This is a genomic window from Ruegeria sp. HKCCD4884 (assembly GCF_013110855.1).
Taxonomy (GTDB): domain Bacteria; phylum Pseudomonadota; class Alphaproteobacteria; order Rhodobacterales; family Rhodobacteraceae; genus Ruegeria.
Genome location: NZ_WVRJ01000003.1, coordinates 1 through 114,997 on the forward strand (window position 1 = coordinate 1; position 114,997 = coordinate 114,997).

The 114,997-nt window shown below is 57.5% G+C and carries 111 protein-coding genes, 1 tRNA gene and 1 pseudogene (1 of these 113 cut by a window edge); 35 read left to right on the forward strand and 78 right to left on the reverse strand.

Annotated elements, in window-relative coordinates; all coding sequences use genetic code 11:
- Positions 1-299: 299 nt before the first annotated feature.
- Positions 300-956, forward strand: a complete 657-nt coding sequence (locus tag GS636_RS04815) for a class I SAM-dependent methyltransferase (protein ID WP_171188415.1) — start codon at positions 300-302, stop codon at positions 954-956.
- Positions 957-1,195: 239 nt separating this feature from the next.
- Here the strand turns inward: GS636_RS04815 and GS636_RS04820 are convergent, their stop codons facing one another.
- The 4 genes from GS636_RS04820 to GS636_RS04835 all read right to left on the reverse strand — a co-directional run bounded on the left by GS636_RS04820 (position 1,196) and on the right by GS636_RS04835 (position 5,730).
- Entirely contained in the window at positions 1,196-2,758 is a 1,563-nt protein-coding gene (locus tag GS636_RS04820) for a glycosyltransferase (protein ID WP_171668648.1), read from the reverse strand.
- A gap of 31 nt (positions 2,759-2,789) precedes the next feature.
- A complete protein-coding gene (locus tag GS636_RS04825; protein WP_171188419.1) occupies positions 2,790-3,224 on the reverse strand; it encodes a DUF1254 domain-containing protein in 435 nt (144 codons plus the stop codon).
- A 284-nt stretch (positions 3,225-3,508) separates the two neighbouring features.
- On the reverse strand, positions 3,509-4,453 hold the full coding sequence (locus GS636_RS04830; protein ID WP_216599808.1) for a phosphotransferase enzyme family protein: 945 nt from the start codon (positions 4,451-4,453) through the stop codon (positions 3,509-3,511).
- On the reverse strand, positions 4,453-5,730 hold the full coding sequence (locus GS636_RS04835; RefSeq protein WP_371808693.1) for an aspartate aminotransferase family protein: 1,278 nt from the start codon (positions 5,728-5,730) through the stop codon (positions 4,453-4,455). Before GS636_RS04835 ends, GS636_RS04830 begins: the two co-directional genes overlap by 1 nt.
- A 161-nt stretch (positions 5,731-5,891) precedes the next feature.
- On the opposite strand from GS636_RS04835, the gene GS636_RS04840 reads away from it, so the two are divergent.
- Entirely contained in the window at positions 5,892-6,698 is an 807-nt protein-coding gene (locus GS636_RS04840; protein WP_171668649.1) for an IclR family transcriptional regulator, read from the forward strand.
- A 300-nt stretch (positions 6,699-6,998) separates the two neighbouring features.
- Positions 6,999-8,921 (forward strand): DUF3604 domain-containing protein, encoded by a 1,923-nt coding sequence (locus GS636_RS04845; protein WP_171668650.1) that lies wholly within the window; start codon positions 6,999-7,001, stop codon positions 8,919-8,921.
- Between the two features lie 122 nt (positions 8,922-9,043).
- Here the strand turns inward: GS636_RS04845 and GS636_RS22625 are convergent.
- The 7 genes and pseudogenes from GS636_RS22625 to GS636_RS04875 all read right to left on the reverse strand — a co-directional run.
- Positions 9,044-9,244: pseudogene (locus tag GS636_RS22625) on the reverse strand (integrase); the annotation flags it as partial.
- A gap of 76 nt (positions 9,245-9,320) precedes the next feature.
- Positions 9,321-10,853, reverse strand: coding sequence for an arylsulfatase (locus GS636_RS04850; protein ID WP_171668651.1), 1,533 nt, complete (start codon positions 10,851-10,853; stop codon positions 9,321-9,323).
- A gap of 281 nt (positions 10,854-11,134) precedes the next feature.
- Entirely contained in the window at positions 11,135-11,986 is an 852-nt protein-coding gene (locus tag GS636_RS04855) for a CoA ester lyase (RefSeq protein ID WP_171668652.1), read from the reverse strand.
- Positions 11,986-13,188 carry a CaiB/BaiF CoA-transferase family protein gene (locus GS636_RS04860; protein WP_171668653.1) on the reverse strand — a complete coding sequence of 401 codons (1,203 nt, stop codon included), beginning with the start codon at positions 13,186-13,188 and terminating at the stop codon, positions 11,986-11,988. Before GS636_RS04860 ends, GS636_RS04855 begins: the two co-directional genes overlap by 1 nt.
- A gap of 16 nt (positions 13,189-13,204) precedes the next feature.
- The gene (locus GS636_RS04865; protein ID WP_171668654.1) at positions 13,205-14,692 is read right to left on the reverse strand and encodes a tripartite tricarboxylate transporter permease; all 1,488 of its coding nucleotides are present in this window, start codon (positions 14,690-14,692) and stop codon (positions 13,205-13,207) included.
- A 12-nt stretch (positions 14,693-14,704) separates the two neighbouring features.
- Positions 14,705-15,208, reverse strand: coding sequence for a tripartite tricarboxylate transporter TctB family protein (locus GS636_RS04870; RefSeq protein WP_171668655.1), 504 nt, complete (start codon positions 15,206-15,208; stop codon positions 14,705-14,707).
- 4 nt (positions 15,209-15,212) lie between these two features.
- Positions 15,213-16,151: a tripartite tricarboxylate transporter substrate binding protein gene (locus GS636_RS04875; RefSeq protein ID WP_171668656.1), complete on the reverse strand. Its 939-nt coding sequence runs from the start codon at positions 16,149-16,151 to the stop codon at positions 15,213-15,215.
- A 122-nt stretch (positions 16,152-16,273) separates the two neighbouring features.
- On the opposite strand from GS636_RS04875, the gene GS636_RS04880 reads away from it, so the two are divergent.
- Entirely contained in the window at positions 16,274-17,212 is a 939-nt protein-coding gene (locus GS636_RS04880) for a LysR family transcriptional regulator (protein ID WP_171668657.1), read from the forward strand.
- A 359-nt stretch (positions 17,213-17,571) separates the two neighbouring features.
- On the opposite strand, the gene terL is transcribed toward GS636_RS04880, so the two are convergent.
- The 3 genes from terL to GS636_RS04895 are packed head-to-tail and all read right to left on the reverse strand — an operon-like array spanning position 17,572 to position 20,855.
- Positions 17,572-19,050 (reverse strand): phage terminase large subunit, encoded by a 1,479-nt coding sequence (gene terL / locus GS636_RS04885; protein ID WP_171668658.1) that lies wholly within the window; start codon positions 19,048-19,050, stop codon positions 17,572-17,574.
- Positions 19,037-19,468, reverse strand: coding sequence for a DUF5681 domain-containing protein (locus GS636_RS04890; protein WP_171668646.1), 432 nt, complete (start codon positions 19,466-19,468; stop codon positions 19,037-19,039). Before GS636_RS04890 ends, terL begins: the two co-directional genes overlap by 14 nt.
- Entirely contained in the window at positions 19,461-20,855 is a 1,395-nt protein-coding gene (locus GS636_RS04895; RefSeq protein WP_253762650.1) for a site-specific DNA-methyltransferase, read from the reverse strand. The genes GS636_RS04890 and GS636_RS04895 overlap by 8 nt, the downstream gene beginning before the upstream one ends.
- Positions 20,856-21,302: 447 nt before the next feature.
- On the opposite strand from GS636_RS04895, the gene GS636_RS22850 reads away from it, so the two are divergent.
- The 3 genes from GS636_RS22850 to GS636_RS04910 are packed head-to-tail and all read left to right on the forward strand — an operon-like array spanning position 21,303 to position 23,622.
- On the forward strand, positions 21,303-21,533 hold the full coding sequence (locus GS636_RS22850) for a DUF3489 domain-containing protein (protein WP_170461155.1): 231 nt from the start codon (positions 21,303-21,305) through the stop codon (positions 21,531-21,533).
- Positions 21,530-21,946, forward strand: a complete 417-nt coding sequence (locus GS636_RS04905) for a DUF2924 domain-containing protein (RefSeq protein ID WP_171668659.1) — start codon at positions 21,530-21,532, stop codon at positions 21,944-21,946. The genes GS636_RS22850 and GS636_RS04905 overlap by 4 nt, the downstream gene beginning before the upstream one ends.
- A complete protein-coding gene (locus GS636_RS04910; RefSeq protein ID WP_171668660.1) occupies positions 21,943-23,622 on the forward strand; it encodes a recombinase family protein in 1,680 nt (559 codons plus the stop codon). Before GS636_RS04905 ends, GS636_RS04910 begins: the two co-directional genes overlap by 4 nt.
- Before the next feature lie 375 nt (positions 23,623-23,997).
- On the opposite strand, the gene GS636_RS04915 is transcribed toward GS636_RS04910, so the two are convergent.
- Positions 23,998-24,087 (reverse strand) — tRNA-Ser (locus GS636_RS04915).
- Between the two features lie 202 nt (positions 24,088-24,289).
- Here GS636_RS04915 and GS636_RS22855 point away from each other — a divergent pair.
- The 8 genes from GS636_RS22855 to GS636_RS04955 all read left to right on the forward strand — a co-directional run bounded on the left by GS636_RS22855 (position 24,290) and on the right by GS636_RS04955 (position 31,869).
- Positions 24,290-25,594 carry an SPOR domain-containing protein gene (locus GS636_RS22855; protein WP_171668661.1) on the forward strand — a complete coding sequence of 435 codons (1,305 nt, stop codon included), beginning with the start codon at positions 24,290-24,292 and terminating at the stop codon, positions 25,592-25,594.
- A gap of 16 nt (positions 25,595-25,610) precedes the next feature.
- Positions 25,611-26,777, forward strand: a complete 1,167-nt coding sequence (locus GS636_RS04925) for a D-alanyl-D-alanine carboxypeptidase family protein (protein WP_171092109.1) — start codon at positions 25,611-25,613, stop codon at positions 26,775-26,777.
- Positions 26,774-27,400: a dTMP kinase gene (gene tmk / locus GS636_RS04930; protein WP_171184826.1), complete on the forward strand. Its 627-nt coding sequence runs from the start codon at positions 26,774-26,776 to the stop codon at positions 27,398-27,400. Before GS636_RS04925 ends, tmk begins: the two co-directional genes overlap by 4 nt.
- Positions 27,401-27,403: 3 nt before the next feature.
- Positions 27,404-28,525, forward strand: coding sequence for a DNA polymerase III subunit delta' (locus GS636_RS04935; RefSeq protein WP_171668662.1), 1,122 nt, complete (start codon positions 27,404-27,406; stop codon positions 28,523-28,525).
- Complete coding sequence (locus GS636_RS04940; RefSeq protein ID WP_171668663.1) at positions 28,522-29,328, forward strand: TatD family hydrolase; 807 nt, start codon at positions 28,522-28,524, stop codon at positions 29,326-29,328. The genes GS636_RS04935 and GS636_RS04940 overlap by 4 nt, the downstream gene beginning before the upstream one ends.
- Positions 29,325-30,122: an MBL fold metallo-hydrolase gene (locus tag GS636_RS04945; RefSeq protein WP_171668664.1), complete on the forward strand. Its 798-nt coding sequence runs from the start codon at positions 29,325-29,327 to the stop codon at positions 30,120-30,122. The genes GS636_RS04940 and GS636_RS04945 overlap by 4 nt, the downstream gene beginning before the upstream one ends.
- A gap of 54 nt (positions 30,123-30,176) precedes the next feature.
- Positions 30,177-31,109 (forward strand): AEC family transporter, encoded by a 933-nt coding sequence (locus GS636_RS04950; RefSeq protein ID WP_171668665.1) that lies wholly within the window; start codon positions 30,177-30,179, stop codon positions 31,107-31,109.
- A 61-nt stretch (positions 31,110-31,170) separates the two neighbouring features.
- Positions 31,171-31,869, forward strand: a complete 699-nt coding sequence (locus GS636_RS04955) for a CbiX/SirB N-terminal domain-containing protein (RefSeq protein ID WP_171668666.1) — start codon at positions 31,171-31,173, stop codon at positions 31,867-31,869.
- 14 nt (positions 31,870-31,883) lie between these two features.
- Here GS636_RS04955 and GS636_RS04960 read toward each other — a convergent pair whose 3' ends face one another.
- The 5 genes from GS636_RS04960 to GS636_RS04980 form a co-directional block, all read right to left on the reverse strand.
- Positions 31,884-32,876, reverse strand: coding sequence for a GGDEF domain-containing protein (locus GS636_RS04960; RefSeq protein WP_171668667.1), 993 nt, complete (start codon positions 32,874-32,876; stop codon positions 31,884-31,886).
- Entirely contained in the window at positions 32,873-33,460 is a 588-nt protein-coding gene (locus GS636_RS04965; protein WP_171668668.1) for a heme NO-binding domain-containing protein, read from the reverse strand. The genes GS636_RS04960 and GS636_RS04965 overlap by 4 nt, the downstream gene beginning before the upstream one ends.
- Positions 33,461-33,578: 118 nt before the next feature.
- A complete protein-coding gene (locus GS636_RS04970; protein WP_171668669.1) occupies positions 33,579-35,138 on the reverse strand; it encodes a trimethylamine methyltransferase family protein in 1,560 nt (519 codons plus the stop codon).
- A 117-nt stretch (positions 35,139-35,255) separates the two neighbouring features.
- Entirely contained in the window at positions 35,256-35,948 is a 693-nt protein-coding gene (locus tag GS636_RS04975) for an HAD family hydrolase (RefSeq protein WP_171668670.1), read from the reverse strand.
- Between the two features lie 24 nt (positions 35,949-35,972).
- Complete coding sequence (locus tag GS636_RS04980) at positions 35,973-36,257, reverse strand: DUF3572 domain-containing protein (protein ID WP_171092130.1); 285 nt, start codon at positions 36,255-36,257, stop codon at positions 35,973-35,975.
- An 88-nt stretch (positions 36,258-36,345) separates the two neighbouring features.
- Between GS636_RS04980 and GS636_RS04985 the strand changes: the two genes are divergently transcribed.
- Positions 36,346-37,746: a diguanylate cyclase gene (locus GS636_RS04985; protein WP_171668671.1), complete on the forward strand. Its 1,401-nt coding sequence runs from the start codon at positions 36,346-36,348 to the stop codon at positions 37,744-37,746.
- Positions 37,747-37,752: 6 nt separating this feature from the next.
- Here GS636_RS04985 and GS636_RS04990 read toward each other — a convergent pair whose 3' ends face one another.
- The 4 genes from GS636_RS04990 to GS636_RS05005 are packed head-to-tail and all read right to left on the reverse strand — an operon-like array spanning position 37,753 to position 39,660.
- Positions 37,753-38,226 (reverse strand): periplasmic heavy metal sensor, encoded by a 474-nt coding sequence (locus GS636_RS04990; protein ID WP_171668672.1) that lies wholly within the window; start codon positions 38,224-38,226, stop codon positions 37,753-37,755.
- Entirely contained in the window at positions 38,223-38,576 is a 354-nt protein-coding gene (locus GS636_RS04995) for a hypothetical protein (RefSeq protein ID WP_253762652.1), read from the reverse strand. Before GS636_RS04995 ends, GS636_RS04990 begins: the two co-directional genes overlap by 4 nt.
- Positions 38,566-39,183, reverse strand: coding sequence for an RNA polymerase sigma factor (locus tag GS636_RS05000; protein WP_171668674.1), 618 nt, complete (start codon positions 39,181-39,183; stop codon positions 38,566-38,568). Before GS636_RS05000 ends, GS636_RS04995 begins: the two co-directional genes overlap by 11 nt.
- A 6-nt stretch (positions 39,184-39,189) precedes the next feature.
- Positions 39,190-39,660, reverse strand: a complete 471-nt coding sequence (locus tag GS636_RS05005; RefSeq protein ID WP_171668675.1) for an EF-hand domain-containing protein — start codon at positions 39,658-39,660, stop codon at positions 39,190-39,192.
- A 220-nt stretch (positions 39,661-39,880) separates the two neighbouring features.
- Here GS636_RS05005 and GS636_RS05010 point away from each other — a divergent pair, with 220 nt between their 5' ends.
- Both GS636_RS05010 and GS636_RS05015 read left to right on the forward strand, forming a co-directional pair.
- Positions 39,881-40,279 carry a DUF983 domain-containing protein gene (locus tag GS636_RS05010; RefSeq protein WP_171092142.1) on the forward strand — a complete coding sequence of 133 codons (399 nt, stop codon included), beginning with the start codon at positions 39,881-39,883 and terminating at the stop codon, positions 40,277-40,279.
- A gap of 25 nt (positions 40,280-40,304) precedes the next feature.
- On the forward strand, positions 40,305-41,006 hold the full coding sequence (locus GS636_RS05015) for an NUDIX hydrolase (RefSeq protein ID WP_171668676.1): 702 nt from the start codon (positions 40,305-40,307) through the stop codon (positions 41,004-41,006).
- 10 nt (positions 41,007-41,016) lie between these two features.
- Here the strand turns inward: GS636_RS05015 and GS636_RS05020 are convergent, their stop codons facing one another.
- From GS636_RS05020 to GS636_RS05175, 33 genes are all read right to left on the reverse strand, one after another.
- Positions 41,017-42,684, reverse strand: a complete 1,668-nt coding sequence (locus tag GS636_RS05020; protein WP_171668677.1) for a ribonuclease J — start codon at positions 42,682-42,684, stop codon at positions 41,017-41,019.
- Positions 42,681-43,460, reverse strand: coding sequence for a type III pantothenate kinase (locus GS636_RS05025; protein ID WP_171092148.1), 780 nt, complete (start codon positions 43,458-43,460; stop codon positions 42,681-42,683). The genes GS636_RS05020 and GS636_RS05025 overlap by 4 nt, the downstream gene beginning before the upstream one ends.
- 12 nt (positions 43,461-43,472) lie before the next feature.
- Positions 43,473-44,222 carry a biotin--[acetyl-CoA-carboxylase] ligase gene (locus GS636_RS05030; protein ID WP_171668678.1) on the reverse strand — a complete coding sequence of 250 codons (750 nt, stop codon included), beginning with the start codon at positions 44,220-44,222 and terminating at the stop codon, positions 43,473-43,475.
- 54 nt (positions 44,223-44,276) lie between these two features.
- The gene (gene nuoN / locus GS636_RS05035; RefSeq protein WP_171105703.1) at positions 44,277-45,719 is read right to left on the reverse strand and encodes an NADH-quinone oxidoreductase subunit NuoN; all 1,443 of its coding nucleotides are present in this window, start codon (positions 45,717-45,719) and stop codon (positions 44,277-44,279) included.
- A gap of 15 nt (positions 45,720-45,734) precedes the next feature.
- Positions 45,735-47,279 (reverse strand): NADH-quinone oxidoreductase subunit M, encoded by a 1,545-nt coding sequence (locus tag GS636_RS05040; protein WP_171668679.1) that lies wholly within the window; start codon positions 47,277-47,279, stop codon positions 45,735-45,737.
- Entirely contained in the window at positions 47,279-49,426 is a 2,148-nt protein-coding gene (gene nuoL, locus GS636_RS05045; RefSeq protein ID WP_171668680.1) for an NADH-quinone oxidoreductase subunit L, read from the reverse strand. The genes GS636_RS05040 and nuoL overlap by 1 nt, the downstream gene beginning before the upstream one ends.
- A gap of 7 nt (positions 49,427-49,433) precedes the next feature.
- Positions 49,434-49,739 carry an NADH-quinone oxidoreductase subunit NuoK gene (gene nuoK / locus GS636_RS05050; RefSeq protein ID WP_005984024.1) on the reverse strand — a complete coding sequence of 102 codons (306 nt, stop codon included), beginning with the start codon at positions 49,737-49,739 and terminating at the stop codon, positions 49,434-49,436.
- A 123-nt stretch (positions 49,740-49,862) separates the two neighbouring features.
- Positions 49,863-50,465, reverse strand: a complete 603-nt coding sequence (locus GS636_RS05055) for an NADH-quinone oxidoreductase subunit J (RefSeq protein WP_170615376.1) — start codon at positions 50,463-50,465, stop codon at positions 49,863-49,865.
- Positions 50,462-50,872, reverse strand: coding sequence for a carboxymuconolactone decarboxylase family protein (locus GS636_RS05060; RefSeq protein ID WP_171092158.1), 411 nt, complete (start codon positions 50,870-50,872; stop codon positions 50,462-50,464). Before GS636_RS05060 ends, GS636_RS05055 begins: the two co-directional genes overlap by 4 nt.
- Entirely contained in the window at positions 50,869-51,363 is a 495-nt protein-coding gene (gene nuoI / locus GS636_RS05065) for an NADH-quinone oxidoreductase subunit NuoI (RefSeq protein ID WP_170331439.1), read from the reverse strand. The genes GS636_RS05060 and nuoI overlap by 4 nt, the downstream gene beginning before the upstream one ends.
- On the reverse strand, positions 51,360-52,169 hold the full coding sequence (locus GS636_RS05070; protein WP_171668647.1) for a methyltransferase domain-containing protein: 810 nt from the start codon (positions 52,167-52,169) through the stop codon (positions 51,360-51,362). Before GS636_RS05070 ends, nuoI begins: the two co-directional genes overlap by 4 nt.
- Complete coding sequence (gene nuoH / locus GS636_RS05075; protein WP_171092162.1) at positions 52,138-53,175, reverse strand: NADH-quinone oxidoreductase subunit NuoH; 1,038 nt, start codon at positions 53,173-53,175, stop codon at positions 52,138-52,140. The genes GS636_RS05070 and nuoH overlap by 32 nt, the downstream gene beginning before the upstream one ends.
- Entirely contained in the window at positions 53,168-53,383 is a 216-nt protein-coding gene (locus GS636_RS05080) for a hypothetical protein (protein ID WP_171668681.1), read from the reverse strand. The genes nuoH and GS636_RS05080 overlap by 8 nt, the downstream gene beginning before the upstream one ends.
- A complete protein-coding gene (gene nuoG, locus GS636_RS05085; protein ID WP_171668682.1) occupies positions 53,380-55,401 on the reverse strand; it encodes an NADH-quinone oxidoreductase subunit NuoG in 2,022 nt (673 codons plus the stop codon). The genes GS636_RS05080 and nuoG overlap by 4 nt, the downstream gene beginning before the upstream one ends.
- Positions 55,402-55,408: 7 nt before the next feature.
- Entirely contained in the window at positions 55,409-55,855 is a 447-nt protein-coding gene (locus GS636_RS05090; RefSeq protein ID WP_171668683.1) for a DUF5333 family protein, read from the reverse strand.
- Between the two features lie 3 nt (positions 55,856-55,858).
- A complete protein-coding gene (locus tag GS636_RS05095; protein WP_253746354.1) occupies positions 55,859-56,263 on the reverse strand; it encodes a DUF5333 domain-containing protein in 405 nt (134 codons plus the stop codon).
- 101 nt (positions 56,264-56,364) lie between these two features.
- Complete coding sequence (locus tag GS636_RS05100; protein WP_171092169.1) at positions 56,365-56,715, reverse strand: hypothetical protein; 351 nt, start codon at positions 56,713-56,715, stop codon at positions 56,365-56,367.
- Positions 56,716-56,752: 37 nt separating this feature from the next.
- The gene (locus GS636_RS05105; RefSeq protein ID WP_171092171.1) at positions 56,753-57,169 is read right to left on the reverse strand and encodes an MAPEG family protein; all 417 of its coding nucleotides are present in this window, start codon (positions 57,167-57,169) and stop codon (positions 56,753-56,755) included.
- A gap of 5 nt (positions 57,170-57,174) precedes the next feature.
- The gene (gene nuoF, locus GS636_RS05110) at positions 57,175-58,473 is read right to left on the reverse strand and encodes an NADH-quinone oxidoreductase subunit NuoF (protein ID WP_171092173.1); all 1,299 of its coding nucleotides are present in this window, start codon (positions 58,471-58,473) and stop codon (positions 57,175-57,177) included.
- 12 nt (positions 58,474-58,485) lie between these two features.
- Positions 58,486-58,707, reverse strand: coding sequence for a DUF5337 domain-containing protein (locus tag GS636_RS05115; RefSeq protein ID WP_171092174.1), 222 nt, complete (start codon positions 58,705-58,707; stop codon positions 58,486-58,488).
- A 30-nt stretch (positions 58,708-58,737) separates the two neighbouring features.
- Positions 58,738-59,856, reverse strand: coding sequence for an NADH-quinone oxidoreductase subunit NuoE (gene nuoE, locus GS636_RS05120; protein ID WP_171668684.1), 1,119 nt, complete (start codon positions 59,854-59,856; stop codon positions 58,738-58,740).
- Positions 59,856-61,079: an NADH-quinone oxidoreductase subunit D gene (locus GS636_RS05125; protein WP_171668685.1), complete on the reverse strand. Its 1,224-nt coding sequence runs from the start codon at positions 61,077-61,079 to the stop codon at positions 59,856-59,858. The genes nuoE and GS636_RS05125 overlap by 1 nt, the downstream gene beginning before the upstream one ends.
- Positions 61,079-61,201, reverse strand: a complete 123-nt coding sequence (locus tag GS636_RS22795) for a hypothetical protein (protein WP_256367953.1) — start codon at positions 61,199-61,201, stop codon at positions 61,079-61,081. The genes GS636_RS05125 and GS636_RS22795 overlap by 1 nt, the downstream gene beginning before the upstream one ends.
- 24 nt (positions 61,202-61,225) lie before the next feature.
- The gene (locus tag GS636_RS05130) at positions 61,226-61,828 is read right to left on the reverse strand and encodes an NADH-quinone oxidoreductase subunit C (RefSeq protein WP_171668686.1); all 603 of its coding nucleotides are present in this window, start codon (positions 61,826-61,828) and stop codon (positions 61,226-61,228) included.
- A gap of 11 nt (positions 61,829-61,839) precedes the next feature.
- Positions 61,840-62,373, reverse strand: coding sequence for an NADH-quinone oxidoreductase subunit B family protein (locus GS636_RS05135; protein ID WP_010442777.1), 534 nt, complete (start codon positions 62,371-62,373; stop codon positions 61,840-61,842).
- Positions 62,364-62,729 (reverse strand): NADH-quinone oxidoreductase subunit A, encoded by a 366-nt coding sequence (locus tag GS636_RS05140; RefSeq protein WP_171668687.1) that lies wholly within the window; start codon positions 62,727-62,729, stop codon positions 62,364-62,366. The genes GS636_RS05135 and GS636_RS05140 overlap by 10 nt, the downstream gene beginning before the upstream one ends.
- 187 nt (positions 62,730-62,916) lie before the next feature.
- A complete protein-coding gene (locus tag GS636_RS05145; protein WP_171668688.1) occupies positions 62,917-63,705 on the reverse strand; it encodes a crotonase/enoyl-CoA hydratase family protein in 789 nt (262 codons plus the stop codon).
- Between the two features lies 1 nt (position 63,706).
- Positions 63,707-64,558, reverse strand: coding sequence for a hydroxymethylglutaryl-CoA lyase (locus GS636_RS05150; protein ID WP_171668689.1), 852 nt, complete (start codon positions 64,556-64,558; stop codon positions 63,707-63,709).
- A gap of 77 nt (positions 64,559-64,635) precedes the next feature.
- Positions 64,636-66,567 carry an acetyl/propionyl/methylcrotonyl-CoA carboxylase subunit alpha gene (locus GS636_RS05155; protein ID WP_171668690.1) on the reverse strand — a complete coding sequence of 644 codons (1,932 nt, stop codon included), beginning with the start codon at positions 66,565-66,567 and terminating at the stop codon, positions 64,636-64,638.
- Between the two features lie 5 nt (positions 66,568-66,572).
- Positions 66,573-66,998: an ASCH domain-containing protein gene (locus GS636_RS05160; protein WP_171668691.1), complete on the reverse strand. Its 426-nt coding sequence runs from the start codon at positions 66,996-66,998 to the stop codon at positions 66,573-66,575.
- 1 nt (position 66,999) lies between these two features.
- Entirely contained in the window at positions 67,000-68,607 is a 1,608-nt protein-coding gene (locus tag GS636_RS05165; RefSeq protein ID WP_171668692.1) for a carboxyl transferase domain-containing protein, read from the reverse strand.
- Positions 68,604-69,068 carry a hypothetical protein gene (locus GS636_RS05170; RefSeq protein WP_171668693.1) on the reverse strand — a complete coding sequence of 155 codons (465 nt, stop codon included), beginning with the start codon at positions 69,066-69,068 and terminating at the stop codon, positions 68,604-68,606. The genes GS636_RS05165 and GS636_RS05170 overlap by 4 nt, the downstream gene beginning before the upstream one ends.
- Positions 69,065-70,591: an AMP-binding protein gene (locus GS636_RS05175; protein ID WP_371808694.1), complete on the reverse strand. Its 1,527-nt coding sequence runs from the start codon at positions 70,589-70,591 to the stop codon at positions 69,065-69,067. The genes GS636_RS05170 and GS636_RS05175 overlap by 4 nt, the downstream gene beginning before the upstream one ends.
- Before the next feature lie 136 nt (positions 70,592-70,727).
- On the opposite strand from GS636_RS05175, the gene GS636_RS05180 reads away from it, so the two are divergent.
- The gene (locus tag GS636_RS05180; protein ID WP_171668694.1) at positions 70,728-71,330 is read left to right on the forward strand and encodes an OmpW family protein; all 603 of its coding nucleotides are present in this window, start codon (positions 70,728-70,730) and stop codon (positions 71,328-71,330) included.
- 53 nt (positions 71,331-71,383) lie between these two features.
- Here GS636_RS05180 and GS636_RS05185 read toward each other — a convergent pair whose 3' ends face one another.
- From GS636_RS05185 to GS636_RS05195, 3 genes are all read right to left on the reverse strand, one after another.
- Positions 71,384-72,547 carry an isovaleryl-CoA dehydrogenase gene (locus tag GS636_RS05185; protein WP_171668695.1) on the reverse strand — a complete coding sequence of 388 codons (1,164 nt, stop codon included), beginning with the start codon at positions 72,545-72,547 and terminating at the stop codon, positions 71,384-71,386.
- Between the two features lie 159 nt (positions 72,548-72,706).
- A complete protein-coding gene (locus GS636_RS05190; RefSeq protein ID WP_171668696.1) occupies positions 72,707-73,897 on the reverse strand; it encodes a DegT/DnrJ/EryC1/StrS aminotransferase family protein in 1,191 nt (396 codons plus the stop codon).
- Between the two features lie 39 nt (positions 73,898-73,936).
- On the reverse strand, positions 73,937-74,608 hold the full coding sequence (locus GS636_RS05195; protein ID WP_171668697.1) for an HAD-IA family hydrolase: 672 nt from the start codon (positions 74,606-74,608) through the stop codon (positions 73,937-73,939).
- Positions 74,609-74,742: 134 nt separating this feature from the next.
- Between GS636_RS05195 and glmU the strand changes: the two genes are divergently transcribed.
- Genes glmU through GS636_RS05215 form a run of 4 tightly spaced genes read left to right on the forward strand, consistent with a single transcriptional unit; the run spans position 74,743 to position 79,160 of the window.
- Positions 74,743-76,095 carry a bifunctional UDP-N-acetylglucosamine diphosphorylase/glucosamine-1-phosphate N-acetyltransferase GlmU gene (gene glmU, locus GS636_RS05200; protein ID WP_171668698.1) on the forward strand — a complete coding sequence of 451 codons (1,353 nt, stop codon included), beginning with the start codon at positions 74,743-74,745 and terminating at the stop codon, positions 76,093-76,095.
- A 4-nt stretch (positions 76,096-76,099) separates the two neighbouring features.
- Positions 76,100-77,923 carry a glutamine--fructose-6-phosphate transaminase (isomerizing) gene (glmS, locus tag GS636_RS05205; protein ID WP_171646672.1) on the forward strand — a complete coding sequence of 608 codons (1,824 nt, stop codon included), beginning with the start codon at positions 76,100-76,102 and terminating at the stop codon, positions 77,921-77,923.
- A 3-nt stretch (positions 77,924-77,926) separates the two neighbouring features.
- Complete coding sequence (locus GS636_RS05210; RefSeq protein ID WP_171668699.1) at positions 77,927-78,469, forward strand: pyridoxamine 5'-phosphate oxidase family protein; 543 nt, start codon at positions 77,927-77,929, stop codon at positions 78,467-78,469.
- Between the two features lie 4 nt (positions 78,470-78,473).
- Positions 78,474-79,160, forward strand: coding sequence for a DNA alkylation repair protein (locus GS636_RS05215; RefSeq protein WP_171184897.1), 687 nt, complete (start codon positions 78,474-78,476; stop codon positions 79,158-79,160).
- Here GS636_RS05215 and GS636_RS05220 read toward each other — a convergent pair.
- Complete coding sequence (locus tag GS636_RS05220; protein ID WP_171184898.1) at positions 79,148-79,579, reverse strand: hypothetical protein; 432 nt, start codon at positions 79,577-79,579, stop codon at positions 79,148-79,150. The two genes, GS636_RS05215 and GS636_RS05220, sit on opposite strands and share 13 nt — an antisense overlap.
- A 91-nt stretch (positions 79,580-79,670) precedes the next feature.
- On the opposite strand from GS636_RS05220, the gene moaA reads away from it, so the two are divergent.
- Together moaA and GS636_RS05230 are read left to right on the forward strand one after the other, a co-directional pair.
- On the forward strand, positions 79,671-80,678 hold the full coding sequence (gene moaA, locus GS636_RS05225) for a GTP 3',8-cyclase MoaA (protein ID WP_171092643.1): 1,008 nt from the start codon (positions 79,671-79,673) through the stop codon (positions 80,676-80,678).
- A gap of 1 nt (position 80,679) precedes the next feature.
- On the forward strand, positions 80,680-81,978 hold the full coding sequence (locus tag GS636_RS05230; protein ID WP_171668700.1) for a 3-deoxy-D-manno-octulosonic acid transferase: 1,299 nt from the start codon (positions 80,680-80,682) through the stop codon (positions 81,976-81,978).
- A gap of 66 nt (positions 81,979-82,044) precedes the next feature.
- On the opposite strand, the gene GS636_RS05235 is transcribed toward GS636_RS05230, so the two are convergent.
- From GS636_RS05235 to GS636_RS05255, 5 genes are read right to left on the reverse strand one after another with little or no spacing between them, the layout of a single operon-like run.
- Entirely contained in the window at positions 82,045-83,208 is a 1,164-nt protein-coding gene (locus tag GS636_RS05235) for a M20 aminoacylase family protein (RefSeq protein WP_171184902.1), read from the reverse strand.
- A gap of 17 nt (positions 83,209-83,225) precedes the next feature.
- Positions 83,226-84,389 carry a M20 aminoacylase family protein gene (locus tag GS636_RS05240; protein ID WP_171668701.1) on the reverse strand — a complete coding sequence of 388 codons (1,164 nt, stop codon included), beginning with the start codon at positions 84,387-84,389 and terminating at the stop codon, positions 83,226-83,228.
- Between the two features lie 15 nt (positions 84,390-84,404).
- Entirely contained in the window at positions 84,405-85,571 is a 1,167-nt protein-coding gene (locus GS636_RS05245) for a M20 aminoacylase family protein (RefSeq protein WP_171668702.1), read from the reverse strand.
- A 43-nt stretch (positions 85,572-85,614) separates the two neighbouring features.
- Entirely contained in the window at positions 85,615-86,781 is a 1,167-nt protein-coding gene (gene argE, locus GS636_RS05250; protein ID WP_171668703.1) for an acetylornithine deacetylase, read from the reverse strand.
- Positions 86,782-86,786: 5 nt separating this feature from the next.
- Entirely contained in the window at positions 86,787-88,607 is a 1,821-nt protein-coding gene (locus GS636_RS05255; RefSeq protein WP_171668704.1) for an ABC transporter ATP-binding protein, read from the reverse strand.
- 284 nt (positions 88,608-88,891) lie between these two features.
- Here GS636_RS05255 and GS636_RS05260 point away from each other — a divergent pair, with 284 nt between their 5' ends.
- The 3 genes from GS636_RS05260 (at position 88,892) to GS636_RS05270 (ending at position 92,675) form a co-directional block, all read left to right on the forward strand.
- Positions 88,892-90,598 carry a peptide ABC transporter substrate-binding protein gene (locus GS636_RS05260; protein WP_171668705.1) on the forward strand — a complete coding sequence of 569 codons (1,707 nt, stop codon included), beginning with the start codon at positions 88,892-88,894 and terminating at the stop codon, positions 90,596-90,598.
- A 96-nt stretch (positions 90,599-90,694) separates the two neighbouring features.
- Entirely contained in the window at positions 90,695-91,702 is a 1,008-nt protein-coding gene (locus tag GS636_RS05265) for an ABC transporter permease (protein ID WP_170375080.1), read from the forward strand.
- Positions 91,695-92,675, forward strand: coding sequence for an ABC transporter permease (locus GS636_RS05270; protein WP_171184912.1), 981 nt, complete (start codon positions 91,695-91,697; stop codon positions 92,673-92,675). The genes GS636_RS05265 and GS636_RS05270 overlap by 8 nt, the downstream gene beginning before the upstream one ends.
- Positions 92,676-92,681: 6 nt before the next feature.
- Here the strand turns inward: GS636_RS05270 and GS636_RS05275 are convergent, their stop codons facing one another.
- The 6 genes from GS636_RS05275 to GS636_RS05300 form a co-directional block, all read right to left on the reverse strand.
- A complete protein-coding gene (locus GS636_RS05275; protein ID WP_171668706.1) occupies positions 92,682-93,779 on the reverse strand; it encodes an MFS transporter in 1,098 nt (365 codons plus the stop codon).
- Positions 93,780-93,886: 107 nt separating this feature from the next.
- The gene (locus GS636_RS05280) at positions 93,887-95,164 is read right to left on the reverse strand and encodes a DUF3422 family protein (RefSeq protein ID WP_171092224.1); all 1,278 of its coding nucleotides are present in this window, start codon (positions 95,162-95,164) and stop codon (positions 93,887-93,889) included.
- Between the two features lie 107 nt (positions 95,165-95,271).
- On the reverse strand, positions 95,272-95,628 hold the full coding sequence (locus GS636_RS05285) for a VOC family protein (protein ID WP_171668707.1): 357 nt from the start codon (positions 95,626-95,628) through the stop codon (positions 95,272-95,274).
- Between the two features lie 148 nt (positions 95,629-95,776).
- Positions 95,777-97,231, reverse strand: coding sequence for an NAD(P)(+) transhydrogenase (Re/Si-specific) subunit beta (locus tag GS636_RS05290; RefSeq protein WP_171668708.1), 1,455 nt, complete (start codon positions 97,229-97,231; stop codon positions 95,777-95,779).
- Positions 97,232-97,244: 13 nt separating this feature from the next.
- Positions 97,245-98,816 (reverse strand): Re/Si-specific NAD(P)(+) transhydrogenase subunit alpha, encoded by a 1,572-nt coding sequence (locus GS636_RS05295; RefSeq protein WP_171092230.1) that lies wholly within the window; start codon positions 98,814-98,816, stop codon positions 97,245-97,247.
- A 127-nt stretch (positions 98,817-98,943) separates the two neighbouring features.
- Entirely contained in the window at positions 98,944-99,393 is a 450-nt protein-coding gene (locus GS636_RS05300) for an isoprenylcysteine carboxylmethyltransferase family protein (protein ID WP_171668709.1), read from the reverse strand.
- A 175-nt stretch (positions 99,394-99,568) separates the two neighbouring features.
- Between GS636_RS05300 and kynU the strand changes: the two genes are divergently transcribed.
- Entirely contained in the window at positions 99,569-100,762 is a 1,194-nt protein-coding gene (kynU, locus tag GS636_RS05305) for a kynureninase (protein WP_171668710.1), read from the forward strand.
- On the opposite strand, the gene GS636_RS05310 is transcribed toward kynU, so the two are convergent.
- Positions 100,755-101,333, reverse strand: coding sequence for a TetR/AcrR family transcriptional regulator (locus GS636_RS05310; RefSeq protein WP_171668711.1), 579 nt, complete (start codon positions 101,331-101,333; stop codon positions 100,755-100,757). The genes kynU and GS636_RS05310 overlap by 8 nt on opposite strands.
- 99 nt (positions 101,334-101,432) lie before the next feature.
- Between GS636_RS05310 and GS636_RS05315 the strand changes: the two genes are divergently transcribed.
- On the forward strand, positions 101,433-101,897 hold the full coding sequence (locus tag GS636_RS05315) for a (2Fe-2S)-binding protein (protein ID WP_171092238.1): 465 nt from the start codon (positions 101,433-101,435) through the stop codon (positions 101,895-101,897).
- Positions 101,898-101,900: 3 nt separating this feature from the next.
- Positions 101,901-104,141 carry a molybdopterin cofactor-binding domain-containing protein gene (locus GS636_RS05320; RefSeq protein WP_171668712.1) on the forward strand — a complete coding sequence of 747 codons (2,241 nt, stop codon included), beginning with the start codon at positions 101,901-101,903 and terminating at the stop codon, positions 104,139-104,141.
- Between the two features lie 56 nt (positions 104,142-104,197).
- On the opposite strand, the gene GS636_RS05325 is transcribed toward GS636_RS05320, so the two are convergent.
- The 5 genes from GS636_RS05325 to GS636_RS05345 form a co-directional block, all read right to left on the reverse strand.
- On the reverse strand, positions 104,198-105,007 hold the full coding sequence (locus GS636_RS05325) for an autotransporter outer membrane beta-barrel domain-containing protein (RefSeq protein ID WP_171184932.1): 810 nt from the start codon (positions 105,005-105,007) through the stop codon (positions 104,198-104,200).
- An 80-nt stretch (positions 105,008-105,087) separates the two neighbouring features.
- Positions 105,088-105,573, reverse strand: coding sequence for a hypothetical protein (locus tag GS636_RS05330; RefSeq protein ID WP_171668713.1), 486 nt, complete (start codon positions 105,571-105,573; stop codon positions 105,088-105,090).
- Positions 105,574-106,066: 493 nt separating this feature from the next.
- Positions 106,067-106,843 (reverse strand): gamma-glutamyl-gamma-aminobutyrate hydrolase family protein, encoded by a 777-nt coding sequence (locus GS636_RS05335; RefSeq protein WP_171092245.1) that lies wholly within the window; start codon positions 106,841-106,843, stop codon positions 106,067-106,069.
- 219 nt (positions 106,844-107,062) lie between these two features.
- Complete coding sequence (locus tag GS636_RS05340; RefSeq protein WP_171092247.1) at positions 107,063-107,488, reverse strand: heme-binding protein; 426 nt, start codon at positions 107,486-107,488, stop codon at positions 107,063-107,065.
- Between the two features lie 78 nt (positions 107,489-107,566).
- Positions 107,567-109,702: a malate synthase G gene (locus tag GS636_RS05345; protein ID WP_171668714.1), complete on the reverse strand. Its 2,136-nt coding sequence runs from the start codon at positions 109,700-109,702 to the stop codon at positions 107,567-107,569.
- 209 nt (positions 109,703-109,911) lie between these two features.
- Here GS636_RS05345 and pepN point away from each other — a divergent pair, with 209 nt between their 5' ends.
- From pepN to gatB, 4 genes are all read left to right on the forward strand, one after another.
- Positions 109,912-112,464 (forward strand): aminopeptidase N, encoded by a 2,553-nt coding sequence (gene pepN / locus GS636_RS05350; protein ID WP_171668715.1) that lies wholly within the window; start codon positions 109,912-109,914, stop codon positions 112,462-112,464.
- Entirely contained in the window at positions 112,461-112,889 is a 429-nt protein-coding gene (locus GS636_RS05355; protein ID WP_171668716.1) for a hypothetical protein, read from the forward strand. The genes pepN and GS636_RS05355 overlap by 4 nt, the downstream gene beginning before the upstream one ends.
- Positions 112,890-113,117: 228 nt before the next feature.
- Positions 113,118-114,278 (forward strand): hypothetical protein, encoded by a 1,161-nt coding sequence (locus GS636_RS05360; protein WP_253762654.1) that lies wholly within the window; start codon positions 113,118-113,120, stop codon positions 114,276-114,278.
- Between the two features lie 81 nt (positions 114,279-114,359).
- Positions 114,360-114,997, forward strand: the 5' portion of a protein-coding gene (gatB, locus tag GS636_RS05365) for an Asp-tRNA(Asn)/Glu-tRNA(Gln) amidotransferase subunit GatB (protein WP_171175256.1). The gene runs 874 nt beyond the window's last position; 638 of the gene's 1,512 nt are visible here — the first part of the coding sequence; the start codon lies at positions 114,360-114,362; the stop codon falls past the right edge of the window.

The following is a 114,997-nucleotide window of genomic DNA, read 5'->3' on the forward strand; positions in this document are numbered from 1 at the left end:
GATCACTTAAGCACCATACATCAAAGGTGAGCTTTAGACTCGGAGAAGCCGTAGCCGCGGAGCAGAAAGTAAGGGTTGGTCAAAGGGCTGCTTTGGGGCTCGGTGCGGCCATTCGCCGAAATGTCGCGAGCGACCGCTACACGGGCGAAGCTACCGATCAGCTATTGGTCGGTTCGTAAGGTTGCGGCACTCCAAACGAAACTGGCGACCTTTAGAGACCCGAAGTGCTTTTCCATTGGTATTTCAGTACCAACGGTGGCATCGTCCATTCTCGAAAATGACAATAACTCGAGGTAAAAATGGGCGACGGCTACCTGCATCGATACTTTCTGAATAATGGCGACAAACGCCTGCACAAGTGGGTGCACTACTTCGACATATATGAAAAACACTTTGAGAAATTCCGTAGTCGTCCCATACGGATGCTCGAAATTGGCGTTCACGGTGGCGGTTCGCTAGAGATGTGGCGCGACTATTTTCACAACGAATCACAAATAGTTGGTATCGACATCAACCCCGAATGCGAGAAGCATGCCGCCAATAACATAGATATTCATATAGGGAGCCAAGACGACAAGAAATTTCTCGAGGAAGTATCTGATAAGTATGGAGGTTTCGATGTTGTTCTTGACGATGGCAGCCACGTAAACTCCCACGTTATTACGACGTTTGGAACCCTTTACGAGCGTGTTTCGGCTCATGGGACATACATGGTGGAAGACATGCACACGTCGTATTGGCCAAGATTTGGAGGCGGGTTGGGAAAGGAAGGTACTTTCATTGAGTATGCGAAATCAAAGATTGATGAGTTGAACGCTCAACATGTTCGAGGCGATTTCGAAACGACAGCCTTTACACGCCAAACCGATAGCATAACTTTTTACGATAGTATGGTCGTGTTCGAACGACGGCCCCAAGGTCGACGGCAAGACTTGGTTACTCGTTCAATGAAATAAGCCAGAGCTGTTTTGCTTCCCTTATCATACTCGCTAGGGAATAATTTCTACAAGGATTTCGAAACGCAAGTTAAGGGGCTCTGGGTTGTTCGCATTATTTCACACTGCTTAAAAAGTCTTATAGGCTGCCTTGCGAACTAGATTACTAACCCATGGAATTACGGAGAGAAATTGGCTTTGAACCGAAAGGTAGCCTGTTGCATTAACAATTGTTTGAACATGCAGCCAATCCAACGTGCTCAAAGTGCGTTTATTCGTTCAATAATTGTAGCCGCTCTTGCATCAAAAGAGTGTCTATGGCGCATTTGATGAGCAAAGGCGATCCTTTCGATGCGACGGTCAATTCTTTCATCCCGTGCGGCTACAATAGCTTCCGCGAAATCGGTCTTGTCCCGGACGATGTATAGATAAGGTTTGATGTCCTCAGGAAACCAGCCTACGTCGTCCGTTATAACCGGAGTTGCGCACGCAAGCGCATCAAATATTCTATTTGATGGTATACCAGCGGAACACATAGTTGGTGTGTGATCGTTTAGAACCGCGGATGCAGAGCGATAAACACTTGGTAGGTCTTCGTTCGGTACCCTTGCGCCCACAAGCAGTTTGGAGGCGTCAGTATGTTCCCAACCGTTTCCCCACAATCGGATATCACATTGAGTTTCTAGTGCGTATCGAACCATTGGGCGGCCGCTTCGGGCGATACCGACGAAAACGGCGGATCCGCGATCCGTCACTGTCTTTGGTGGCACCATCCTTTTAGGGTCGAAGGCTTGAGGGAGCAGCGAAGTTCTCTCCAACTCGACGTGAGATGCGACATCGTCCAGCGCAGGTTTCCCAGCTACGAAGAAATGATCTCCCCCGGCTATCTCTCTTTTGCTTAGTCCTGGTTTGGACATCAGCCAAAAAAGCGTTCGCCGACCCGGTACGGGCGCATATTTCGCGCCTCCCCTCAACACCAAATCAATCTCGTCGGGCGTTTCAACTACATCCCAGTGTTTTCTCGTCTGAACACGGGCGCGATGTCCTGCGCGTTGTAGAGCCTCCATCAGAGCAACTCCAAAATGGTAATCGCCCCAGCGGTTCTGAACCCGAGGCCGTGGGACTGGCAGTTTTATTGCCAAGTTAAAACTCTCGTTATTGTTGATCCACGGACATTTGGAAGTTGGAGTAAGCTCAAAGCTGTTAACTGTTGCTTCACAGTCAGATCTATCGCCGTATACACTGCAGATTTCATTGTATTTTTCCTGCAAAACTCTATTCGTAGGATCTAGTTTTTCCACTACAATTATGCCGGTTGGTGCCGCGTCATAAAGTTCCAATTTTAGATCTGGGCGATATTCCCGAAGGATGGGAACAATCTTCCAGACATCACCTGTCCAGTCACGTGTCTCAACTGTGCTCCGGTCGCGATTCGCCATGTTTGTCGTCCAAGGCAGAAAGTTCTTCATGACGATTCTGCCCTCAGGAGCCATTAGTCGCTCGGAATTCATGAAGTCGCGCAACAGAACTTCAAATAGATGCATGCCGTCCAAAAATGCGAGGTCGAATCTGGCACCTGTATTTGCAATGAAACTTGACGAAAAAAAATCGTCACTGGTTTGTTGCATGAGGAACAGTTGTTCTTTTCCCTTCAATATATTGCGTTTCAGTCGAAATTCTGGATCAACCGCCACTGAGTTTGTTTGAGACAGTGTAAGACTACGTCCAGTCTGCGTTCCTATTTCCAAATACCAGTTCGGCTTCATCCGTCGATGTAAACCGGCCAGTACCTCTGTATAGGGATGTCCTTTTGCTTTGCGCATTCCCACTCCGTGAAACGTGTCTCTGCGACATCTAAATAACTTGTCGAAGAAGGCTACAACCTATGCGTTTCGAGGGAAACTCTCCCCGTGTAGTTAAAAGCGGAATGTTCACGTAGTGATCATAGCCTGTCACCACGAGCGAGACTTCGTTGGAGCCGAAGGCGGGCATCTCGAGGACCATCGGTTCATGCCGCAGATCGAGCAAGGCGTCGATGTAGAGCGTGTCGTTGTTCGGCCGCGCTGTGTTTTCGTCCTTTAGGGTCGTGTCCGCCTGTACCGTGTTGAAGCCGCCATGATCCGCCGCAATCTTATTGTTCACTTTGCACATCGCGACGTACTGGAAGGATTGCTCCACCATGTTGCGCAGCGCCGCATTATCTGGATCGACGATCGGGGCAAAAGTGGACGGAGTCATCGCTACAAGGAGCGCTCCAAAGGCCGCTGGTAGAAGGGATTTGTTGAACACTGCATATCTCCCATGATGCTTTTTTTCGCTGGGAATATCGAAATGTGCACTAATTTCTCTGGTGAGAAAAAAAACGTGCATCAAGCCGAATTGGAAGGGCCGCTTCGGGCTCGAAACAGCCATTCGCTACAGCTTGCATGAATGTCTGCTCTGCGGACATTTCGGACCTTGGTTTGAGCGCTGCTTACCGTCGCTTCCGGCCCAAAGCTAACCCTGGGCTTCACCAATGCGAATGTCCAGTTCCATTCACTCTGAGTGGCCCGGTTTGACCAAGTCTTTCGCCTTCAGACTGGGCGGGTTTCCTCTAGATAGGACGCACAGAGCATACCCGCGCGTGCACTAAACCGCGCGTTTCTCTCCTCTGCTCCGGCTTCACCCATGCGCGGAACGATCCAGCCCACGTAAGTGACCGCCCGCAGGGCAAGGAACAAATCCAGTAGCATGTCATCTAGCGACCGAACCTCGCGATACCCTTCCAGCAGCGCGGCTTTCAGCGTGGGGTAGTCCGGTTCATCCATGTTGCGCAGAAGCGCGGTGGCAATGTCGAAGAGGCGAAAGCCGAACCCACCGTCGTCAAAATCGAGAAGTTTGATTTTCCCCCCATCGACAAGCACGTTCTCCCGCAGCGGATCAGCATGGATCAGACCGTAATCGAGCTCATCGGCGCACCGCTCCAGAGCCTGCCGCGCGCGATCCCGGAACCGCCCCAGCAAGGCGCGTGTTTCGGGATCAAGGGTCGGATTCTCCCAGAAACGCCCCCAGACCGGGTTATCCCCCAATAACCCGTCCGCATCCCAGGAGCAGCGGGCAAAGCCCGGCGGGTACTTCCAAGCATCACAAGCTTCGTGCAATTGTGCCAGAACCCGCCCCAGCCGCCGAAACACCAACGGGGCATCGTCAAGCTCAAGCGACCCTTGGCCTTCGCCAAGGGGCGTTCCATGCATCCAGCCGATCAGGTCGGCATAACGTCCCTCTACTTGTTCCAACAGCTTCCCGGAAAGCGACTGGCGGGGCTGCGGCACGTGCAACCCGGCCCGGTCCATCGCGTCCAGCCATTGCAGTTCTGAGAGGAGTTCGTCCTCGCTGCGATAGCCAGGACGTTTGAGGCGCAAGGCAAAATCGCCCTCGTCAGTGCACACCCGGTAGACACGGTTTTCACGGCCGGCCACGAAATTGTAAGGCGCGGTATCAATGCCCCAAAGGCCCAGCGCTTTCTCGACTGGGTCCATCACGGGGCGACCGGAATTTCGGCCATAACCGAGTCGAGCGTTTCGATGAGCATGTCGAGATGCTCTTCGCCAAAGGGCATCGGAGGCCGTATCTTCAGCGTGTTCTTATGCCGCCCCAGCTTTGACAGCAGAATGCCCCGGCTCCGCATCGTGTTGACCACACGGTCAGCATAGTCACTGGCAGGTGTCTTGGCGCCCCGGTCAAGCACAAACTCTACGCCAAAGACCATGCCGCTTTGGCGGACATCACCAATGACCTCGTATTTTTCAGCCAGTGCGGTCAGGCGTTCATGCGCCAGACTGCCGATCCTGGCGGCATTGGCCTGAAGGTCCCTGTCGCGCAGTTCCTGCAGCACTGCCATAGCTGCGGCGCAGGAAACCGCGTTGCCTCCGAACGTGTTGAAGTAACGAAACGAATGGCGGAACCGGGCCATGATCTCGGGCGTGGTGACCAGACCGGCGACGGGATGACCATTGCCCATGGGTTTACCCAGCGTCACCACGTCCGGCACCACGCCCTGTTTCTGGTGCGCCCAGAAATGGCTGCCCGAGCGGCCGAAGCCCGATTGCACCTCGTCACAGATCAAAAGCCCGCCAGCCTGACGCACCGCCTCCACCGCGGGTTTCAACCACCCTTCAACTTGGGTCGGGAATCCTTCATTCAGGAAAAGCGGGCAGACGATCAGCGCCGCAAACCCAATGCCCGATACCTCGAGCGCGTTGATCTGTTCCTGCACATGCGCGGCAAAGCGTTGCCCATCAGGATCGTCGATCCGATAGCTGTCGGGCGCTTCCACGTGGCGCAGATATTGGTCCAGTCCAAACCCTACTTCAGGGATGTTGCTTCTGGACAGGTGGCTGACCAATGCGGTGTTTCCATGATAGGTCGCGTCCGTTGCGATGATCCCGCGCTTGCCTGTCATCGCCTCGGCCATGCGTAATGCGATGTCATTGGCCTCTGAACCCGAGCAGGTCAGGATCGATGTAAGAAGATCGCCGGCGAACGTATCAACAAGTGCCTCGGTATAGTCGAGGATGCCTTCGTGCAGATATCGCGTATGGGTGTTCAGTGTGCCTGCCTGGTTGCAGATCGCTTCGACCACGCGCGGGTTGCAATGGCCCACATGCGGCACGTTGTTGTAGCAGTCCAGATACCGCCTGCCACTCGCGTCCCACAACCAGACACCTTCCCCCCGGACGATATGTACCGGATCGTCGTAGAAGGTCGAAACATTCGGTCCAAGCAATACGCGCCTGCGTTCGACAATCTCCGACACCGCCAATCTCCTTTCACGTCACCGCAAAGCCGCGGGATGTTGACTTTCTTTTTTGGTTCTCTATTATAACCAGTGGTTTTTAATTTAAACCGACCGATTTTCCGCGTCAATGACCCAAGGTTGAGGGTTGAACTGGAACCTCGTCGGAATGGAAAAGCGCGATGTCGTCCACGGTTGCCAAAGCTTTGTCTCTTCTGGAGTTTTTCTCCGAGGAAGAACCTGAACTGGGCCTTTCCGAACTGACCCGGCGCGCGGGTATCAACAAAGCTTCGGTCTATCGCCTGTTGACCAGCCTGACCGATGCCGGGCTCCTGGAGCAAAAGGAAGGAACGCGCGCATATTCGCTGGGAGCGGGCATTCTGCGGCTGGCGCAGATCCGCGAAGCGACCGCACCCATTGCCTCGATCGTGCGCCCGGCAATCGAACAACTGGTGCAGAAGGTCGGCGAAACCGCGCACGCGTCGATCATTTCGGGGCCGGCGCTTGCGACAATCGGCATTTGCGAAAGCACGCGCAGCACTAGGGTATCACTGATCGCGGGCGAAATCTTGCCTTTGCACAGCACTGCATCAGGCGTCGCGGTGCTGGCATTCGGATCCCAGGCCCTGCGCGACCGAACACTGTCGGCGCCGCTGAAATCCCAGACGATCTACACCATGACCGATCCGGAAGAAGTCCTCGAGAACATCGCAATTGTGCAACACCGGGGTTATGCGACATCCGAAGAGGAAAACGAAGAGGACGTCTACGGCATCGCGGTTCCCTTCTTCGACCAGAGCGGATTGGCTCAGGGCGCCCTCGCCGTGGCCACACCGTGCCACAGGATGACGGACAGACTCCTCCAACAGATCGTGACCTCACTAAGGCATGAGGCCGAGGCCGTGTCCCGCGCAATCGGCGGACAACCCTCGCAAATGTTTTCACGGGCGATTGAACAAACAATCGAGAGAATGGGTCCAAAATTCTAGGTGCACAACAATTGGCTTCTTTCAAAGGGCGCAGATCGTCTCCCCGAGTGAATGGGCAGCACACACGCAGAGCTGACTTGGCTACGGGCTGCTGCGAAAGGTCGATATTCGCCAATCGCGTTGGGCGCTGAAAACTTCATCAACTGAAAGAATGGGCTCAGTTCGGACGTTCGCCCGAATGTCGCGAGCGACCGCAATGCGGACAAAACAGCCGCTTATGAATAGATAGCTTTTGGCAGTTTGGCTGGATAAAGTCCTAAGATTAAGAAATCAGTTTTGAAGCTTCAGGGATTTTCCAAAATGCGGATACCGTACCTTGCGGTTTGTATGGCCTTTGTCACAGGGACTACTGCCTTTGCACAAGTTGTTCCACCTGATGCCAGCGATGCGTTTTTGAAGGGGCGACCCTATTCGCCTTATGCTGATCGCGCCTATCCAGAGAGAGTTTTCTTCGGGGACACGCACGTCCATACTGGCCTGTCGGCTGATGCGGGTGGCGGTGGAACACGCCTCATGCCACGCGATGCCTATCGCTTTGCACGTGGAGAACAAGTCACTTCAAATACTGGACAGCCCGTTAAGCTGCACCGCCCATTTGATTTTTACATGATTACTGATCATTCCGACGCGATGGGTGCAATCACAGACATTATTTCGGGAGCCCCCAACATACTGGCTGACGAGCAAGGCCGCGAGTTTCACAACGCTTTCAATACGGGTGGAGAAGAGGCTCTTCGTGCGATGCAGCAACTCATTGCGAGTTTTGCCCAAGGTACAGTCTCCCCCGCGCTCAATTATCAACCCGGCAATCCGGCATTTGCGACAGTTTGGGGTGACATTATCGGTGCAGCAGAAGAATTTAATGATCCCGGTGTGTTTACGACTTTCATAGCATTCGAATGGACCTCACTTGTCCAAGGCAACAACCTGCATCGCAACGTGATCCTGCGCGATGGGCCTGACATTGCACGCCAGATACTGCCCTACACAACGACGCCACCGGTAGGCTCGCCTAATCCGCAGGACCTCTATGCCTGGCTTCAGAATTTCGAAGACACAACAGGCGGAGATGCCCTCGCGATTGCTCATAATGGCAATCTATCCAATGGTTGGGTGTTTTCGCTGGTTGATGACTTTGCAGAAGGCAAACCTCCATTGGACCGCGCATACGCCGTAGCCCGCGCGAAGTGGGAACCGCTCTACGAGTGGTCCCAGATCAAGGGCGATGGTGAAGCGCACCCGCTGTTGTCGACGGAAGATGAGTTTGCCGACTACGAGACATGGGATTTTGGCAACCTTGATGCCAGCGTTACAAAAACGCCGGAGATGCTGCCCGGAGAATATGCACGGTCAGGGCTACTGCGCGGCCTTGCTCTTCAAGCTGAGCTTGGTGTGAACCCCTACAAGTTCGGTGCCAGCGCGGCCACAGACACCCACACTGGTTTGTCTGCCGTCGCAGAAGACAATTTCTTTGGTAAACATACGGCTTACGAACCAAATGCGGAACGTGCAAGCCATGTTGGGAAGTCTTTTTCTGATGGCGATGTAGCTTACTACGGTTGGGGTTACAGTGCCGCCGGATTGACCGCCGTGTGGGCGCGGGAAAACACGCGAACATCTATATTCGACGCAATGGAACGTCGCGAAGCCTATGGCACTACCGGCCCTCGCATGACTGTCAGGTTCTTCGGTGGTGACTATTCCGAAGACGCAATTGCACGGCGCGATCTAGCTCGGATTGGTTACGGTGGAGGGGTGCCGATGGGCGGTGACCTCACCGTTGCTGAAGGCGAGGCCCCAGACTTCTTGGTGTATTCATTGCGTGACCCCGTTGGTGCAAACCTCGACCGCATCCAGATCATAAAAGGGTGGATTGATGCGGATACCGGTGAAGCGCAGGAGAAAGTCTATGACGTGGCATGGGGTGGAGACAGAAGCCCGGGCGAAAATGGTAAGCTGCCAACTGTTGGGAGCACGGTCGACTTGTCCATTCCGTCTTGGACAAATACGATCGGCGCGTCGGAGTTAGGAGCGGTATGGACAGACCCGGATTTCGATCCCTCGGAACTCGCTTTCTATTATGCTCGTGTGATCGAAATCCCGACACCACGGTGGACTGCTTACGACGCTGTGAAGTTCGGTGTCGAAATGCCAGAGGGTACACCGATGGTCACGCAGGAACGCGCCTACACATCGCCGATCTGGTACACGCCGAACAACTGAGAGTGCATCGTTTACACGTGATCGCTTAAGGCTGCCTTGGGCTCGAAGGCGTGAGTCGGAATGTATTGGTCGAAAGACCGGTCCGAAAAGACGAACGGCAGCAAAGACCGTTCGTCTATTATTCAGATGTCAATCTTCTCAGCGGTGCTCAGCGCATCTTCGAGCTCAACACTTAGGTATCGCACGGTGCTGTCAACCTTGATATACCCAAGCAAAAGCTGCGCCGCGCGCAGATTGCCAGTCTTGCGATAGATCTGCGCTGCTTTTGTGCGTCTCAGCGAATGCGTGCAATAACCGCTCGGTTCGAGACCTATGGCGGAAAGCCGCCCTTCGCTCTCAGGTAAAAAAACGACCGCATTACGCGGTCGCTTTTGGGATTCTGTATATCGCCTCTACTTTTTAGCCGCCCTGGTTGCGTTGCAAATTTTCCAGCACCTGATCGATGGAGAAACTCGCCGGCTTTTGTCGGGGCGGATAATCCTCGAATGTTGACAAGAATTGCGCAACGAACGCCTGAGCAGGGACCAAGAGATAGGTCCGGTCGAGTCGCCATCTTGAGTACCCTATTGACTCGTGCTCCGCCCGTTCGAATGGATCGGTGTAAAGATCGATGATCTTTGGTAGCCGCAGGAACGTCAGGGGCTCCTGCCAGACGTCAAATCCATGTGCGCGCTGTTCCGCAAAGACGACCTTCCAGCGATTATAGCGGAGGTTCATCAGGTCGCCACCGTCCGAGAAGTACAGGAACTCTCGCCGTGGGCCTTCTTCCGCCTCACCCCGGAAGTAGGGCATGAAGTCATACCCGTCGAGGTGCACCGGCTCGTTGCCCTCGCCAAAAGGTGCCTCGGTCAGCATACGTTCCTTCATGTCTCCATCGCCGAGCGCCGACATCAGCGTTGGGAACCAGTCGAGGTGGCTGATAATCTGGTTAGATTTTCGACCCGGCTCGATCACGCCCGGCCACTTGATCAGCAGCGGAATGCGGAAACCACCCTCCCAATTGTCGTTCTTTTCTCCCCGGAACGGCGTTGTGCCGCCATCTGGCCAAGAAAAGACTTCGGCGCCATTATCAGTAGAATACATCACAACGGTTTTGTCGGCGATGCCAAGCTCGTCGAGCTTATCCAGCATTTGCCCGACCATGCCGTCATGCTCCACCATTCCGTCCGGATAGACTCCGAGGCCTGTAACGCCCTCGCTTTCCTCTTTGAGACGTGTATGGATGTGCATCCGCGTGGTGTTGTACCAAAGAAAGAAGGGCTTATCCTGCTCAACCGCACGATCGATAAAGTCCAACGCCCCAGCTGTGACCTCTTCGTCGATGGTCTCCATGCGCTTCTTCGTCAGTGGACCTGTATCTTCAATCTGCCCGTCAGCGGTTGATCGGATAACGCCGCGCGGACCGAAGTTCTCGCGAAACTCAGGGTTCTGAGGATAGTCGACGTTCTCTGGCTCTTCCTCAGCATTGAGGTGGTAAAGATTGCCGAAGAACTCGTCGAAACCATGATTGGTTGGAAGGTGTTCATCCCTGTCACCCAGGTGGTTCTTTCCGTATTGCGCGGTCATGTAGCCCTTCGACTTCATGTACTCGGCAATCGTCGGGTCCTTCTCGGACATACCTTCAGGTGCACCCGGCAGACCAACTTTGAGCAGGCCGGTTCTGAAGCCGGATTGCCCCGTGATGAAGGAGGCCCGCCCCGCGGTGCAGGACTGTTCGCCATAAGAATGCGTAAACAGTATCCCTTCGTTGGCGATCCGGTCGATGTTTGGCGTCTGATATCCCATCATGCCCTGATTGTAGGCACTGATGTTCCAATATCCGACGTCGTCGCCCCAGATAATCAGGACGTTTGGAGGGGCGTCCTGAGCCCACGCCGAAGACGCTAAAAGCGTCACAGTCGATGCAAATGCAAATGGTTTTAAAAGTTTCATTGGTCCTCCCACAAAATCGATTGTTTCGGCAGTAAATATGCTTAACACAAAAAGTCTAAACCCCCTAAAAGTGTCGAATGCCAAGGTCTCTTATGGGCTCGAAGCAGTCATTCGTTGCGCAGTGCAGCAATGACCGCTCTGCGGACAAATCTGCCATCCATCGAAGTAGCATGAAAGTCAGGACAGGGCCCATTCCTGTCGTTGGTCAACGGTTTCAGATTTTGCGGTCGCAACCCACTAAGGGACCATTCGCCGCCTGCGCGGACGGGACAGATTTGAACTTAAAGTCTTGAGACCGTGGCCATGATACGCTCTGCGCGGATGACTAATGGTTGGTCAATCATTTGCCCACGCACCTTGAACACGCCTTCCGCGTGCTTTTGCGCCTCTTTCGCGCCAGCCAAAACCTCTGTCGCCCAAGCGATTTCTTCTGCTGTCGGCTCAAAGACCGCGTTCAAAATAGCCACCTGCGCCGGGTGGACGGCATAGCCGCCGGTTGTTCCAAGTGTCCGAGCATATCGCGCTTCAGCCTCCAACGTCCTTGTTTCTTGGTAGTCGGCCATACTGACAGGCACGCCAAAGGAGGCAATGTCTGCGGCACGGGCGGCCTGATTGAGGTGGAAAACAGCCGATCGAAGCAAGTCTGGCGTGGCAGAGACACCCATGCTGGTGGCGTAGTCCTCAACCCCCAGCGTCATGCCGATCAGCCGTGGCGAAGCCTGGGCAATGTCGCTGGCACGCACCAGCGCAGCGGCACTTTCGATCATCGCAACCAACTTTATCTCCCCAACAGGCAGACCTCTCTTTTCTTCAAGCTCAGAGATGATGCCATCAACGGCGTGAACATGCGCGACGTTCTCGCACAATGCCATGTGAACCGCCTGAACACCGGGCAACACGCAGGCTTCCAAATCACGAATAGCGTCCAACCACAGGGGATTGATCCGCACGGTGACAGCAACGTCAGCGGCAAGCTTGTCGACAGCCTCCGGCAATGCCTGCCGCGCCTCGCCTTTACGTTCAGCGGCGATGCTGGCCTCCAGATCAAGGATGATCGCATCGGCACCCCGCGACGCAGCCTTCTCCACAAACCGCTCTTTGAGCGTCGGAGTAAAAAGCAAGGAGCGCCACATCAGGTTATTCCCTTGTCTGCAAATGCCTGTTGCATCGAGGCGTCATAGCCCAACTCGCTCAGGATGTCTGGGTTGTCTTGGCCGAGCTTTGGAGCGGGTGCGCGGACCGACCCGGGCGTTTTGCTCAGACGCGGGAAGCTTTGATGCATCGGTAAGCGTACCATGCCCTCGGCTTCAAAGTCCTGCAAGACCTCGCGGCCACGGATATAGGGATGGTCGATGAGATCAGAGATGTCACAAATCGGGCCGACTGTAACACCCTGACTTTCAAAATAAGCTAGATTCTCTTCGAGCGTTCGGGTGACCATCACATCCCCAATTATTGCATCCAGTTCGGCCTGGTTCTCAATGCGCGACAGAGACGTTGCAAACCGCGGGTCGCTGACCAGCTCCGGCTGCCCAATCGCGTGCGCCAGCTTCTCCCACATCGACTGCATCGACGCGGACATGGCTATGTGCTTGCCATCCTTGGTTGGGTAGAGGTTTCGGGGTGCGGCGACGTCGCTGGAATTGCCCATCCGTTTTGGCACTTTCCCGGTCGCTTCATATTGGGCGGCCCAAGGGCCCAGAATGCCAAAAAGCGGCTCAAACAGCGACAGATCAACGACCTGCCCCTTGGCTGAACCATTCTGTCTGGCTATGATGGCCGCCAGGACGCCTCCAAATCCGGCTAAACCGGAGACCATATCGGCCAAAGCGAGCGGTGGCAGCAGTGGCGGTTTGTTTTCCCAGCCGGTCATCGCGGCAAAGCCGGACATGCCTTCGATCAGACTGCCAAAGCCGGGTTTGTTCTTGTAGGGGCCCGTTTGCCCCCAGCCTGAGACACGCACAACGATGAGATTGTCGTTGAGGGACCAGAGATCCTCCGGCCCGAGGCTCCATTTTTCCAGCGTGCCGGGTACGAAGTTCTCGCAAAGAATGTCGGCGGTCCGGATGAGCCTTTCCAAAACATCGCGTCCGTCGTCTGATTTAAAGTCCAACGACAAGGACCGCTTTGACCGCGCATAGACCTTCCACCAGCTTTCCGCCTCACCAAAACGGCGCAGGTCATCACCAATGCCCGGGCGTTCGATTTTGATTACCTCTGCGCCGAAATCGGCAAGCATATGGGTCATCATATTCCCCGCAGCAAGTCGTGTCATATCCACGACCCGCAATCCGTGCAGCGGCCCTTTTGCGTCTGGTTGGTATGGCGTCTTCATAGGTTCACTCGCTTTCTCAACCATCTGACAATCGTTGCCGGTCACGTACCAACATCCATGCGACGAGTGGGGTGATGCCAACAAGTAACAATGCAAACGGATGATCAAAAATGGCCATTGGGTTGCGGCTCAGCAGGACGACGGATTGCCGGATCGAGAGTTCGATCATGGGGCCCAAAACCAGCCCGATGATGAAACAGACAACTGAAATTTCCAGCTTCAGCATGAACCAGCCCAACGCTGCAAAACCCAGCATCAACCAAACCGCAAAGAAACCCCCTTGGCTGACGTAGATCCCCACCACGCAAAGCAGCAGGACAATCGGGTAGATCAGATAGGGTGGCACCTTCACGATCAGGGCAAAGACGCGCAGGCCCAGGCTGCCAAGAACCAGCACCAGAATGTTTGCCATGATCATCGCGGCAAAGAGGCCGTAGACCAGTTGCGCATCCCGTTCAAAGATCAACGGTCCCGGTGTGACGCCATGGATCAGGAACGCGCCGACCAGCAGGGCAGCCGTCAGATTGCCCGGAATTCCGAGCGTCAAAAGCGGGATCAGGTTCGCGCCAGAGACGGCGGAGTTGGCGCTTTCCGTGGCGGCGATGCCTTCGGGCGCGCCTGTACCGAGTTTTTCCGGCTCTTTGGAGAACCGCTTGGTTGCAGTGTAGCTCAGGAAGGCGGCAAGCGTTGTGCCAAGGCCCGGCATCGCGCCGATGGTGGTCCCGATGCCCGCGCCGCGCAGCACGGGCACCCGGAGGGCCAACCATTCCCTGAATGGCATCCAGTCTGCGCCATCGCTCATGCTCAGCGTTTCCTTTTGGGGGCGATAGGTCCGGCCCTCTCGCAGCCGCTCGATGATCTCTGGCACCGCCAAAACACCGATGGCCACCGCCGCCAAAGGCAAGCCGTCGAAGAGTTCGATAAAGCCGAAGGTGAAACGCGGGGAGGCTGTCTCTGGGTCAATCCCGACCGTTGCCAGGAAGGCCCCTAGGGCGGCCGCGAAGATGCCTTTGGCCAAAGACCGACCAGACAGCGATGCAATCAGCGTGAGCGAAATGATCAATATTGCCGAAAGCTCAACAGGTCCTGCCTTGAGCGCATAGATTGCAAGCGTCGGGGCCAGCAGGATCAGAACAAGATCAGAGCATGTGTCACCCGCCACCGAGGAATAAAGCGCCGTTTGCAAGGCCCGGCGTGGTTTGCCCGCTTTGGCCATCGGGTGCCCGTCAAGCGTGGTGGCCGCAGAATGCGGCTCGCCAGGCGTGTTCAGCAGGATGGCCCCAATCGCCCCGCCGAAACCGCCCCCCTTCATCACACCGACCAGCATGCCAATGGCGGCCAGAGGGGCCATGGTAAAGGTCAGCGGAATGGCGACCGCCATGGCCATAGGGGCGTTAAGGCCTGGGATCGCGCCAATGACGATCCCAATTAGCACGCCCGCTAAGACGGACAGGAAAGTCGTCAGCGACAAAGCGTCCTGAAAGGCTGCAATGATAACATCCATAGCGTTCTCTTTTCAGGGCAGAGGAAGCTCAAGCCCCCACCAGAAGGCCGCGATAATGACCAGCGGCGCGACGATTGCGTTAAAAGCATAGGCCCAGACAGGCGCGCGGGAATGTAGAAAGGTGAAAGCAATCAAGCCCAAAGGCGCGCCGATCAGGAAGCCCGCATTCGGGCGGTCAATGGCTTCACCCGCCCGGCCCATGATCAGCAGCGTCAGACCGACCGCGAGCAGACAAGACCCCAGAAAAACCACTTCTCTCAGCACCAGACTCCTGCCAGCTGACGAGGTTCGCACATTCTGAACAGCGATCATCGTGCCACACGCGATCATAACCAATGCCAGGGCTTTGGGTGCCAAACTAGGCGGCAGTCCAAAACTCCCTGCGTCATTGACCTGTGCGGGAATGAGCCAGAGGAACAGCAAAACACCAAAAAAGACGATGGCAAGACCGAGGAAGAAATCCTGAGAGAACCCGGCCAGCGTTAATTTGGCCGGGTCTTTTGAAGCGCCTTTCACCGGATTACTCCGAGATGACCTTGTTCATTTCGGAGTAGACCGCCGCATCGGCCTCCAGCGCAGCCTTGGTCTCCGCCCCCGTCAGGAAGCGTTCAACACCCCGGAACTTGTTGTTCACAAAGTCCACAAAGGCTTCTGACTTCACCGCTTCGGCCAATGCGGCCTCAAGCCTCGCACGCACGTCGTCATCCATGCCTTTGGGCCCAAAAAAGACGGCGGCGTCATTCATGAACACATCGTAGCCCAGGCTCTCCAGCGTCGGAATGTCCGGATGCTCGGAAATGCCGCCAGGGTTCATCGACGCGATGATCTTCATCGCACCGTCTTCATACATCGGCAGCGCGTTTGAGCCTGAAAAGCCAAGATCAACGTGGCCTCCTAACACCGCCTGGCGTGCAGCAGAACCACCGCGCGTGGGGACGATGTTGACGGCAATCTCTTCCTTTTTGCCGACATACTGAATAACCGCCCGATCTAGCGGAATGATCGACGCATAGTTGATCCAACCGCGATCCTTGGCGGCTGCGATCATGCCGGCCCAATCATCAAAAGGCGCATCCTTGGGGGAGGTGTAAACAACGCGGTACCCGTGCGTCGTGGCAATGTAATCCAGATCTTCGATACCGTAGGGCACACTGCCCGTCAGCGGCGTGTATGAGAATGTGGTGTTGACGGCAAAACCGATGGTATAGCCGTCCGGATTTTGGCCCATGATGTACTGAGCGGCCACAGCACCGCCAGCTCCGCCCCTGTTCTCGACAATGACCTTTTGGCCAAGCTGCGTTTCCAGTTCTGCAGCCAGGATACGGGCCGCAGCGTCGCTGCCGCCGCCTGCACGGAAGCCGACGATAAAGTTGATGGGCTTTTCAGGGTATTCTGCAAAGACCGGTGCTGCGAATGTCAGGGCGGCCGTTGCCGCTACGACATGTTTCAAAAATCTCATAATGTTGTCCTCCCATGCCGAGCCGAGTCTGATTGCCCGGCGTCCAAGTTAGCCTAGCGAGGCCACCACTTATTCGGAATTACAATGTTGTAATACTCATTATTGCGTTTCATTATGTATTTATGATCGACAACAAGCATATCCAAAGCTTTATCCGGGTTCTGGACCTGGGAAGTTTCTCGAAAGCGGCACAGTCGCTCAACATTGCCCAGCCTGCGTTGAGCCAGCATGTGCAAAAGCTGGAGGTGGCGCTGGGCGCGAAACTGCTGGAACGCAGCTCTCGGGGCGTAACACCAACCGCCGCCGGGCGTGAGTTCAGTGGACGCGCTCGCGAAATCCTCTCACTCGTTGATAGCGCAGAACGTCGCTTTCGCGCCGAAGAGCAACAGCTTTTTGGTGAAGTCCGGTTGGGGCTGCCGGGGTCCGTTTGTCCTGTCCTGGCACCCGAGCTTCTGGTCAGGGCCCGAAAGCAGTTTCCGGAAGTGAACTTGATCATCACGGAACTAATGAGCGGCGATCTTGCGGACATGCTCCGAGAGGGCCGGATGGACGCCGCCGTCCTTTTCAATGTGGAAGAAACCGAAGATTTTTCATCCGAACCCATTTTCGTAGAACGATTGCATCTGATCGGTGCGCCAGATGCCGACCTGCTCCAGACAGGCACGATATCCGCTTGCCAAGTGAGCAATGTACCACTTGTGGGAACCTACCCGCCACACGGACTTCGATTGTTGCTGGAAAGGTGGTCCAGCGAATTTGGCATACCACTCGCATTCGATTTCGAAGCGGACTCGCCCTCCGTGCTGGTCAGGCTGTCTGCGAAAGGCAGATGCTATTCCATCGTCGCAAAAGCAGCCATCGCGCACGAGATCGAGAGCGCGCTGCTCGCCTCAGCCGAGATTTCGAACCCTTGTATCGAACGAACTGGATGCATCTGCATCTCCAAGCGCATACCACCCGACAAAGCGCGCGAGTCCTTGGTCATGCTGGTCAAGTCAGTTGCGCGGGAACTGGCGGCGACCGGCCAATGGCCGGGCGCCGAGGCGATTCACTTTGAGTAACTGCTCATTTGCTTGAGCCAGCGGCAACTCAGGCATGAGGCCACTTTACTTCCTAAAATAAGCATGGAGAAACCCAGGCCGCTACCAGATTACGCTCGTGGATTTTTGAAGAAACCGGGTCTTGAATGCCCGGGTTCGCGTTCGTTTCGAATGTGCAGCGAAGGTCCGTTTTCTGCCCTTGTCGACAGACGAGGCGCGCAGATTGAGTGTCCGTTCTGGGCTCGAAGCAGTCATCCGACAGCTTTAGTCAAAGGACTGTTTTGCGGATGCAAGCGGTCATTGGGGCCGCTTGCGGGATAGATAGAGGTGACCAACTTTGAAGCAGGGCTCGATGCGTCTTAAAGCTCAACTCCGAGATTCTACCGCCGTCTGATCCGCTCGCGACGGCGCTCGCGACGTTCGATGTTTATCTGATGATCATGGCCTAGCGCCCGATAAAACCCCACTCCCTTGGACCAGTTCACAAAGTGGGCAAAGCTGTCGACCTGATCGTCGTTGCGTCCGCGTGGAAAGGATTGAAGCTCTCGTTTGAATACCGGCAGCCAGGGTACATCTGCAGGCAGATAAACCTTGCCCTCTTCGACAGGACCGCAAGCGGACTGGAACCGGGTTTCCTTGTCCTTGTCGGGTTTAATGCGTTCGTAGCGCCGACGGTCATCACGAAACAACTCGTCCAAAAGAGGTTTGCCTGAGGCCGCATCTTCGATCAGGACACGATCGGGATCCCAACGGCCGACAAGTTGCAGTGCCTTGGCTTTCAGGTCTGGGTAGTCCACCTGCCCACGCCAGACGTCGAGAAGGTACCACGCGTTTTCGCGGAACCCCCAAGTTGTGCAGACCGAGAAGTCGGACCGGGGGTCCGCAGACATCCCCGTATCCCAGCTTTGAACGACAAGCTGATACCAGCGGCGATCTTCGATGGTCTCGTAGGTGCCAAACCACTCCCAGCGCAAGGGCGACCCGTCGGGAGCAATGGGGTTCTGCTGATACTGGCAATTGAACACGGCCGCGCCCATTTCGCGACGCTTGGTATCCAGCGTTTGCTGATCCAAACGGGACGGGCACAGGAGATCACCCGGTTTGCGGCGCATGACCCTTCCACGCCCAAGAAGAACCACCTCATGGCCTTCTGCGATGGCAGGCAGATTCAGATGCCGGTAGGTCCCGCGTTCGAGCAGATAACCCGGCGGATCCATCTCGTGCAACCGTTGCGCAACCATAACCACACGCCCTTCGGCCGGATTGTCGAAGCGCGACAACAAGGTCCCCTCAATGAACTCCTGCGCCTTGACCAGCTCGGATTCGGAGCCGGCATCTCCGGCTTTCAGCAGGTCATCGATGATGATGTAATCGGCGCCATGACCGGTGACAGAACTTCCAATGGAGACAGCCTTACGGCTGCCTCCCTTTGTGGTGCGGATTTCTTCTGAGGTGTTGCCCTTTTTAGCCAAGACCGTTTCAGGGAACATTTCCCGGTACCAGCGCGCAGACATGATCCGACGACAATCTTCGGAATGTTTGCGCGCCAGATCCAACCCATAGCTGGCAACGATGATCTTGGCGCTGGGGTTATGACCGAGAAGATAAGCGACATATGCAACGGCCACGGTGACCGATTTCAGGCAACGTGGCGGGATGTTGATGATCAGTCGCTTGTTTTCGCCTCGACGGACATTGTCCAACTCATGGCACATGGCCCGCACATGCCAGGCCGGATCAAAGCTGCGGTCAGTTCCCTGGTGCAGCGTGCCAAACACACGCCACACGAAGGGAAAGAAATTGTCCCGGCAAACCTCGCGAGCGGCTTGCACGACGATTTTTGGATCAGGAGTCGTCATCTTCCGCCTCCTCGTTTTCCAGCTCACCGTCACCGTCCAGTTGGCTGGAAAAGAAATCCCGGAGGATGTCGTAGTCGACAGCGTCCGGCTCAACCGTACGGACGCTTTCTTGCGCGTCCAATTCACTTGCGTTGAACAGATCTGTGTCCAGCTTAAGCAGCGCCATCAACAATTTCGTGTCGCCCTTCAACGCGCCTGCCGTGAACCGCTTGGCAATTGCCTCAGCTTTGGAAATCCGGATTTCGTGGCTGCCTTCGCGAACCGTAATCTTGGTTTCCAATTCGCGTTTCAAGCTGGCATTCACCCCTTTGGCACCTTTCGGCCGCCCTTTCGGATTGCCAGAGCGGCCTTTCTTGAACCGGGTCGCTTTGGGCGGCTTGCCGTAACCCACCTCGTAGTCTTTCGTATCGTCAGACATGATCCGCATCCAGCTCTGAAGTGGCATCGGTTGACGCAGAACGCGCATCGAACGTCTGGCCGGTCACCGCGTGCACGGCGCTCTCGCCAGTCATCTCCTGCCAACGCCGAATGGCGACATCGACATAAGCCGGGTCGAGCTCAATCAGCCGCGCCCGGCGCCCGGTTTTCTCAGCTGCCAGCAAGGTCGCGCCGGACCCGCCAAAGGCGTCCAGCACGACATCGCCGCGGTGGCTCACATCCATGATGGCATCCGCCACCAAAGCTGTCGGTTTCACGGTGGGATGATCTGAGAGGTCCGCCTCGCGCCCCGCCCCAAAGCTGTTCACACCGGCGTAATCCCAGACATTGGTCCGGTTGCGCCCGTGTTTGCCCAGCTCGACGTTGTTGATGTGCGGCGCACCAGGCTTCTTGAAAATGCAAATCAACTCATGCTTGGAGCGATAAAGGCTGCCCATGCCTCCGTTCGTCTTATTCCAGACGCAGAGATTGATGAGGTCCAATCCAGCTGCCTTGCCCACTGCAATCAGTTCTTCGATATGACGCCAGTCCATGCAGATCATTGCAATACGCCCGTCTGGCAGACGGCCAAACAACTGGGTGATCACGCCTGAAAGAAAGCCGCGGAACTCGCTATCCGACATTTCCCCCGACGCCATGGCAAACTCGCGGTGTTCGGCGCTATTGCCGGACCGCACATGCCCATTGACCGGCACGTTATAAGGAGGATCGGTGAAGACCATCTGCGGGCGCTCGCCTTCCAGCAAGGTGTCGTAGCTCTGGGCTTGAAGGGCATCCCCGCAGAAGATGCGATGATCTCCGAGAACCCAGAGGTCGCCCGGCTCCGTGACTACGGGTGCCGCAGGGTCCGGCGTCTCAACAGTTTCCGCTACAGATTCCGTCACCTCACCGACGCTGTCGATAATGATGTCGATCTCCGGTGTTTCGAACCCTGTGATGTCCAGATCAAAGTTCAACTCGCCATCAAGGCTGAGATCCATCAGCTCGGCAAACTCAATCTGAAAGGTCGCTTCGTTCCAGTCGGACAATTCCGCCAGCTTGTTGTCCGCAATGCGCAGAGCGCGCACTTCCGCTTCTGACAAGTGATCCGCGACAACAGTCGGTACGGAATTCAACCCCAGGGCCTTAGCGGCCTCATAGCGGCCATGACCCGCGATGATGGTACCTTCAGCATCCACGAGGATCGGAGTGACAAAGCCAAACTGGGCCACCGATGCCTTAAGCTTGTCGATATTCGTGGCCGCGTGTACGCGGTTGTTGTTGGCGTAGGGCTTGATCTGGCTGATCTGGGATTGGGTCACTTTTTCGGCCATCCAGATAAGCGTATTGGACGCCAGACCGTCGCTCTGTGTGTTTTTGGCAGGCATAACCGCCTCCTTTTGCGTGACGCCGCGCGGACGTCGAGATGGAGGGATCGCGTTGGAAAATCGGAGAGAGCACAAATCGCAACTCCCCGGACCAATCGATCCGAGACGTTGCTCCTTTGAATGCTCTCTGCGGAAACCTGTGTTTCCAATGAGTGCTGCCTGCGGGAGCAGTTTCCCGCCCTGATAGTCCGGGCGATTGGGTTAAATGTAGGTGCCATCATTACAAGACACAACCCCCAAGCAAAAAGTAACCAATTAAGATTGTTGACGAATAATCGGGGGTACGGCAGCGTCGCACTTCAAAACACACGCCTCCAGTAATCGTTTCAGAAAGAGCTGGACTGTTGCCGTCAACCACGCATCACTGAACCCACGCCCGAGCCATTCGGGCGCTCCTCGGTACCGGGGTTCGGCATCTCGCTGACCCAAGATCAGAGGAGACAGTTAATGTCCAAACGGAAGCAAACCAAAATTGACAAGGTTCAAGCTTTGTTGCGTCGCCCGAGCGGCGCCAGCCTTGAGGCGCTCTGCAAAGCAACGGGGTGGCAGCCTCATTCGGTCCGAGCGGCTCTAAGCGGCCTGCGGAAAAAAGGCGTCACAATTGAAAGGCGGGCATCCGACAAACCAAATGGAGCATCCACATATCATCTGGCGGCGGGAACTGGAGAAGTGTCATGACCAAGACGAGCGATGTTGCCGATCTCGCCGCCATGGGTCGATCGGATCTGGTCACGCTTTGGCAGCAGCTGTTTGATCAGCCCGCCCCCGCCATGCTCAGCCAACCCTTCCTGCGCCGTTTTATCGCCTTTGAGATGCAGTCCCGCCGTCATGGCGGGCTACCCCGGCAGGTCAAAGCAACGCTGGAAAAGGGTTCCGAGAAAAAACCCCGGCCAGCCTGCCCTGCTCTTAAACCCGGCGGGCGCCTTCTGCGCGAGTGGAATAGCGTGACCCATGTGGTCGACGTTACAGAAGACGGCTTCACTTGGAACGGTCGGTCCTATCGCTCGCTCTCGGCCATTGCCCGAGAGATTACCGGCGCGCATTGGTCAGGGCCGCGTTTCTTCGGGCTCCCCGGCAAGGGGGCCAAATGAGCCCGCGCCGTAAAATCCGATGCGCCATCTACACGCGCAAGTCCTCAGAAGATGGTCTGGGCCAAGACTTCAATTCGCTGGATGCGCAATATGAAGCCTGCGCGGCCTATGTCGCCAGCCAGCGACACGAAGGCTGGACCCTGTTGGACGAGCGCTACGATGACGGTGGCCTGTCGGGCGGAACCCTGGAGCGCCCTGCCCTTCAGCGCCTGCTTGAAGAGATCGATGCCGGACGTATCGACATGGTTGTTGTCTACAAGATCGACCGGCTGACCAGATCGCTTCCCGACTTCTCGAAGCTGGTCGAACGGCTGGAAAAGGTCGAGTGTTCTTTTGTGTCCGTCACACAAGCATTCAATACCTCCTCATCCATGGGTCGGTTGACCCTGAATATGCTGTTGTCCTTTGCTCAGTTTGAACGGGAAGTCACCGCCGAACGTATTCGCGACAAGATTGCAGCATCGAAGAAGAAGGGGCTTTGGATGGGTGGTAACCTACCTCTGGGCTATGATCGCCACCCCGATCCGAAGGCAAGAACGCTGGTGGTGAATGAGGAGGAGGCCAGAACGGTCCGGCATCTCTTTGGGCTTTATGACGAGCTGGGTTGCCTGCGCAAAGTAGAAGAACGGGCAACGGCAGAAGGGCTGCGGTCAAAACGGTTTGTTCGGACAGATGGCAGTGTGAAGGGGGATTGTCCGCTGTCACGGGGTCAAATCTATTACCTGCTGCGCAATCCGGTCTATCTCGGAAAAATCCGCCACAAGGATAAGATCTGGGACGGACAACATCCGGCGATCATCGATCAGGACATCTGGGACCGGGTGCAGGAAAAAATGCGACAGGCCTCCAACCGCTCGCGGGCACGCGGCGACTCCGATGCGCGCCAACACTCCACTGACCCCGGGGCCTGGCTCACCGGTCTGCTGTATGACGAAACTGGTGATCGGTTGACGCCGACCCACACCACCCGCAAAGGCCGACGGTTGCGCTACTATATCTCCAATCGACTGATCTCAGGTGGCAAGGATATCTCTGGCTGGCGACTGCCCGGCCCGGCGCTGGAACACGCCGTCATGGATGTCATCGTCAGACATTTGCAAGACGCCGCCGCGGCGCACCAAGTACTGGCGCAGCCGGAGGCCGGGTCAGCCGAGGCAGTTCAGACTTCAGTTGCGGATTTAGTAACCCGGCTTCTAGGCCATGGCTGTCAGATCGGCGCTGCTCTTCTGGCCAAAGGCAAACTTGCACGAGGACAGATCGACCTCGAATTTAACCCCAAAACTCTGGCAAGCGCACTTGGCATCGCGGCCGATCATCTGCACCCGGATCTCACCCACGTCACCGCATCTTTCGATCTGCGCCGCCGCGGCGTCGAGGCCAAGGTCATCGCCGGAGACATGGCACCCCAACCTGATCCCCACCTCCGGTCCATGCTGATCCGCGCACATGGCTGGGCCCGTGATCTGAAGGCCGGAGTTCGACTGATGGAGATCGCACGCTGCGAAAGCGTCCCCGGCGCCTTCATCCGCACCCGTGCTCAGCTCGCGTTTCTCTCCCCGAAGATTCAGGCCGCGATTCTCGACGGCACTCAGCCGCCCGAACTCACACTCAAGCGTCTGGTCAGCGTGACCCACCCACTTGACTGGATCGAACAGGAACGCCTGTTCGGCTTCTAACATCTCCAGATCCTGCGTCCCTGATAAAGGGCTCACCCTCCCTGATCCGGCGGAACAACTCCCTGTTCCCGCGATAAAATTCCCTGTTCCACCTTTTAGGGAATTTGCAGCATAAACCTCTGAAAAACATACAGTTCTGATAGGAGAAATGACGGAAATCAGTCCCGGTTTGCGAAAATTCCCTGTAAATTGCCGTTTATCAGGGAAATCCAGCCCAAATCGACCCCACCAAATTGCGACACTGAGACTTGCGCCTGAATTGTCCTCTGAATGTACGGTTTGCTTCGTCTCTGATTGAAAGCGCATGCGCCAACGCGCGGGAATTGCGGCAAAATTTCGGGTCAGAAAACACAACTGAAGTGAGACAGGTATGAGTGGCGGGGAGACAGGGATTCGAACCCTGGGGACGCTCTCACGCCCAACGGTTTTCAAGACCGCCGCATTCGACCACTCTGCCACCTCCCCGTCGAAAGCCGGGTCTAAGGCCAAGTTCGATCAGAGGCAAGTCGAAAACGGGAAATCTTGCCGAAGAGTTTTCAGCGCTCTTTCCATGACCCTTCAGCCACGTTATGATTGGGTGTAAAGACCGTAACAGGCTGGCATACAGAACCAGCAGACCGGCAACGGGGTTCGTGAAACGAAACCCCTTCAGGCAAGGGATAAGCAGATGAAGCGAGCGATCGAGACACGCCCGGGGCCCAAAAGGCTGGCGTATCTGGCGTTGACTTTGACGATTTTGGCCGGATGTGAAGAGGCTTTGGGTACAGCTGAAACCGCCGAAAAATCCCAGGACAACGATGGGAAAATCGAACTTATACCCCAGGTGACCAGTGGTTCGCAGCGCGACGTAGAAGCACCGGACGTTTTCCGCGTTACCGAAGCGGGGCTTTGGGATGGGCGACCCTCGCTGGGGGGCATATGGGTGGCACATCCAGACGTGAACCAACCCGAGCGTGTTGTGATCAAAAACACCGCCAACAACAAATCCGTGACTGGTGCCTTGTTCCGGCGCGAGCGTAACTTGCCCGGTCCGGCGCTTCAGGTCTCATCCGCTGCAGCGGAACAGCTTGGATTGCTGGCAGGGTCACCTACAAAGCTTAGCGTTGTGGCGCTGCGTCGCGAGAAGATCGAAGAACCCACGGCTGAAGAATCACCACAAGCTGAGGACGTAACCGCAGAAACCGAGACCGCATCGGCAGATACAGCAGCCGATGGCCAAGCCACGAGTGATCCTGAAAAGCCCGCCAAACGGAAATGGTGGCAAAAGAAAGAGCCCGCAGTTGCTGCTGCCGGTACCGCCGCTGTTGTAGCAAGCGCCTCGGAATCCGAAGAGGACACAACAGCAGAAACGGAAACGGTCAGCGATTCTGCTCAGGAAACCGCAGAGGAGCAAACCGAAGCGCCCGCTGAAAAACCGGCCAAGCGGAAGTGGTGGCAGAAGAAAGCACCCGCTGCTGCTGCCGCTGGAACCGCAGCGGCTGCAACAGATGCAGCCGCAGATAGCGCCGAAGTTGCAACCGAGGCTGCTGCTGCCGTAACCTCTCCGGCTTTGTCAGATGCGCCGGTCGAAGCTCCGGCCGAGAAACCCGCCAAGCGGAAATGGTGGCAAAAGAAGGATCCCGCAGAGATCACTGAAACGCCACTGGACCCGATCGAAGGTGCCGCCGCCGCAATTGATGCGACCGAAGCAACACCAGCAGCGGCGACGGCTGCGGCTGCAGCGACCACCGCATCACCGCTGAGCAAACCGTTTGTTCAGATCGGAACCTTCAGCGTCGAGGATAACGCCAACTCTGCCGCACAGAAGGTGCGCAGGAACGGTATGTCCGCAGTTGTTCGGGAACTGAAAACCGCAAATAACACCGTCTGGCGGGTGCTGGTTGGCCCTGCCGCAACCCGGGCCGAACGCAAAGCCATTCAGAAGGACGTAAAAGACCTTGGCTTCAAAGACGCGTTCACCGTATCCGACTGAAACAGGGAGACGCAGCATGCTAGCCTCGATGCGCACATCCGTTCTGGCCATGGGGATTGCCCTCATGGGACTGCCCGCACACGCTTTTGATACCACAGCTCGCGCAGCTTATGTGATTGACCAGACCACCGGCACTGTTCTTCTGTCAAAAGACGCCGACCAGCCCCTGCCGCCCGCGTCGATGTCAAAGCTGATGACGCTGTATGTGGCCTTCGAGGCTTTGCGCGATGGCCGACTGACACTGAATGAAACCCTGCCCGTGTCCGAACACGCGATGAGCTATGGCGGCTCGACCATGTTCCTGAACACGCAGGACCGCGTCACCGTCGAAGACCTGCTGCGCGGCATCATCGTTTTGTCGGGCAATGATGCCTGCGTCGTTATCGCCGAAGCACTTAGCCCCGACGGAACCGAGGCCGGGTTTGCGCGGTACATGACCCAACGCGCGCAGCAAATGGGCATGAACAATTCCAATTTTGCCAACTCGAACGGCTGGCCTGCCGCCGGTCATATGATGTCAGTGCATGATCTGGCCGTTCTTGCGGATCGCTTGATTTCGGACTTCCCTGAATATTACCCTCTCTTCGCCGAGGAGGTTTTTGAATTCGACGGTCGCGCGCCGTCAAATGCCCGCAATCGCAACCCGTTGTTGAAGCTGGATATCGGCGCGGACGGTTTGAAAACCGGCCACACGCAAGAGGCCGGCTATGGCCTTGTCGGCTCTGCCAAACAAGGTGACCGGCGTGTCATTTTCGTCCTGACCGGGCTCGACACCACCGGCCAGCGGGCAGAGGAGGCTGAGGCCGTGGTTAACTGGTCGTTTCGAAATTTTGTCGAGAGGACAGTTGCCAACGCGGAAACGCCGATAGCCGAAGCCCAACTGTGGATGGGTGAGAAAAAGACCGTCGGGCTTGTTGCCGAAGGTGATCTGAACGTGCTGTTCCCGGTTCTGGGGACTCAAAATGTCGAGGCCGAAGTTGTGTATGACGGCCCAATCAACGCGCCTGTCCAGAAAGGCCAGCAATTGGCTGAACTGGTGATCAAGCCCGAAGGACTGCCCGAGATCCGGCGCCCGCTTGTGGCTGCCGAGGACGTAGCAGTAGGTGGCTTTGTCGTGCGGATGCTGACCGTTGGTGGCATCGTATTGAAAGACGTGATCAACAACCCACTGGAGTCGATGTGACGAAAGCAGGGTTATTTCTGACCTTCGAAGGCATTGACGGATCAGGCAAGTCAACCCAGGCGCGGATGCTGGCGGATCGTCTGCGCGCGCAGGGACATGAGGTCGTGCTGACGCGCGAACCGGGCGGCTCACCGGGGGCTGAGGAAATTCGCCGCCTTGTTCTGGAAGGCGACCCGGATCGGTGGTCGGCCGAGACAGAGTTGCTGTTGTTCACCGCAGCCCGCCGCGACCATCTGGAGCGCACCATCGAACCCGCTCTTGCGGCAGGTAAAGTGGTGATTTGCGACCGTTTCGCAGACAGCACACGTATGTATCAGGGCTTGTCACGCGGCGACCTGCGCAGTCTGGTAGACCAATTGCACAACCTGATGATCGGCCGCGAGCCGGATATGACGCTGCTTATCGATATGGACCCGGAAACGGGATTGTCGCGCGCTAAAGGCAGGCAAGGTACCGAAGAGCGGTTCGAGGATTTCGGTCCCGATCTGCAAAAGAAAATGCGCGCAGGGTTTCTGTCGCTGGCTGATGAATTCTCGGGCCGGTTTCGCGTCGTAAATGGCAACAGGGACATGGACAGCGTTGCGCAGGATGTGACAGATATCGTTCAAGCAGCTTTGCGGTAAACGATGAGCGACGATACTCCTTCTCCGGATCAGGTGCCGGGTGCACCGCATCCGCGCGAAACCGCGCGGCTATTTGGCCAGGACGCGGCTGAACACGCATTTCTGACGGCCTACAATTCCGACAGGCTGCACCACGGTTGGTTGCTGACCGGGCCGCGCGGCGTCGGCAAAGCGACGCTGGCCTGGCGGATCGCGCGATTTTTGCTGGCCACACCCCCGGCAGATGACGGCGGCTTGTTCGGAGCGCCGCCGCCGCCAGAAACGCTCGAAATTGATCCCGATCATCCGGTATCACATCGCATGCAGGCCGGAGCCGAACCAGGATTGGCTGTGGTCACCCGATCACCAAACGATCAAGGGCGGTTGCGCGGCGAAATTGTCGTGGACGATATCCGCAAGCTTGGAAAATTCTTTGGTCTGTCCTCGGCTGATGGCGGACGCCGGGTGGTGATTGTGGATTCGGCGGATGAAATGAACATCAGTGCTGCCAACGCGCTGTTGAAGATGCTGGAAGAGCCGCCTGCGCGCACCACGCTTTTGCTCGTATCGCACCAACCTTCGCGCCTGCTGCCAACCATCCGGTCGCGCTGCCGCACGCTGCGCCTTGGCCCGCTGAGTCCGCAGGACATGCAAACCGCCCTGTCGCAAACCGGAACAGAAGTTCCCGCCCAGACTGAACACCTGGCCGCACTTGCGGCAGGATCAGTTGGGGATGCTGTGCGGTTAATCAATCTTGGCGGTCTGGACATTTATGCCGAGCTGATCGCCATTCTGGGCACCCTGCCCCGTATGGACCGGCAACGCGCACTGGCGTTGGCCGAAGCCGCAGCACAGCGCGGTGCCGCCGAGCGTTTCGAGTTGTTGCTAACGCTGATCGACGTCGCCTTGTCACGGCTGGCTTTGACTGGCGCAACCGGTACACCCCCCGTTCCCGAAGCGGCCCCAAACGAAGGTGAAACGCTGATGCGTCTTTCGGCTTCCCCCGATCAAGCCCGCCGCTGGGCAGAAGTCGCCGCGACAATCACGGCACGCGCACGGCATGGTCAGGCGGTGAACCTTGACCCTGCCGCTCTGGTCCTAGATACGGTGTTCAAGATACAGGAAACCGCCGGTCAGAACAGATGAGCGACACCCCCCAGATTACCGACAGCCACTGCCATCTGGACTTCCCGGATTTCGACGGCCAGTTGGACGAGATCATCACGCGCGCAGCCGAGGCTGGCGTGACCCGCATGGTCACGATTTGCACCAAACTGCGCAACGAACCCAGCGTCCGTGCGATTGCCGAGGCCCATGCGCCCGTCTTCTATGCCGCCGGCACGCACCCGATGAGTGCGGCGGATGAGCCGATAGCGTCGGTCGACGAACTGGTTGCCTTGGCCCAGCACCCGAAATTCGTCGGCATCGGAGAGTCTGGTCTGGACTACCACTATACCGCCGACAGTGCGGAAGAGCAGAAACAATCCTTGCGCATCCATATCGAAGCGGCCCAGCGCACTGGCCTGCCCCTGATCATTCACGCCCGCGCAGCGGATGATGACATGGCCCGAATTCTGGCCGGCGAGTATCGCAACGCACCCTATTCCTGCGTTATGCACTGCTTCTCTTCTTCTGCCGAATTGGCCAAGGCCGCGCTGGATCTGGGCTTTTACCTGTCCATGTCCGGCATCACCGCCTTCCCCAAAAGCCAGGAGTTGCGCGATATTTTCGCAACTGCACCGGTAGACCGCATTCTGGTGGAAACAGACGCGCCCTATCTGGCCCCACCACCCTATCGTGGCAAACGCAACGAACCCGCCTACACCGCCCACACAGCCCGGAAAGGGGCTGAGGTTTTCGGCATGGATTATGCCGCTTTTGCAGCCCAGACACAGGTGAATTTTGACCGCCTGTTCACCAAGGCCGCGCTGTACAAGGCCGCTGCATGACCGGGATGCGTTTTACAATTCTGGGCTGCGGTTCCTCGGGCGGCGTACCAAGGCTGGGCGGTCAATGGGGCGACTGCGATCCTACAAACCCGAAAAACGTGCGCCGTCGCTGCTCGCTGCTGATTGAACGCGATGGGCCGGATGGAACGACCTCGGTTCTGGTCGATACCACGCCGGATATGCGCAGCCAGTTGCTGGACACCGGCACCGGGCGGTTGGATGGGGTGGTCTATACCCACTCGCACGCGGATCATGTGCACGGGATCGACGACCTGCGCATGATCGTGTTCAACATGAAAACGCGCGTACCCGTCTGGGCGGACGGTGACACGCAGAACGCCTTGCTGGGGCGTTTCGGATACGCGTTCATTCAGCCCGAAGGTTCACCTTATCCTCCGATCCTGGACCTCAAATCCATTGATGGCCCGTTCGACATCGATGGTCCCGGTGGACCCATTACGTTGCGCCCGTTCAAAGTGAACCACGGCTCAATCGACTCTCTTGGGTTCCGAATCGGTCAGCTGGCCTACCTGCCGGACGTTGCCGAGATCTACGACGACGCCTGGCCCGAGATGGAAGGTTTGGACTGGCTGATCATCGATGCATTGCGCCGCAACCCGCATCCCACGCACGCGCATCTGGAAAAGACGCTGGGATGGATCGAACAACTGCAACCAAAACGCGCCGTGCTCACCAATATGCATATCGATCTGGATTATGCGACGGTTGACGCGGAAACTCCCGACTATATCACCCCCGCTTTTGACGGGATGGTGATCTATCAGGCGCAATAAGCCCCTGCCCCGCGCGCTCAAGATATCACAGCGCGCCTGCCGCACGGGGGCCAAATGCTGCAAAGTCTGATCGACGTCATTCTTCCGGTCTTCCTTGTGATCGGTGCCGGATACACGGCGACCCGCACGGGCTATTTCAAACAAGAGCACGTCGATGGGTTGATGAAATTCACCCAAGGTTTTGCGATTCCCTGCCTGCTGTTCCTGGCCATCGCACACCTGGACCTTAGCGCCAGTTTCGATCCCCGGCTTTTGGCCAGCTTCTATTCCGCCGCTGCGTTGTGCTTCACTGCGGGTCTCTTTGGAGCAAGGATCATTTTTGGCAGGGACTGGGAAGACTGCGTGGCCATCGGATTCTGTTGTCTGTTTTCCAACTCGGTCCTGCTGGGCCTGCCGATAACCGAACGTGCTTATGGCCCTGAGAACCTGACGGGCAACTACGCGATCATCGCCTTCCATTCTCCGTTTTGTTACGGCGTTGGGATCACGGTGATGGAGGTCGTGCGCAATCACGGCAACGGCGGTGTACATATGGCGCGATCAGTTCTGTCAGCGATGTTCAAAAACGCACTGATTCTTGGTATCGCGCTTGGTTTTGCCGTCAACATAACTGGTCTGGTCATCCCAGCAGTCGTGGACGAAGCGCTTGAACTTGTTACCCGCGCAGCCCTTCCTGGTGCTTTGTTTGCATTGGGGGGCGTGTTGGTTAAATACAAACCCGAAGGCGACTTGCGCACCATTGGTTTTGTCTGCTGCATCTCTCTGATGCTGCACCCCAGCCTAGTTTGGTTATTCGGAACATCCACCGGCCTGCCGCAGGACCTGTTTCGATCAGGCGTGTTGAATGCCGCCATGGCACCGGGTTTCAACGCCTATATCTTTGCGAATATGTATGGCCGCGCCAAACGCGTTGCGGCGTCATCCGTTTTGATCGGAACAGCAGCATCTATAATCACCGTCTGGCTTTGGTTGAGCCTTCTGGGCTAACACAGGTGTTGACTTCGGTTTTCGCAGTAACACCTATCGCAGAACGCAGCAGGAGATCCGAATGCCACACGCCATAGTCGTCGCCCACGGCCAGCCCTCTGACCCAGATCCCGCTGAGGCCGCGCTTGCTGCATTTGCAGCCAAAGTCGACGCGTTGGCCGAACATGTAACGGTGAGTTCTGCGACGCTGGCCAAGCCCAGCGCGCTTGAGGCCAAATTGGACGGCCTTCCCGAAAATTCGGTGATCTACCCGCTTTTCATGGCGAAGGGGTGGTTTGTAACAAGTGCCCTGCCGAAACGGGTCGGAGATCACACAGCACGTATTTTGGATCCTTTGGGCATTGATCCCGATCTGCCCGCGCTGACGGCGAACGCGCTAGAAGCGAAGTTGCGAGAAGAGCATTGGGCGGCCAATGCGACGGATTTGGTGATCGCTGCGCACGGGTCGGGCCGCAGCCGGAATCCATCGGCGGTGGCCAATGAATTTGCGGACCGACTAGGCATGCAGGTTGCATTTCAATCGATCCGGGTTGGCTTTGTCGAAGAACCGCCCTCGATTGCCGAAGCCGCGCGAGATGCATCTAATCAAGCGATTTGCCTGCCGTTCTTCGCCTGCACCGGAGGGCATGTTCTGGAAGACGTACCCGAAGAGCTGGAACGCGCCAAATTCAAAGGTATCGTCATGCCCGTTGTCGGAGAGCTCGCGCCCATTCAGCGGCAGATCGCGCAAAAGGTCACCGAGGCGTTCGCATCTGCGTGACCCTTGGTGGATGTTCAGAATTGCGCCTTGCTCAGTGTCGAATAAAGCCGGTGGCACGATCGACCATCCCGTTTAGCCTGATACAATGCCAAATCTGCAGCATGTAAGATATCAGCCGCTTTGGGCACTTGAAACTGAGTGGACAGAGCCGTGCCGATGCTGGCTGACACCGTACATTGCTGGTTTTGAAACAGCATAGGTTCGTTCAAGCGTTGGATAAGTCGGTCAGCAATTGCCTTCAATCTGTCGTCTCGTGTCAGGTCTTTGAAAACAATGACAAACTCGTCCCCACCAACACGCGCAACCGTATCTTCGCTGCGCGTCTCCTCAATCATGATGCGGGCCGCCTGTTGCAGGACGAAATCACCAGCAGCGTGACCCAGTCTGTCATTCACAGATTTGAAGAAATCCAGATCCAGATGCATCAAGGCAAAAGTTGAATTACTTGAGATCAGGTGTGCCAGCACGTGATCCATGGCCCTGCGGTTTTTTAGCCCGGTTAATGTGTCGGTATAGGCCTGTTCCTCAGCGGCGAGCATGGCGCCTTGAAGCCTCAGGTTCAGCGACCGCGACGCCTCCATCGCGGCAGATTTGGCCTCGACCAGATAAAGCAGTTCGATGGCAAGGTCGGTGCCCGAGAAATCCGCACTTGTCAGCGCGTAATCCCGCACCGCATCCAGAATTGAAATCCCGAATGACAGGTTGATGACCGCACCACCGGACTGCGGCAAAGGGGCGACCAAGCCCTTGAGGGTCGTACGCGGTTCATCCTTGAACTTCAGGTGCAACTTGGCCCCGGCCATCGATAACAACGCCGGTATGGTTGTGACTGTTCTGGGACGGATCAGTTCAAACACTTCCAGAAACCCCTGCCCGGTCAGTGGCAATTCTGGTCGCAGTTTTTGAAGTGTTGGCCCCGCTTGTTGTATTCGTCCGTCTTGTTCGACCAACAGGAACATCGGACAAAGCGTTTCCAGAAGGCCCGCAAGTTCGTGAGTATCGGTCATCTGCTGTGCGCCCCCAAATCAAAGTGACGCCCTTCCGCGAAAGCGCTTTCAACCAACATGATGGAAATGACGTCACTGTCCTGCTGCTGCCCTTCATGTGACAGTATGACCAATGCGCCGTAGTCGTCTGCCATGGCACGCAAAACACCAACCATGACACTGGAATAGCCGGGCAAGCCTGGAAAGCAGCATAGCTGATACTCCGTGGCCGATAGCTCTCGCAGCTCAAGGGCCGGCAAAGTCAAATCTGACACGGCCAAACGCACCCTGTCGGCCAGATCGTCCAGCGAATGCAGAAACTCTACATAGCTTACGCCGCCAAACCTGAGCAGGCGACGCAGCCCTTCCATGTTCGGGTGGGACACAAGATATGTCCCCAAATCCTCAAGAATCTCGGCCTTTGGTCGGTTCAGATCGCAACTCAGCGCATCCAACACTCTTGTCGTCATGTCATCATCATAGATGAGCATGGCTTCAAACTCGCGAAACCCCAACCGCGCATCTTCGGTCACACGCAGCCAGCAGGCCTGCCCATAGGTAGCGCAGACAAAAGACTGTATCGCCCGATTGATCAGACCATGCATCGGAAACCCCAACTTGGTGTCCCCTGCACTCTGTGCTGACAAATCTTAACAAATAGACAAAATCCACCCTGAGTTGCAGCGAATGCAACCGGGTATCACTTCGACATTTGTCGATTGCTCAGAAATCTGTCGGCGCGCCACCCTCGGCTTTGCGGCGTTCCACAAACTCTGCCAGTTCTTCGCGAATGGCTTCATCCATTGGTGGAGCGTCAAAGCTCGAAATGATCTCTTTGAACATGTGGTGGGCGCGTTCGGCTGTCCAAATGCCACCAGCAACCTCCCACCCTTCATAGTTCTTCCAGTCGCTCAGGAAGGGTTGATAGAACGCGGTGGTATAACGGTCCTGTGTGTGCTGAATGCCGAAGAAATGACCGTCATTGCCAACTGAGCGGATCGCATCAAGCGCGATCTCATCAGGGCCGGTGGCAGTCAATTCCGGGTTCATATAACGCTGAATTTGTTGCAGGATTTCGCAATCCATAATGAACTTTTCCGGGCTTGCAATCAGGCCACCTTCCAGCCATCCAGCCGCGTGATAGACCATGTTGGTGCCCGATTGTACGGATGCCCAAAGCGAGTTCGACGTCTCCCAAATCGACTGCCCATCAGGCACGTTTGCAGCACAAACACCCGACGATCGCATCGGCAGCCCGTAGAACCGCGCCATCTGGCCGGTCATCTGGGTCGAGCGCATGTATTCCGGCGTCCCAAAAGCGGGTGCTCCGGTTTTCATATCGACATTCGACGTAAATGTGCCGATCACGCACGGAGTTCCCGGGCGCACATATTGGAACAGGGCTATAGCACATAGCGCCTCGGCCAGTGACTGGGCCACCGCACCTGCCATTGTCACCGGTGCCATGGCCCCGGCCAACGTAAAGGGTGTCACCACAATTGCCTGTCCACGTCGGGCCAGCCGTAGGCACCCGTCGATCATAGGCTGGTCATGCTTTAGAGGAGAGGTAGAGTTAATGTTGGTGTACATGCGTGGAGCGGCATCGAATTCTTCGTGGCTCAGACCGCCTGCGATGCGCACCATTTCCATCACATCCTCGACGCGCTCTTTGCCCAGAGAGTAAGCATGCATGGTTTTGTCGGTCAGCGTCAGCTTGTCGTAAAGGACGTCCAGATGCCTTATACTGGCGTGAATATCGACAGGTTCGACCGGATAACCTCCGGCGAAATGGATGCAGTTGAAATATTGCGTCAGTTTCAACAGATTTCGACACATCTCCCGGTTGCCGGGAACTTTTGTGCCGATCTCCATATCCCAATAATTCGGCGGCGATGAGACATTGCCGAACAGAATGTTCTTTCCACCAATCTCGATCTTGCGATCCGGATTGCGTGGCGTGATGGAAAATTGACTGGGGGCTTTCGCAATCATCTCCATGACAAAGTCGCGCCCCATGCGCACATTGTCACCTTCGATGGTGCAGCCTGCCTCACGCAGGATGCCTATTGCCTCTTCATTGTAAAATTCGATCCCGATCTCTTCCAGGATACGCATGGCCCCGTCATGGATCGCTTCGATGCCAGCCTGATCCAAGGGCTCTGTGGGATGGTCGAGGTTGATGGGCGGATCCCAGGGCATCTGATCGATCGCTGCAGTTCCTCTGCGCGCTGCGGCCCCAGCGCGGCCTCCGCCGCGACGCTTGCGTGTTGTTGTATCGCCCATCACGGCCTCCATTCCTGCTTTAAACAAGCAAGCCCGGAAGACACGATGATGGCCGCTCTGTCTGCGACAGAATATGTCGGTTTTCTATTTTGGCCGTCGATTGTCGGATTTAACCGTTTACTTGCTGGCTAACCATGCAGGGATATGTCCGATATCGGGCAGGACGACGTCGGCCATGGGCGCCAGCGCCTCTGCTTCGGCCAAACCCGTCAAAACACCTATCGTCGTCATCCCGGCAGCCCGCCCGGCTTGGAGATCATGAAGGCTGTCACCAACCATTGCGACCCGTGAAGGTTCAACCCCAACATGCGCGGCAAAGGCCAGCAGTTGACCAGGGCCTGGCTTGAACCCGTGACCACTGTCATACCCCGCAACAAAGTCGAAATGCTCCCGAATCCCGACGGACTCAAGATGCTGCAAGGCCGGATGTTCACTGTCATTGGTGGCCACACCCAGCTTAATCCCCGCATTCTGCAAACTTTCCAGAAACGGGACCAGAGGAACAGCAGGCGACTGAGGGGCAGCAGCTGCTTCGGCGTTCATCAGATCCACGATCTCATCAACGGTCATGCTGTCGACATGAGCGGCCAATACGTCGGCGATTTCTTCAACAGTCGCAGCGATAACGATACTGTCTGCGTTGTATCTCTCTTGCTCCAGGTCATAGCCGATTATCTGTCCAAGTTCGGCGGCGCGGGTTGTGTCACCATTAGTCAGTCGCAGCAGCAAAGAGCGGCCAAAGCCACCCCATGTGTTTGCAAAATCAAACAGCGTGCCGTCTTTATCGAAGACGATTGCATCTATCGGCATCAAGTTCTCCAGCGGAAGAGGATTTCAGGTCCAATGTACATCAGCGCCGCCGGACAAAACCGTCCGCGCCTGAGCAGGAAGATCATAGGCTAGCGCGTTGGCATCACAAAACGCCATGACCCACGAGTCGTCAAGTACCAGAAAATCCAGCACCGACGCCAGAAATTCCGGGTCTGCTGCACGCTCGCGGACATCTTGCACCGACGCGCCCGTCGAGCCCAAAAATACAGGAAAAAGCTCTTCATTTCCGGCCAACCAGCCCAAAGCTGTCAGAGCCAGTGTTTCCGCGGATTCGGATGATATCGACATAAACTGTGCTCAGATCCACTTTTGGAAAGGGTTTGTTAACCAGACTCATAAACACTTTGTTCACGCATGCAATCAACGGTGAACAACTATGTCTGTGCAGGGAACCATCCTTGTCCTCGACGGGGTAGCAACCAATCGCATCATGCTGAAAGTTCAGCTGACAGCTGCTTGGTATCACGTAGTCCAAGGTGAAAAGCTTGAAGGGCTGTTGTCGCTTGTGCGCCGCACCCAGCCTGATCTTGTTCTGACAGCTCAGACCTTGCCAGATGGAACAGCTGCGGATGTCAAAAAGGTGACCAAGACCGTTCCCGGGCTTGAAGATGTGCCAGTCGTTGTACTTGCCGCACAAAACGACAGAGACGCGCGGCTGCGTGCCTTGCAGGATGGGTTGGATGATGTGCTGACGCATCCTTTCAAGGATACCTTGCTGCTGGCGCGCATCCGAAGCTTGTTGCGTGCGCATGCTGCCACTCAAGATCTTCAGGTCAGCAACGGTTCGCAGCCGATCGGGTTCGGGGAACCGGCACCCAGCGTTATTCGCCCGCCAAAAGCCGCGAAAGTTCATATTCTGACACATGCTGCGCAAACCGGCGTCATGTGGCACAAGGCGCTCAACGATCAGCGTCAGTATTCTTTGTCCTGGCACCTGCAATCGAACCTTCAAAGCGTCCTGTCTGGCGCTGTCCCGGACGCCATCGTTGTCGAATTGGGCGCTCATCCGTCAGATCTGAATATTCTGGCTGATCTCAGATCACGTAACGTCACGCGAAACACGGTGTTGATCGGTGTGCTTAAAGACGACAATGCCGTTCAGGCTTCAGAGGCATTGGATCGAGGTGCCGACGCCGTTTGCCTGGATGGATTCTGCGCGCAGGAGATCCTGCTTCGGCTGGACAATCAAATCGCGCGCAAAGCCCGGCTGGATCACATGCGTGTATCTCTGAAAAAGGGACTTGCGGACTCGTGGATCGACCCGTTGACCGGGCTGCATAATCGCCGGTTTGCTATGCGAGCGCTGGACCAGATCGCACGCGAATCTGCGCGAACAGGAAGCAGTTTTGCTGTCATGCTGGCTGACCTCGACCATTTCAAGGCTATCAACGACGACCACGGTCACGCGAGTGGCGATCTCGTGCTGAAGCAGGCGGCAGAACGTATGCGTGGTGCCCTTGGCACCAACGGATTTGTCGCCCGTATCGGTGGAGAAGAGTTCATGATAGGCGTGCCAAATGTAACATCCAAACAAGCGATGCGGCTCGCTGAATCCCTCTGTGACAGCATTTGCAGTGCGCCGTTTCAGCTCTTGGATCAGGGACCGCAAGTCAACGTGACAGTCAGCGTCGGGATGAAAATGTCCCAAGGCCCGTTCCCCGACCAAGAAAGTCCCACGCCACATATTGAGAACCTGATTAAGTCCGCTGACACCGCACTTTATGCGGCGAAAAAAGCCGGTCGCAATCAGGTGAACGTCCGGCAAAACGCAGCTTAAAACCTATTAGTCCTTTTTCTTGTGTTTATGCGGACCGCGTTCGACAATGTCTTGCAATCGATCTGCATACGCCTGTCTCTCCTCGTCGCTCATGGCGGTAACGCGCGCCAACCATTGCGTTTGCAAAGCTTCTTGCAATGCAGCCGTCGCCTGTGCCTGCTGTAGCAACAGCACTTCAACGGCTCCCGGATCAAAGGGTACCGTGCGCAAAGCCTGGCTCATCGCCTCAAAATCCTGTTTGCGACCACTGGTCCCTTTTTTGTGCAGCCCCGACAGCTCACCCCGCATCGCTTTGCGGTCGTCTTTTGGCAACGCTCGGTACAAGGCCGGGCCAAATCCCGGCGGTGCTTTGGCGTGATCCCCGCCTTTCAGACGCAACACAGTGCCTACAGCAACGCCAACGATCAACAGATTCAGAGCCAGAGACACAACCAGGACAACGGGCATCCACCGGCGTTTGGGTTTGGGATCAGCGTTCATTCCGTGGTCTCCAGAAAACTCGTGTCATAGCCAAGGTCGGCCACAAGAAAGGCCGTCTCTTGCGTTGTCAGCAGGTTGGCGGGGTCAGGCAAAAAGGCAGGCGCGGAAAACCCGATCCAGACACCGGCCGCACTGGCCGCAACAAGGCCACTCAACCCCTGCCAGCCACCCAGATTGCGCACCAGCCTGTCCCACAGCGCAGGCCCCGGTTTTGGCGCGGATTTCATGCGGCCCAAGCGCACCGCCTCGGCATCCGTTTGAATGCGCACGGCCAAATCGTCTGGCAAGGCCGGCCGTTGTTGCCGCGCCTGAGCAAACAAATGATCCAGTTCCAGATCGTTATCCGCCATTGTCATACCCCAGTTCTTCGCGCCGTCCCGCCAGAATAGCGGCCAGACTTCGTTTGCCACGCGCTGTCAGACTTTCCACCGCTTCCACGGAAACGCCCATGATCCCGGCGATTTCGGGGTTGGGCAATTCTTCAATATGGCGCAGCACCACCGCTTGTCGCTGCCGTTCGGGCAATTCGGCCAAGGCGATCTGCAACGCGTCCTTGCGAGCCTCGTCCTGCATCCGGTCAACCACACTGGCTTGACCATCTTCAGGCTCGGGAACATCCGACAGCCTGTCGGGTGTCTTCTTGCGCCGGATGTCCACACACAGGTTTAGCGTCACCCGGTACAGCCAGGTCGAGACTTTGGCCTGACCCGACACCCAATCCGGTGCCATTTGCCACAGCCGCATCATCGCCTCTTGCGTCACATCTTCCGCCTCGGTCCGATTGCCCAACATGCGCAACGCGACCGAGTAACACCGTGGCCCAAGTCGGTCAGTAAGCACCCGCGCGGCCTCGGCATTGCCATCGGCAAAGCGCCCCAGCAACGCATCGTCGCTGAGGCTGCCCGCGCTGCACATCGCTTCGCCGGCATCTTGTGGGTGGGAGGTCAGATCCTCCATCCTGCATCAGCTATCGTCTGCGTCCGAATTGTGATGCTTCTTCTTGTGGTGCCGCCCCATCTTGTCTTTGGCATCGGCAAATTCCTGTTCCGAGATTCCGCCACTGTTATCCGCGTCCATCCGATCAAACATCTTGTCAGCCCGACGGGGTTTCGGCAACTCGTCCTGGCTCAGAAACCCGTCGTTGTTCGCATCGTTTTTTTCGAACATCTTGGCGACGCGGTCATTTGCCTTTTTCTGTGCAGCGGCTTGCATCTCGTCAAGGCTCAGCTGGCCATCACCGTCGGTATCCGCCTGCGTGAAACGCGCGGTGCGGTGGGCCTCCATCTCTTGCTGCGTCACCTGACCGTCGCCATCGGTGTCGAGCTCTTGAAAGGATACAGGCTCGCGCCCGCTTTTTCCGGCAGCCAGAACAGATGTGCCTGTAACGGCAACTGCGGACAAAACAATGGCCGTGATGAATGTCGCGTTTTTCATTTCGTTTTTCCCGTTTTGACGCGGCCCCAGTGCCGCTGCTCATATCAATTCAAACGCGGGGCAGCGGAAATTCCGTCGCAGAAAAGTGGATTTTATTAAGAATGGGATCAGAAGCGTTTTCGGCGCATCGGGTACTGAGCGTTGCAAAGCGACGCACCCCCCTTTCAAATCCGCCCGTTCAGGCGCATTATCGCGCAAAGATTAATGCGCGAGTTATATTATGACGGATCAGACGATCGACACAGCGACCGACACAGAGCGTGAAACATGGCCCGCCCTTGTCAAAGGGTTTCGGTGCAAGTGCCCCAACTGTGGTGAGGGCAAGCTGTTGCACAGCTATCTCAAGGTCAATGACAGCTGCTCGAATTGCGGGCAAGAGCTGTTTCATCACCGCGCCGATGACGGGCCGGCCTATTTGACTATCCTTCTTGTTGGTCACCTGCTGGCACCTGCATTGCACGTGTCTTACGTCCATTGGCGGCCAGACCCCTGGACCATGGCCATCGGTTTCTCAATCGGTTGCGTTGCTCTGTCGCTGTACCTGCTGCCCCGTTTGAAAGGCGCTGTTGTCGCGTATCAGTGGGCCCGCCGTATGCACGGTTTCGGAACCTCCAAGTGAATCCAACCGGCCGCGTGGCGCAGATATGACAGCAGACAAGACCGCCATCCGTGACGCCGCTACTGTCATCGTTTTGCGGGACAGATGGACCAACCCGTCGATCCTTATGGGGCAACGCGGCTCCAAAGCCGTGTTCATGCCGAACAAGTTTGTGTTCCCTGGCGGTGCCGTTGATCCGGCAGATTCAGAAGTGCCCCTGGCGACCAAGCTGCCCGATCTGTGCCGTGACCGTTTGGCAGAACAGGCCGAGTCCGGATTGCAACACGCGCTGGCCGCCGCTGCCATTCGAGAGCTCTGGGAAGAAACCGGGCTTGTTCTGGGCCAGCCGGGTGCGTGGCCAGGTCATGCACCTGACGACTGGCAGAGTTTTTCGGCCATGGGATTTGTGCCATCTGCAGCTGCATTGCAGTTCGTTTTCCGCGCGGTGACACCACCCGGTCGCCCTCGTCGGTTTGACGCACGGTTCTTTTTGGTCGACGCGGAAGCCCTGCAAGGTGATCTGGACGATTTCAGTCGCGCCTCAGACGAGCTGTCGCATCTGCAATGGGTGCAACTTGACCGCGCGCGAGATTTGGACCTGCCCTTCATAACCGAGGTTGTTCTTGCCGAAGTAGCGGCCCGGGTTACATCCCCCGAGCCTCCAGTGTCCGTTCCGTTTTACAAGAATGACGAAGAAGCCAACCTGTTCCTGCGCCTCAAGGGTTACCCGATGCCGGAACACGACTGACGGTACCGTGTCACCGCATCCGGCTGACAACCACTGTTACTTCGGGCTTCTTACCGATTTCCGCTTTGGCGGTCTGCCGCACGATCCGGCGCATCTCGTCTTCCAGCTTGTCGTCATCGCGTAGTGTTTTGGCTGCGGCCCGCATCAGGAACTGGTTCAGGTCCTCTTCCAGAACCTCCACCAAAGCGGCGCGCGAAGTTCCGATCTCAGGCAAGCCCATCGTATCGCACCAAGGTTCGCCCAACGCTTCGTCTTCCTCGTCCAGTACCACGGTAACGGTGACATGCCCGTTCAGAGCCATACGGATTCGATCCCGCACCACGCCGTCCAACGCACCGATCTTGACCGACCCGTCCAAATAGGTGCGCCCGGTTTCAACATAGTCGACAACAGCCGGGGCGTTACCGCTGAGATCCAACATGGTACCGTTCACTGCCAGCACACCGCCTCTGCCACCATTCTCGGCCAGTTTGACGTGCTCGCGCAGATGACGGTGTTCACCGTGCATCGGGATCACGACTTGCGGATCGATCAGCGCGTGGACCTTCTCAAGATCAGGCCGGTTGGCATGCCCTGAAACGTGATAGAGACCCGAGCTGTCATCCACCACATCGACGCCCTTTTCGCTGAGCTGGTTCATGATGAAGATCACGCCCCGCTCATTGCCCGGAATGGTTTTCGAGGAAAACAGGAACAGGTCGCCTTCGGCCAGTTCCAGACCACGGTACTTGCCACGGGCCAGTTGGGCGCTGGCAGCACGGCGTTCACCCTGGCTGCCGGTTACGATCAGCATCAGATTCTGGCGCGGAAGATCCAACGCCTCTTCCGCGCTGATCACCTTTGGGAAATCCGACAGGATGCCGGTTTCGGTTGCGGCCTCGATCATTCGGCGCATGGCGCGGCCCAACAGAACAACCGACCGCCCTGCCCGCTGACCCGCTTCGGCCAGTGTTTTGACCCGCGCAACGTTTGAGGCAAACGTGGTCGCCACGACCATGCCTTCGGCGTTTTCGACCAGTTTGGTGATTTCCGGCCCAACTTCGGATTCCGAACGGCCCGGATGGGCCGAGAAAACGTTTGTGCTGTCGCAGACCAGCGCCTTGACGCCGGGTTTGGCGACCTCAGCCCACAAATCTGGATCAAAAGCCTCCCCCACGACAGGCTGCGCATCCAGTTTGAAATCGCCCGAATGCACGACCCGTCCCGCAGGCGTATCGATGACCAACGCCGCGCTTTCGGGGATCGAGTGCGATACAGGCAGGAAACCAACCGTAAAAGGCCCGACCGCGACCTGTTCGGGCCAGGCGGATACGGTTGTTACGGCCTCGGTTGGGTGCGCGTGTTCTTCCATCTTGCGGCGGGCGATATTGGCCGTGAACGCGCGGGCATAAATCGGCGCACCCAAGGCTTCATAGCAATGCGCCACCGCGCCAACATGGTCCTCATGCGCGTGGGTGATAAAAACGCCGTCCAGCTGGTCTGCACGCTCTTTCAACCACGAAATATCCGCATAGATCAGGTCAACACCGGGTGTTGTGTCCATGTCCGGAAAGGTGACACCCAAATCAACAAGGATCAGGCGCTCCTGTCCGGGTTTACCATAGCCATACACATAGGCATTCATGCCAATTTCACCCGCGCCACCCAGCGGCAGGTAGATCAATCTTTCACTGCTCATTCGGAGCCATTATCCTTGTTATAGCGATGGATCACGGTCAAACCGTGCATCGTCAGATCATCTTCGATTGCGTCGAACCCTACGTCGGCCTGATCGAACAAAGGGGCCAGTCCACCAGTACCCACAACTTTCATCGGCATTCCGTATTCGGTTTTGATCCGGGCGATCAGCCCTTCGATCAGGCCGGAATAGCCCCAATACACGCCCGATTGGATACATCCAACCGTATTCGTCCCGATCACTTTATCCGGCCGGGTAATGTCGATATGCGGAAGCGCAGCCGCCCCCTGGTGCAGAGCTTCAAGGCTGAGGTTCACACCAGGCGCGATAATGCCCCCGACATAAGCCCCATCGGCGGCAACAACGTCAAAGTTTGTTGCTGTGCCAAAATCCACCACGACCACATTGCCACCGTGACGATCAAACGCGCCCACTGCGTTGGCCAACCGGTCAGGCCCAGGTACCGTGCCTTCATCAACACGAGGGGGCACGGGTAACAGACAATCCGGCTTACCCACCACCAGCGGCCGGCATCCAAAAAATCGATCCGCGAAGATACGCAGGTTAAACACAACACGCGGCACTGTTGAGGCGATGATGACATCCGTTATGACCGCTTCGATGCCATAGTGTTTCACTAGCGTCGAATACCAGGTGAAATATGCGTCTGCCGTACGCGCATGGTGGGTCGACGTGCGTAAGGTGCACAGAAACTTCTCGCCGTCCCAGATCGAGAAAACGGTATTGGTGTTGCCGCAATCAATGGCCAGAAGCATTTAACGCCCCTTTCAAAAATACACGTCTGCCGCAGGAATGCTCACGCGGCCTTTGGCGGTGTTTAAGACAAGGTTGCCGCTTGCGTCTACTGTTTCGAAGGTTCCAACCGTCTCTGACGTTCCGGTACGTGCGGTGATGACCTCTCCTAACCGCGCTGCGCGGGCCAGCCACGCGGTGCGGACCGGTTCGAACCCATAGGTGACGAATTGGGTTTCATACCTGGCATAAGCCGCAGCCAGTTCGGTCAGGAAATCTTCGGGCGATACATTTGAACCGGTTTCCGACAGCAATGAAACGGGCCGCATGGCACCAGGTTCGACTGCATCCGCGTCAGGTGCATTGGCCAGGTTCACACCGATGCCGATCGCCAGATGCGCAACACCTTGCCCCTGCCCGGTGCTTTCCAGCAAGATACCAGCCAGCTTACCCCCGTTCAGCAGAACATCATTGGGCCATTTCAGCGACAGCCCGGCCGTTCTTCCGGTCACAGCAACACAGGCGTCGAACAAGGCCAATGCGGCCACAAAGCTGCGTAGCGCTGCCTGTTCCGGCGCACCTTGCGGGCGCATCAGCAACGTCGCGGCCAGATTGCCCATGGGATTGGCCCAGACCCGGCCCCGCCGTCCGCGCGCCGCCGTTTGGTGATGTGCCATAATCCAAACGGGACCTCGGGCAGTGGGTGCAATCCGCGCTGCCTCATTGAGTGTGCTATCGACTTCCTGCAGCTCGTGCAGTCCATAGCCTTGGGGCCATTTGGTCATATCAAAAAGGCCCGGTCACGCGACCGAGCCCCTCCTTCTGAGTGTTCAAAACCTTCAGTTGACAAGCGTCGCTGCCGCAGCTGCCGCCGCGCCCTCGACACCAAACTGATAAAAGATACCGATCAGCATCAAGGCGGCCGAGCCCATCAAGGCGACCCACAACACCGGCGTCGACCGGGTTTCAATCGGGTCCTCGTTTTCAGCACCGAAATACATGTAGAACACGATCCGCAAGTAATAGAAGGCACCGATGACGGACGCGATGGCCGAGACGATCACAAGGCCGGTCAGACCCGCGCTGACACCTGCTTGCCAAACGCCAAATTTCGCAAAGAAACCCAGCATCGGTGGCACACCGGCCAGCGAGAACATCAGGATCAGAACGGCAAGGGCTTTGCCCGGATCGCGCTTGGAATATTGGCGCAGGGCGTCAATATCGGTGATCGGTTTGCCGTCCCGTTCCATCATCAGGATGAAGGCAAAGGTTCCGATGTTCATGGTCACGTAGATGGCCAGATACATCAGCATCGCTTTGATGCCCAACTCGGTACCTGCCGCCAGACCGATCAGAGCATACCCCATATGGGCAATCGACGAGAACGCCATCAGACGTTTGATGTCCCGCTGACCAATCGCGGCGACAGCACCCAGCAGCATCGACAGAACCGAAAGCAGGACGATCACCTGTTGCCAGTCTTTCACAATGCCGCCAAACGCGTCATGCATCAGTCGCGCAAAAAGGGCCATCGCAGCGACTTTCGGCGCGGTCGCGAAAAAGGCAGTGATCGGCGTTGGCGAGCCTTCGTACACGTCCGGTGTCCACATGTGGAACGGCACGGCCGAGACTTTGAAGGCCAGACCAGAGATCAGGAAGATCAGACCAAACAGCAGGCCAATCGAAACTTCTCCGGCCTGAACGGTTGTGATGATGCCTGAAAAGAGCGTTGTTCCAGTAAAGCCATAAACCAGCGACGCACCATAAAGCAGCAAGCCTGAGCTGAGCGCACCCAGAACGAAATACTTCAGACCGGCCTCGGTCGATTTCGCACTGTCACGGCGCAATGCCGCAACAACGTATAGCGACAGCGACTGCAGCTCGAGCCCCATGTAAAGCGACATCAGATCGCCCGCGCTAACCATCATCATCATGCCAACAGCAGCAAGTGCGACCAGCAGCGGATACTCAAACCGCAGCAAATCGCGGCGCGCCATGTAGTCCTGGCTCATGACCAGAACGGCACCTGCCGAAAGCAGGATCGCAACCTTGGCGAAACGGGCGAACCCGTCGTCGACGAACATGCCATTGAAGGCCACATTGGTCCCCTCGCCTTGTGTGGCGATCCAGATTGCCAGAAGAGCCATCAGACCAGCTGTGGTCCAAACCAGCAGAGGTGCCATGCCGTCTTTCGTCGTATAGACAGCCCCCAAGAGCGCCGCCATCGCGTAGAGCGCCAGAATGATTTCCGGCAGGATAATTGTCAGATCAGCCTGGATCATGTCTCCAAAGCTCCCTTAGTGCGAGGCGGCCGTCTGGGTCGCAGCCTCAGCTGCGGCCAGAGCCGTGTCATAGTTCGAAATCAGCGCGGCGGTGGATTGCCCGATTACATCCGTTACCAGCGACGGGTAAACGCCCAAAAGGATGGTCATCACGATCAGCGGGGCAAAGATCAGACGTTCGCGCGAGCTCATGTCGGTCATCGCCTTCAGGCTTTCCTTGATCAGGTCGCCAAAGACCACGCGGCGGTACAGCCACAGCGCATAACCGGCGGAAAAGATGACACCGGTCGCAGCCACAGCTGTCACCCAGGTGTTGACCTGGAACGCGCCCATCAGGGTCAGGAACTCACCAATGAACCCGGATGTGCCTGGCAGGCCGACATTGGCCATGGTGAACAGCATGAAGACCAGCGCATAAGCAGGCATCCGAATGACCAGACCGCCATAAGCCTCAATATCCCGAGTATGCATCCGGTCGTAGATCACGCCGACACACAGGAAGAGCGCCGCCGAGATGAACCCGTGGCTCAGCATCTGGAAGATCGCGCCATCGATACCCTGCTGGTTTGCCGCAAAGATGCCCATGGTCACAAAGCCCATATGCGCGACCGAAGAGTAAGCGATCAGCTTCTTCATGTCCTCTTGCACCAACGCCACCAGCGAGGTGTAGACAACCGCAATCGCAGACATCCACAGGACCAGATCGGTCATCACCGCCGACCCCACAGGGAACATCGGCAGGCTGAACCGCAAGAAGCCGTAGCCACCCATTTTCAGCAGGATCGCCGCCAGAACAACCGAACCCGCGGTCGGCGCTTGAACGTGCGCGTCAGGCAACCAGGTGTGCACCGGCCACATCGGCATCTTCACCGCGAAAGAGGCAAAGAAGGCCAGGAACATAAGCGTCTGCATACCACCGACAACATAGATGCCCAGCACGCTGAAGCTTTCCGATGAGAACTGGTGGCTCATCAGCGCCTCAATATCCGTGGTACCCGCGTCTGCGTACATCGCCACCATCGCCACCAGCATCAGCACCGAGCCGAGGAAGGTGTAGAGGAAGAACTTGAAGCTGGCGTAGATGCGGTCTTTACCGCCCCAAATGCCGATGATCAGGAACATCGGGATCAGGCCTGCCTCGAAGAACAGGTAGAACAGCACCAGATCCAGCGCCATGAACACGCCTAGCATCAGGGTTTCCAGCAGCAGGAAAGCCACCATGTATTCCTTGACGCGGTCGGTGACATTCCAACTGGCCAAAATGGTCAGAGGCATGATGAAAGTGGTCAGCAACACGAACAGAACGCTGATGCCATCCACACCCATCTTGTATTTCAGACCCATCAGCCACTCACCCTCTTCCACCATCTGGAAGCCGGGGTTCGAGGGATCAAAACCGGTATAGATGCCAATCGATACCAGGAAGGTCACGGTCGTCGCCAGCAGCGCAATCCACTTGGCATTGCGTTGGGCCGCAGCGTCATCCCCATGCAGGAACAGCGCCAGAATACCTGCTGCAATCGCCGGGATGAACGTAACGATGGAAAGGATATTGTCCATTAGTTGGCCCCTCCGCCGATAGACATCCACGTTACAAGGGCTGCGATGCCCAGCACCATCCAGAAGGCATAGGTAAAGATGTACCCGGTCTGCGCCTTGCCTGCGAGGCGGGTAAAGAAGGGAACAACGCCCATTGCTACTCCGTTCAGGAAGCCATCAATTGTATTTCCATCGCCGCGCTTCCACAGGAACCGGCCAAGGGCGATGGTGGGTTTGACAAAGATCACGTTGTAGATCTCGTCAAAGTACCACTTGTTCTTGAGGAACAGGTACAGCGGGCGCTGGTTCTCGGCCAACCGCGCGGGCAGCGTCGTGTTCACGATGTAGAACCAGTATGCCGCGATAAAGCCCAGGACCATCGCGACAAAGGGCGAGACCTTAACCCATTTCGGAGCGGCGTGCGCATCGTCCAACACGTGGTTGTCCGGTGCCATATACAGCGCGCCCTCGCCCGGTTTGCCAACAAAGGCATAGTGGTGATCACCACCATGAGCGTCTTTGTCACCGTGGCCGTCGTCCGCGTGACCATCATCCGCATGACCGTCATCCGAATGTGCGGCCTCATCATGCTCTTCTGCTTTGCCGTGATCACCGGCCTCTGCGTGCTCAGACGCTTCGGCAACCGGGATGCCGTAGAACTTACCAACCTTGTCGGCGTGGCCAAAGAAATTGCCGTACCAGATCATCCCGGCAAAAACCGCGCCCAGTGACAGAACGCCCAGCGGCACCAGCATGACCATCGGGCTTTCATGCGCGTGATCATGCGTATGTTTGTCGCCACGCGGCTCACCGTAGAAGGTCAGGAAGATCAGACGCCAGCTGTAGAACGAGGTGAACGCAGCCGCCACAACCAGCAACCAGAAGCCATAGCCCGAGCCGCCCGCATAAGCGCTCTCGATGATGGCGTCCTTGGACAGGAACCCGGCAAAGCCAAATGTGGTCAGCGGAATACCAACGCCGGTGATGGCCAGCGTGCCGATCATCATAGCCCAGAAGGTATAGGGGATTTTCTTACGCAGACCGCCGTATTCAGTCATCTCCTGCTCGTGATGCATGGCGTGGATCACGGAACCCGCACCAAGGAACAACAGGGCTTTGAAGAAGGCGTGCGTGAACAGGTGGAACATCGCCGCCGAGTACATGCCCACACCAGCAGCGACGAACATGTATCCAAGCTGAGAACAGGTCGAATATGCAATCACGCGCTTGATGTCGGTTTGCACCAGCCCCACGGTGGCCGCAAAGAACGCGGTGGACGCGCCCAGTACCGTGATGAAGCCGGTTGCGCCCGGCGCGAACTCCATCAGCGGCGACATGCGGCAGACCAGGAAGACACCCGCCGTCACCATGGTTGCAGCGTGGATCAGGGCCGACACAGGCGTCGGGCCTTCCATCGCGTCCGGCAACCAGGTGTGCAGGATCAACTGAGCCGATTTACCCATCGCGCCGATGAACAGCAGCACACAGATGACTTCAATTGCAGTCCACTCTCCCCACAGGAAGTGCAGCTTTTCTTCGGCCAGCGCCGGGGCAGATGCAAAGATGTCCGAGAAATTGATGCTGTCGGTCAGGAAGAAGATCGCGAAGATCCCCAGCGCAAAGCCGAAGTCACCCACCCGGTTCACGATGAACGCTTTCATCGCCGCCGCATTGGCCGAAGACTTGCGATAGTAGAAGCCGATCAACAGGTACGAAGCGACACCCACGCCTTCCCAGCCAAAGAACATCTGCACCAGATTGTCCGCTGTCACTAGCATCAGCATGGCGAAGGTGAAGAAGGACAGATAGGCAAAGAAGCGCGGCTTATAGCTTTCGCCCTCGCGCCACTGCGGATCGTGATCCATGTAGCCGAAGGAATAGAGATGCACGAGCGCCGAAACGGTTGTCACCACAATCAGCATGATCGCGGTCAGACGGTCCAGACGGATCGCCCAGCTTGTCGACAACGAGCCGCTTTCGATCCAGCGCATGATCTCGATCTGCTGGGTCACCCCATCAAATGTGAAGAAAACGATCCACGACAGCAGACAGGCCAGAAACAGCAAACCCGTGGCTGTCCACATGGCGGCTTTCTCGCCAATGAACTTCCAGCCAAAGCCGCAGATCAGCGCGCCCACGAGCGGGGCAAAGAGGATGGTGGTTTCCATAGTTCTCTTAGCCCTTCATCATGTTGACGTCTTCAACCGCGATGGTGCCACGGTTACGGAAGAAGCAGACCAGAATGGCCAGACCAATCGCCGCCTCGGCCGCCGCAACGGTCAGCACGAACAGCGTAAACACCTGCCCGACCAGATCGCCGAGGAAACTGGAAAACGCCACGAGGTTGATATTCACCGCCAGCAGCATCAGTTCGATGCTCATCAGCAGGATGATGACGTTCTTGCGGTTCAGGAAGAGACCGAAGATGCCGATGACGAACAGCGTCGCCGCCACAGTCAGATAATGTTCAAGTCCGATCATTTTCTTTCGGTCCCATTCGTTTCCTGTTCTTCGCTGCCCTATACCCGAACCAAGCAAGTATAAACGGCACCGCAACTAGTAGTTTCAGCAGCCAATACTCCGCAGGGAGTACCAGCGGCAAAGTCAAAGTCCCTGCCCCGGTTTCACGTCCTTCAACTCCATCGCCTTGGCCGGGTCGCGCATCATCTGGCCGACAATGTCCTGACGCTTGATGTCCTGACGGTGGCGCAATGTCAGCACGATGGCGCCGATCATGGCCACCAGCAGGATCAGGCCCGCCAGTTGGAACAGAAGGAAATATTGATCATAAAGGATGACACCCAACGCCTCGGTGTTGTGGCGGTCCGCTGGAACTGGCTGGGCCAGATTGGCCGCCGCACCCTGCGCGCTGTCCCAAGCGCCAAAGGCCATGACGAACTGCATCAGGATGACCAGACCGATCAGAAGGGCCAGCGGCATATAGCGTGCCATCTCGGCCTTGAGTTCGGCAAAGTCCACGTCCAACATCATCACCACGAACAGGAACAGCACCGCAACCGCGCCTACATAGACGATGATCAGCAGCATCGCCACAAACTCGGCCCCCAGCAGCACGAACAGCCCCGCCGCCGACAGGAAGGACAGGATCAGCCAAAGCACCGAGTGCACCGGCTGGCGGCTGATCACCGTGAACAGCCCGCCGGTGATGGCGCTGATGGCAAACAGATAGAAGGCAAAGACGGTCATTGATCCTCATCCTCGTTGCCGCCCATGACCTCTTGCGCCAGATCCAGCGCGCGGGTCATGGCCGGGATGCCGGCAAAGACCGACATCTGACCGATCGTTTCCACGATCTCTTGTTTCTTGGCACCCGCTTCCAGCGCGTGGCGCACAGTTTGGCGCACGGCACTATCCGCTTGCGCGCCCTGACAGGTCAGCCCGGCCAGCGTCAACAGCAGGCGGGTTTTGGCATCCAGCCCGTCTTTGTTGACGGTGTTGCCGAACATCATCTCCATGACCTCTTTCGGCATGGTCGGCCACAGCGCTTCGAACCCCTTGGGCGAAAAGCTTTCCATCGCCGGGTTCATCGCCTTGGCCATGTCCTGAGCCTGCTTCATCATCAGCTCGAACGGATTTGTCGGGCTGTCAGTCATCGATACGGCGCGTCCATTTCCAGATTGCGGGCGATTTCGGCTTCCCAGCGTTCGCCGTTATCCAGCAGTTTTTCCTTGTCGTAGAACAGCTCTTCGCGGGTTTCCGTGGCGAATTCGAAATTCGGCCCTTCAACGATGGCATCAACCGGGCATGCCTCTTGGCAGAAGCCGCAATAGATGCATTTGGTCATGTCGATGTCGTAACGTGTCGTGCGGCGGCTGCCGTCTTCGCGCGGCTCCGCGTCGATGGTGATGGCTTGCGCCGGGCATACTGCTTCACACAGTTTGCAGGCAATGCAGCGTTCTTCACCGTTGGGATAACGACGCAGCGCGTGTTCCCCGCGGAATCGCGGCGACAGAGGGCCCTTTTCATGCGGATAGTTCACGGTGGCCTTCGGGGCAAAAAAGTACTTGAGCCCCAGTTTCATACCGACCCAGAAGTCCTGTAGCAGAAAGTACTTGGCGGCGCGGGTGTAGTCGATTTGAGTCATAGAGAGCTAACCTTCTGATCATATCGCGTTCCACCGGCATTGGAGTAGTCACGCCAGTGCGTCTCGTAGTCACTTTGAAGAACCGTGTCCATGAGAGCCGCTTCGGAACCGCGCTGGATTTCATAGTACAAATAGACCTGCCCATCCGGGAGGGCATCGCCCAGGTCGATCCGTTGTTCTCCATCCGCCGGATCTTGTAGATCCAAAACCGCCTGGTGAAAGGCACGGCTGCGTTGAATCGCCTGGCACGTGTTGACCACGCAGCCCGCGTTCCGACGCCAGAACGAATAGACCAGTTCCGGATTGAACTGATACATCCCATGCCCGGCCCAGCCGTTCAGGCCATTCACCGAGATGAAATGCCCGCCGGGCTTCAGCATGTGAAACACGTTTTCCAACGCAACGGGGACGTTAAACACATGCTCAATCGTTCCACCGTCGAAGATGAAATCGAATTGACCCGCAAGTTCTTTCGGAATGGGGCGGTTTAGGTCCTGGAGGATCGTCGCGCCTTCGTGGTCCGAGAAATCCATAGTTTCGACTTCACCCAAACCCAGCTTGCGAAAGAACGTCTCGCTGTAGCCATCCGACTGCTGAAGGTCTTCCAACTGAATATGGTCCAGCCCCTCTCGGCGCAGTTTGCGCTGAAAGATCCTGGGGGGCCGCAGACGAACAAATTCCTGACGGCCCAGCATCAATGAACGGCCTTCCACAGAGTGCCGTGTCGAAAACTCGACAAGCTTGGAGAAGACTGTGAAATCGATACCCAACGCGTTAGCCCCCTGTGCTCCAACGGGCGAACGCACCCCAGAACCAGTCGAACTTTGCCGCGAAGGCCACAAAGACCACCCAGGCCAGCGAGAACGGCAGGAACACTTTCCAACCCAGCCGCATCAGTTGGTCATAGCGGTAGCGGGGCGTGATTGCCTTGACCATCGCAAAGAGGAAGAAGAAGAACGCCATCTTGGCGACCATCCACAGCACGCCATCGGGCAAGCCCGGGATCGGTGACAGCCAGCCGCCGAAGAACAGCAGCGTGGTCAGCGCGCACATCAGGAAGATCGCGATGTATTCACCGGCCATAAACAGCAGGAAGGGTGTGGCAGAGTATTCAACCTGGTAACCGGCGACCAGTTCAGATTCCGCTTCGGGCAGGTCGAAGGGTGGCCGGTTGGTTTCAGCCAGCGCCGAAATGAAGAACAGGAACACCATCGGGAAGTGCGGCAGCCAGTACCAACTGAAGAAGCCGAACGAGCCGTCCTGCGCGCGCACAATGTCACCAAAGTTCATCGACCCGGTCGAGATGATCACACCGATGATGATCAGGCCGATCGAAACCTCGTACGAAATCATCTGCGCAGCAGAGCGCAAAGACCCAAGGAACGGGTACTTTGAGTTCGACGCCCAACCGCCCATGATCACGCCATAAACTTCCAGCGAAGACACAGCGAAAACATAGAGAATGGCGACGTTGATGTCTGACAGAACCCAGCCGTCATTGAACGGGATTACTGCCCAGGCGATCATCGCCAGTACAAAAGAGGTGAGCGGTGCAAGGATAAAGACGGTCCGGTCCGCCCCCGCCGGGATGACAACCTCTTTGACCACATATTTCAGTGCGTCGGCCACCGATTGCAGCAAGCCGTACGCGCCAACCACGTTCGGTCCGCGACGCATCTGGACAGCGGCCCAGATCTTGCGATCGCCGTAAACAAGGAACAACAGCGAGATCATCACAAACGCAACAACTGCAAGCACTTGCGCCAGAATGATGATGGCTATTCCGCCTGGGGTGTTAAAGAAATCAGCCATTGGTCCTCACACCGTGGGTATTCCGTTTTCCGCGCGCGATGCAAAGGCCAGGTGCCTGCGCAAAGTGCGACTGGGTCGGCGCGTTGGTGTAAACAGCATCTGCCGCTTCAGCGCCACCCTTAATCTTCAGTTTCACACACAAATCCAGCGCGGCGAACTGCCACCCGGCAGCCGCCTTTGCTTGTGATATGAAACGGTTCCAGCTCATTCCGCCGCGATCTTTCCGGTCTGACGCGCCTGCGCCTGTGCCGAAAGTTCGGCCATCAGTTGAGACGCACGGGCAATCGGGTTGGTCAGATAGAAGTCCTTGACTGCATTGCGGAACGTGGCCTGACCCAGCGGCGCTGCGTCGAGCGTTTGAACTTCATTCTCAAGCACCTCATCGATCCGGGCCAGATGCGGCACAGCTTCAATGAGTGCGGTTCGCAATTGCGCAAGCGAGTCGAATGGAAGTGTCGCGCCCAATTCGGCCGACAATGCCCGCAGAATTGCCCAGTTTTCCTTAGCGTCGCCCGGCGCAAAACCGGCGCGCATCGCCAATTGCGGGCGTCCTTCAGTGTTCACGAACAAACCGTTTTCTTCGGTATAGGCCGCGCCCGGCAAGATCACATCGGCGCGGTGAGCGCCACGGTCTCCGTGGCTGCCCTGGTAAACGACAAACGCGCCTTCGCCGATTTCAACCTCATCCGCGCCAAGATTATAAATCACGTCGGCCGCGTTGACCGCATCCATGCCACCTTCGTTGGTCGCATTTACATCCATCGCACCCACGCGCGAAGCCGCTGTGTGCAAAACCAAAAGCCCGCTTTCAGTATTGGCTGCAATGGTTTGTGCGGACGCCAGCACAGCAGCGCCGTCCGCTTCTTGCAGGGCACCCTGCCCCACGATCACCAGCGAGGGCTTGCCCTTGATGGCGTCGTCACCCCCCATGTCGACGACCTTCTGCAAGGCCGCGCGATCATCGCCCATGTGATGGTAGTCATAGGTCAGATCTACTGCCGGACCGACCAGAGCCACCTCGGCACCATGCGCCCAGGCTTTGCGGATCCGCGCGTTCAGTACCGGAGCCTCATCACGCGGATTGGTCCCGATCAACAGAATGCGTTCAGCCGAGTCGATGTCTTCAATCGTAGCGGTCCCGGCATAAGCCCCGCGGTTGCCAGCAGGCAGCTTGGCACCATCGGTACGACATTCGACAACACCGCCCTGCCCTTCGATCATCTGCTTCAAAGCAAAGGTCGCTTCGATCGAGGCCAGATCACCCACGATCCCAGCAGGTTTTTCGGCGCTCTTCAGTGCCTCAGCAGCTTTGGTCAGCGCCTCGGGCCATGAAGCCGGGCGCAACTTGCCGTTTTCGCGAATGTAGGGCTTGTCCAAGCGCTGACGACGCAGGCCATCCCAGACAAAGCGGGTTTTGTCGCTGATCCACTCTTCGTTCACGCCATCGTGGTTGCGCGGCAGGAAGCGCATCACTTCGCGCCCTTTGGTGTCCACGCGGATGTTCGAACCAAGGGCGTCCATGACGTCTACGCTCTCGGTCTTGGTCAGTTCCCATGGGCGAGCGGTAAACGCGTAGGGTTTCGACGTCAGTGCACCCACCGGGCACAAGTCGATGATATTGCCCTGCAGGTTCGATTGCAGTGTTTCGTTCAGGTACGAGGTGATCTCGGCATCCTCGCCCCGCCCAGTCTGACCCATCTGTGTGATCCCGGCGACCTCGGTCGTGAAACGCACGCAGCGGGTGCAGCTAATGCAACGTGTCATCGCCGTGCCAACCAGCGGGCCAAGATCCAGATCATCGACTGCGCGTTTGGCTTCTTTGAAGCGCGAGCCGGAGACACCATAGGCCATCGCCTGATCCTGCAGGTCGCACTCACCGCCCTGGTCGCAAATCGGGCAATCCAGCGGGTGGTTGATCAGCAGAAACTCCATCACCCCTTCGCGGGCCTTTTTGACCATGGGCGAGTTTGTCTTGACGACCGGAGGTTGACCTTCCGGCCCCGGGCGCAGGTCGCGTACCTGCATCGCGCACGAAGCTGCCGGCTTGGGCGGGCCGCCCACAACCTCGACCAGGCACATCCGGCAGTTCCCGGCGATCGACAAACGTTCATGATAACAAAAACGCGGCACTTCTACCCCGGCTTGCTCACAAGCCTGGATCAGGGTCATCGCGCCTTCGACTTCGATTTCCTGCCCGTCGATATTGATCTTGCGGAGGTCAGACATGATTTCGTTAGCCTTTCAGGAATGCACCGATCCGGGTGCCGTTGGCAATCTCGCGTTGGCCAGCTGCGCAGAACGTGTCGGGCTGACCCACGACAACACCGCTTTGCTGGATGTATTTGATTAGGTCGTCCTGCGCGCGCTTACGCGGAATGGCATCGGCCAAATAGCGCAAGTCGCTTTCTTGATAACCCTTGGCCTTGAGCTCGGCGTCCAGCGATTTCATCTGCGCCTGCGCCTCGGGTCGATTAAACGAAATCGCCTGGCATTCGCCAGCGATTTGCTCAGCCACGGCAGCAGAGAACGCAAAGTCGTACAGTTCCGGTGGCAGCTCGGCGCGAAACTCTGCCCGAGAGGCGGCAGTGTCGGTCGCAGAGCTGGTTGGCGTTTCGCACGCCGATAATGACATCAGCAATGCCACACCAACTGCCCCGGATCTGAGAACCTGAACGCCCATCCGTCAATCCGCCCTCAAGTAAACGCCAATGGCGCTGTTTCGTTGAATTTCCTTTTGGCCCAACGTGCAAAACGTGGTGGGGTTTTCATAAGTCACCCCGTTTGAGGCCAGATAAGCCTCACCCTTGGCGCGCATGCGGTCTTTTTCTGCGTCCGACTCGACATAAGACCGGATTTCCCGGTCTGTGTATCCCAAGTCGTTCGCTTTGGAGCGCAGCCCCCACATCACGCTGATCGCCTTCAGTCGTCGCCCGCTGATCGAGGGGCAGTATTCCGAAATCTCGTTTGCGATGGCGATGTAATAGAGTTCATTGTCGATCTCTTTGACATCCCTCAAGGGCGGCTTTGCCTCTGCTGCCGCAGGAACAGCCATCAAGGCAGCCATAGCGATTGTTTTTGCATAGGACATAGGTTTTCCTTTCGTCTTGGAATTTCCAAGACGAAAGGATGCGCGTTTGCTAGGCAATAACGCCCTGCGCGCCCTTTCGTGATATGCAAAAACACTGGACATCATGGGCGTTTGCAGGTTCCTGCAAATGTGAGTTGATCATCCGCGATGGTAAGCTGTTGCGGTTCCGTGTCCGGCCCCACTTTCCAATCAATCCGCGACGATCCGAAGTTTTGCACACAGAACTTTGTGCCTTCGTGGCGCCCGGCCTCACGCGCGCCATCCAATGACGCAGACACACCTTTGACGACCACAGTAAAGTCAGCGGGCGACTTCTTCTTGTCGACAGCTTTGGCCTTGGTCCGGAACGCCTGACCATCGAACAAAAGCCGGTCCTCGGACGGTCTGATCAATCCGCAGGCGGATACACTGACCAAAGCCAGAACAACAACCAGGGTCTTCGAGATCTTCATACTTTCCCTCATTGCAGTCTTTACCGCCGCCTTGCCGTTAAAACGCCGCCACCAAGGCCATAAGGCCGATTACAAACATGCAGGCCCAACCCAGCACATACAGCACGGACCGCAAACCGCTGTTCGGCTTGCCGATCCCCCTAAGATGCACCACCAGCATGAGCAAGCGCGCAACCAAAGCAACTGACGCCAGAAGGTTGACCCAGAATGGGCTAACCCCCAGCAAAATTGCTGCAACTACAACAGTCAGAAACGCCGGAAGCGTTTCAGTTCCGTTGAGGTAGGCCCGGTTCAATCGATAGGCTTGATCACCGTAGTCTTGTTCAGGCGTCGCACCCGGTGCCAGTCCCTTGCCCTGCTTGGCCAGCGCAGAAAACGGGGCCAAAAACAGAACCACCAACGTGAAAAACACAACGGATGCTATGGCGTGTGAATATTCAGCAAAGGCTTCCATTCGGTTTACTCCGCTGCCATCGCACCCATGCGGCCCGACTTCTGGGCCTTGATGCGGTCCTCGATCTCTTCCCGGAAGTTGCGGATCAGGCCCTGGATCGGCCAAGCGGCCGCGTCACCCAAGGCACAGATGGTATGGCCTTCGACCTGTTTGGTCACATCAAACAGCATGTCGATCTCTTCCAATTCGGCCTCGCCGCGCACAAGACGGTCCATAACGCGCATCATCCATCCGGTGCCTTCCCGGCACGGCGTACACTGGCCGCAGCTTTCGTGCTTGTAGAACTTCGACAGCCGCCAGATCGCCTTGATGATGTCCGTCGACTTGTCCATTACGATCACCGCAGCAGTACCAAGGCCCGAGCCCAGATCATTGCGCAGGTAATCAAAATCCATGATCGCGTCGCGCATGTTTTCACCGCGCACGCAAGGAACAGAGGACCCACCCGGGATTACCGCCAACAGGTTGTCCCAACCGCCGCGAATGCCGCCGCAATGAGTTTCAATCAGCTCTTCGAATGAGATCGACATGGCCTCTTCGACGACACACGGGTTGTTCACATGGCCCGAGATCGCAAACAGCTTGGTGCCCGCGTTGTTCTGACGGCCAAAGCCTGCGAACCAGTCCGCGCCACGGCGCAGGATGGTCGGCACGACAGCAATGGATTCCACGTTGTTCACCGTGGTCGGGCAGCCATAAAGGCCAGCCCCCGCCGGGAACGGAGGTTTCATCCGTGGCATACCCTTCTTGCCCTCAAGGCTTTCGATCAGGGCGGTTTCCTCGCCGCAAATATAGGCCCCGGCCCCGTGATGCAGGAAGATATCGAAATCCCAACCCGAACCAGCGGCGTTCTTGCCCAAAAGACCAGCGTCATAAGCCTCGTCAATCGCGGCCTGCAGCGCCTCGCGCTCGCGGATGTATTCGCCGCGCAGGTAGATATAGCAGGTGTGCGCGTTCATCGCGAAAGAGGCTATCAGACAACCTTCGATCAGCGTATGCGGATCATGGCGCATGATCTCGCGGTCTTTGCAGGTGCCGGGTTCGGATTCATCCGCGTTCACCACCAGATAGGCCGGACGACCGTCGCTTTCCTTTGGCATGAACGACCATTTCAGGCCCGTCGGGAAGCCCGCGCCGCCGCGACCGCGCAGACCTGAGTCCTTCATCGTCTGGATGATCCAGTCGCGGCCCTTTTCGATCAGGCCAGCAGTGCCGTCCCAATGCCCGCGGGCCTGTGCGCCTTTCAGCGTGCGCTCATGCATCCCGTAGATGTTGGTAAAGATCCGGTCCTGATCCTTCAGCATCGCGTGTTACCTTCAGCTGTCCTGACGCATGCGCCAGAGTTGAAAAATGTTGATGCCTGCATAGATGAAACCCGCCAAGGCAGCGAGATCAAACAGCAAGGCGTGCCGGGTGGTCAAACCCAGCGCGGGGCCGATGAACAGGTTCATGGCAAGCCAGATCAGCATGGTCACGGCGATGACCACTCCGATGTGTCGACCCTTGCGGGCTATGGCCTGTTCCTTATCTTTGTCCATCTTTCCCTGATGCCCCGGGTGGGCATCTGCTTAGTCTTCGTAGGTGCCGTCTTCCTTGGCACGTTTGGCGAATTCGGTTTCGTCACCCACCGCAAGCTTGGCCGCCTGTTCGATCCAGCCGTCGCGTTCGATCCGGCCTTTGAACTTCAGACGTGCATCAACCCAGGCCACATGTTCGGGTGTCCAGGCCGCGATTTGGTCGTAGTGATAGAAACCCAGCTCATTCAGCGTTTCTTCCAGCTTCGGCCCCACGCCTTTCAACAGCTTGAGGTCGTCCGGCAATCCGCCACGCGCCTCGGTCAGCGTTCTGGGCGCGTCTTCTTTGACAGCTTCCGGCTCAGCCTTGGCTTTCGCTTCTTCCGCCTGCTTCACCGCAGGTTTCGCAGGTTCTGGTGCTTTGGGAGGCTTCGCCGCAGCCGAGGCTCCGGCCTGCTTGCCATCCTTGCCCAACCAAGGCGTCAGGATCGGCACTTCGGTGCCGTCGATGCGCTTGACCGTGTCGCCCAGATCCGTCGCCAGCTCAACGCTTGCGTTGTATTGCGGCTTGCCAGCTTCATATTCCGACAGGCTGCTCAACCCCTTCAGCGGCTCAGCCGCATAGCGCCCGTTCTGCGGTCCGGGTGTCGGTACCTTGCCAGCGGCCAGATCATCGATGATCTTACCAAAACTCTCAGCCGTCAGGTCTTCGTAGTAATCCTTGCCGATCTGCGCCATCGGCGCATTGGTGCAAGAGCCGAGGCATTCCACCTCTTCCCAGCTCAACTTGCCATCAGCGGACAGCTCATGCGGCTTGACGGCAATCTTTTCCTTGCAAACTGCAATCAGATCCTCGGCCCCGCAGATCATACAGGAGGTCGTGCCGCACACCTGAATATGCGCCACCGAACCAACCGGTTGTAGTTGGAACATGAAGTAGAAGGACGCAACCTCAAGCACGCGAATGTAGGCCATGCCCAGCATGTCGGCGACGGATTCAATCGCCGGGCGGGACAGCCAGCCTTCCTGCTCTTGCGCGCGCCACAGCAGCGGGATCACCGCGCTGGCCTGACGGCCTTCGGGGTATTTGGTAATCTGCGCTTCGGCCCATTGCTTATTGGCAGCGGTGAAGGCGAAGCTATCGGGTTGTTCGGGATGAAGACGGCGGAGCATTAGCGGTCAATCTCTCCAAATACGACGTCCATGGTGCCGATGATGGCGGCGACGTCGGCCAGTTGGTGGCCTTTGGCAACGTGGTCCATGGCTTGCAGGTGCAGGAAGCCCGGCGCGCGCAGTTTGGCCCTGTAAGGCTTGTTGGTGCCGTCCGCGACCAGATAGACGCCGAACTCGCCCTTGGGGGCCTCGACAGCGGCATAAACCTCGCCTGCGGGGACGTGGAAACCTTCGGTATACAGTTTGAAGTGATGGATCAGGCTCTCCATCGACGTCTTCATGTCCGATCGTTTCGGCGGGGTGATCTTGCCACGGGCCAGAACGTCTCCGGGGCACTCACGGATTTTGGCAATGGCCTGACGGATGATCAACAGCGACTGGCGCATCTCTTCCATCCGCACCAGATAGCGGTCAAAGCAGTCGCCGTTCTTGCCGACGGGGATCTGGAACTCGAACTCGTCATAGCATTCATAGGGCTGCGCGCGGCGCAGGTCCCATGCCAGACCGGACCCACGGACCATTACGCCCGAGAAGCCGTATTTCTGAATGTCATCTTCGGTCACGACGCCAATATCGGCGTTGCGCTGTTTGAAGATGCGGTTTTCGGTCAGCAGACCGTCAATATCATCCAGAACGGCTGGGAACTCGTGGCTCCACGCCTCGATATCGTCCAGCAGTTCGGGCGGCAGGTCCTGATGCACACCACCGGGGCGGAAATAGGCGGCGTGCAGCCGGGCACCACAGGCGCGCTCATAAAACACCATCAGCTTTTCGCGCTCTTCGAACCCCCACAGAGGCGGGGTCAGCGCGCCAACGTCCATCGCCTGCGTGGTCACGTTCAGCAGGTGGTTCAGGATGCGCCCGATCTCGGAATACAGCACCCGGATCAGCGACCCGCGGCGCGGCACCTCAACACCGGTCAGCTTTTCGATGGCCAGACACCAGGCATGTTCCTGATTCATCGGTGCCACGTAATCCAGACGGTCGAAATACGGCAGGTTCTGCAGGTAGGTCCGGCTTTCCATCAGCTTTTCGGTACCACGGTGCAGCAGGCCGATATGCGGGTCGCAGCGTTCGACGATCTCGCCGTCCAGCTCTAGCACAAGGCGCAGAACCCCGTGCGCCGCAGGGTGTTGCGGGCCGAAGTTAATGTTGAAGTTGCGGATTTTCTGTTCTCCGCTCAGCGCGTCCGTGCTGCCGTCATCGTATCTTGAGCCGTCCATCAACGCCCTCGTTTCTTCTTCGCTTCGGCCCGAACCCGGACCTTTTCGGCCTCGGCCGCCTTGGCGGCAGCCCCAGCAAGCAAAACTCCAAGCGCCCCGAGCATGATCAGTTCTCCCAACATCTCAGCAACGCTCCATCATCAGTTTCAGCTATCCTGCTTTTCATCGCCCGGAAGGATGTAATTCGCACCTTCCCACGGGGACATGAAATCGAACTGCCGATATTCCTGAACCAGACTGACCGGTTCGTAGACCACACGCTTTTGCGCCTCGTCATACCGTACTTCGGTAAAACCTGTGGTCGGGAAATCCTTGCGCAGCGGATAGCCGCGGAACCCATAGTCGGTCAGGATACGCCGCAGATCCGGGTGGCCCGAGAACAGAATGCCGAACATGTCGAATACCTCACGCTCGAACCAGTTGGCCGAGGGGTGAACGTCAACGATGGACGGCACCATGTCTTCCTCGCGGATCGAAACCCGCAGGCGGATGCGCTGATTTTGGTACATCGACAGGAAATGATAGACCACATCGAACCGCTTGGCGCGTTCGGGATAGTCGACACCGGTGATGTCCACCAAAGATGAGAATTGGCAGGACCGGTCGGTTTTCAGGAATTCGACAAATTCCACCAGGTTCGACGGGGCCACATCCACGTTCAGCTCGTCATGGGTCACATCCCAGGACAAAACACAATCTGCCCGCTTCAGCTCCAGCTGTGCGCCGAGTTCTTTGAGTGCTTCGCTCATCGGCTCTCTCCTCAGCGGACGATGGTGCCGGTACGGCGGATTTTGCGTTGCAGCTGCATCAGGCCATACAGCAGCGCTTCAGCGGTCGGAGGACAACCGGGCACGTATATGTCCACAGGCACAACACGGTCACAGCCACGCACGACCGAATAAGAATAGTGATAGTAGCCACCACCGTTGGCGCAGGAACCCATCGAGATCACATAACGCGGCTCGGGCATCTGGTCGTAAACCTTGCGCAGCGCGGGGGCCATCTTGTTGGTCAGCGTTCCGGCCACGATCATCACGTCCGACTGGCGAGGGGATGCACGCGGCGCGATGCCAAACCGTTCCGCATCGTAGCGCGGCATTGAGGTATGCATCATCTCAACCGCGCAGCAGGCCAGACCAAAGGTCATCCAGTGCAGAGAACCGGTGCGGGCCCAGTTGATAATATCCTCGGTCGAGGTCAGCAGAAACCCTTTGTCCTGCAGTTCCGCGTTCAGGGCCTGAGTGGCAACTTCTTTGTCGACACCGGCGGTGTTTGCACCCGTCATCACTCCCATTCCAGGGCCCCTTTCTTCCATTCATAGGCAAAGCCAATGGTCAGAACGCCCAGGAACACCATCATGGACCAGAAGCCTAGATCGCTGATGTCCTTAAAGCCGACGGCCCATGGAAACAGGAAGGCAATTTCCAGATCGAAAATGATGAAGAGAATCGACACCAGATAAAACCGAACGTCGAATTTCATCCGCGCATCGTCGAAGGCATTGAACCCACATTCATATGCGCTGACCTTCTCGGGGTCGGGATTGCGGACGGCCAGTACCACAGCGGCCAGAATCAAGACGATCCCAAGGCCCACGGCAACGGCCAGAAACACCAGAATCGGGAGGTACTCCCGCAGCAGGTCTTCCACGAATAGCTCCTTTCCTGCGCATATCCCAAAAGGGTGCGCCGTCAATTGGCGTGTTGACTGGACATTCTCTATCCGTGCGGGGTCAGGTGGTCAACCGAACACAATGCCCCACGACATCAAACATGCACTTGACAGCGCGGCATAGAATCGCAGCGCTGGTGTTCCAGAACAAATAAGCAGAGACCGCTTATCCCGCGTTGTTCCAGGATGGGCTACGTTTCTCAAAAAACGCCGAAATCCCTTCCCGTGCCTCTTCGGTTTCCCACCGTTCGACCAGCGCATCTATTGTCTGATCGATCACAGCATCGTCAATGCGCGGCCCGAGGCTTTGAACAAGCGCCTTCGCCGAAGCAACAGCCCCTGGCGCGCAGGTCAGATAGGGGCGAATTTCCGTCTCGACAGCAGCTGACAATTGATCCGCTGATACACTTCGCGCCAACAATCCCAGATCAACGGCTTCAGCGGCATCAAACAAACGGGCCGACATAAAAACGCGTCGTGCGCGCGCCTCACCCATACGGGCGGTGACGTATGGCCCGATTGTTGCCGGGATCAGACCCAGCCGCGTTTCCGTCAATCCCATCTTCAGGCTGTCGACGCCAATGGCGACATCGCAGACAGCCGCCATCCCAACGCCACCGCCAAAGGCGTTGCCTTGCAATGCCCCGATCAAGGGCTTGGGCATCGTATTCAGGGCTTGCAACATCTCGGCAAGCTTGCGGGCCTCGGTAAAGCGCGTCGCTTTATCCGCTGCCATCTGGTCCTGCATCCAACCCAGATCACCACCAGCACAAAAGCTTTTGCCATGCGCCGCAAGGACAACTACTCGAACATCAGCATCCTGACCCAACTGTCCTGCGGCTTGGGTCAATTCGGTGATCATCAGACCTGACAGGGCATTGTGCTTCTCTGGCCGATTCAGAGTCAGAGTGGCAACACCACGTGAATCGGACGCAATCGCGAGTGTTTCAAACATGTCAGCCTCTTAGCGCCTTTGCCATCTGTGCAGCTTCTTCAATCACAGCCAGATCCAGCCCCGTCTCGTATCCAAGTCTCTGCAAATGGGCGGCGACGGCTTCGGTCGCCACGTTGCCTTCAGCCCCCGGCGCATAAGGGCAACCGCCCAACCCGCCCACGGCCGCGTCAAACACGCGCACGCCCAGCGCCAGCGCCGCATCGATATTGTCAATTGCACGTCCATTGGTGTCGTGGAAATGCCCCGCCAGCCGCGTTACGGGAACTCTTTCACGCACCGCCAAAAGCATATGGGCGATCTTGTCGGGCGTCCCCTGCCCGATCGTATCGCCTAACGAGACCTCGTAGCAGCCCAGAGCAAACAACCGGTCTGCCACCTCGGCCACCTTCTCGGGCGGGGTCGGACCATCGTAGGGGCAATCGGTCACGCAAGAGACGTAACCACGGACCGGCAGGTCGATGTGGCGCGCTGCTTCAAGAATCGACGTGAACCGCTCTATCGATTCCTCGATTGAAGCGTTGACATTGGCTTTGGAAAAACCCTCGGAGGCCGAAGCAAACACGGCAATCTCGTCTGCCTTGGCCGCCAGCGCATCCTCATACCCGCGCATATTGGGCGTTAGCGCCGCGTAGCGGATTCCATCCACACGGTTGATCCCGGCCAGGACTTGCGCCGACCCGGCCATCTGCGGCACCCATTTTGGGGACACAAAGCTTGCGACTTCAATCCGGCGGAACCCGGCCCGGCTGAGGCTGTTGATCAGAGCAACCTTGTCAGCGACCGGTATCTCATTTTTTTCGTTCTGCAGCCCATCGCGCGGCCCTACCTCATAAATCTCGACCTGATCACCCATGTCTGCGCTCCTCCCGGCTTATTCACTTTCCACTACGGATTGCCCGACCGTGCCACGTGCGACGTTGCGGGTACAGATCACTCTTCCTCCAAACGCACCAGCGCTGCCCCGGCCTCGACCTGAGTACCCTCTTCAACCAGCACCTCGGCGACAACGCCGTCACGCGCCGCCAGCAGGGAATGCTCCATCTTCATAGCTTCAAGAATGGCCAGGCGATCACCCTCTTGCACGGCCTGACCCGCTGTCGCAAAGACCGCTTTGACCAGACCTGGCATCGGGGCCTCGATCACGTTGGTGTCGCCTGTGGCACTGGAATCCCTGTCCAGCGGGTCGATCAGGTCGAAGCTGCGGCCATAGTCCGAGAACACGGTCAGGGTCGACCCAATTACGGAAACGTCTGGCATCGGCGCACCGTTCAGTGTCCAGCGATCCGAGGTCCGCTCGGCCAAGACGCGATCCTCTCCCATTTGCCAAATCTGACGATCCGGTCCGTCGACTTGCACATCCAGATCCAAGGTTTCGCCCTCAGCGGAGAGTTGCACGGCGCGATGTAACGGAGCCCAAAGACAGAACCCGGTTTCAGGTGCGACATTCACCAGCTCCAAAGCTGTCATCGCCGCAGCAACAACTGCCTCGACTGAAGGTTCTGGTTCCTGAACCAATGTCTCAAGGTCCCGCCCGATCAAACCCGTATCCACATCGCCCGAGGCAAACCCCGCATGACGGGTCAACGCCCCCAAGAAGGCAAGGTTTGTTACGGTGCCCCCCACTTTGGTTGTCTGTAACACACGGTGCAACGTCTCAAGTGCGACAGAGCGGGTCGGCCCTTGCACAACCACCTTGGCAATCATCGGGTCATACCAGGGACTGATCGTATCCCCGGCCCGCACGCCACTGTCAGCGCGACAATTGGATGGGAAACTCAGATGTGTCAGCGTTCCTGTCGCGGGCAGAAACCCTTTCGGGACGTCTTCCGCATAAAGCCGTGCCTCGAACGCATGGCCCTGAATTGACAAGTCTTCCTGTTGCTTCGGCAAGCTCTCACCCGCCGCGACGCGTAGTTGCCATTCGACAAGATCAACACCAGTGATCGCTTCGGTCACGGGGTGTTCCACCTGCAGGCGTGTGTTCATCTCCATGAACCAGAACCTGTCCGGGCGCAGGCCGTCCGAGGCGTCCACGATGAATTCAACCGTGCCCGCGCCTTTGTATCCAATCGCATCGGCAGCACGCACGCCCGCCTGCCCCATCGCCTCGCGCATTTCAGGCGTCATGCCGGGGGCCGGAGCCTCTTCGATCACCTTCTGATGTCGCCTCTGCAGAGAGCAATCGCGTTCAAACAAATGCACCGCATGGGTGCCGTCACCAAAAACCTGCACCTCGATATGGCGCGGTTTGGCGACGAATTTCTCGACCAATACTGCGTCGTTGCCGAACGCTGTCCTTGCCTCGCCCCGGGCGCTGTCCAAAGCAGACGCGAAATCCTCGGGCCGCTCGACAAGACGCATCCCCTTGCCGCCACCGCCTGCCACGGCTTTGATCAGAACGGGATACCCGATGGTATCCGCTGCGCCCGCCAAGTGTTCAGGGTCCTGATTGTCACCGTGATAGCCCGGAACCACCGGAACACCGGCTTGCTCCATCAGAACCTTGGCCGCATCTTTCAGACCCATCTTGCGGATCGCATCCGCTGACGGACCAATGAATGTCAGCCCTGCGGCCTCGACCGCATCCACGAAATCCGGGTTTTCGGACAGAAACCCATAGCCGGGATGGATCGCCTGCGCACCCGTATCCAACGCGGCCTGAATGATCACATCGCTTTTCAGATAACTCTCAGCCGGGGCCGCACCGCCGATTTGCACGGCCTGATCCGCCATCTGCACATGCTTGGCCGCGGCGTCCGCGTCCGAATACACCGCAACGCAGGAAACGCCCATCTTCTGAGCGGTTTCCATCACGCGGCAGGCGATCTCTCCCCGGTTGGCAATCAGGATTTTGTTGAACATCTTTTTCACCCTTCCAAGGCCAAGTCTTTCACCAGTCGAAACCGTTCGCACACGAGTTTCATCTCGGGATCAAACCCACCGTTTCGTTGGAAATAGCGACGATGATGGTCTTGCCATTCTTCGAGCGTTTCAGTCTCACCTTCCGCCAAAGCGAAATCCTCGGTCACATCGCAGTACCGCTGAATTGAAACATCCTGGGTTTCAATGACCAATGCCGGTGTATCGTCCCAGTTCAGCGCAATATCGCAGCGACCCGGCTTGGGCATTTCTAAGCTGCCTTCAGGATAGTTACTCAGCGCGTCGCAGGTCGCTGTTTTGCGGCCACTGCGAACCAATGCCAGAAGTTCGGCGCTCAGCTCTGCGTTGTCGCCAAATTTGAATGTCTGAGCGCCGGGATAGCGGGCCGTAAGGGTTTTCAAGCTCACGCTCATCTTACATCCTGAACACGCCGAAACGTGTCTCCTCAATAGGTGCGTTCAGCGCCGCACTCAGCGACAGGGCCAGTACGTCGCGCGACTTGCGCGGATCGATGATGCCGTCATCCCAGAGCCGCGCCGAGGCGTAGAGCGGGTGCGATTGTTCTTCGAACATCTCCAGCGTTGGGCGTTTGAACTCGGCCTCTTCTTCGGCCGACCATGTGCCGCCTTGCCGTTCGATCCCGTCACGTTTGACTGTGGCCAAAACCCCTGCCGCCTGCTCACCGCCCATCACGGAAATGCGCGAGTTCGGCCATGTCCACAAGAACCTTGGCTGATAGGCCCGACCGGCCATGCCATAGTTCCCAGCCCCGAACGAGCCGCCCACCAGCATGGTAATCTTGGGTACCGAGGTCGTCGCCACCGCCGTTACCATCTTGGCCCCGTGCCGGGCGATGCCTTCGTTTTCGTATTTCCGTCCCACCATGAAGCCGGTGATGTTCTGCAGGAACACGATCGGCGTCTGTCGCTGCGAACACAGCTCCATAAAATGCGCGCCCTTCTGAGCGGCCTCGGAAAACAACACACCATTGTTGGCAATTATGCCGACCGGGCAGCCTTTGACATGGGCGAACCCGGTTACCAACGTGTCGCCAAAGCGCGGTTTGAACTCATCGAACCGAGAGCCATCAACCAGCCTCGCAATGACCTCGCGGATGTCGTAGGGCGTGCGCAGATCGGCGGGGACGACGCCAAGAATCTCTTCGGGGTCGTAAGCAGGCTCTTCAGGGGATTCAAACTGTAGGCCGGACTTCAGCCCGGCACCGCCCAACGACGCCACGGCCCGCCGTGCGAGCGCCAGCGCGTGCGCGTCATCCTCGGCCAGGTAATCCGCCACGCCGGACAAGCGGGTGTGGACGTCTCCCCCACCCAGTTCCTCGGCACTGACGACCTCGCCCGTCGCGGCCTTAACCAGAGGTGGCCCAGCCAGAAAAATCGTGCCCTGCTCTTTCACGATGATCGTCACATCAGACATCGCGGGCACATAAGCCCCGCCCGCCGTACACGACCCCATCACCACCGCGATCTGAGCGATCCCCTTCGCGCTCATCCGCGCCTGATTGTAGAAAATGCGGCCAAAGTGGTCGCGGTCAGGGAAGACCTCATCCTGATTTGGCAGGTTCGCACCGCCGCTATCGACCAGATAGATGCAGGGCAGATGATTTTCCTCGGCAATCTCTTGCGCGCGCAGGTGTTTCTTCACCGACAGCGGGTAATACGTGCCGCCCTTTACAGTGGCGTCGTTGCAGACCACCATGACCTCACGCCCCTGCACCCGGCCGATGCCGGCGATCACCCCAGCACAAGGCGCGGCATCGCCATACATCCCATGCGCCGCCGTAGCACCGATTTCCAGAAACGGAGAGCCCGCGTCCAAAAGGTTCGCGACCCTGCGCCGAGGCAGCATCTTGCCCCGTGATTCATGCCGCGCGCGAGATTTCTCGCCCCCGCCCATGCGTGCCGCTTCGGCAGCAGCTGAGATTTGGGCCAGCGCGTCGAGATGGGCCGCGCGGTTTGCTTTGAAGCCTTCAGAGGTTGTTATTGCTTTACTCGTGAGCTTCATTGGCTCTCCTCCCTCTTTTCCACCCAATCGGCCAAAGACACCGCTCCCAGGTAACGTCCGAAAGACACTAAGGCAGCACATTCCGTGTCAAAGCTTGGTGTTTCACAACGACTGGCAACGCTTGTGTTGTTCAAAAGCTCCAATCGCTTTTGATAGAAGTGTTTTTGCTGGGACAAAGCCTCCAGGTTTTCTGGAAGACCATCCACATTTGCTTTGGACCGGTCTACGAAATTTGAAGCCAAGTTTTTAAAGCAAGAATGACTGTCTGTGGAAAATCGACAATAGCCTAGGATCACCGCTATACACTCTTGTGTTTTTCCAGCCTGATCCAGTTTGCCTTCTGCACTTGCAAGGCAGCGTTCTGTCCAAGCATAGGGACTACTTTGGTCTGCCAAGCTCACAGCTGGCGCTGCAATGCAGGCAACGACGAACGAAGTCGCGACGTATAAGCTCTTCATCATAGCACCCCTTCCCCCGCCGCACGCGCCTTCAGTTCCTTCCGGATCACCTTCCCCGTCACCGTCATCGGCAGTTCCTCCAGAAACGCCACCTCACGCGGGTAGGAGTAATGCGCCAGACGATCTTTGACCCAATCCTGCAACTCACGCTCTGCAGCCGCAGCCCCCGGTTTCAACACCACATACGCCTTGACGATCTCGGTCCGCAGCGGGTCGGGTTTGCCGACCACACCCACGGTCGCCACCGCCGGGTGGGTCAGCAGGCAATCCTCGATCTCGGCAGGGCCGATGCGGTATCCGGCTGAGGTAATTACGTCGTCGTCGCGTCCGACAAAGCGCAGGTAGTCGCCCTCCCAAACGCCGCGATCTCCGGTGATCAACCAATCGCCTCGGAATTTCTCAGCCGTCGCCTCGGGCCTGTTCCAGTATTCCAGCAGCATCGAAGCCGAGCCGCGCCGGATCGCCACGTCGCCTTCCTCGGTCGTTGGGTTGCCTTTCTCGTCAATCACCGCCACCTCATGCCCCGGCACGGGTTTGCCGATGCAGCCGGGCTGCACTGGGAAATCCTCGGCGCAAGAGGACACGACCATATTACATTCTGTCTGGCCGTAGAATTCATTGATCGTCAGACCAAACGCCTTTTGACCCCAGGCCAGCATCTCGGCCCCCAAGGGCTCGCCCCCGGACGCGACCGAGCGCAGGCCGGGAATGCCCTGATCTGCCGCTTTCAGCATCCGCAAGGCTGTAGGAGGGAAAAACACGTTGCGCACCCCGCCGCGTGCGACAATATCGGCGCAGGCTTCGGGCGTGAATTTCTCAAGCCGCGCCGCGACCACGGGAATACCAAGCGCCAGGCCCGGCATTAGCACATCGAACAAACCGCCGATCCATGCCCAATCTGCCGGAGTCCACAGGCAATCGCCCTCACGCAAATGGTTATGACTGATCGAGACACCCGGCAAATGCCCAGTCAGCAGCCGGTGCCCGTGCAAAGCCCCCTTTGGGCTGCCGGTGGTGCCCGAAGTATAGATCAGCACCGCCGGATCATTGGGGCCTGTGTCGGCGAACGGCAGGGATTGGCCCGCCTCGCCTACTTCAGATGCAATCAAAGCCTCGGCCAGATCGCCCAGCAGATCAGCGCCTTCGGCATCGGTCAGCACAATTTTGGCTCCAGCATCGCCGACCCGCGACCGCAGGGCATCTTGTTTGAACAGTTTGAACAGCGGAACTGAGATCGCCCCGATCTTCCAAATGGCCAGATGGGCGGCGGCACACCAGGGGGACTGGCTGAGCAACACGCCGACGCGATCTCCGGGCTGTACGCGGCGCAACAGCGCGCGGGCAAGATCATCCGCCATCTGATCCAGTTGGCCATAGGTGACATTGCGGGGATCCGAACCAGTCAGATCAACAACCGCCACCTGATCTTTTGCATGGCGCAGGCATTGCTGCGCCATGTTGAGCCGATCTGGCAGGTCCCAGCCGCCCCCTGGGCGCAAACCCGGTATGCGCTCAGGGGTTAGCACGGCAAATTCTCCTTATTTTGCTGTCACTTCCCTGAATCTCGTCGCCACCAGCTTTCACAGGAATTTGATGCAGATCAGAGTGCTCAAGGCTCTGTTCTGCGACGTCAGACGCATCAACAGAACCAAAGGCAAAACAATGACCAAAAAGCTCGCCGCATTGACCCTGTCCACCGCGCTGGTTGCAATGGCCGCCCCTGCGTTTGCTCAATCGCAAGGTGACTGGACCGTCGGCGTCGGTGTGGGTTATCTGGACCCGAAATCCGACAACGGCACGATTGCAGGTGCACCTGCCACCATCGACGCAGATACGCGCCCGATCTTCACCGCTGAATACTTTATCCGTGACAACCTGGGTATCGAACTTCTGGCCGCAACCCCGTTCAAACACACAATCGCCTTGGGCGGTGTTGATGCGGCTACGGTCAAGCACCTGCCCCCCACCCTGTCGGTGAACTATCACTTCCCGACCAATAGCGCGTGGAAACCCTATGTTGGTGCCGGCCTGAACTACACCATCTTCTTTGACGAACAGACCGCTCTGGGCGATCTCAAGGTCGATGACTCCTTCGGTGTTTCGCTGCAGGCCGGTCTGGACTACATGGTCAGCGACAATGGCGCGGTCCGTCTGAACGTACGTTGGTTCGACATCGACTCGGACGTGACTTTGAACGGCGCCCCAATCGGCACCGCGGAAATCGATCCGTTCCTTGTCGGCGTTTCCTACGTCCATAAGTTCTGATCCTGTCTTTCAAGCGCCCTGCGGTTCCCTCGTCCGCAGGGCGTTTTTTGTGTTCAGAGCATTTCAGCCATCAGCTCACGACCAATCAGCATCCGGCGAATCTCGCTGGTGCCCGCGCCGATCTCCATCAGCTTGGCATCACGGAAGATCCGGCTTACTGGCGCATCGGACAGAAAGCCAGCCCCACCCAGCGCCTGAACCGCCTGATGCGCCTGCGCCATCGCCTGTTCCGAAGCGTAAAGGCAACACGCCGCCGCATCCTGACGCGTCACATCCCCCCGATCACACGCCTTGGCGACCTCGTACACATAAGCCCGCGCCGAGTTCATCGCCGTGTACATGTCGGCGATCTTGCCCTGCATTAACTGGAAGCTGCCGATGGGTTTGCCGAACTGTTTGCGCTCGGCCAGATAAGGCATCACCTCATCCAGACAAGCGGCCATGATACCCGTACCGATCCCAGCCAGGACCACGCGTTCATAGTCCAGCCCCGACATGAGCACGGCCACGCCTTTCCCCTCTTCACCCAGCACGTTCTCGAACGGCACCTCGACGTCTTCAAAGATGAGTTCAGCCGTGTTCGACCCGCGCATCCCCAGCTTGTCGAAATGAGGTGAGGTCGAGAACCCTTTCATTTCTTTCTCGATCAGAAAGGCCGTGATCCCCTTTGACCCGGCATCCGGATCTGTCTTGGCGTAAACGACCAGAGTATCTGCGTCCGGCCCGTTGGTGATCCAGTATTTGTTCCCATTCAGACGGTAATGATCGTTCCGTTTTTCCGCCCGCAGCTTCATCGACACCACATCAGACCCGGCCGAAGGTTCAGACATGGCCAACGCGCCCACATGCTCGCCTGAGATCAGTCGCGGAAGATATTTCTGCTTCTGCTCTTCGTTACCGTTCAGCTTGATCTGGTTCACGCAGAGGTTCGAATGCGCCCCGTATGACAGGGAAACCGATGCCGAGGCCCGCGCGACCTCTTCGACCGCGATGGTGTGCGCCAGATAGGACATACCCGCACCGCCATATTCTTCGGGCACAGTAACACCTAAAAGGCCAAGCTCTCCCATCTCTTTCCACAACTCGTTCGGAAAGGCGTTGGTAAGGTCGATCTCAGCCGCCATCGGCTTGACCCGTTCCTGTGCCCAGCGATGCACCATCTCGCGCAGGGCATTCACATCCTCACCCAGATCGAACTTCATCGTGGCCATGAACATCTGTGCCCTCCCTTCGCGTTAATGAACAAGTGTTCAATAAACGATTACCAGCGAATCCGAGCCCGGTCAATCTTTGTGAACCAGCCAAAACGCAAAACGCCGCCCATACGGGCGGCGATGCAATAGATTGAGCGTGCGCAGCAAGCGCACTCCACATGGTTACGATTGGTAGACCGCGCCGACCTCGGCCCGGATAATGCGCGCAATCAATTGGCAGTCTTCCAATGAAAACGTCAGAGGTACACGCATGTCCATGACACCAGCCAGAACTCGATCACTTTCCGGCATACGCTCACTGTCGAAATAGCGCCAACTGTCATACCGTGACGTGAACCCGGTTGGCTCTGCCCCCCCAAACCATTTCAGCTCGACCCCACGCGCCGCGCAACGGCTGATCACGTCGGCGATCCGTTCGGGCAACCAATCCAACAGCAGGAACTGGATCGAAGACCCTACATAGGTTTCCTCCTCGGGCCGCTCAACCATGGTTAAACCCGGTGTGCCACGCAACCCGGTCTCGATCTCGCGATAGCGCTCATTCCAACGCTCCACTTGACGGTCCAGATCCCGCAATTGCGGACGCAGGATCGCAGCCCGCAAATTGTCCATGCGACCGGAAACGTTTGGCGTGGTGTATTTGATCCGATCGAACACCTCGGGCCCCGGCGCGGCCAGGTGGCGCTCGTACAGCATGTAGGACCCTGACAGCATCGTGGCTTTGGCCGCCAATTCTTCGTCATCGGTGACAAGCAAACCGCCCTCACCCGAGTTGACGTGCTTGTACGTCTGACAGGAATAGCAGCCGATTGCGCCCTGCCGCCCCGACAACTGGCCGTGCCAGGCCGCGCCCATCGTGTGCGCGCAGTCTTCAATCACGATCACCCCGGCGGCGTCGCACATCTGCATAAGTCGGTCCATGTCACACAGATGACCCCGCATATGGCTCAGCATCAGCACGCGCGCCTGCCCCAGCTTGCGCTCGAGGTCGTCCAAATCGATGGTCAGGCTTTCCGTCACGCCCACGAAGATGGCCCGCCCACCAACCGAAGCAATCGACCCTGGCACCGGGGCCAGCGTGAAAGCGTTGGTCAGAACGGGATCGCCGGGCTGAACCCCAACCGCACGAAGGGCGGTGGCCAGCGCATAGCCGCCAGACGACACAGCCAGACAGTATTTTGCCCCCATCTGCGCCGCGAATTCCTGCTCCAGCAAGGCCGTTTCGCCCAACTCGCCCGCTGCCACGTTATATCGATGCAGACGCCCGTGGCGCAAAACGGCCAAAGCCGCCTCAATCGCGTCCTCGGGAAGGGGTTCCTGCTGCGTGAAATTGCCTGAGAATTTTTCGGTCATGATCTCGTTCTGAGGCTCCGACAAGGTTCGGTCAAGACGTTACGCCGCCGCACCAATCAAGGCAGGCACAAGGGAAGGTAAATCGTCAAAATGATGCAGCAAGGCCTCGGGTTCCAATGCCGCCATGTCATCCCCTGACGGGCCGAAGGTCACGAGGACCGACGGAACACCTGCGGCTTTGGCGGTGTTGCGGTCCGTATCCGAGTCTCCGATCAGCACGCAAAAATCAGGGTCGCCCCCAGCGCGACGTGCAGCCTCACGCAGAGGGGCTGGGTCAGGTTTGCGGACCGGCAACGTATCTGCCCCGACCAACGAAGCAAAACGGTCTCGCACCCCCATGCGGGTCAGCAACAATTCAGCCAAATGCTCCGGTTTGTTCGTGCATATGCCAACACCGTATCCCGCGTTGCTGAGCATCTCGACCGCCTGCAACGCGCCCGGGTAAAAGCTGGTATGGGTATCGATATCCTGAGCATAAGCTTCAAGCAGCACCGGGTAATAGGCGTGGACCGTATCCTCATCAAAGGCACCAACGCGCTTTAGCCCATGGGTCAACATCATGCGCCCACCGCGCAGCGCGATACCAGAATCCTGTCCCTGGACCAGCACGTCACCGTGCCCCATTTCGCGAAAACAATGGTTCGCCGCGGCCAGCAAATCGCCCGATGTATCCGCCAAAGTGCCGTCCAGATCGAAAATGACTGTACGCATTTAGCCTCCTTATTCGGCAGGTTTTCGCCGTGTCCTGTTTCAATCGGCAATCTTGTTTGATGGCCGAACGGCTTGCGCCTTTGCCCTCAGCGGATAAAACGGTCGGCACCAAAACACAAAGAGAAAACGATTTCATGAGCATTGCCCTTGTCATCCTTGCCGCCGGAAAAGGCACCAGGATGAATTCGGATATTCCCAAAGTCCTGCATCCCATCGCCCAAGTGCCGATGCTTGTTCACGCGATGCGCGCCGGGTCCGTGCTGTCGCCCGAGCGTACAGTGATCGTCACCGGCCACGGGTCCGAAACTGTGGCAAAGGTGGCGCAGGGCGAAGACGAAGAGACGCAGATCGCCGTTCAGGAAGAACAGCAAGGCACTGCTCACGCAGTTGCTCAGGCGCGGCAAGCGCTGGAAGGGTTTGAGGGCGATGTTGTGGTTCTTTACGGCGACACCCCGTTTCTACAACCGGACACGCTGGAACGGATGATCGAGGCGCGGTCGCGGAACGATCTGGTCATTCTCGGGTTCGAAGCTGCCGACCCCGCACGTTATGGTCGGTTGGTGATGAAGGGCGACAGCCTGGAACGCATTGTCGAATTTAAAGACGCCACTGATGAAGAACGGGCGCTAACCTTTTGTAACTCGGGACTTCTCGCCTGTGACGCGCAGCTGTTGTTTTCACTGATCGATGATGTCAGCAACGACAACGCTTCGGGTGAATACTATCTGACAGACGTGGTGGAAATCGCAGGTAAACGTGGGCTGAACGTGACCGCCGTCGCCTGTGACGAGGCACAAACGCTGGGTGTGAATTCGCGCGCGGATCTGGCCGCGGCGGATGCGGTGTTCCAGTCACGTGCCCGCGCTGAGCTGTTGGACATGGGCGTTACCTTGATGGCCCCTGAAACAGTGTATCTGGCCTCCGATACCGTGATCGGGCGCGATACGGTGATTGAACCCAATGTGGTTTTCGGGCGCGGTGTTACGGTAGAAAGTGGTGCGACGATCCGGGCGTTTTCGCATCTGGAAGGATGCCATGTCAGCCGTGGCGCTATCATCGGGCCCTACGCTCGTCTGCGCCCCGGTGCCGAGCTTGCGGAAAACACACGCGTTGGCAATTTCGTCGAAATCAAGAATGCTGAAATTGCCGAAGGCGCGAAGGTCAACCACCTGAGCTACATCGGCGATGCATCGGTGGGGGCTGCGACAAATATCGGCGCTGGTACGATCACCTGCAACTATGACGGCGTGATGAAGCACAAGACCACCATTGGTGAGAACGTCTTTATTGGGTCGAACACCATGCTTGTGGCCCCTGTGACCGTGGGTGATGGCGCGATGACCGCAACGGGCACAGTCGTGACCAAGAATGTGGAACCTGACGCGTTGGCTGTGGCTCGCGCCAAGCAGGAAAACAAACCCGGATATGCGCGTAAATTGTTTGATATGTTGAAGGCGAAGAAGGCTCGCCGCGATAAAGAGGCCTGAGGTTATGTGTGGAATAGTAGGTGTTCTGGGGCAGCACGAGGCGGCCCCTATTCTGGTAGAGGCTTTGAAACGGCTGGAGTATCGCGGCTATGACAGCGCCGGGATAGCAACAGTCAATGATGGCGCGTTGGGTCGACGGCGCGCGGTCGGTAAGCTGGTTAACCTCAGCGATCTGCTGGTGCATGACCCGTTGCCCGGCAAATCCGGCATCGGCCACACCCGTTGGGCCACACATGGCGCGCCTTCGGTCAACAATGCGCATCCGCACAAGGCGGGGCCTGTGGCCGTGGTGCATAATGGCATCGTTGAAAACTATCGTGAGTTACGGGCCGAACTGGCGGAACATGGCGTCGATTTCCAGACCGAGACTGATACGGAAACCGTAGCCCTGATGACCGAGCATCACCTCAACGCGGGCCTGTCGCCGGTTGAAGCTGCGTTCAAGACTATCGAGCAGTTGGAAGGGGCGTTTGCACTAGCCTTTCTGTTCGACGGTGAAGACGACCTGATCGTGGCCGCCCGCAAGGGATCACCGCTGGCCATTGGCCATGGCGATGGTGAGATGTATGTCGGATCTGACGCCATCGCGCTGGCGCCGTTGACCAATCAGATCACGTATCTTGAGGAGGGCGACCGTGCGGTTCTGACCCGCACTTCGCTGGAAATCCGAACCGAAGCTGGCGAGTTGGCCAACCGCGAAAAGCGCAAGATCAAGCTGGATCATACACGCGCGGACAAGGGCGAACACAAGCACTTCATGGCCAAAGAAATTGCCGAACAGCCCATCGTTGTGGCCGAAGCAATCCGGTCCTACCTGCCCACCAGCGGAGACCGGGTGGTGTTGCCCGATACAGATCTGGATTTCAGCAAGCTGGACCGCCTGACCATGGTAGCCTGTGGCACTGCTTTTTATGCCTGCTTGACTGCCAAATACTGGTTCGAGCAACTGGCCAAGATGCCGGTTGAGGTCGATATCGCCAGCGAGTTCCGCTATCGCGAACCTCCGATCACCGACCGAACTCTGGCGCTGTTTGTCAGCCAGTCGGGCGAAACCGCCGACACGCTGGCCGCATTGCGTTATTGCGAAGGCAAGGCCGAGAAGATCGTTTCAGTTGTGAACGTCCCGGAAAGCTCGATTGCGCGCGAAAGCGATATCGCTCTGCCGATCCATGCCGGTGTCGAGATTGGTGTGGCCTCGACCAAGGCATTCACCTGTCAGTTGAGCGTGCTGTTGATGCTGGCTTTGAAGGCCGCTGCTGACCGGGGCACGATGACAGACGAAGAAATTGCCGATCACGCTGCGGCGCTCCGCGGATTGCCAACTGTTCTGAACGCGGCGCTGGACCAGAACCGGGCGATCCGCAAAGCCGCCCAGCGCTTGTCTGAAGCACGTGACGTTCTGTTTCTGGGCCGTGGCCTGATGTATCCTCTGGCTCTGGAAGGTGCGTTGAAACTGAAGGAAATCAGCTACATTCACGCCGAAGGTTACGCGTCGGGAGAGCTGAAGCACGGCCCCATCGCCCTGATCGACAAGCACATGCCTGTGGTTGTCATGGCCCCGCGGGATACTGTGTTCGACAAGACCGTTTCAAACATGCAAGAAGTCATGGCGCGCAAAGGTAAAGTGATCCTTGTGTCGGATGATGACGGTATCGCCGAAGCCGGGGATGAGGTTTGGAGCAAGATCCGCATGCCCCATGTCCATCACAATCTGACACCGATCCTTTATTCCGTTCCTGCACAGCTGCTGGCCTATCACACTGCCGTCGCCAAGGGCACCGATGTGGATCAGCCCCGCAATCTGGCAAAATCAGTAACGGTAGAGTGAACCATGGCCAAACAATTCCCTCAGCTCGAAGATGCGCACCGGAAATTCATCGAAGATCAGCATATGTTCTTCGTCGGCACCGCCGGAGCTGAGGGACAGGTCAATATTTCCCCGAAAGGGATGGACTCGCTGCGGGTATTGGGGCCCAACCGCATCGTCTGGATGAACCTTACCGGCAGTGGCAACGAAACAGCAGGCCACCTGATGCAGGTCAACCGCATGACGCTGATGTGGTGTTCGTTCAGCACCCGGCCCCTGATCCTGCGCACCTATGGAACGGCGCAAACCCTTCATGTCGGGGATGAAGGTTGGGACGAACTGGCTGACCTTTTCCCACATCATCGCAGCGCGCGGCAAATCTATGACCAGTCCATAGAAATAGTTCAGACTTCGTGTGGCTATGCCGTTCCATTCATGGAGTTCCAGTCCGAACGCGATACAATGCAGAAATGGGTCGACGGAAAATCCGACAACGAAATCCGCGCCTACTGGGCAGAGAAAAACGGGCAGACAATCGACGGCAAGCCCACCGGCGTTCCGGTCTGATCTGATGTCCGCCAGGCTCCTCGATCAAATCAAAGCCCATGCCGACGCTGAGCGTGCGGATCAAATGGCCAGCTACCACAAGGTGGATCGCGTCTATCTTGGTGTCGCGAACCCCGTTTTGAACGACCTGAGCAAAGCATGGCGAACAGAACTGGACGTCGCCGCGCGTGTCGAAGTGGCAAACGGACTGTGGCAGACCAACATTCACGAAGCTCGCGTTTTAGCGGCCAAGTTGCTGACTCAGGCGCGCATCCGGCCAGATGACGCGGTTTGGGACCTTTTGCAAAGCTGGCTGCCTGATTTCGATGCCTGGGCTATCGCCGACCACGCCAGCACAGCAATGCAAAAGCGGCTTTCAGCTAACCCTGATCGACTGGACGAAGTTGAACAGTGGGCCCTATCTGACCATATGTGGACCCGCCGCGCCGCGCTGGTTGCAACTCTGCCCTGGACAAAACAGAACCACCCCAAGCCGGAAGACCTGCAGCGCCGCGATCGGATTCTAAGCTGGGCTGCCGGATATGTCCCAGATCGCGACTGGTTCATCCAGAAGGCCATCGCTTGGTGGCTGCGTGAGCTGTCCAAGCATGACCCAGATCGCGTGATTGCATTCCTGGAAGAATACGGCAACGCGATGAAGCCATTTGCCCACCGTGAAGCCGGCAAGTATCTGAAGGATCAGTTGGCGTAGACGTCGACCTCAACCAGTTCATCCAGCGGCACCAGCAAAGCTCGCATGGCGTCCAGCGACAACCGGCTGCCACCGCTGGCAGGGCCCGGGATCGGAACCAGAGTGATATAGGCTTGTGCCCCAGTTCTTGGCACCACTACGCGCGCTGTTACCTCGCTTTCGACCAAGGGTGTCTGCATCCAACGCCCCGGCGTGGTCGGGTCTCCCAACCCGGCAATAGTGGTTCTGGCCCCAGCCCAACTGGGGCGCGCTGAAACAGGTTCCGGCTGCAGAACTTCCTCGGAAACAGCGGTCGCGGTCTCATCCTCGGCAACGGTCTGCTCGGGTGCGTCGCTTCGTCCGAAGACGCGGTCGGTGGTGGACCGGACTGTATCGCAACCGGCGGCCAACACACACAGAATTACAAGTGCTTTCTTCATGCCCAAATCCTACAGCCCTGCGCGCATCTGTACCAGCGCAAAGCACAGTTCACCCTTGTCGGGACCCGGTTCCGGCTTTACCTATTACGCCATGACAGCTCCGCTTATCGACCCGTTTGCCCGCGCCATCACGTATCTCCGCGTTTCCGTCACGGACCGCTGCGATTTCCGCTGCGTGTATTGCATGTCCGAGAACATGACCTTTCTGCCCAAGAAAGACCTGCTAACGCTGGAAGAGCTGGATCGGATGTGCTCGACCTTTGTGAAGATGGGTGTGGAGAAGTTGCGCATTACGGGCGGAGAGCCCTTGGTCCGCCGCAATATCATGACTTTCTTCAACGCCATGACCCGTCACCTGGACAGCGGCGCACTGAAAGAACTCACGCTGACCACAAACGGTTCGCAATTGCATCGCTTCTCAGAGGACCTCTATGCCGCAGGTGTGCGGCGGGTGAATGTTTCGCTGGATACGTTGGACGATGACAAATTCGCCAAAGTCACGCGCTGGGGGCGCTTGAAACAAGTCCTGAACGGCATCGACGCCGCGCAGAAAGCAGGCTTGCGGATCAAAATCAACGCGGTTGCATTGAAAGGGTTCAACGAGCCCGAGCTGCCAAAGATTACCGAATGGTGTGCCGAACGCGACATGGACCTGACCTGGATCGAGGTCATGCCCATGGGCGACATCGGCAACGAAGACCGTCTGGATCAATATTGGTCGCTTAAGGACGTGCGCAAAGAATACGAAAACCACTATTCCGTTACCGACTTGGCCGAACGCACCGGTGGCCCGGCCCGCTATGTTCGCCTAGAGGAAACAGGCCAAAAGATCGGGTTCATCACACCGCTGTCTCATAACTTTTGCGAAAGCTGTAACCGCGTGCGCCTGACCTGTACCGGCGAGCTGTATATGTGTTTGGGCCAGGAAGATATGGCCGATCTGCGCGCCCCGCTGCGCGATCACCCCGAAAGCGAAGCGCCACTAGAGGACGCAATTCGGGCCGCGATCAACCTCAAGCCAAAGGGTCACGACTTCGACTATTCCCGTCAGGCTGTCGATGGCCAGATGAGCCGTCACATGAGCCATACAGGCGGCTGACATGCCCGGCGCAGACGACCGCCCGACGCTGCTGTACAGACTGTACTGCGGCTCTACTGCTCTTGTGCAACCTTTGGCATGGCGAACCGTGCGCAACAAGCTACGCGCAGCCGATGTACCTGAACAACGAGAAAGAGAGCGGCTTGGCCACGCAAGCCTGCCCCGTCCATCTGGGCGTCTGATCTGGTTTCATGCCGCCAGCGTCGGCGAAAGCCTGTCGATCCTCAGCCTGATCAAACGGTTGGCTGACCGTCTACCGGATGCCGAGTTCCTGATCACCTCAGGTACGCCCACCTCTGCCGCACTGATCGCCAAACGTTTGCCGCCCCGAACGCGGCATCAATACCCACCGCTGGATTCCGCAGGCCCCGTAACTCGCTTTCTCTCTCATTGGCGGCCCGATGCGGGCATCTTCGTCGAAAGCGAAATATGGCCTCGCCTGATCGTGGAAAGCCATCGGCAGAACATCCCGCTGGCACTTCTAAACGCCCGCCTGTCTGAAAAATCTGTCAGAGGCTGGAAAAAACGCCCTAACACCGCGCGTTTCATTTTATCCAAATTCCACCTGTTTCTGACCCAGAATAACAAAACCGCAGCCAATCTGATCGACATCGGTGCAACACCAAGCCGCGTACAGCCGGGCACCAATCTAAAGGCAATGTCCGATCCCCTGCCGGTGGATCAAGCGACATTGCAGGACATCCAAACGCAGATCGCAGACCGCCCGGTCTGGATCGCGAGCTCAACCCACGCGGGCGAGGAAGAAACGATTCTGACCGCGCACAAGACACTGCTTGAGCGCTGGCCGAACTTGCTCTTGCTGTTGATCCCACGCCACCCAGAGCGTCGAGACGACGTTGCAACGCTGATCAAAGATGCCGATGTCCCTGCATCCTTCCGATCCAGGGGCGAACTGATCAGAGAAAACACCCAAATTTACGTCGCTGATACACTAGGAGAAACCGGAACCTGGTACGCCTTGTGCCCGATTGTATTCCTCGGCGGCTCACTGAAAGAAATCGGGGGCCACAATCCTTTTGAGCCTGCTCAAGCCGGGGCTGCGGTGATCACGGGTCCGGGGTACTTTAACTTTGCCGAGACCTTTGCCCCGCTGATTAAATCCGGCGGCGCAATCGAGGTTCAAACCGCGGCTGAACTCTCCCAAATCGTGGCGCATTGGTTGTCAGACCAGAGCGCCCTGCAATCTGCACAAAAAGCCGCGCAATCTTGCGTACACATGCAGTCAGATGCTCTTGAATCCGTCATCGAAACCCTCTGTGCAGAGCTTGATCTGCACTAACAGGATCCTTCTTCATCTGGCTGAAAATACCTCGGGGGTGTGGGGGCAGAGCCCCCACGCTGTTCATCAAGCGGCCGGCATCCGTTGTTCAACAATCTCTGCCCACCAGCTACAACCGGCCGGGATGGCCTCGTCGTTGAAATTGTATTCCGGGTGATGAACCATGGCTGTGTCGCCGTTACCCACAAGGATATAAGCACCTGGACGCTCTTCCAGCATGAACGCGAAATCCTCGCCGCCCATCACCAACGGGGCCTCTTCACAATCCCCGGATACTGACTTTGCCACATCCGCTGCAAACGCGGTCTGCTCGTCGCTGTTCACCATTACTGGATAGCCACGGATATAGGTCACGTCCGCGGTGCCTCCGAACGTTGTTGCCACGCCCGCGCAAATCTCATTGATCCGCTTTTCAGCCAGATCGCGCATATCCTTGCTCATGGTACGCACGGTCCCTTTGATCTGCACAGTTTGCGGGATCACGTTGAAAGCCTTTGATGAGGTTTCAAAAGACGTCACCGACACAACGACCTGATCAATCGGATCCGCATTTCGGGACGCAATAGTTTGCAAAGCCAAAACCGCCTGCGCCGTCATCACGGTCGTGTCCACCGTCTCTTGCGGTTTGGCTGCGTGCCCGCCGCGACCTTCAAAGGTGATGTCGAACTGATCAGTAGCTGCAAAGAAAGAGCCAGGACGAATGGCAAAGCTGCCAACCGGTTTACCCGGCCAGTTGTGCATTCCATAGACTTCCTGGATGTTCCAGCGGTCCATCATGCCGTCTTCACACATTTCACGGCCACCACCGCCGCCTTCTTCGGCGGGTTGGAAAATCACCACCACAGTGCCATCGAAATTGCGTGTTTCAGACAGGTACTTTGCCGCCCCCAACAGCATCGCTGTGTGACCGTCATGACCGCAGGCATGCATGGCACCCGGTGTTTTCGAGGCATAATCCAGCCCGGTCGCCTCATGAATCGGCAGCGCATCCATATCTGCGCGCAGACCAATCACCTTGCCCCTGCTGTCCGACTTGCCCTTGATCACACCCACGACACCGGTGCGTCCGATGCCGGTGACAACCTCATCACAACCGAACTCTTTGAGTTTCTCGGCCACAACTGCGCTGGTACGGTGGGTTTCAAACAGGATTTCCGGGTTTTCGTGCAGATCCCGTCGCCAAGCGGTGATCTCATTCTGTAATTCGGCAAATCGATTTTTAACTGGCATTTCTTCTCTCTCCTAATTCAAGCCGCCGGCATCCGGCGCTCGACCATTTCCGCAAACCACGAGCACCCGATCGGGATGATCTCGTCGTTGAAGTTGTATTCCGGGTGGTGCAACCCGGCGCTGTCTCCGTTGCCCAGAACAATGAAGGCTCCGGGCCGTTCTTCCAGCATGAACGAGAAGTCCTCGCCCCCCATCACCATCGAAGCCTCGACACAACTGCCACCAACAGAAACAGCGGCCTCTTCGGCATAACCTGTTTGCTCTTCAGCATTGATCGTCACCGGTACACCGCGCGTGTAATTGACGTTCACCGAACCACCGAACGTCGCGGCGATCCCTTCGGCGACCTCTTTGAGGCGTTTCTCAATCAAGTCGCGCATCTCGTTCGAATGCGTGCGCACCGTACCGCGCATCTGCGCCGATTGCGGGATCACATTGAACGCTTTGGACGAGGTCTCGACCGACGTTACAGACAGGACACCCTGCTGAATCGGGTCTGCGTTGCGTGACACAATGGTCTGCAAAGCCACGATCAATTGCGACATCATCACCGTCGTATCCACAGTCTCATGTGGTTTCGCCGCGTGACCGCCCCGCCCTTCCAGCTGAATCGAGAACTCATCCGCTGCCGCGAGCAATGGCCCCGACCGGATCGCAAACTGCCCGGTGGGCAGGCCCGGAACATTGTGCATGGCATAGACTTCCTGAATGCCGAACCGGTCCATCAAACCGTCTTTGCACATGGCTTCTGCGCCATTGCCGCCTTCTTCGGCGGGTTGGAAAATCACCACAGCGGTTCCGTCGAAATTGCGGGTTTCAGACAGGTATTTCGCTGCGCCCAAAACCATGGCCGTATGCCCGTCATGACCGCAGGCATGCATCGCGTTTTCTGTTTTCGAGGCATAGTCCAACCCGGTTTGTTCCTGCATCGGCAGCGCATCCATGTCCGCGCGCAGCCCGATCACGCGGCCCTGCGTGTCGCTTTTGCCGCGAATGACCCCAACCACACCGGTCCGACCAATGCCAGTGACAACCTCATCACAGCCGAACTCCTTCAGCTTTTCGGCAACCAGTGCGCTGGTGCGGTGGGTGTCATACAGAATTTCCGGATGTTGGTGAATGTCACGCCGCCAACCTGTGATTTCATCGTGCATCTCTGCAAGGCGGTTTTTAATCGGCATGTCATTCTCCCTGATTTATGCGACGGGCAATCGTCGTTCCACAAGCTCGGCAAACCAACTGCAGCCGGCGGGAATGGCGTCGTCATCAAAATTATATTCGGGGTGATGGCACATGGCCGTGTCCCCGTTCCCGATAAAGATGTAGGCTCCGGGCCGTTCTTCAAGCATATAGGCAAAATCTTCGGACGGCATGATCGGGTCCGTGCTGTCGTTGACCTTACCCGAGACAGCTTGGGCTGCCTCGGCTGCGTACGTTGTTTCGGCATCCGAGTTCACGGTCACAGGGTAACCAGGCTCCCAAACTACCTCTGCCGTGGCTCCAAAGGCCGACGCCGTATCCTCGGCAATCCGGCGCACCCGCTCTTCCGCGATTGCGCGGTATTCAGGATCCAGCGTCCGAACTGTTCCCTGTAAACGCACGGTGTGCGCAATCACGTTTGACGCCACACTGTCCGTTTCGAAAGTTCCAACTGTCAAGACAACACGCTTGATCGGGTCAACCGTGCGCGACACCACGGATTGCAACGCAACAACGATATGCGAGGCAACCAGCGTCGTGTCCACCGCATCATGCGGCGCGGCGGCGTGCCCGCCCTTGCCGGTGACGGTAATTTTGAACTCATCAGATGAAGCCAACAGCGCACCCGGTCGAATGGCAAACTCACCCACGGGAAGACCGGGCATGTTGTGCATGCCATAAACTTCCTGAATGCCCCAGCGGTCCATCAACCCGTCCTGACACATGGCCAGTCCACCTGCGCCACCTTCTTCGGCTGGCTGAAAGATTAGAACCACGGTGCCGTCGAAATTGCGTGTCTCGGCCAGATATTGCGCTGCCCCCAACAGCATTGAGGTGTGACCGTCATGACCGCAGGCGTGCATCTTACCTGAAACGGTTGAGGCATAGTCCAGCCCCGTTGCCTCTTCAATCGGCAGCGCATCCATATCTGCCCGCAGGCCAATGACACGCCCCTGCGTATCCGTACGCCCTTTGATCACTCCAACAACACCAGTTTTGCCAATCCCCGGAGTAATCTCGTCTACACCAAATTCTTTCAGACGGTCCGCAACAAATGCTGCGGTTTCGTGAACGTCATACATAAGCTCAGGATGTGCATGTAGATAACGGCGCCACTTGGTAATCTCGCCATGCATTTCCGCAAGTCTGTTTTTGACCGGCATCTCAAAACCTCCCCTTCGGCTGCGATTACCGCTTTACGTCGGATCAGGTGCCCAGCTTTTCAACCAAGCGCTGCATGAACTTTTGCCCAGCTTCGAACTGCGCGACCGAGATGAACTCGTTCGGCTGATGGGCCTGCGCAATATCGCCGGGGCCGCAAATCACCGCCGAATAACCAGCTTCCTGAAACTGCCCCGCCTCAGTTCCATAGCTGACAACATGGCTGGCATTGTCGCCCGTCAACGCGCGCACCAGAGTTTCCGCTTCACCATCCTGTTCAGGCACGAGTCCCGGGATAGAAAAGTTTTCGGAAAGTTCGATACGGGCCTCGGGGTGCACTTGCTGCATACGGGCCTCAATCGCGCGGACCTGCTGAAAATAAGCATCCTGCCATTGCGCCTTGGATTCATCCGGCACGGTTCGGAAATCCATCATGAACTTGCAGTCCTTGGCGGTAATATTGTGCGCTGTGCCACCTTCAATCATGCCAACATGGCAGGTCGTCCATGGCGGATCGAACACGGCGGCAACCGGGCTGGGGTCCGCCGCCATATTTGCTGCGTTCTGCCGGTTCGCCCAATCGATCAGAGGCGCGGCCTCCATAATCGCGTTGATGCCTGTGTGCATGATCGAGCTATGAACTTCGAATCCCGTGATGTGGGTATCAAAGCCGAAACCACCTTTGTGCCCTGTCACGGCCTGCATCATGGATGGTTCACCCACGATCACGGCGGATCCTTTGGGCAGAACTTCCTGCATCGCCTGGATCATAGGCGGCGCACCAGTGCAGCCGACCTCTTCATCAAAGCTGAGCGCAAGCTGCAATGGCCGTTTGACCCCGGCGTGATGCGCTTCGACAAGGGCCCAAATGGCCAAAGCATCGAAGCCCTTCATGTCGCAGGTGCCCCGCCCAAAATACTTGCCGTCTTTCTCGGTCACGGACAAGGGATCCGTATCCCACGGCTGACCATCCACCGGCACGACGTCAGTGTGACCAGACAGAACCACTGCGCCTTCTTCGATTGGACCAACATGCGCGAAGATCGCAGCCTTGTGCGGTTGGTCCGGGTCCGGCCAACGATGCGATTCGATCCCGTGACCTTGCAGATATTCCTCAACCCAATCCACCAGTGGCAGATTGGTTTCGCGGCTTACAGTCGGGAAAGAGATCAGCTTGGTCATGATCTCAAGCGGCGTCAGGCGTTTTGCCATTGGTATTAGTATCCGCTGTCCGTCGTCAGGATGAAGTGACCCGGCTCAACCTCTTGATATTGCGAAGGTTTCGGCGTGTGGCCCACAGGATGAATCGGAGACGGAATCGGCTTGAAGTTCAGGTCTTTTTCGGACTTCCGCTTGTTGGGGTCCGCGATCGGAACTGCCTTCATCAGCGCCTGCGTATAGGCATGCTGGGGGTTTTCGAAGACCCGGGCGCGTGGGCCAAGCTCGACGATGCGACCCAGATACATGACCCCGACATAATGGCTGACCCGTTCAACCACGGCCATATCGTGGCTGATGAACAGATAGGACAGGCCCAGCTCGGATTGCAGTTCCATCATCAGGTTCAGCACCTGTGCCTGCACCGACACGTCGAGGGCCGAAACGGCTTCATCCGCGATGATCAGCTTTGGGTTAAGGGCCAAGGCCCGGGCAATGGCGATCCGTTGACGCTGACCACCTGACATTTCATGCGGGAAACGGCGCATGAAACTGCGGGGCAGCTGCACCTTGTCGAACAGCTGTGCGACGCGGTCTTGCAGCTCTGATCCAGACGCAACCCCATAGTTGCGCATCGGTTCAGCCACCTGATCCACCAACTGCATTTGCGGGTTCAGCGACGCGAAGGGATCCTGAAAGATCATCTGCATGTCCAGCCGCGCCTTGCGCAGGCCGGACGGATCCAGCTTCATGACGTCGACGCCGTCCAGATTGACCTCACCCGCCATGGGCTCGACCAGCCGCAGGATCGAGCGTCCGGCCGAGGATTTGCCGCACCCGGATTCACCCACAAGGCTGAGGGTCTGGCCCTTGTTCAGAGTGAATGAGACGTCTTCAACTGCATGGACGTTCGAAATCGTGCGCCGCAACAGCCCGCCTTTGACCGGAAAACGCGTCGTCAGATTCTTGACGGTCAGCAGAACCTCTTCGGTGCCGGGGATGGGGGCAATATTCTGCCCCTCCACCCCCAATAGCTTCATGGGCTCGGGTGCGGATTTACCCCGCATCTCACCCAGCTTTGGCACCGCGGCCAGAAGGGCCTTGGTATAGTCGTGCTGCGGGTTCTCGAAGATTTCCTTGACGGTACCCTCTTCGACCTTGTTGCCGCGGAACATAACCACCACGCGGTCAGCCATCTGGGCAACGACAGCCATGTCGTGGGTGATGAACATCACTGCTGTGCCGGTTTCCCGCTTGAGACGGTCCATCAGAGCCAGAATCTCGGCCTGAATGGTCACATCCAAAGCCGTGGTGGGTTCATCCGCGATCAACAGGCGCGGTTCGCACGCCATGGCCATCGCGATGACCACACGCTGGCGCATCCCACCGGACAGCTCGTGCGGGTATTGCTTAAGGCGGCGTTCCGGTTCCGGAATGCGAACCTGACGCAGCAGTTCCAATGCCCTTTCTTCAGCCTGCGCTTTCGACATCTCCTTGTGGATGCGCAGCCCTTCGGTCAACTGGCGGCCGACAGTAAACACCGGGTTCAGGGCGGTCATCGGCTCCTGAAAGATCATCCCGATCTCGTTTCCGCGAATCTGTTTCATCAGATCCTGGTCGGCATTGGAAAGGTCCATCTCTTCGCCATCGCGGCGATCAAACAGCAGTTCGCCGCCCGCAATCTCGCCCCCGCCGAACTCGACCAACCGCATCAGAGACAGCGATGACACCGACTTTCCAGAGCCCGATTCACCAACGATACAAACGGTTTCGCCCGGATTGACCTCGAACGAGACGTCTTCGACGCCGACGACAGGGCCGTCCTTGGTCTGAAATTCCACCCGCAGCTTTTTGATTTGTGCAATAGGCTGATCCAGCACGCGCACGCTCCCCTGACGTTGTCATTTTTGTTCTGAGTGCCGAACGCTACGGCGGGCTACCGGGAAAAGTCAAACGCATTACACATTTTCGCGACGGCACCACTTGCATTTTTTGCAAGTTCTGTTTCGATACCCCTCGTAACTGCTTTGGGGAGAGCGCGCGCTGAAAAACGTTAGCGCTATTATCTTTATCGATCAAAACCTTGCCCCAAAGCGGCAACGCCAAGTCCGCAGGCCATGCGGAAATAATCGAGACACAAACGTGTCCAATTCGGGAGTAAATTATGAAAATTAAAACCCTTTTGCTTGGTGCGATTGCAAGCACGGCAATGGCTCCGATGGCCTTCGCCGAGCGGGGATCGGACGGCAACGTCAGTATCATTTATTGGCAAGCTCCGTCGATCCTGAACCCGTTCCTATCGGGTGGTACGAAAGATGTGGAATCAGCCTCGTTGGTGATCGAACCGCTGGCGCGTTATGACCAAGACGGCAACATGGTTCCTTTCCTGGCCTCTGAAATCCCGACTGTTGAAAACGGCGGTGTCAGCGAAGACCTGACCTCGATCACTTGGAAAATCGCACCCGGCATCACCTGGTCGGATGGCACCCCATTCACCTCGGCAGACGTGAAATTCACTGCTGATTACTGCATGCACCCCGAAGGCGGCTGTGCGCAGGTCACAAAGTTTGAAGGCGTCACCTCGGTCGAGGCTTTGGACGACCTGACTGTTAAGGTCACTTTTGACGCGCCCACCCCGTTCCCGTACGGACCCTTTGTAGGTGGTGAAAGCCCAATTATTCAAGCCGCTCAGTTCGCCGATTGCCTGGGTGCGAAGGCTCCTGAGTGCACCGATCAGAACTTCAACCCGATCGGGACCGGCCCGTTTGTCGTGACCGAGTTCAAACCGAACGACGTGATCACCTTCAAAGCCAATGACAACTATCGTGATCCGGCCAAACCCGCCTTCGCGACCGTAACCTTCAAAGGCGGCGGCGACGCAACCGCTGCCGGTCGTGCCGTTATGGAGACAGGCGAGTTTGACTATGCCTGGAACCTACAGCTGGCGCCTGAAGTGATTGCTCAGATGCAGGAAGGCGGCAAGGGTACGCCGGTTGCAGGCTTTGGTCCGCTGGTCGAGCGCATCATGCTGAACCAGACCAACCCGTCACCGGACCTGCCGGAAGGCGAGCGTTCGACGGCCAAACATCCGCACCCGTTCCTGCAAGACCCTGCGGTCTACAAGGCCCTGTCCATGGCAATCGACCGCCCGCTGCTGGTTGAGATCGGCTATGGCCAGGCGGGTAAAGTGACCTGTAACTGGGTTCCGGCTCCTGCTGCGTTCAACTCGACTTCAATGACTTGCGACACGCAGGATATCGAAGGCGCGAAGAAACTGCTGGATGACGCTGGCATCGTTGACTCCGATGGCGACGGCGTTCGCGAAAAAGACGGCGTTCCGCTGAAGATTGTCTATCAGACATCGACCAACGCCGTTCGTCAGGACTTCCAGGCGCTGATCAAAGAATGGTGGAGCCAGATCGGTGTTGAAACCGAACTGCGCAACATCAATGCGTCGGTCTTCTTTGGTGGTGACCCGGGTTCGCCTGACACCTTCCAGAAGTTCTATGCTGACGTTGAAATGTACGCCAACACCTTCAACGGCACGGACCCGCAGTCTTACCTGGGCAACGGCCTGTGCGACAAAGCACCGAAGCCGGAAAGCCAGTGGCAGGGTGAAAACATCAGCCGCTTCTGTAACGAAGAGTTTGACAGGCTGCATGGTCAGCTGGCCGAAACTGCGGGTCTGGAAGCCCGCGCTGAGATTGCGAAGCAGCTGAACGACATCATGGTTCAGAACGGCGGCATGATCCCGCTGGTCCACCGTGGTCGTCTGTCGGCACACGCAAACACGCTGGGTGGCGTCGTCCTGAACGTTTGGGACAGCGAGCTGTGGAACATTGCGGACTGGTACCGCAAGACCGGTTCCTAAGCATTAGTCTTGCAAAGCCGCGCCCCGACCCGTATCGGGGCGCGGTCATTTGCAGACCACTCCAACAAAAAGACGCATCAACAAAGGCGCCTTTGAATGCTCAACTTTACAATCAGACGACTGGTGCTGGCCGTACCCACGCTGCTGTTCATCAGCCTCGTCATTTTCCTGCTGCTCGAGCTTGCCCCCGGCGACCCGATGGCGCAGGTCCCGCTTACCGTCCCGCCCGAAGTCAAAGAGAAGATGCGCGAAGCGCTTGGCCTTGGCCAACCGATGCATATCCGGTTCTGGAAATGGATCGTGCAATTCTTCTGGATCGAACCGCAGGTTCTGATCGACCACATGTTTGGCACCACCTTTTCCGAAGGTGACCTGCGTGTGATTTCGTGGCAGACCCGCTCGCCCGTTATGGACATCGTCGTTCAACGTATCCCACAGACTCTGTGGGTTGTTGGCACCGCCTATGTGGTCGCCATTCTGATCGCCCTGCCCATCGGTATCTATTCCGCTTATCGCCAGTATTCTTGGTTCGACCAGATGGGCACCTTCGTGTCGATGGTCGGCTTTTCGGTCCCGCCCTTTTTCTCGGGCGTTCTGGTGATCGTGATCTTCTCGGTCCAGCTGGGTTGGTTCCCGTCGATCTATGACACCACCCATGTGGTCAACAGCTGGGACAGCTTTGTTGTACAGCTAAAACAGATGATCATGCCGGTCATGGTTCTGGCCTTGCAAATCACGGCACAGCTTTCACGCTTCATGCGCGCCTCGATGCTGGACAACCTCAATCAGGATTACGTCCGCACCGCCCGCGCCAAGGGGCTTAGCGAATACACCGTGGTTATGGTTCACGTCCTGCGCAACTCGATGATCCCGGTGGTCACTGTGATTGCGCTGGGTATCCCGGCCATCTTTGGCGGCGCTATCATCACCGAGCAGGTGTTTAAGGTGAATGGTATCGGCCAGTTGCTGATCGGCGCAATTCAGGCCAACGACTTGCCGATGGTGCAAACCCTGACCTTCATCTTCGCCGTGCTGATCGTGCTGTTCAACCTGATCGCCGATGTTCTGTACGGCATTCTGGACCCGAGGATTCGCTATGACTGATGCCGACAAATCAGACACGCTGATCCCGGATGAAGGACTAGCACCTGCTTCCACCGCGTTGCCAACCGCTGACGTGATGGAGGAACTGACCACCCCACCCCGCAGCCAATGGCGCGATGTGTGGGATCAGTTCAAAACCCATAAGGGCGCGATGATCGGTGCGATCCTGTTCATCTTCATTGTGGCTGGCGTCTACTTGGGGCCGTTACTATGGAGCATTGATCCAACGCAGATCGACATCCGTGCGCGCAATCAAGGGCCAAGCTGGGCACATCCGTTTGGAACCGACCAGTTGGGCCGGGACATTCTGGCGCGCATGATGTCAGGCGGGCAGACCTCGGTCTCTGTCGGTATTACGGCAATGCTTCTGGCGCTTTTCCTGGGGTCGTTTATCGGTGTCTTGGCCGGGTTCTTCAAACGGCTTGACGGACCGCTGATGCGCCTGACGGACCTGTTCCTGGCCCTGCCCCTGCTGCCCCTGCTGTTGGTCATGATGCTTCTGTTCCGCGAGCCATTATCGGCTGCCTTTGGGTTGGAGCGGGGCATCTTCATCCTGATTGTCTGCGCTATCGGCATCACCTCTTGGATGCCAACCGCCCGGATCGTGCGGGGCGACGTGCTGGCCATCAAGGAACGTGAATTCGTTCTGGCGGCGCGCTCTATCGGCACCAGCAACAGTCAGATCATCACTCGGCATATTCTGCCCAACGTGCTGTCGCCGATCATGGTGTCCGCGACACTGGGGATTGCCACGGCGATCATCACCGAAAGCGCATTGTCCTTCCTTGGGCTGGGCTTCCCGCCTGATTTCCCGACCTGGGGTCGGCTGCTGTTCGACGGTGTCGACTACTTGCAGCAATACCCCGAGCGCGTGTTCTGGCCCGGACTGGCAATCTCGTTGACCGTGCTCAGCGTGAATTACCTGGGCGATGGTCTGCGCGACGCGCTGGATCCGCGCATTCGCGGACGTTAAGCAAATTCAGTCGGCGCGCCTTAGCGCGCCGGCCAATACAATGATCAGGACCGCCAACGGCAACAACACCGAGAATGCCAGATGCAGGCCAAACAATTCCGCTAAAAAGCCGATCAATGGCGGCCCGATCAACAGCCCCCCATATCCCAAAGTTGCAACACTGGCGATGGCCTGCCCCGGCGGCACATCTAGGTCACTTGCAGCCCGACTGAATGCCAGCGGCATTATAACGGCATAGCCCACCCCCATCAGGGCAAAGCCCGCCAAGGCAAGCTCTGGCGCCACCGCTGACACCACGCCAAACACGCCCAAAGCGGCACAGAGCCCACCGAACCGGGCCGTGGCAACCGGGCCGAAGCGCGTAATGACAAAAGCACCGGCAAGGCGAAACGCCACCATTGTCACGGAAAAGACGGCATATCCCAGGGCCGCAACGCTTTCAGTCGCATTCGTGATGTCACGCAAATAGATCGCGCTCCAATCTGCAACGGCACCTTCGCCCAATGCCCCGCACAATGCAGTAAACCCTACCAACACCAATATGCCGGACGGCAACGCAAAGACGGACCCTTGCTCCCCTTCCGAGCGTTTTGAAGTCCAGTGCACCCAAGACAAGGTCAGCGCAAAGCCCACAACAATCCCACCTGCCGTTAGGAAGTGCGCAAGAACGCTCAACGCCATCTGAACAGCAGCGTAGCCACTCAGCGCACCAAGACCCGCGCCAAGGCTCCACATCGCGTGGAAAGAAGACATCACAGGCTTGTCATATGCCTGTTCAACCTCTGCCGCCCAGGCATTCATCGCCACGTCCATGGAGCCATGGAAAGCACCAAAGATGAACAGAAAGACCGCCAGCCCCCAAAATCCCCCGGCAATGGCCAGCAGGATCAGCGACAGGGTGTAGAGCACCGCAATGACGCGGGTGATAGCAACAGCGCCGAACCGATCCGTAAGCCGCCCGGTGATGGGAAAAGAACATACAGCACCAGCCGCCATGAACAGCAACCCGTAGCCCAGTTCTTCATGAGACAGGCCCAACCGGTCGCGCACGGCAGGAATGCGCGAGGCCCATATCCCGAACAAAGCACCATTCAGAATGAACATGGCGGCAACAGCCCGCCATGCTGCACCTAAAGAAATCACAGGAAACCCTCGCGTAGCTCGCCAAACGCCTTTGTTCTACAGGTCTTTCCAAATTTGGCAATTGACCTTCAGCCAAGCCGCTTGCGGATCCGTCGAATTGCGAACCATACTCCGGCCACAACGGGAACTGTAACCGCCGCCGTCAACATGCCCTTGCTGATCCCCGAAGCCGTCAGCGGATACAGAAGATAGCTCACCAATGAAACCGCGTAGTAGCTGATGGCAACAACGGACAGCCCTTCGACAGTATGCTGCAGCCGCAAGGCCAGATCCGCCCGACGGTCCATGCTTTCCAACAATGCCTGGTTCTGCGCACTGCGTTCCACATCCACCCTGGTTCGCAGCAACTCGCCCGCGCGGATAGCCCTGTCAGACAAAGCCTGAAGACGGCGTTCAGTGGACTTAACTGTCCGGATCGCAGGGTCATAGCGCCGCATCATGAAATCGGCAAAGTTCTGACCGCCCTGGAACCGCTCTTCCCGCAACACTTCAATCCGCTGATTGACGATAGCTTCATAGGCACCCGTTGCCCCGAACCGGAACGAGCACCGGGCTGACAGAGTTTCAAGTTCAATCGACGTCGACAGCAGATCCTGCAAAAGCGAGTCGGGCTGCGCCGAGTTGTCGGTCATCTGTCCCATCAACCGGGTTAACTGCCCATCCAACTCTCCGATACGCGGCATCAACTGCTTAACGCGCGCAAAACCCAACATGGACATCGCCTTATAGGTTTCAATTTCGCACAAGCGCTGGACAATTCGCCCCGTTCGGCGGCGACCTGTTCCTTCGGCCACGAACAAAGCAAACCGCATATGGCCTGCCGGATCGATGCGAAAATCGCTGGCGCATACGGCGGCATCATCCAACACCCTGGCCACGGCCAGGCTTTCAGGCTCGAACCAGTCCAGCAATTTGGACTTAATCGCGTCGTCACTTTCGCGCTCTACGACACGAACCATCACAGATGTGACCCTTTGGCCCGGACTGGCCATCAACCAATCAAGAGGAAAAACTTCGAAATCGGCCGGGTTGAACGCACGGTCGCTTACGTTCTGCGCGATTGCCGTGTAGGTGACAAACTCGGTGTGTTGTTCCCATTTTAGCCAATGACGGCCGATCTGACCGGCGTAATGCGTGGCATCAGGCTGAGGGTGCTGCGCGCCATGGCGATCCAGAAGATTGATCAAATGGGCCAAATCCTGACTACGATCGCGCGCAACCGCAGCCTCGGGTTTCTTGATTGCCAAAAAAACCACTGTGCATGGCATGGACGCAACCGGGAATGGTCGTGCGTGCAGTTCATTGGCCAGCGCATAGCGAAGGGGATGGTCGTCAATCGGTGTCATTCAGGGCTCCGCCTCGTCACGCGCACTATACGACACATATCAGTTACATCAATTCTCTTTTTGTTTCATATACTTACATGGATACTAAGGTATACAAGCCAGCTATCTCATTGATTTGGCTGCCACAGCTCGATGGGATTGCCCTCGGGATCGTGGACGCGCGCGAATTTCCCAACCTCGCTGTCCCAGTCCGAATGCGTTTCAACGGCGATTCCAGCCGCCTCCAGTTGCTGAGTCATGGCCTCCAGATCATCGACACGGAAGTTGATCATCCATTGCTGATCTTCCCGCCCGAAATACTCGGTGTCCTGCGCAAACGGAGCAAAGACAGTATAGCCTTCGCGTTGTTTCCAAGGCACGGGATCGTAATGATCGACGCCCAGGTGTTCCGCGTACCACGCGCTCAAAGCTTTTGGATCGCGGGCGCGAAAAAACACGCCTCCTATGCCATTCACCTTCTGCATCACAAACCTCCTGACCAATCCATTTTACCACAATCCGCTGCTTCATCTGGCTAAAAATACCTTGGAGGTCAGGAGGCAAAGCCTCCTGCAATACAAAAAAGAAAAGGGCGCCCGAAGGCGCCCTTTGCAATTGGATTAAGCCTTTTGATCAGTCGATCATGGGCAGCAGTTTGTCGAGCGACTGTTTCGCGTCGCCATAGAACATGCGTGTGTTCTCTTTGAAAAACAGCGGGTTTTCGATGCCCGAATAACCCGTGCCCTGACCGCGTTTCGACACAAACACCTGCTTCGCCTTCCAGCACTCAAGAACCGGCATCCCGGCGATGGGGCTGTTGGGATCTTCTTGTGCGGCCGGGTTCACGATGTCATTTGAACCGATCACGATGGCCACGTCCGTGTCAGGGAAGTCGTCGTTGATCTCGTCCATTTCCAGCACGATGTCATAAGGCACCTTTGCCTCGGCCAACAGCACGTTCATGTGGCCCGGCAGGCGGCCCGCAACCGGGTGGATTGCAAAGCGCACCTCTTTGCCCTTGGCACGCAGCTTGCGAACAAGCTCGCTGACTGACTGCTGCGCCTGCGCCACGGCCATACCGTATCCCGGGATGATAATGACACTGTCCGCGTCATTCAGAGCAGCCGCAACGCCGTCCGCTTCAATGGCGATCTGTTCACCTTCAACGGCCATCTGTTCCCCCTGCGGGCCACCGAAGCCCCCAAGGATCACGCTGACAAAGTGACGGTTCATCGCCTTACACATGATGTAAGACAGGATCGCACCGGACGAGCCCACCAGCGCACCAACCACGATCAGCAGGTCGTTGCCCAGCGAGAAGCCAATCGCTGCCGCCGCCCAGCCCGAATAGCTGTTCAGCATCGACACAACCACCGGCATGTCGGCGCCACCGATGCCCATGATCAGGTGATAGCCGATGAACAACGCAGCCAGCGTCATCAGGAACAGCGGGAAGAACCCGCCGGTGCTGGTGTACCAAAACAGGCAGATTAGCGAGAGGCCCGCAGCAGCCGCGTTCAGCGCATGCCCACCGGGCAGCTTGGTCGCCGCGCTCGTCACTTTGCCCGCCAGCTTGCCATAAGCCACAACCGAACCGGTAAAGGTGATTGCACCGATGAAGATGCCCAGGAACAGTTCCACGTGCAGAATCGCCAGTTCCGCAGGAGTCTTCTTGGCGATCAGCTTGGCAAACGCGCCCAGATCGGACAGGTCCGCCTGCCCGGCACTGTCTTTAATCGCCATGACCTGCGCCACGTTGCCGATCTCGAAATGCGCGTTGAAGCCCACGAACACAGCCGCCAGACCCACCAGCGAGTGCATCGCGGCCACCAGCTGCGGCATCTCGGTCATCTGCACGCGTTGCGCCACATATTGACCGATAAAGCCACCGCCCGCGATCAGCAGCAGCGACAGCAGCCACAGGCCCGAGCCCGGACCAACCAGCGTGGCAAAGACCGCCAACGCCATACCGACGATGCCATACCAGACCGCGCGCTTGGCGCTTTCCTGGTTCGACAATCCGCCGAGCGAAAGAATGAATAGAACAGCCGCAACGACATAGGCGGCAGTGGTGAAGCCAAATTCCATGTGCCCGGCCTCCTTAAGATTTCTGGAACATGGCAAGCATGCGCCGTGTTACGAGGAAGCCGCCGAAGATGTTGATCCCGGCCATGAAGACAGACAGCGCCGCCAGCAGAATGACCAGGAAAGACCCCGATCCGATCTGCATCAAGGCCCCAACGATAATGATCGACGAGATCGCGTTGGTGATCGCCATCAGAGGTGTGTGCAGTGAATGCGCCACGCCCCAGATCACCTGGAAGCCCACAAACACGGCCAGCACAAACACGATGAAGTGCTGCATGAAGCTGGCCGGAGCAACCAGCCCCACCAGCAGCATGAGCGCGCCACCGACACCCAGCAGTGTGAACTGCTGCTTTGTTTGCGCCTTAAAGGCCGCAATCTCCTGCGCCTTTTTCTCTTCCGGGGTCAGTTCTTTGACTTCCGGCTTCTTCTGCGCCGCAATCGCCTGCACCTTGGGCGGCGGCGGCGGGAACGTGATCTCACCCTCATGGGTCACGGTTGCGCCGCGGATCACGTCATCTTCCATGTCATGGTTGATCTGACCGTCCTTTTCAGGCGTCAGGTCAGTCATCATGTGACGGATGTTGGTCGCGTACAGAGATGACGATTGCGCCGCCATCCGGCTGGGGAAGTCGGTATAGCCGATGATGGTCACGCCATTGTCGGTAACAACCTTCTCGTCCGGCACAGTGCCTTCAACGTTGCCGCCCCGCTCAGCCGCGAGGTCAACGATGACCGAGCCCGGCTTCATCGCCTTGACCATATCCTCCAGCCACAGCTTCGGTGCCGGGCGGTTGGGGATCAGGGCGGTGGTGATGACGATGTCCATCTCGGGCGCCAGCTCTCGGAACTTGGCGAGCTGCGCGTTGCGGAACTCTTCGGACTGAACGCTGGCATAGCCGCCAGTGGCCGCGCCATCCTGCTGTTCTTCTTCAAAGTCCAGATAGACGAACTCGGCCCCCATGGATTCGACCTGTTCGGCCACTTCCGGGCGCACATCAAACGCATAGGTGATCGCGCCCAGAGACGTCGAGGTCCCGATGGCGGCAAGTCCAGCCACACCCGCGCCCACGATCAGCACCTTGGCAGGCGGTACTTTACCGGCGGCAGTCACCTGACCGGTGAAGAAGCGACCAAAGTTATTACCAGCTTCGATAACCGCGCGATAACCTGCGATATTGGCCATCGACGACAGCGCATCCATCTTCTGCGCACGGCTGATACGCGGCACCATCTCCATCGCGATCACATTCGCGCCCTTGGATTTGGCCAGCTCCATCCCGTCTTCATTGCCCGCCGGGTTAAAGAAGGAAATCAGCGTCTTGCCCTTGGTCAGACGCTTCATCTCGGTCTCAGTCGGGATACGCACCTTGGCGACGATGTCCGAACTCTTCCACAGGGACGCAGCCGTCTTCACGATTTCAACGCCCACGGCTTTGTACGCCTCATCCGAGAAACCGGCGGCTGCACCTGCCCCTTTCTCAATCTGGCACTCATAGCCCAGTTTCTGCAACTGCACAGCAGAGTCCGGCGTCATCGCGACCCGGTTCTCGCCATCCAATATTTCCTTCGGTGTGCCTATCTTCACTGGCAGTCCCCCTAGAGTCTAAGGCCGAGCAGGTCCTCGGGTATGGTTTGTTAAGAAAAGATGTATCTTGCGTAATTTTATTTCGCAAGCGCAGCATCGGTTACGTTGTGTCATGAGCCAGCCCCTCTTACACCCACCGACGCGTTTTGCGCTCATAGCGTGCAAAATCTGCGCGGAAGGTGCGACGCAGGCGATCCTCTTCAGGCAAAATGAACCGACGTTCGAGCACCCACACAAAGACGGGCACCAGCACCAGCGAAAGGACAGCATCAAACCGCAGGATCAGACCCGCCAGGATCAGCACATCACCCAAATAGATTGGGTTGCGGCTGCGTTTGTAAATTCCGGATTGCACCATCGCACTTGGTGTTTCATGCGGAATGACAGTGGTCTGATGTCGGCGGAATTCGACAACTGCCATAACCGCCAACAGGACGCCACCTCCGATCAAAACACCACTGATCAGGTCGGTCAGCCCGCCTTCAAGCGACAGGCCCAATCCCACGTACCAGCCCTGCAACCATGCCAGAAGGACAAAGCCCGCAAGCCACACAGGGGGAACATCGATCCAGCGCATAGTTGGTCCTTTGTGGATGACGTAACGTAAAGATACGTGTCGTTTCTGGGCGCTGTCCTATCGTTTTCAGAACAGAATAGCAAAACCCCACGATGTCGCATCAGTGGACAGGTTAGTTTGGATCGGGTACGCCCGAGGGCAAACAGCGACAGACAAACACAAAAAACGAGCTTTCATGACCGATTTCGCCGCAACCAAAGCCATGTTCTCTCTACCCGAAGGTATCCTTTATCTTGACGGCAACTCTCTTGGGCCTCTGCCTAAATCAGCGACCTCGCGCGTACAGGAGATGCTGACAGATGAGTGGGGGCAGATGTTGATTACCGGTTGGAACAAGGCCGGTTGGATGGGATTACCCACCGGGCTGGGCGACCGCATCGGACGTCTGATCGGTGCCGAACAGGGCAGTGTTGTCACAGGCGACACCTTGTCGATCAAAGTGTATCAGGCCGTCGCCGCCGCGCTTGAGCTTAACCCCACGCGCAAAGTGGTTCTGTCAGACAATGGCAATTTCCCATCTGACCTGTACATGGCCGACGGTCTGCTGCGTTCGCTGGGTGAAGAGTATGAACTGCGCGTTGTAGATCCCGAGGACGTGGCCGCTGCTATCACGGAAGAGATAGCGGTCTTGATGCTGACCGAAGTGGATTACCGATCGGGCAGAATGCATGACATGAAAGCCCTGACCGAATTGGCTCATGCCAATGGCGTCGTCACCGTATGGGATCTGGCACATTCGGCCGGGGCAATTCCGGTCGATCTTGCAGGCTGCAATGCCGACTTTGCTGTGGGTTGCACATATAAATACCTCAACGGCGGTCCCGGTGCCCCGGCCTTTATCTATGTCGCGCCACGACTGGCGGAAACAGTGCGACCTGCCCTGTCCGGTTGGCTTGGACACGAAGCCCCGTTTGCCTTTGATCTGGACTATCGCCCCGGCAACGGGATCGAACGCATGCGCGTGGGCACGCCCCCCGTGATCCAAATGACGGCGTTGTCCGCGGCCATGGATATATGGGATATGGCAGAAATGACCGATGTCCGGGCAAAGTCCATTGAATTGACCGAGTTATTCATCAGCCGTGTTGAGGCAACCTGCCCCGAGTTGAAACTGGCCAGCCCACGCACACCAGAGTTACGTGGCAGTCAGGTCTCATTCCGTTTCGAGGAAGGCTATGCCGCAATGCAGGCCCTGATCGCGCGTGGCGTGATCGGCGACTTCCGTGCGCCAGATATCATGCGGTTTGGCTTCACGCCGCTCTATATCGACGAAGGCGATGTGATCAAGGCAACCGAGATTCTGACCGATGTCATGCAGAACAAGCTGTGGGACACGCCTGAATACAAGGTTCGTCAGCGCGTTACCTGACCTCAAGCCCCGCACCAAAAAGGGCGGCAACCTGCGCCACCTGCTGTTCGTAGACCTCTGCCCCTGCACCGATCAGCTTTAGCCCCTTGAGCGTGGCCGCGATCGTTCGTCCGGTCTCGGCCGCGTCAGCCAGCAGGCGCACGCGGCCCGCCTGTTCCTGCTGCGTCAGCCAGTCTGCGTATAGTCCCGCCAGCTTTGCCTCACCCGCCGCGATGATTTCAGAAGACAGAGATTTGGTGTTATCCAGTATTTCAAGCCCATGTGGCGAGGCCAGAATTTTCGCCATCCCGTCCGTCTGAGCCTGTATCGCGCGGATCAACACCTCGGGCACCGATCCTTGTGTCGCCAGTGCCTGCGCCACAGCGACGGTTTTTTCGGCATAGTATAACTCTGTCAGCTTGCTGACGATTGCCTCTTTGTTTTTGTAGTGCAGATAGACTGCAGGCCGGGACATCCCCGCACCGCGCGCAATATCGTCCATCGAGGTCTTGCGATACCCGTACGTAGAAAAGGCTTGAAACGCCGAGTTCAGGATCGCCTTTTGCCGTGAATCGTCAGTCGTGTCTTTCATGTCTGAAGAACTGACACTTTTTGATTAAATTGTCAATTGACACCCTGACACTTTTCGCTAATTATGTCAGAAACCAGCCACAGCAACGAGAGGTGCGCCATGGCGACGGCCCTTAAGATCAATGGAAAACAACATCAGGTAGACTTGCCTGATGACGTCCCCCTGCTCTGGGTTCTGCGGGATGAGGTCGGGTTGACCGGCACCAAATTCGGCTGCGGCGTTGCCGCCTGCGGAGCATGTACCGTTCATATCGACGGCGAGGCCGTGCGGTCCTGTCAGGTCGCGTTGTCGGATGTTTGGGGCGACGTGACCACAATCGAAGGCATTGGTGCACCGGACGCATTGTCCGCGCTTCAACAAGCCTGGGTCGATCATCAGGTTGCGCAATGCGGCTACTGCCAGTCTGGACAGATCATGCAGGCTGCCGCCTTGCTGGCAGAAAACCCTTCGCCCACCGATACTGACATTGACGACGCGATGCAGGGCAACCTCTGCCGCTGTGGAACATACCCCCGAATTCGTGCAGCGATTCACGATGCCGCTGGCAAGCTGAAGGAGGCGTAAGTCATGGGTAAAGTTGGTAAGATCCTCCGCCGCACGTTCCTGATCGGCTCTGCCGCAATTGTTGGTGGCGTAGCCTTTGGCGCGTATTACGTCACCCGTCCAGCCGCCAACCCGTTGAAACCCGGCGAAGGTGAAGCGGCGTTGAACCCGTTTGTGCTGATCGACCAGAATGGCGTCACCCTGTTCGCCCCCCGCGCTGAAATGGGTCAGGGCGTGAAAACCACATGGGCCGCGCTGATCGCCGAGGAACTTGACGTCGATCTGGATCAGATCACCGTTCTGCATGGCCCGGCGGCAGCGGCCTATTACAACTCCGCCCTGGTGGGCGAAGGATTGCCCAACAAGGGTTATGACATCTCGAATTTCCAGCACAATCTGGGTGAGGCACTGGGTGTTCTGGGCAAGACGCTGAGCCTGCAGGTCACCGGTGGTTCGACCTCGATGAAAGACGGGTTCGAGCGGATGCGGCAAGCAGGTGCTTCGGCGCGCGAAACGCTGAAACGTGCGGCCGCAGACCGGTTAGGCGTTGACCCTTCTGACCTGCAAACAGCCTCGGGCCATGTTATTGCACCCAACGGCGACAAGATCGCCTATTCCGAACTTGCCGAAGATGCGGCTGGATTGGAACCGGTTGAAGTGTCTCTGCGCGATCCGTCCGAATGGCGCTATCTGGGCCGGACGCAACCGCGTCTGGACATGGTTGGCAAGGTTACCGGCACCGCCGAATTCGGCGTTGATGTCCGCCTGCCGGGCATGAAATTCGCGGCCGTGCGCATGAACCCCAAACTGGGCGGCGCGATGAATGGCTTTGATGACAGCACTGCAAAATCCATGCCGGGGGTCGAGAAAATTGTCGATCTGGGTACAGGTGTGGCCGTGATCGCCAACAACACCTGGTTGGCAAACCAGGCGGTTGAGGCCATCGACGTTGACTGGGGCGATGCGCCCTACCCGCCGGACACCGACGGTATCTTTGCCAAGATAGCCGAGGCGTTTGACAACGCGCCGAATTCGACCATGCGCGACGATGGCGATGTCAGCGTGACCCCCGAGGGCGCGACGGAAGTCACCGCTGAATACCAAGTGCCCTATCTGGCCCACGCCACGATGGAGCCGATGAATGCCACCGCGCTATATACCGGAAACACAGTGGAGCTGTGGTGCGGCAATCAGGCCCCGACCCTGATTCAGTTCCGCGTCGCGAACACCGCCAATCTGGACACCGAGGCAGTGCAGATTCACACCACCTATCTGGGTGGCGGATTTGGTCGCCGGGGCGAACTGGACTTTGGTGAAATCGCTACCAAGGTTGCCATGGCCTTGCCCGGCACGCCGGTTCAAACGACCTGGAGCCGTGAAGAAGACATGCGCCATGATTTTTACCGCCCCGGGGCCATTGCCCGGATGCGCGGCGCGGTTCACGACGGCAAAGCCGTTCTGATCGACGGCAAGGTTGCTTCGCAATCCCCAACCCAGCAGGCGGTTGAACGCTACACCGGCTTCCCCGGTGGCGGCCCCGACAAGGTGCTGGTCGAAGGGTTCTTTAACCAACCCTACGCCGTGCCGAACTATCGGATGAGTGGTCATGTCGCGGATCTGGCCGTCCCGGTGGGCTTTTGGCGCTCGGTCGGCAACAGCCACAATGGTTTCTTCCATGAAACCTTCATGGATGAAATGGCCCATGCAGCTGGGCGCGATCCGCTGGAGTTCCGGCTTGAACTGATGAAACCCGAACACGCCCCGTCTGCCGGATGTCTTGAAGCCGTGAAAGAGATGTCGGGCTGGACCGGCAAAACGCCTGATGGCGTAGGCCGGGGTGTCGCCTTTGCCTACAGCTTTGGCACACCCGTGGCACAAGTGATCGAGGTCGTCGACGAGGACGGCACCATCCGCATCAACAAGGCTTGGATCGCCTGCGACATGGGGCTGGCGCTGGATCCTGACAACGTCAAGGCGCAGATGTTCGGCGGTATGATCTATGGCCTGTCCGCTGCATGTTACGGCGAGATCACCTTTGCAGACGGTGAAGCCGAGCAGTTCAACTTCCCTGACTATGACGCCATGCGCATGCACACGACCCCGCAGGTCGAGGTGCGCGTTCTCGAGACCAACCGCCACATGGGTGGCGCAGGAGAGCCCGGCACGCCCCCCTCGATGCCCGCGCTCGGAAATGCCCTGTTTGATCTGACCGGAGAACGCGCCCGCAGCCTGCCGCTGATCAACCAGTTCAACCTTCTGGTTTGATCACAAAACGCCGGCTCAGTGACATGAGCCGGCGTTTTTACTTTTTGCACTTAGCATCAGAAATTGACTGAAAGGAAAATCGACGCTTCCGTTGCGTCCAGATCATCCTCGAACAAACTCAGATAACCCAGCGTTGCTTCGAAAAAGACGGCTTCACTTGCGCGTCCGCGAACCCCGACGCGTGTGGCCCAGGTCAAATCAGTCTGTGATCCCCCGCCAATGCCAATATTGTCACGGTCCAACCAGTACGTTGCGCTTAGCGTCGCGAATGGAGATACAATCGATCGTGACGTGACAAATGGCCTGCTAACTTCCAACTCAGGCGTCAAGGCGCTGTAAGTCGCAGAAGCAACTTCACCAATGATGTTTACCGGAACCCCTGCCAAACTACCGCTCAGATCATAGTCTTCCGCGCTGTAATTGTAGTAGTCAAAGGCAACCGACGGGCGCAGCAGGAATCGCCCGGCCTCATATTGGCCAACAGCTTCCAGATTGGCACGCCAACGCGTGCGATCAAAATCACCAGTCAATCCCAAGACGTTTGCATCCGTTGAAAACTCTCCAACAGTCGCCAACCCGTTCAGCACCCACCTCTCGGACATACGCCAGGCAAAATATGGCCCGACGGCCAACCCTTTGGTGTCTTGTCTGAACTGGCCCTGGAACCCTTCGACATCAAGGTCTTCGTATTCAACCTGAAATCCAATGACCAAGTCCGGCGTGACAAGCCTGTCGAAACCTGCCGCAAAATAATTGTCGTTTACGTCGACTTCAGTGACCCCGCGCGTGTCTTCGATTTCGGTATAGGTGAAGTCTGTCCACACATTCCAAGTGGATGGCGGTGCAAGATCACGGCCCTCTGTCAAAGGAGGGCCTGCGAGGGGCGCTGTTACAGTGGGATCACAAAGTGCCGCGTCGAGTTTACCTGTCGCTGCGTCAACGCACTCTACGCCGACAGCATATGCCCCTGCAGAATCACCTTGGGGTTGCGTATGAGGCAAGGTAGCCGTTGCTCCACCTCCACCAAAACCACCACCGGTCCCGCCAGAACCGCCGCCACCGCCAAAGCCGCCGCCGGATCCACCAGAACCGCCGCCACCACCAAAACCACCTCCGGAACCGCCAGAACCACCGCCGCCTCCAAAACCACCTCCGGAACCGCCAGAACCACCGCCGCCGCCAAAGCCGCCGCCGGATCCACCAGAACCGCCGCCACCACCAAAACCACCTCCGGAACCGCCAGAGCCACCGCCGCCTCCAAAACCACCTCCGGAACCGCCAGAACCACCGCCGCCTCCAAAACCACCTCCGGAACCGCCAGAACCACCGCCGCCGCCAAAGCCGCCGCCGGATCCACCAGAACCACCACCGCCACCAGAGCCACCACCGCCACCGGGCAAGCTCCAGTTTCGTTGTTGATTTTGCGTATCAATCAGGCAATCCCGGCCATTAGGTGCTCCGCCAACTGCAAACAACCGGTGCACTCCACCGTTTCCATTCGAAACAAAGGGCGAAAAGCTTAGATGAACACCTCGACGGGACTTGGTCCAGGTGTCTACTGTTGTGTTCCGTTGCGCAGCTTCGAGGCGATAGTCGCCTTGCTCTGTCGCCGACAACCACACCGAAGAGGATGAGTCGGGCGTGCGCCCAATATAGAACAATTCTCCCAGAGAGCCACATTGCTGCGCGACCGCCTCAGCCGCGAAACCGGAAAACACTATCAATGTTCCCGCAAGCAGCCTTGTCCGGCCTCTTCGCCTTTGGGTTGACTCGCTCATCGCTCGATCCTGCCCTGTTTCATGTCAACAGCGACAGGCTCTCAGACCCGCTGGTTAGCTCAAAAGGTTATTCGACGGACCTCAGAAATAAATATTTGAATGTTGCGATGCAGTGACGTGACTCAAGAGACCAGCGGGCAAGTACAGTTAAGCGGATTGCTTGATCGCAGTACAACCACCACGATTCCAAACCCGGACAGCGTTTCCAAAAGCCTCGAACAGAGGGCGCGACACCGGGTCGTTGATGGCATCCCATTCCGGGTGCCACTGAACAGACAGCGTAAAACCAGGCGCGTCCTTGATAAAGATCGCCTCGGGCGTGCCATCAGGGGCGTGACCTTCGATGACGACGCGTTCGCCAATGGTCTTGATGCCCTGCCCATGTAGGGTGTTGGTCATGACCTCGGTCGCGCCAAACACTTTATGGAACACTCCGCCCTCATCCAGTGTCACCACATGTCGCAGCGCAAACTTCTCTTCCAGCGTACCGTCGGGCGGCATCCGATGATTCATCCGGCCCGGTAGATCGCGAATTTCGGGATACAGTGTTCCACCCATCGCCACGTTGACCTCCTGAAACCCGCGGCAAATGCCCATAAAGGGCTGCCCACGTTCCACACAAGCCCGAACCAGTGGCAGGGTGATGGCGTCGCGTGCCCGGTCGAACTCTCCATGCGCTTCGGTTTCGGGTTCGCCGTATTCTTCTGGATGAACATTCGGGCGTCCGCCGGTCAGCAGGAAGCCGTCGCATACCGACAGCAACTCATCAACCGTCACATAGCGCGGGTCCGCAGGGATCAGCAGCGGCAGACATCCCGACACATTGGCAACCGCGTCCGAGTTCATCGTCCCACCCGCATGTGTCGGGTATTGGTCATTCATGAGATACGAGTTGCCGATGATACCGACGACAGGACGAGACATTCCGCTTTCCTTGTTGCTCCATTGCTTAACATGGAAGCTAGCGGCAGCCTCTCAGACGTGCAAGAATACACGCCCTGCATGACAGCGCAGGGACGTGTTCAGGGGTGCACAATACAATCCCTCAAAAGTCATTTTGTATGGAATTATTTCCCGAGAAAATCTATCAACCGGGAAATAATTCCAAAGTTTTGGCATTGGCAGGACAAACCAAGCGGAGACTTAAATCTCACCAATCAAACCGGCTGCCTCAATTCCAGCCATTGCGGCAATCGCATCATTGTCCGAAGTGTCACCTGTTACTCCGACAGCCCCGATGACAGCGCCTTTTCGGTCGCGTAACAGAACACCACCTGGAACCGGCACAACCTGCCCGCCATAGACGCCATTCACTGCGGCCATGAAATAGGCCTGCGCCTCGGCGCGTTGCATCTGCGCGGTCCCGGCCATGCCCAACATGACCGAGCCGTAGGCCTTGCCATGCGCAATCGCGAAACGACCCGGGGCGGCACCGTCTTCACGTTCGAAGGCGATAACATGACCGCCCGCGTCCAGAACCACAGCGGACAGAGGCTTCAACTCCATCTCGCGCCCCTTCTCGAGAGCCTTACGAATGATGGTGCGCGCCTTGCGCAAAGAAATAGCCATCCCTGATCCCTTTCATTTGGATAAAATCTTCTTTGGAAAACAAGGGGTAGACATACCCCTTGCCCCGACCCGAACCGCTTACACCTGGCTTGCCTTCAACTCCAGACGACGGGCGTGCAGAACCGGCTCGGTATAGCCGGAAGGCTGCACCCGCCCCTTGAACACCAGATCGCAGGCTGCCTGAAAGGCGATGCCGTCAAAGCTTGGCGCCATAGGCTTATAGCTGGGGTCGCTATCGTTCTGACGATCCACAACAGCCGCCATTTTCTGCATCGCGGCCATTACCTGCGCTTCGCCTACGACGCCATGGTGCAGCCAATTGGCCAGCGCCTGAGACGAAATCCGGCAGGTTGCGCGGTCTTCCATGAGGCCGATGTCGTTGATGTCCGGCACCTTGGAGCAACCCACGCCCTGATCGACCCAGCGCACCACATAGCCCAGAATGCCCTGAGCGTTGTTTTCGATCTCACGAGTGATTTCATCGTCGCTTAAATTCCGACCATCCAGCAGTGGAATGGTCAGCAGGTCATCCAGCGTACCGCGCGCACCTCCGGCAGCCAGTTCATCCTGGCGCGCAAGCACATCAACCTTGTGATAATGCGTCGCGTGCAATGTCGCGGCGGTCGGCGACGGCACCCAGGCGCAAGTTGCGCCAGACATCGGGTGGCCGATCTTGGCGTCCAGCATGTCGCCCATGCGATCCGGCATCGCCCACATGCCCTTGCCAATCTGTGCTTTGCCTTTCAGGCCGCAGGCCAGACCGATGTCGACATTGCGGTCCTCGTAGGACGCGATCCAAGGCGTGTTTTTGATATCGCCCTTGGGCAGCATTGGGCCAGCTTCCATTGACGTGTGGATTTCATCCCCGGTCCGGTCCAAAAACCCGGTGTTGATGAACGCCACGCGCGACTTCGCCGCCCGAATACATTCTTTGAGGTTGGCCGAAGTGCGCCGTTCCTCATCCATGATGCCCAGCTTCACGGTGTTGCGGGGCAAGCCAAGAATGTCTTCGACCATGTCGAAAATCTCGACCGAGAACGCAACTTCCTTGGGCCCGTGCATCTTGGGCTTTACGACGTAGACCGAACCTTCGACCGAGTTACCGCCTTCGCGCTTCATATCGTGCATGGCGATCAACGTAGTGCAGAGGGCATCCATCAGCCCTTCACCAATCTCGCGCCCTTCGGCATCCAGCACAGCCGGGTTGGTCATCAGGTGACCTACGTTACGTACCAACATCAGCGACCGGCCTTTCAGCGTGGCCTGATCGCCCGACGGCGTGGTGAAACTCAGGTCGTCCGCAAGCTTACGGGTAAAGGTTGTGCCGCCCTTCGTGACTTCTTCGGTCAGGTCACCCTTCATCAGACCCAGCCAGTTGCCGTATGCGACAACTTTGTCGGCGGCATCAACACAAGCCACCGAGTCCTCGCAATCCATAATCGTCGACAGCGCTGACTCGAGCCGGACGTCCGCGATGCCAGCAGGATCGGTTGCGCCAATGGTACTGGAAGGATCGATCATGATCTGGATGTGCAGGCCATTGTTCTTCAGCAGCACGAATTCCGGTTTGTCCGCCGCACCACCAAACCCAGCAAATTGCGCGGGGTCGCCCAGCGCAGGAACCAATCCTCCGTCCTTCACTGTAAGGCTGGACACGTCCGCCCAAGACCCGGACGCCAGTGGTACGACGTCGTCCAGAAAGGCTTTGGCCCATGCGATCACACGCGCCCCGCGCGCGGCATCATAGCCACCGCCCGCTGGCAAATCACCCATAGCGTCAGTTCCATAAAGCGCGTCGTAAAGACTGCCCCAACGGGCATTGGCAGCATTCAAGGCAAAACGGGCATTGGTGATCGGCACAACAAGTTGGGGACCGGGGGTAAGGGCAATCTCGGGATCCACGTTTGCCGTCTCGATCTGGAACCCATCCCCTTCCGGGACCAGATAACCGATCTCTTTCAGGAAAGTCTGGTATTCGGCAGGATCAATCTCCTGTCCCTTGCGGGCCATATGCCAGCCGTCGATACGGCTTTGAATTTCAGACCGTTTCGCAAGAAGGTCGCGATTCTTCGGCCCCAACTCGTTCACCAATCGCGCCAGGCCTGCCCAAAACTGCTGCGCGGACACTCCGGTTCCTGGCAGTGCTTGCGTCTCGATAAATTCTGCCAAAATCGGATCGATCTGCAGCCCGTTCAGGGTGTGTCTGCCAGTCATGTTTCCGCTCTCCCGCGATTGTGTGCCACTGTATGCTCAGGTGCATTTAGGGGGAAAGTTTCCGATAGGCAACTTTTGTCGAGTGATTAGCAGTATTCGGTCCTTTAAAAAGCTGCCTTAAAATCAGCAAGCGAATGACGTAGGCCAGTTGCAGCCCCTGTACGAAGCCCCTAACGTCGCGCCAAACCAGTACGGATACGAGGCCCGAGATGCGCGACGCTGCCCCCACAACAATTTACCTGAAGGACTACACGCCGTTCGGTTATTTGGTGGATAGCGTGCACCTGACCTTCGACCTTGCCGACCATGCCACCCGGGTCACATCGCGCGTCGCCTTTCGCCCGAATCCTGATGCCAAGGACCGAACATTCTTTCTGCATGGGGAAGACCTGACGCTGATCCGCGCTGCTATTGACGGTGCAAAGATCACGCCGGATGTAACTGAAAAGGGCCTGACCGCTGCCGTACCGGATGCGCCCTTCATCTGGGAGGCCGAGGTCGAGATCGATCCCGGCAATAACACCGCGCTGGAAGGGCTTTACATGTCAAACGGTATGTACTGCACGCAATGCGAGGCAGAGGGGTTTCGCAAGATCACCTACTACCCCGACCGCCCGGACGTGATGTCCACCTTTACCGTACGCATCAACGGAGACCTTCCGGTGCTGTTGTCCAACGGCAACCCGTCGGGCAAGGGCGACGGCTGGGCCGAATGGACCGACCCATGGCCAAAACCGGCCTATCTGTTTGCTCTGGTTGCAGGCGACCTAATCGCCCACCCCGGCCAGTTTACCACCAAGTCGGGCCGTGACGTCGCGCTGAACCTGTGGGTTCGTCCCGGCGATGAAGGCAAATGCGCCTTTGGCATGGAAGCCTTGAAAAAGTCGATAAAATGGGACGAAGACGTCTATGGCCGCGAATACGATCTCGATGTGTTCAACATTGTCGCCGTGGACGATTTCAACATGGGAGCGATGGAAAACAAGGGTCTGAACATCTTCAACTCCTCGGCTGTTCTGGCAAGCCCCGAAACCTCGACCGATGCGAATTTCGAACGCATCGAAGCGATCATCGCGCATGAGTATTTCCACAATTGGACCGGCAACCGCATCACCTGCCGCGACTGGTTTCAGCTGTGTCTGAAAGAAGGACTGACGGTATTCCGCGATGCGCAGTTCACATCCGACATACGCTCGGCCCCTGTGAAACGCATTCACGACGCCATAGACCTGCGCGCAAGACAGTTCCCAGAAGACAACGGCCCGCTGTCGCACCCGGTTCGGCCCGAGAGCTTTCAGGAGATCAACAACTTCTACACCGCGACCGTCTATGAGAAAGGTGCTGAAGTAATAGGAATGCTGAAACGCTTGGTCGGGGATGACGCCTATGCCAAAGCGCTGGACCTGTATTTTGAGCGCCATGACGGCCAGGCCTGTACCATCGAGGATTGGATCAAGGTTTTTGAAGACACAACAGGCCGCGACCTGACCCAATTCAAACGCTGGTACAGCCAATCGGGCACGCCACGCGTCACCGTTTCGGAAGACTGGGCGGACGGCATTTATACCCTGACGTTGAAACAGCGCACCGAGCCGACGCCGGGGCAAAATGAAAAGCAAACTCAAGTGATCCCGGTTGCTGTGGGCCTGTTAGGTGCAAATGGGGATGAGGTCCGCCCGACCGAAGTGTTGGAACTGACGGAAGCTGAGCAAAGCTTTCAATTCACCGGGCTGGCCGCAAAACCCACACCGTCGATCCTGCGTGATTTCTCAGCGCCGGTTATTCTTGAGCATGACGTCAGCAACGCCGAGCGGGCGTTTCTGCTGGCAAATGACACCGACCCCTTCAACCGTTGGCAGGCTGGGCGGTCTCTGGCGCAGGATACTTTGCTGCGAATGATCCAGGATGATGCCGCGCCGGATGCCGATTACCTCGATGGTCTGCTGGCCGTGCTGCGTGACGGAGAATTGGACCCAGCCTACCGGGCCCTAATGCTTGGGCTGCCGACGCAATCCGAGCTGGCGGCAACCTTGTACGAGCGCGGCCAGACCCCTGATCCGATGGAGATTTGGTCTGCGGTAGAGACACTGCGGCAGGCCACGGCCCAGCACGTACAGGATCTGTTGCCCCGGCTACACAGCGAAGCCTTGGTGGATGGCCCCTATGCGCCGGACGCTGCGCAATCCGGCAAACGCGCCCTTGGCAGCGCCGCGCTGGCGCTGACCACCCGACTGGATGGCGGGGCAATGGCGGCTGAGGCGTATGGCAACGCAGATAACATGACCCTGCAATTGACTGCCCTGTCTTGTCTGTTGCGCGCGCGCAAAGGAGAAACAGAACTCGCTGCGTTCTACAACCAGTGGCAGCATGACCGACTGGTTATGGACAAATGGTTTGGCCTGCAGGTGACAATGGCCGCACCCGAGGCGACACCCGGCGTGGCACAATCTCTGACACAACATGCCGACTTCAACTGGAAGAACCCCAACCGGTTCCGCGCCGTTATGGGCGCGCTAGCGATGAATCATGCCGGGTTCCATCAGCCTGACGGGGCTGGCTATGCCCTGCTGGCTGATTGGCTGATCCGACTGGATCCAGTGAATCCGCAAACCACTGCACGCATGTGTTCGACATTTCAAACGTGGAAACGGTATGATGCCGACCGTCAGGACCTGATGCGTGCGCAGCTTTCTCGCATTGCTGGAACCCCGAACTTGTCGCGTGACACCAGTGAAATGGTATCGCGTATCCTTGGCGCATGACTGAATTCACATTCGCCCGCCAGAACCGAAACACGCGAACATTGGTCATTCTGGCTGCGGTCTATTCCGGCTTGATGGCTCTGGTCGTCCTGTTCGATGCCGCCTGGTGGATCGTATGGCTGCTGGCATTGGGCACCCTACCAGCTGTGTGGGACGTGATCCAGAATACGCGCGCCGGCGTGCAGATCGATGCGACCGCCATACGCTGGTTTACCGGCAAGCGCCAGGCAGAGGTCCTGCTGCAGGACATTGATTTTTTCCGGTTTGACACGCGGTGGGACTTGTCGGTACGCGTTTCCATCGTTCTGCATTCGGGCAAACGAATCCGTTTACCCGATGAGTCGCTTCCGCGGCATCGAGACCTTGAACCGGTCCTGACACAGGCCGGATTCCGTGTTGAGCGCCATCATTTTACTGTTTTCTGAAACACTGAGCCTCTTGCCGGTAAATTGGACACAAAAACCGAAAACTGCTAAGCATTTAACTTGATCTGAGCCCAATATCTCGCCAGATTTGAAAGACGTTAAGTGTTTTTACAGTTTTTGAGTTTCGCCATGTTTCGGTCGTTTCGGGCAATATTTGCCCAACCCTCAGCCTCATCCGCTCCTGCCGCACCAGAATTGTGCGCGACGAAGTCTGCGTTGGCGGCTGCCTTGCCTGAACAAGGACAACTCAACATTCCTGTTGTGCAAACGGGTAATGAAAACCTGATCGGACATTCCACAATCGAACATGGCCGCTATTTGGCCAGGCAGGATCGTTGGACCGACCTGTCCAAGGAAATGCGAACCGCAGATCAGGATCGCGCTGCCGTGTCGGACGGGATGCCAATTGCCGATCTTCTGGCGTTTGGGGCAAGGTCGGATGTGGTTCTGGCTGCGGAACACGCACTGACGGACGGCAAAGCCATTTCGGATTACGACCTGTTGGGAGGCATATCTGAGCTTGAAGGCGAAATGGCGGACAATCCTGATGACCCAATGATCGCCGCCGTTGTGGCACTTGCCCATATCGATCTGGCCTGGGCGTGGCGTGGTACAGCGTCAGACATGGCACTGCCGCCCTTGCACCGTTCGCGCTGTGCGGCACATTTCGACCGGGCCGCGTCGATCTTGCCCAAATGCCGGACTGATGCCCCGGACAGCCCGCTGATTGCTGCGGCAGGCTGCGCGCTTTTGGCCGGTCAACGCCGCGCCAACGCGCGGGTGTCTGATGAATACGAGCGCCTGATCACGCTTGATCCACGCAACCAACGGCACATGCGCGCCATGGGCAGCCATCTGTTGCCCCGGTGGTTCGGAAGCTATGAAGAGCTGGAATTGCAAGCGATGCGCACAGCGGCTCGGACCCAAGATGTCTGGGGTGCTGGAGGCTACACTTGGGTTCAGTTCGACGCCATTGCACTGGATGAAGAGGCATGTGCGCGGGTCGATACCGAGTATTTCCTGGACGGTTTGCGCGACATCGTGCGACTGCGGCCCGACCAGCAAATGATCAATATGCTGTCGGCCTATTGTGCAATCACCATCCAGAACGGACGAGGCCGGAACGAACAAGCCGACCAGTTCCGCGCACAAATGCGCGATACTGCGAACTGGCTGATCCGCGATCACCTGACCGAGTTGCACCCATTGATCTGGGCCCACGCGACAGCAGGCTTCAACAACTCGGTGCGCATCAACTCGCCCGAGCGGTTTGCCGCACGGGGCCAGCGGGATGCCTTGCGGGCGATCTCGGATCTGTTCCGGGAAGAATTGCGCAGTGGTATGGACGTGACCTTCACTCCAACCGGCCTGCAGTTTTCCCAGAACTGAACACGTCAGGATTCCCCCTTGCCCCTAGGCCCTGCCGGGCCTAATACGCAGGCTTAGACTTCTGCGGAAATGAGGCGCGCCATGCTCGATCTGACATACGAAATGCCCAAACCCAAGACCATTGCCGGGGCCAAGCACGACTGGGAACTGGTGATCGGGATGGAGGTGCACGCTCAGGTCTCGTCCAATGCCAAGCTGTTTTCTGGTGCGTCGACCCAATTCGGGGCCGAGCCGAACTCGAACGTGGCCTTCGTCGACGCGGCGATGCCGGGAATGCTGCCTGTGATCAACGAATATTGCGTTGAACAGGCTGTGCGCACCGGGCTGGGCCTGAAGGCGGACATCAACTTGAAATCGGCGTTTGACCGCAAGAACTATTTCTACCCCGACCTGCCGCAGGGCTATCAGATTTCGCAGCTGTACCACCCCATCGTGGGCGAAGGTGAAGTGCTGGTTGAAATGGGTGACGGCACCGCGCGCATGGTTCGCATCGAACGCATTCACATGGAGCAGGATGCGGGTAAATCGATCCACGACATGGACCCGCATATGTCCTTTGTTGACCTGAACCGGACCGGCGTTTGCCTGATGGAGATTGTCAGCCGCCCCGATATTCGCGGGCCGGAAGAGGCCGCCGCCTATATCGCCAAACTGCGCCAGATCATGCGTTACTTGGGCACCTGCGATGGCAACATGCAGAACGGCAACCTGCGCGCCGA

Excerpts from the sequence above, each read along its gene's own strand:
- GS636_RS04815 (WP_171188415.1), top strand. The coding sequence starts at position 300 with ATGGGCGACGGCTACCTGCATCGATACTTTCTGAATAATGGCGACAAA.
- GS636_RS04820 (WP_171668648.1), bottom strand. The coding sequence starts at position 2,758 with ATGCGCAAAGCAAAAGGACATCCCTATACAGAGGTACTGGCCGGTTTA.
- GS636_RS04830 (WP_216599808.1), bottom strand. The coding sequence starts at position 4,453 with ATGGACCCAGTCGAGAAAGCGCTGGGCCTTTGGGGCATTGATACCGCG.
- GS636_RS04840 (WP_171668649.1), top strand. The coding sequence starts at position 5,892 with ATGTCGTCCACGGTTGCCAAAGCTTTGTCTCTTCTGGAGTTTTTCTCC.
- GS636_RS04845 (WP_171668650.1), top strand. The coding sequence starts at position 6,999 with ATGCGGATACCGTACCTTGCGGTTTGTATGGCCTTTGTCACAGGGACT.
- GS636_RS04850 (WP_171668651.1), bottom strand. The coding sequence starts at position 10,853 with ATGAAACTTTTAAAACCATTTGCATTTGCATCGACTGTGACGCTTTTA.
- GS636_RS04855 (WP_171668652.1), bottom strand. The coding sequence starts at position 11,986 with ATGTGGCGCTCCTTGCTTTTTACTCCGACGCTCAAAGAGCGGTTTGTG.
- GS636_RS04860 (WP_171668653.1), bottom strand. The coding sequence starts at position 13,188 with ATGAAGACGCCATACCAACCAGACGCAAAAGGGCCGCTGCACGGATTG.
- GS636_RS04865 (WP_171668654.1), bottom strand. The coding sequence starts at position 14,692 with ATGGATGTTATCATTGCAGCCTTTCAGGACGCTTTGTCGCTGACGACT.
- GS636_RS04875 (WP_171668656.1), bottom strand. The coding sequence starts at position 16,151 with ATGAGATTTTTGAAACATGTCGTAGCGGCAACGGCCGCCCTGACATTC.
- GS636_RS04880 (WP_171668657.1), top strand. The coding sequence starts at position 16,274 with ATGATCGACAACAAGCATATCCAAAGCTTTATCCGGGTTCTGGACCTG.
- terL (WP_171668658.1), bottom strand. The coding sequence starts at position 19,050 with ATGACGACTCCTGATCCAAAAATCGTCGTGCAAGCCGCTCGCGAGGTT.
- GS636_RS04890 (WP_171668646.1), bottom strand. The coding sequence starts at position 19,468 with ATGTCTGACGATACGAAAGACTACGAGGTGGGTTACGGCAAGCCGCCC.
- GS636_RS04895 (WP_253762650.1), bottom strand. The coding sequence starts at position 20,855 with ATGCCTGCCAAAAACACACAGAGCGACGGTCTGGCGTCCAATACGCTT.
- GS636_RS22850 (WP_170461155.1), top strand. The coding sequence starts at position 21,303 with ATGTCCAAACGGAAGCAAACCAAAATTGACAAGGTTCAAGCTTTGTTG.
- GS636_RS04905 (WP_171668659.1), top strand. The coding sequence starts at position 21,530 with ATGACCAAGACGAGCGATGTTGCCGATCTCGCCGCCATGGGTCGATCG.
- GS636_RS04910 (WP_171668660.1), top strand. The coding sequence starts at position 21,943 with ATGAGCCCGCGCCGTAAAATCCGATGCGCCATCTACACGCGCAAGTCC.
- GS636_RS22855 (WP_171668661.1), top strand. The coding sequence starts at position 24,290 with ATGAAGCGAGCGATCGAGACACGCCCGGGGCCCAAAAGGCTGGCGTAT.
- GS636_RS04925 (WP_171092109.1), top strand. The coding sequence starts at position 25,611 with ATGCTAGCCTCGATGCGCACATCCGTTCTGGCCATGGGGATTGCCCTC.
- GS636_RS04935 (WP_171668662.1), top strand. The coding sequence starts at position 27,404 with ATGAGCGACGATACTCCTTCTCCGGATCAGGTGCCGGGTGCACCGCAT.
- GS636_RS04940 (WP_171668663.1), top strand. The coding sequence starts at position 28,522 with ATGAGCGACACCCCCCAGATTACCGACAGCCACTGCCATCTGGACTTC.
- GS636_RS04945 (WP_171668664.1), top strand. The coding sequence starts at position 29,325 with ATGACCGGGATGCGTTTTACAATTCTGGGCTGCGGTTCCTCGGGCGGC.
- GS636_RS04950 (WP_171668665.1), top strand. The coding sequence starts at position 30,177 with ATGCTGCAAAGTCTGATCGACGTCATTCTTCCGGTCTTCCTTGTGATC.
- GS636_RS04955 (WP_171668666.1), top strand. The coding sequence starts at position 31,171 with ATGCCACACGCCATAGTCGTCGCCCACGGCCAGCCCTCTGACCCAGAT.
- GS636_RS04960 (WP_171668667.1), bottom strand. The coding sequence starts at position 32,876 with ATGACCGATACTCACGAACTTGCGGGCCTTCTGGAAACGCTTTGTCCG.
- GS636_RS04965 (WP_171668668.1), bottom strand. The coding sequence starts at position 33,460 with ATGCATGGTCTGATCAATCGGGCGATACAGTCTTTTGTCTGCGCTACC.
- GS636_RS04970 (WP_171668669.1), bottom strand. The coding sequence starts at position 35,138 with ATGGGCGATACAACAACACGCAAGCGTCGCGGCGGAGGCCGCGCTGGG.
- GS636_RS04975 (WP_171668670.1), bottom strand. The coding sequence starts at position 35,948 with ATGCCGATAGATGCAATCGTCTTCGATAAAGACGGCACGCTGTTTGAT.
- GS636_RS04980 (WP_171092130.1), bottom strand. The coding sequence starts at position 36,257 with ATGTCGATATCATCCGAATCCGCGGAAACACTGGCTCTGACAGCTTTG.
- GS636_RS04985 (WP_171668671.1), top strand. The coding sequence starts at position 36,346 with ATGTCTGTGCAGGGAACCATCCTTGTCCTCGACGGGGTAGCAACCAAT.
- GS636_RS04990 (WP_171668672.1), bottom strand. The coding sequence starts at position 38,226 with ATGAACGCTGATCCCAAACCCAAACGCCGGTGGATGCCCGTTGTCCTG.
- GS636_RS04995 (WP_253762652.1), bottom strand. The coding sequence starts at position 38,576 with ATGGCGGATAACGATCTGGAACTGGATCATTTGTTTGCTCAGGCGCGG.
- GS636_RS05000 (WP_171668674.1), bottom strand. The coding sequence starts at position 39,183 with ATGGAGGATCTGACCTCCCACCCACAAGATGCCGGCGAAGCGATGTGC.
- GS636_RS05005 (WP_171668675.1), bottom strand. The coding sequence starts at position 39,660 with ATGAAAAACGCGACATTCATCACGGCCATTGTTTTGTCCGCAGTTGCC.
- GS636_RS05010 (WP_171092142.1), top strand. The coding sequence starts at position 39,881 with ATGACGGATCAGACGATCGACACAGCGACCGACACAGAGCGTGAAACA.
- GS636_RS05015 (WP_171668676.1), top strand. The coding sequence starts at position 40,305 with ATGACAGCAGACAAGACCGCCATCCGTGACGCCGCTACTGTCATCGTT.
- GS636_RS05020 (WP_171668677.1), bottom strand. The coding sequence starts at position 42,684 with ATGAGCAGTGAAAGATTGATCTACCTGCCGCTGGGTGGCGCGGGTGAA.
- GS636_RS05025 (WP_171092148.1), bottom strand. The coding sequence starts at position 43,460 with ATGCTTCTGGCCATTGATTGCGGCAACACCAATACCGTTTTCTCGATC.
- GS636_RS05030 (WP_171668678.1), bottom strand. The coding sequence starts at position 44,222 with ATGACCAAATGGCCCCAAGGCTATGGACTGCACGAGCTGCAGGAAGTC.
- nuoN (WP_171105703.1), bottom strand. The coding sequence starts at position 45,719 with ATGATCCAGGCTGATCTGACAATTATCCTGCCGGAAATCATTCTGGCG.
- GS636_RS05040 (WP_171668679.1), bottom strand. The coding sequence starts at position 47,279 with ATGGACAATATCCTTTCCATCGTTACGTTCATCCCGGCGATTGCAGCA.
- nuoL (WP_171668680.1), bottom strand. The coding sequence starts at position 49,426 with ATGGAAACCACCATCCTCTTTGCCCCGCTCGTGGGCGCGCTGATCTGC.
- nuoK (WP_005984024.1), bottom strand. The coding sequence starts at position 49,739 with ATGATCGGACTTGAACATTATCTGACTGTGGCGGCGACGCTGTTCGTC.
- GS636_RS05055 (WP_170615376.1), bottom strand. The coding sequence starts at position 50,465 with ATGACCGTCTTTGCCTTCTATCTGTTTGCCATCAGCGCCATCACCGGC.
- GS636_RS05060 (WP_171092158.1), bottom strand. The coding sequence starts at position 50,872 with ATGACTGACAGCCCGACAAATCCGTTCGAGCTGATGATGAAGCAGGCT.
- nuoI (WP_170331439.1), bottom strand. The coding sequence starts at position 51,363 with ATGACTCAAATCGACTACACCCGCGCCGCCAAGTACTTTCTGCTACAG.
- nuoH (WP_171092162.1), bottom strand. The coding sequence starts at position 53,175 with ATGGCTGATTTCTTTAACACCCCAGGCGGAATAGCCATCATCATTCTG.
- GS636_RS05080 (WP_171668681.1), bottom strand. The coding sequence starts at position 53,383 with ATGAGCTGGAACCGTTTCATATCACAAGCAAAGGCGGCTGCCGGGTGG.
- nuoG (WP_171668682.1), bottom strand. The coding sequence starts at position 55,401 with ATGTCTGACCTCCGCAAGATCAATATCGACGGGCAGGAAATCGAAGTC.
- GS636_RS05090 (WP_171668683.1), bottom strand. The coding sequence starts at position 55,855 with ATGGGCGTTCAGGTTCTCAGATCCGGGGCAGTTGGTGTGGCATTGCTG.
- GS636_RS05095 (WP_253746354.1), bottom strand. The coding sequence starts at position 56,263 with ATGTCCTATGCAAAAACAATCGCTATGGCTGCCTTGATGGCTGTTCCT.
- GS636_RS05100 (WP_171092169.1), bottom strand. The coding sequence starts at position 56,715 with ATGAAGATCTCGAAGACCCTGGTTGTTGTTCTGGCTTTGGTCAGTGTA.
- GS636_RS05105 (WP_171092171.1), bottom strand. The coding sequence starts at position 57,169 with ATGGAAGCCTTTGCTGAATATTCACACGCCATAGCATCCGTTGTGTTT.
- nuoF (WP_171092173.1), bottom strand. The coding sequence starts at position 58,473 with ATGCTGAAGGATCAGGACCGGATCTTTACCAACATCTACGGGATGCAT.
- GS636_RS05115 (WP_171092174.1), bottom strand. The coding sequence starts at position 58,707 with ATGGACAAAGATAAGGAACAGGCCATAGCCCGCAAGGGTCGACACATC.
- nuoE (WP_171668684.1), bottom strand. The coding sequence starts at position 59,856 with ATGCTCCGCCGTCTTCATCCCGAACAACCCGATAGCTTCGCCTTCACC.
- GS636_RS05125 (WP_171668685.1), bottom strand. The coding sequence starts at position 61,079 with ATGGACGGCTCAAGATACGATGACGGCAGCACGGACGCGCTGAGCGGA.
- GS636_RS22795 (WP_256367953.1), bottom strand. The coding sequence starts at position 61,201 with ATGTTGGGAGAACTGATCATGCTCGGGGCGCTTGGAGTTTTGCTTGCT.
- GS636_RS05130 (WP_171668686.1), bottom strand. The coding sequence starts at position 61,828 with ATGAGCGAAGCACTCAAAGAACTCGGCGCACAGCTGGAGCTGAAGCGG.
- GS636_RS05135 (WP_010442777.1), bottom strand. The coding sequence starts at position 62,373 with ATGGGAGTGATGACGGGTGCAAACACCGCCGGTGTCGACAAAGAAGTT.
- GS636_RS05145 (WP_171668688.1), bottom strand. The coding sequence starts at position 63,705 with ATGTTTGAAACACTCGCGATTGCGTCCGATTCACGTGGTGTTGCCACT.
- GS636_RS05150 (WP_171668689.1), bottom strand. The coding sequence starts at position 64,558 with ATGGGTGATCAGGTCGAGATTTATGAGGTAGGGCCGCGCGATGGGCTG.
- GS636_RS05155 (WP_171668690.1), bottom strand. The coding sequence starts at position 66,567 with ATGTTCAACAAAATCCTGATTGCCAACCGGGGAGAGATCGCCTGCCGC.
- GS636_RS05160 (WP_171668691.1), bottom strand. The coding sequence starts at position 66,998 with ATGAGCGTGAGCTTGAAAACCCTTACGGCCCGCTATCCCGGCGCTCAG.
- GS636_RS05165 (WP_171668692.1), bottom strand. The coding sequence starts at position 68,607 with ATGAAGCTCACGAGTAAAGCAATAACAACCTCTGAAGGCTTCAAAGCA.
- GS636_RS05170 (WP_171668693.1), bottom strand. The coding sequence starts at position 69,068 with ATGATGAAGAGCTTATACGTCGCGACTTCGTTCGTCGTTGCCTGCATT.
- GS636_RS05180 (WP_171668694.1), top strand. The coding sequence starts at position 70,728 with ATGACCAAAAAGCTCGCCGCATTGACCCTGTCCACCGCGCTGGTTGCA.
- GS636_RS05185 (WP_171668695.1), bottom strand. The coding sequence starts at position 72,547 with ATGTTCATGGCCACGATGAAGTTCGATCTGGGTGAGGATGTGAATGCC.
- GS636_RS05190 (WP_171668696.1), bottom strand. The coding sequence starts at position 73,897 with ATGACCGAAAAATTCTCAGGCAATTTCACGCAGCAGGAACCCCTTCCC.
- GS636_RS05195 (WP_171668697.1), bottom strand. The coding sequence starts at position 74,608 with ATGCGTACAGTCATTTTCGATCTGGACGGCACTTTGGCGGATACATCG.
- glmU (WP_171668698.1), top strand. The coding sequence starts at position 74,743 with ATGAGCATTGCCCTTGTCATCCTTGCCGCCGGAAAAGGCACCAGGATG.
- glmS (WP_171646672.1), top strand. The coding sequence starts at position 76,100 with ATGTGTGGAATAGTAGGTGTTCTGGGGCAGCACGAGGCGGCCCCTATT.
- GS636_RS05210 (WP_171668699.1), top strand. The coding sequence starts at position 77,927 with ATGGCCAAACAATTCCCTCAGCTCGAAGATGCGCACCGGAAATTCATC.
- GS636_RS05215 (WP_171184897.1), top strand. The coding sequence starts at position 78,474 with ATGTCCGCCAGGCTCCTCGATCAAATCAAAGCCCATGCCGACGCTGAG.
- GS636_RS05220 (WP_171184898.1), bottom strand. The coding sequence starts at position 79,579 with ATGAAGAAAGCACTTGTAATTCTGTGTGTGTTGGCCGCCGGTTGCGAT.
- moaA (WP_171092643.1), top strand. The coding sequence starts at position 79,671 with ATGACAGCTCCGCTTATCGACCCGTTTGCCCGCGCCATCACGTATCTC.
- GS636_RS05230 (WP_171668700.1), top strand. The coding sequence starts at position 80,680 with ATGCCCGGCGCAGACGACCGCCCGACGCTGCTGTACAGACTGTACTGC.
- GS636_RS05235 (WP_171184902.1), bottom strand. The coding sequence starts at position 83,208 with ATGCCAGTTAAAAATCGATTTGCCGAATTACAGAATGAGATCACCGCT.
- GS636_RS05240 (WP_171668701.1), bottom strand. The coding sequence starts at position 84,389 with ATGCCGATTAAAAACCGCCTTGCAGAGATGCACGATGAAATCACAGGT.
- GS636_RS05245 (WP_171668702.1), bottom strand. The coding sequence starts at position 85,571 with ATGCCGGTCAAAAACAGACTTGCGGAAATGCATGGCGAGATTACCAAG.
- argE (WP_171668703.1), bottom strand. The coding sequence starts at position 86,781 with ATGGCAAAACGCCTGACGCCGCTTGAGATCATGACCAAGCTGATCTCT.
- GS636_RS05260 (WP_171668705.1), top strand. The coding sequence starts at position 88,892 with ATGAAAATTAAAACCCTTTTGCTTGGTGCGATTGCAAGCACGGCAATG.
- GS636_RS05265 (WP_170375080.1), top strand. The coding sequence starts at position 90,695 with ATGCTCAACTTTACAATCAGACGACTGGTGCTGGCCGTACCCACGCTG.
- GS636_RS05270 (WP_171184912.1), top strand. The coding sequence starts at position 91,695 with ATGACTGATGCCGACAAATCAGACACGCTGATCCCGGATGAAGGACTA.
- GS636_RS05275 (WP_171668706.1), bottom strand. The coding sequence starts at position 93,779 with ATGTTCATTCTGAATGGTGCTTTGTTCGGGATATGGGCCTCGCGCATT.
- GS636_RS05280 (WP_171092224.1), bottom strand. The coding sequence starts at position 95,164 with ATGACACCGATTGACGACCATCCCCTTCGCTATGCGCTGGCCAATGAA.
- GS636_RS05285 (WP_171668707.1), bottom strand. The coding sequence starts at position 95,628 with ATGCAGAAGGTGAATGGCATAGGAGGCGTGTTTTTTCGCGCCCGCGAT.
- GS636_RS05290 (WP_171668708.1), bottom strand. The coding sequence starts at position 97,231 with ATGGAATTTGGCTTCACCACTGCCGCCTATGTCGTTGCGGCTGTTCTA.
- GS636_RS05300 (WP_171668709.1), bottom strand. The coding sequence starts at position 99,393 with ATGCGCTGGATCGATGTTCCCCCTGTGTGGCTTGCGGGCTTTGTCCTT.
- kynU (WP_171668710.1), top strand. The coding sequence starts at position 99,569 with ATGACCGATTTCGCCGCAACCAAAGCCATGTTCTCTCTACCCGAAGGT.
- GS636_RS05310 (WP_171668711.1), bottom strand. The coding sequence starts at position 101,333 with ATGAAAGACACGACTGACGATTCACGGCAAAAGGCGATCCTGAACTCG.
- GS636_RS05315 (WP_171092238.1), top strand. The coding sequence starts at position 101,433 with ATGGCGACGGCCCTTAAGATCAATGGAAAACAACATCAGGTAGACTTG.
- GS636_RS05320 (WP_171668712.1), top strand. The coding sequence starts at position 101,901 with ATGGGTAAAGTTGGTAAGATCCTCCGCCGCACGTTCCTGATCGGCTCT.
- GS636_RS05335 (WP_171092245.1), bottom strand. The coding sequence starts at position 106,843 with ATGTCTCGTCCTGTCGTCGGTATCATCGGCAACTCGTATCTCATGAAT.
- GS636_RS05340 (WP_171092247.1), bottom strand. The coding sequence starts at position 107,488 with ATGGCTATTTCTTTGCGCAAGGCGCGCACCATCATTCGTAAGGCTCTC.
- GS636_RS05345 (WP_171668714.1), bottom strand. The coding sequence starts at position 109,702 with ATGACTGGCAGACACACCCTGAACGGGCTGCAGATCGATCCGATTTTG.
- pepN (WP_171668715.1), top strand. The coding sequence starts at position 109,912 with ATGCGCGACGCTGCCCCCACAACAATTTACCTGAAGGACTACACGCCG.
- GS636_RS05355 (WP_171668716.1), top strand. The coding sequence starts at position 112,461 with ATGACTGAATTCACATTCGCCCGCCAGAACCGAAACACGCGAACATTG.